Source organism: Plantibacter sp. (assembly GCF_059073635.1).
Genome location: NZ_JCACOF010000010.1, coordinates 57117 through 171524, shown reverse-complemented (window position 1 = coordinate 171524; position 114408 = coordinate 57117). Strand labels below are relative to the sequence as shown.

Below are 114408 nucleotides of genomic sequence, written 5' to 3'. Positions count from 1 at the left end.
TCGGGTCGGTCACCGCGACGATCTGGATGACGCCGGACTCCGTGAGCTTCTGCACCCGTTGCCGCACCGCGGCCTCGCTGAGTCCGACGGCCTTCCCGATCTCGGCGTAGGAGCGGCGTCCGTCGGTCTGGAGCTGCTCGATGATCGCCTTCGAGGTGTCGTCGGGCGGCGCCGCCTTCGCCGGTGCATCGGAGCTCGCTCGTGTCATGCGTCGATCATGACAGCGTGGACGGGTCGCGGCAAGCGGATCCGCAGGACCGACCGACCCCGGCGTCCGGATCCGTCGTCGCCGATCCCCGGACGGAATCCGCCGAGCCGGGTGGGGCGGTCCTGCGGTCGGCCGGTACCGTACTATCGTCGAGGGTGCATCAGCCACCGCCAGCCGTATTAGAGGAGCAGACGTGACCGAGCACGGGCAACGGATCGTCACGCTGCCCGGCGGGCGTCGAGTCTCACTCGCGTGGGCCGGCATGACCGATGTCGGCAAGCGACGCGAGTTGAACGAGGACGCCTTCGTGGCGCTCCCTCCCGTGTTCGCCGTGGCCGACGGCATGGGTGGGCACTCCGCCGGCGAGGTCGCGAGTGCCGCGGTCGCGCACCGCCTGACCAAGGCCACCGAGGGAGCCGAGATCCTCACCGTCGACGGCCTCGTCGACGCGCTGCGCATGGCCGTCGCGGACATGATCGACACCGCGGAGGAGGGCGAACTCGGCATGGGCACCACCGTCACCGGTGTCGTGCTGACGGCCGACGAGGGCGAGGGTCGCGTCGCGGTCTTCAACATCGGCGACTCCAGGGTGTACCGGCTGCAGGACGGCGAGCTGGTTCAGGTCACCGAAGACCACTCGATCGTCCAGGAGCTGATCCGCGCGGGAGCGATCAGCCCGGAGGAGGCGGAGTTCCACCCGAACAGCAACATGATCACCCGGGCCGTCGGACCGTCGGACGACCCCGTACCTGACGTCGAGCTCTTCCCGATCGAGACCGGTGCCCGATGGCTCGTCTGCTCGGACGGGCTCACGAAGGAACTCACCGACCACGGGATCTGGTACTTCCTGACGGAGGGGGCCACGCCGGTCGACGCGGCCGAACTCCTCCTGCGTGCCGCCCTCGACAACGGCGGACGCGACAACGTCTCGGTCATCGTGCTCGACATCGCGGCGGTCGACGAGAGCGTCGAGCAGCCCGCCTCCTGAGCCCGCTCCACAGCCGCTGCTCGCGCGGGCTTCGCGCCCGGTCGGATCGTCCCGTCAGCCGGTCAGGGCCGCAGGGTGCTCCACTGGAGCCATGAGCCCTTCGGACGTGACGCCCTCCGCGACCACCTCGCACCGGCCCGCGACGACGCCGGCCCGCCTCCGTGCCCCCAGCCCGCCGGCAGAGCCGCCCACCGGGTCGCTCCCGATCCTCGCAAGTCTCGCCCCGGTCGTCGGGTCGGTCGCCCTGTTCGCGATCACCGGCTCACCCGTGACCCTCGTCTTCGCCGCGCTCGGGCCCCTCATCGCCGTCGCCGGCTACATCGACGCACGCTGGACCAGACGTCGGCGCGGACGGCGGGCGCGCGCGGCGTATGACGCTGCGGCGCAGGAGCTGGAGCAGGACATCGCGCGAGCACACGTCGAGGAACGCGAGGAACTGCGAGCACTCCACCCTGCCGGTCGGCTCCTCGAGGTCATCGACGGACCCGATCGTGCCAGGTGGCGGGTACCGGAGGCCCGCCGCACGCTCGTCTGCGTCGGGCGAGGGGAGACGAGGAGTGCCGTCCGAGTGGACGCGGGGGCGGACGACGACCGATGGGAGTGGGCGGCACGGCTGTCCGAGGCGCCGGTCGTGGTCGACGCGGTCGAGGGGATCGGCATCGTCGGTGGGAAGGTGTTCGCGCGCGCGGTGGCCCGCAGCATCCTCCTGCAGCTCGCCCGACAGCTCCCGCCGCAGGCAGCGCAGTTCTCCGGTGAGCCCGCGGCTCCCGACGACCGCACCTGGGCGTTCCTCGAGGACCTCCCGCACCGTGCGGTCTCGGACCCCGCCGACCCGATGCCCGGTGGGCGAACGGCGGAGCCGACCCTCGTCTCGGTCGTCGAACGCTGGGAAGCGGTCGGGTCCGCCGCGGGGCGATCGGGAGGACGCCCGCCGACCGGCGGTGTACTCGTCGCCCTGTCCGACACCGTCGAGCTCATCCCCACCCGCTGCCGACACCTGCTCGTCCTCGATACCGACGGCCAGACCGTCCTCGCCGACGGTACCGGCGCCTCCTCGTCCGTGCCGGTGTCGCCAACCCTGCTCGCGGAGGCCGAGGCGGAACACGTCGTCGGGGCGCTCACCGCCGCCGCACTCACGACGGGGGAGTCCCCGACCCTCTCGAGTCTGCCGACCGACGTCGCCTTCGCGCAGGTGCATCCGGTGCGGGGCCGTCGCCCGTCGGCGGGATCCGACTGGCGGCCCGATGCGCTCCGGGTCGCCGTCGGCACCGGCGTCGAGGGCGTGCAGCTGCTGGACCTCGGAGCGGACGGACCCCATGCACTGGTCGGCGGCACGACCGGGAGCGGCAAGAGCGAGCTGCTCATCACCTGGATCACGGCTCTCGCCGCGCAGTGCTCGCCGCAGGAGCTCTCCCTGCTCCTCGTCGACTGCAAGGGCGGCGCCTCCTTCCAAGCGGTGGAGACCCTGCCGCACGTGGTCGGGATGGTGACCGACCTCGAACCGGGAGCGGCGGACCGCGTCGTGTCGAGTCTGCGTGCCGAGCTGCGCCACCGCGAGCGTGTGCTCGCCGGACACGGGGCGCGGCACCTGCTCGACCCCGTGCTCCTGCCGGAGCATCGCCCGGCACGGCTCGTCGTCGTCGTCGACGAGTTCCAGGCACTGCTCGACGCGAGCCCGCACCTCCATCAGGTGTTCGCCGACCTCGCGGCCCGCGGGCGATCACTCGGCCTGCATCTGATCCTCTGCAGTCAGCGTCCTGCGGCGGTCGCCGCCGACGCCATCCTCGCGAACTGCACGCTCCGCCTCTCGCTCCGGGTCACCTCGCGCCCCGACAGCGCCGCGATCCTCGGTGTGCCCGATGCGGCCGCGATCCCGGCCGGAACACCGGGCCGCTGCATCGTCTGGAACGGCGACCGACGACTCGTGTTCCAGTCCGCGGTCACCACGTCCGACGACATCCTCGCGGTCCGTGAGCGCTGGCGCGACGCGCCTGCACCTCGGCGACCATGGCTCGACCCCCTGCCGGCACGCCTGGCCTTGAGCGCTGTCTCGGCGATCGAGGCGGGACGTGCCGGAGGCTCGGAGAGCACCGGTGTCGACTGTCCTCCCGGGGAGGGCATCGTGTTCGGCCTCGCGGACCTCCCCGAGGAGCAGGCACAACGCCCCGCGGTGTGGTGTCCGGAGCACGACGGCTCGCTGCTGGTGCTCGGCACCGGACGTTCCGGTCGAACGACCCTGCTGGACACGCTCGAGGTCGGCGCGCGCGATCGCTTCCGCGTGGAGCGCGTCGGCCAGGATGCCGAGCAGGCCTGGGACACCGTCATGGCGCTGTCGGATCCGCTCCGCCCGACCGAGCGCACCCTCCTGCTGGTCGACGACGTGGAGTCGCTCCTCGCGACCGCCGGGGACGAGCACGGCGCCGCCCTCCGCGATGCACTGCTCGGCCTGCTTCGAGACGGGGGACGCCGCGGGATCAGCGTCGTCCTCGTCGCCTCCCGGCTCGGTGGTGTGGTCCACCGGTTCTCGGCTCAGCTGAGCAGCACGCTCGTCCTCCGCCTCGCCGATCGGCAGGATCATCTCGTCGCCGGCGCACCCGCCTCCTGCTTCGATCCACGCCGACCCGCCGGCCGCGCGCACTGGCAGGACTCGGAAGTGCAGATCGCGCTCGCTCCACCGTCGCCGGCGTCACCGTCCTCTGCGCCCGGGGTCCACCGCTGGCGGCCGAGCCCGGCAACGCGCGACCGTCATCGTCACGCGCGCGACCGGAGCGGTCCGGGCGATGCTGCAGCGCTCGACCGGGACGGAGCGACGCGTGCGGCTCATCGAACCGGCAGCGCACCTGTTCCCGTCCGCACCGCTCGCGGGCGTCGCGGGCATCGAGAGCGACGTCCTGGAGGACGACGCCGCGATCGTCGTCCTCGTCGACCCCGAGACGTGGCTGTCGGGCCGGTTGGTCGTCGGGCGAGACCTTCCGCCGAGCACCGCCGGTGCCGACCTGGTGGTCCACGGCTGCTCCGCCGCCGACTTCCGGCAGGTGACCAGGAGCCGTGAACTCCCGCCGCTCCTCGGCTATGCGAGCGGCCGTGCCTGGTGGTGGCGGGCCGGACAGGAGGCGATGCGTGTGGACCTGCTCGGCTCCTGACCCGAAGCGGCCGAGGCTGTCGGCCGGGCGGTCAGACCGCGGTGACGGCGATCCGGCCGACGACGGCGGCTCCGCCGTGGATGGCCAGGTCGAGTTCCGGTTCGAGGGCGTCGACGGCGGCCGCATCGAGCGCTCCGACCGAGACGAGCAGTCGGAGGGCGACGATCGTCGACGCCCGGAGCGAGCCGTCGAGGACCTTGAGCGCGACGGTCGCGCCGCCGGGTGCCGACATGACCATCACGCCTTCCGCACCGAGCTTCGCGAACAGGCCGAGGCGTTCGATGACGAGCGTGTTCGCCCGGCCGGGTCCGTCGAGTGCCCAGCCGTTGGCGAGCACCGCCGCCGTGAGCAGCCCGGCGTTCCGGTACAGGGCGAACGGCGAGGTGGGGGAGGAGTTGACGACGCGTCCGATGCCACGTGCGAGTCCGGTCAGGGAGATCGCGTACACCGGCGCCCCGCAGCCGTCGACCCCGCTCGCGGCGGGCTTCTCGCCGGTGAAGCGCTCGACGGTGTCGCGGACGGCGAGCTGCAACGGATGGTCGGGCTCGAGGTACGTCGCCTGGTCCCACCCGTTCTGCGCGCAGGCGAGCAGCATGGCCGCGTGCTTCCCGGAGCAGTTCATGTACAGGGGGCTCGTGCCGAGGCCGTCCCGGACCAGCTCGTCGCGGGACGCGCGATCACCGGGCCAATCGGCCGGGCACTGCAACGCCGAGTCTTCGATCCGAGCCCGGCCGAGCATACTGCGCACGACCTGGACGTGCTTCCGGGTGCCCGCATGGCTCGCGGTCGCGAGCACGGCCTGAGCGCCCTCGAGGGACACCCCGGCGTTCATGATCGTGATCGCCTGGAAGGGCTTGAGGCACGAGCGGGGGAAGACCGGTGCGTCCGGTGCTCCGAGGCTCGCGAGGACCTCGCCCTCGGGCCCGAGGACGATCGCCGATCCGGCGTGTCGTGACTCGATGAAGCCGCTGCGCTCGACGACGGCCAACTCCACCGCGTCCGCGACGCGGAAGGTCTGGGGGACCGTCGTGCTCACAGTGCTGCGAGCGCCTGATCGATGACCGTCATCGCGTCCGCGATGAGCTCGTCGGAGACGGCGAGGCTCGGGAGGAAGCGGAGGACGTTGCCGTAGGTGCCGGCGGTGAGGACGAGCACGCCCTGCTGCGCGGCGGCTGCGGCGATGGCGCTGACGGCGGCCGGGTTGGGCTCCTTCGTCGTCGAGGCGGTACCCGGCTGGACGAGTTCCATCGCGATCATCGCGCCGATGCCGCGGACGTCGCCGATGATGTCGTACTTGCCCTGGAGCTCGAGCAGCGCCGCCGTCAGGGTGGCACCGATGCGATCCGCTTCGGCCAGGAGTCCACGGGACTCGATCGACTCGAAGACCGCGACCGACGCGGCACACGCGACGGGGTTACCGCCGAAGGTGCCGCCGAGCCCGCCGGGCTGGCTGGCGTCCATGATCTCGGCGCGCCCCGTGACCGCCGCGAGCGGCAGACCGCCGGCGATGCCCTTCGCGCTCAGCACGAGGTCGGGGACGAGGCCGAAGTGCGAGCTCGCGAAGTACTCGCCGGTGCGCGCCATGCCGCTCTGGATCTCGTCGGCGATGAACACGACGCCGTTGGCCGTGCACCACTCCTGGAGCGCGGGGAGGTAGCCCTCCGCGGGGACGACGAAGCCGCCCTCGCCCTGGATCGGCTCGACGACGAGGCATGCGAGGTCGGTGGCACCGATGCGCTTCTCGAGGTAGGCGATGGTGCGGGCCGCAGCCGCAGCTCCGGACAGGCCGTCGTGGTAGGGGTAGGAGTTGGGGGCGTGGTAGACGTCGCCGGCGAACGGACCGTAGCCGGTCGCGTAGGGGGCGGCCTTGTAGTTCATCGCCATGGTCAGGTTGGTGCGACCGTGGTAGCCGTGGTCGAGCACCGCGACAGCCCGCCGACCGGTGTACTTGCGAGCGATCTTCACGCCGTTCTCGACCGCCTCGGCGCCCGAGTTCACGAGCACCGACTTCTTCGCGAAGTCGCCCGGGGTGTGCTCGGCGAGCAGCTCCGCGACGCGCACGTACTCCTCGTAGGGGGTGATCGTGAACAGGGTGTGCAGGACGTCGGCCGCCTGGTCCTGGACGGCGCCGACCACGGAGGACTCCGTGTGGCCGATGGTGGTGACGCCGATACCGGCACCGAGGTCGATGAACTGGTTGCCGTCGACGTCGACGACGATCGCGCCGTGCGCGCGCTCGATGTACACCGGGAGGACACTCGACACGCCATCGGACACGACCGCGGTCCGGCGGGCGTGCAGCGCCTGCGAGCGCGGGCCCGGGACGGCCGTCACGATGCGACGCTCCTGCGTCACGCTGGGGGCGGAGGCGGTCGTCTGGTCCGTGGTGTCGAGCGTGTCAGTCATAGTCCTCCAGCGTAGCGCGACCTCCCGACAGCGGGGCCGCGAACGCGGGCCGCGGTGGGGAGGCCAGTGGGATACTGGTGGCATGATCACGGGCCACCACGACTACACCATCGGCGTCCGCTGGGACGGAGACCTCGGGACGGGCACGAGCGGGTACCGGGACTACTCCCGGGAGCTCACGGTGACGGCCGCCGGGAAGCACGACCTCGAGGGCTCGGCCGACAAACCGTTCCGCGGCGACCCGGGTCGATGGAACCCCGAGGAGCTGCTCCTCGCGGCCCTCGCCCAGTGCCATCTCCTGTCCTACCTGCACGTCGCCGTGACCCTCGGTGTCGTGGTGACGGCCTACACGGACGACGCCGTCGGGACCATGGTCGAGGACGGCGCGGGCAGCGGTGCGTTCACGGAGGTGGTCCTGCGTCCGCAGGTCACGGTCGCCGATGCGTCGATGGTCGAGGCGGCGCGCGCAGGACACGCCCGCGCGAACGAGCTGTGCTTCATCGCCAACTCGGTGAACTTCCCGGTCCGTCATGAACCGACGATCGTCGTCGCGACGACCACCTGAGGAGTGGACCGACGCCGCGGCTCAGAGCCGTTCCGGGCGGAAGGCGCGCTTGATGCGCTCGACGGTGTCGGCGGGCGGCGACTCGTTGTAGGCGTTCGCGAGCTCCTGGCCAGTGAGGGCGTGGATCGCCGCCATGATCTCGTCCGTCGCCTTGCGTCTGGCGCGTCCTGAGGTCGCCGGGCCATGGTGGCTCACGTCGATGGGTTCACCGAAGATCACCGTGACCGGTTTGAACTTCGGGATCGTGGTGCCCACCGGCATGAGGTCGTCGGTGCCGATGAGGCCCACCGGGACGACCGTCGCGCCCGTGGTGAGTGCCAGCCAGGCGACACCGGTCCTGCCGCGGTACAACCGTCCGTCGAGCGACCGGGTGCCCTCGGGGTAGATGGCGAAGGCCTCGCCGCTCTCGAGGATCCGGCGTCCCTGGTCGAGCGCCTCCTGCGCCGCCTGCCCGACGCCACGTTCGACCCCGACCGCGCCGATCGAGGTGAAGAAGGTGCGCGAGACCCAGCCCTTCAGACCGCGTCCGGTGAAGTAATCGGACTTCGCCAGGAACTGCACCCGTCGTGGCGCGCTGATCGGGATCGCGATGCTGTCGATGAACGAGAGGTGGTTGCTCGCCAGGATGACCGGCCCACGCTTCGGGACGTTCTTCCGGCCGATGATCTTGGGGCGGTAGAGCAGCTTCGCCGTCGTGTTCAGGACGGCTCGTCCGAAGTAGTAGACGACACCGGGTTTCGAGGGCGTGGACACCGTGTCGTCCGTCGACGGTTCGACCGTGGTCTGGTCGGAGGGTTCCTGGGCGCGTCGCTGCGTCTGCTCCTCATCGGCCATGCGCACGACTGTACCCGGCGACGCATGCGCGACCCGGCATACTCACGTGTGACCACCCACCGCGGATGTTCGGCGCGCTGTCAGCCAGCATGGAGCCTGGTGGGTGAAACTGGACCGACCCCTCAGCAACGACCGAAAGTTCCCCTGTGCGCAAGAGCCTCTGCCTTCTGGCCGTCATCGCGTCCCTCGTGTCGCTGACCGCGTGCAGTTCGGCGACGTCGCAGTCGCAAGCGCTTCCCAGTCCGGGGGAGTGCGCCGACACGAGCGCAGGCAAGGCGTCCAAGGCGATCAGCGTCAGTGGCGACTTCGGCTCGATCCCCGAGGTCACCTTCGCGAAGGGCACCCTCGCCGCAGACACGACCGAACGCACGATCGTGGCCAAGGGCGACGGAGAGCGGGTCGATCCCGGCGACACGACGTTCGTCGAGATGTCGATCTACAACGCCGTGACCGGGTCGATCGTCGCGCAGACCGCCTACGGTGCGAGCCCGGCGACGGCGATCGTGGTCAACGACCAGAAGTACCTGAAGGGCCTCGTCCGCGCCGTCGAGTGCACGAACGTCGGATCCCGCGTCGCGGCGTTCGTCACGGCGGGCGACGGGTTCGGTTCCGCAGGGTCGAGCGACGGCACGGTCCAGGCCGACCAGCCGCTGGTCGTCGTGGCCGACGTCCTCAGCACGGTGCACAGCGACGCCAAGGCGGACGGCGTCCCGCAGGAGCCCGTCGCCGGGATGCCCGCGGTCGAGCTCGACACCGCCGGACGACCCACGGTCACCATCCCCGAGGAGCCCGCTCCGGCCGATCTCCAGGTCGCGGTCCTCAAGCAGGGCGACGGAGCGGTGGTGCAGCCCGACGCCGAGGTCATCATCAACTATCAGGGTGTGAACTGGCGGACCGGCGAGGTCTTCGACGAGAGCTGGGGCAACGGACCGACCAACTTCCAGCTGTCCGCCGTGGTGAAGGGCTTCTCGAGCGCCATCGCCGGCCAGCACATCGGATCGCAGGTCATCGCCGTCATCCCACCCGACCTCGGGTACGGACCGAGCGGCGGCAACAGCCAGGCGGGCATCGAGGCCGACGACACCATCGTGTTCGTCATCGACATCCTCGACGCGAGCAGCACCACGGCTCCCGCCGCGGGCTGAGCGGCCCGCACCGCCGCCGACGTAGACTGACCGCCGTGAGACGCGTCATCATCCTCGGATCAACCGGCTCGATCGGCACGCAGGCACTCGACGTCATCCGGGGTGACCGCGACCGCTTCGAGGTCGTCGGCCTGACGGCCGGCTCGAACGCCGAGCTCCTCGCCGAGCAGGCCGCCGCCTTCCACGTCGACGACACGGCCCTGGGCGCGGCCGACGCCGAGCGGCTCATCCGCAGCGTCGACGCCGACGTGGTGCTGAACGGCATCACGGGCTCCATCGGGCTCGGCCCGACCCTCGCGGCCCTCGAGACGGGCAGGACGCTCGCGCTCGCGAACAAGGAGTCGCTCATCGTCGGTGGCGACCTCGTGCGGCGGATCGCGACACCCGGCCAGATCGTGCCCGTGGACTCCGAGCATTCCGCGATCGCCCAGGCCCTCCGATCCGGCACCGCCACGGAGGTGCGACGGCTCGTCCTGACCGCCTCGGGAGGACCGTTCCGCGGACGGGACCGCGCGTCGCTCGCCGGCGTCACGCCGGCCGAGGCACTCGCCCACCCCACCTGGGACATGGGTCTCGTCGTCACGACGAACTCGGCGACCCTCGTCAACAAGGGTCTCGAGGTGATCGAGGCGCACCTGCTGTTCGACGTCCCGTACGACCGCATCGAGGTGACGGTCCACCCGCAGTCGATCGTCCACTCGATGGTCGAGTTCATCGACGGTTCCACCATCGCCCAGGCCTCCCCGCCCGACATGCGGCTCCCCATCTCCCTCGGGCTCGACTGGCCCAACCGGGTCCCAGGCGTCGGCGTCCCGCTCGATTGGACCTCGCCCCAGCAGTGGACGTTCGAGCCCCTCGACCACGAGGCCTTCCCGGCGGTGCGGCTGGCCAAGCTCGTGGGCGGGCAGGGTCGCACCTATCCGGCCGTGTTCAACGCGGCGAACGAGGAGGCCGTTGCGGCCTTCCACGCGGGTCGGCTGGGCTACCTCGGCATCCTCGACACCGTCCGCGCGGTCGTCGACGACCACGAGGCGCCCGAGGGCGAGCTCACCCGGGAGGCGCTCGCGGAGGCGGAGCGCTGGGCGAGGGCTCGCGCGCAGCAGCGCATCGGCTGACCTGCCCGTCCATCGTCGGAAGCTTCCGAGCGGCCGTACAGCCGGCGTGCAGCCGGTGACCCGACCGCGCGAGTAGGGTTACGCCGTGGAATCCGTCCTCCTCTACCTCCTCGGCATCGTGATCGTGCTCGTGGGCCTCATCGTGTCCATCGGGCTGCACGAGGTCGGTCACCTCGTGCCCGCGAAGCTGTTCGGCGTGCGGGTCACCCAGTACATGATCGGCTTCGGTCGCACCATCTGGTCGCGCCGCAAGGGCGAGACCGAGTACGGCGTCAAGATGATCCCGCTCGGCGGCTACATCTCGATGATCGGCATGTTCCCGCCCAAGCAGCCCGGCGGTGCCGCCCGGAACGCCAGCACCGGCTTCTTCGACACGCTGGTCCAGGACGCGCGGGAGGCGAGTGCCGACACGATCGGCGCCGGCGACGAGGAGCGCACCTTCTACCGGTTGCCCGTCTGGAAGCGGATCGTCGTCATGCTCGGCGGGCCGTTCATGAACCTCGTCCTCGCCGTCCTGTTCATCGGTATCGCCGTGTCGGGGTTCGGCGTCCCGCAGCAGAGCAGCACGCTGACCTCGGTGTACGAGTGCGTGTTGCCGTCCACCAGCGACCGCCAGAGCTGTGCAGCGGGGGATCCGCAGGGTCCGGCGGCCGCCGCGGGCTTGAAGCCGGGCGACACGATCCTCTCGATCGACGGCACCCCGATCTCCACCTTCGCCGAGATCTCCGCGGCCGTGCAGGATTCGCCGGGCAAGCCGTTGGCCCTCGAGGTCGCCCGCGGAGAGCAGCGACTCGACCTCACCCTGACGCCGCTGCTGCTCGAGCGGGACGTCGTCGACGCCGAGACCGGCAAGATCGTCACGAACGCCGACGGCTCGGCGAAGACCCATGAGGTCGGCTTCGTCGGCATCACCCCGCAGCAGCAGATGGTGGCGCAGCCCGTCACCACGATCCTGCCGACCGTCGGCGACACGATCGCCCGGACCGCCAACATCATCCTGAACCTGCCCCAGCGACTCATCGACGTCGGGCAGGCCGCGTTCGGATCCGGCGAGCGCGACCCCAACGGGCCGATGAGCGTCGTGGGCGTCGGACGGGTCGTGGGCGAGGTGGTCAGCCTCGACGAGATCCCCGTCGCGTCGAAGGCGGCGACCGTGTTCGGCATCCTCGGGTCGCTCAACGTCGCGCTCTTCGTCTTCAACCTCATCCCCTTGCTGCCCCTCGACGGCGGGCACGTCGCAGCAGCGCTCTGGGAGGCGATCCGTCGCCGCTTCGCGAAGGTCTTCCGACGTCGCGACCCGGGACCGGTGGACGCGGCGAAGCTCATCCCGCTCACCTTCGGCGTGGTGATCGTCCTCGGCGGCATGAGCGCGCTCCTCGTGTACGCCGACATCGTCAAGCCGGTCAACCTCTTCGGCTAGGCCGACGCGACCGGAGCCCGCGGGACCGTCCCATCCCGGTACGGCCGTACTCCCCGGGGAGTACGGTGCAGGCTCCGTGCGGGCGACGCGGCGGCTCCGACCCGCGAGTAGCATGCAGGGATGGCATCGGTCGAGACGGGTTCGGCACCCTGGACGACGCCGGGCGATCGCCGACCCGGACGCCCCGTCTGGCGCCTCTGGGCGCCGGTGGTGGTGTCCTTCCTCGTCCAGGTGCCCGCGACAGCGGTGCTCGCCCTCCACGGTTCCTTCGGCCCGGGTGCCGGTGCCTCGGGGTGGTCCCGTTCCTCGGCCGTCCTCCTGGCACTCGCCGGCGTGCTCTGCCTGCTCGCTGCCAGGCGGTCGCCCGGGCCGACGGTCGCGGCGGTCGCCGTGCTGTCGAGCGCCTCGATGCTGACGGGTCCCACCTGGGGTCCTCCCGCCGTGGCGCTGGCGTTCGCCGCGGGTTCCGGCATCGTCCGTGGAGCGCGCGGCTGGACCTATCCGTCGCTGGGACTCGGGTGGGCACTCGCCCTGACCGTCACGCTCGCCGTCGGTTGGAAGGTGTCGGGATTCCGCGTCGGGGCCACGACCGCCCTCGTCATCGTCGCCGTCCTCCTCGCCGAGGGACTCCGCACCCGGCGCGAACAGCTCGACGCGGATCGCCGGCGTCAGGGTGAACGTCGGGCTTCCGCCGCCCAGGAGGAGCGCGTGCGCATCGCCCGTGAGCTGCACGACGTGGTCGCCCACTCGCTCGCGCAGATCACCGTCCAGGCCGGCATGGGCCTGCACCTCATGGACACCCAGCCCGAACGTGCCAGGGAGGCGCTGACGAACATCAAGGGGTCGAGTAAGGCGTCGCTCGACGAGGTCCGTGGCCTCCTCGACGTCCTCCGTGGTGCCGATGCGGCCCAGGATCCCACGACCGGCGCGCCGAGGCGACCGGGGCCGGATCTCGAGGCACTACCAGTCCTCGTCCAGTCCCTCCGGGACCAGGGCGTCGACGCGGTACTCGAGCTGCGCCTCGTCTCCACGCCCGGCGCGGCCGTGCAGCAGGCGCTGTACCGGATCGCGCAGGAGAGCGTCACGAACGTCCTCCGGCATGCGCAGGCCGGACGGGTGTCCGTCGAGCTCGTCGAGGTCGACGGGTCCTACCGGTTGCTCGTGGAGGACGACGGGGTCGGTGCCCCACCCGGCCCCGCGGAGCACGGCAACGGCCTCCTCGGCATGACCGAGCGCGCCGAGCTCCTCGGCGGCACCCTCGAGACCGGGCGGAGTCCGCTCGGCGGCTTCCGTGTCACGGCCCGGGTGCCGGTCCGAGGCGTCGCATGATCCGCGTGGTCGTCGCCGACGACCAGGCCCTCATCCGCGGCGGGTTCCGCGCCCTCCTCGACGCGGAGCCCGACATCGCGGTCGTCGGTGAGGCGGCCGGTGGGGACGAGGCGCTCGTCGTCGTCCGTCGGGAACGACCGGACGTGGTGCTCATGGACATCAGGATGCCCGGAGGCGACGGCCTGGCCGCCACCGAGGCCATCGTCGCGGATCCGGCGCTCGAGGCCACCCGCATCATCGTCGTCACCACCTTCGAGCTCGACGAGTACGTCGCGCAGGCGATCCGGGCAGGCGCGAGCGGCTTCCTCGTGAAGGACACCGAGCCGGCCGAGCTCATCCGGGCCGTCCGCGTGGTCGCGTCGGGTGACGCCCTGCTGTCGCCCGGGGTCACGAGGCGGCTGCTCACCCAGGTCGCCGGAGCGATCGCCGCGCCGCTCGACGACGCCGTGATCGCCGGGCTCACGGAGCGCGAACGCGAGGTGCTGGGTCTCGTCGGACGCGGACTCACCAACGAGGAGATCGGAGGGGCGCTGTTCCTCAGCCCGCTCACGGCGAAGACCCACGTGTCGCGCATCATGTCGAAGCTCGCCGCGCGCGACCGGGTCCGGCTCGTCGTCATCGCCTACGAGACCGGGCTCGTCAGTCCCGGCGTCTGAGCGCCGGGTGGTCGTACTCCCGGGGGAGTGCGGTGATCCGTCCCGTCGTCGGATGCCCTCGGCCACCATCCGGAGGAGGCTCGGGGTCGTGATGCGGACGACGGTCGTCGTCCGCCCGACGAACGGAGTCCTCCATGTCCACCTCCCTGATCGTGCTCGCCGCGACCGCCATGCATCCCGGCGGTCCCGGGCCGGGCTTCCACCTCCTCTGGCTGCTGCTCATCCCCGCGTTCTGGATCGCCGTGATCGTCCTCATCGTCGCGCTGGTCGGTCGGCGGTGGCGTCGCCGAGCCTGGTCCGGGGCGTCCCCGGACGGCCACCAGGGCCCGCCGTGGGCCTGGCGCCAGGACGGGTCGCGGAGCGCCGAGCAGACGCTCGCCGAGCGTTTCGCCCAGGGCGACATCGACGAGGTCGAGTACCGGGAACGGCTCGGCGTCCTGCGAGCGAATCGCGAGGCACCGCCCGCCCGTTGACCGTGGATCGCGACGTCCCAGCAGGCATTCAGCTCACGGGGAGCCTGCGGGGCGTCGCGCGCGTAAGCTGAGGCTCGTGGTAGCTATCAATCTGGGTCTTCCGTCGGTTCCCGAGACGCTCAGCCCGCGGCGCAAGTCGCGACAGATCAAGGTCGGCAAGGTGCTCGTCGGCGGCGACGCCCCGGTGAGCGTCCAGTCGATGACGACGACCCAGACGACCAACATCAACGCGACCCTCCAGCAGATCGCCGAGCTCACGGCCTCGGGCTGCGACATCGTCCGCGTGGCCGTCCCGACCCGCGACGACGCCGAGGTGCTGCCGATCATCGCGAAGAAGAGTCAGATCCCGGTGATCGCCGACATCCACTTCCAGCCCGCCTACGTCTACGCCGCGATCGACGCAGGGTGCGCGGCCGTCCGGGTCAATCCCGGCAACATCCGGAAGTTCGACGACCAGGTCGGCGAGATCGCCCGGCGCGCGAAGGCCGCCGGCGTCTCCCTCCGCATCGGTGTCAACGCCGGTTCCCTCGACCCGCGGCTGCTGCAGAAGTACGGCAAGGCGACCCCAGAAGCGCTCGTCGAGAGCGCCGTCTGGGAGGCGAGCCTCTTCGAGGAGCACGACTTCCACGACTTCAAGATCTCCGTCAAGCACAACGACCCGGTCGTCATGGTGAAGGCCTACCGGCTGCTCGCCGAGCGCGGTGACTGGCCGCTGCACCTCGGCGTGACGGAGGCCGGTCCCTCCTTCCAGGGCACGATCAAGAGCGCGACCGCCTTCGGCATCCTGCTCTCCGAGGGCATCGGCGACACCATCCGTGTCTCGCTCTCCGCGCCGCCGGCGGAGGAGATCAAGGTCGGGCTGCAGATCCTGCAGTCGCTGAACCTCCGCGAGCGCAAGCTCGAGATCGTCTCCTGCCCGAGCTGCGGGCGCGCGCAGGTCGACGTCTACAAGCTCGCGAACGACGTGACCGACGGCCTCGAGGGGATGAGCGTCCCACTGCGCGTCGCCGTCATGGGCTGCGTCGTGAACGGCCCCGGAGAGGCACGCGAAGCCGACCTCGGCGTCGCGAGCGGCAACGGCAAGGGCCAGATCTTCGTCAAGGGCGAGGTCATCAAGACGGTGCCGGAATCGGAGATCGTCGCGACGCTCATCCAGGAGGCCAACCGCCTGGCCGCCGAGATGCCCGCCGACGACACCTCCACGGGCGCACCGGTGGTGACGGTCGGCTCCAACTGAGCCTGGAGCGTCGCCCGACCGGTCTCCGGTCGAGCGGCGCTCCCGTCAGCGGGCCGTGCGGTGACGAGCCCCGTGCGGAGCGCGCACCGGCGTCTCCGTCTCGATCGGCGCGAGCCGACGGGAGGGGATCGGTTGGCGCTCGGCCGGCTGGACGCCACGAGCGCGACGGACCAGACGGCGAGCGATCTGCAGTGGCCGCCCGATGACGAAGGCGACCGTGCCCAGCGCGCTCGTGTCGGCCCGCCCGAACGCCCGACGCCGCTCCCAACCGGTGCGGAGCATGCCGCCGCGACTCTGTCGTGCCCGAGGACGGATCGGCAGGGTCCCGAGGTCGCGCGCGGCGAACGCCTCCTCCGACCGCTGGATCCAGTCGTCCTCCAGGGCGGGGTGGAAGTAGTTCTGCTGCAGCCAGTCCGGGTTCGGGTGCCGGAACCGGGCGGCCATGAGGTCGTCCTTGGAAGCCAACAGCCCGCTGCCCTCGAAGACGGTGTTGATGAGTGCCGGGTCCACACCGAAGTCGTCGAGCAGGATGACCGGGACCCCGGCCGCGATGGCCTCGATCGCGGCGGTGGAACTCACGGTGACGAGCCCGGCCGCGTGGCCGAGGTGGACCGCCATCGACCCGGTGGCGACCCGCAGGTTGTCGGGTGTCGGACCGGTCAGGAGGGTGTCGAAGGGGTAGTGCTCGTGATGGGTCTGCGGGTCGCCGGCGAGGCCGCGCACCTTGATCACGACGTCGAGGTCGCGGTGCCGGTTCGCGAGGGTCCGCAGCCAGGACAGGATCCGGAGCCGGTCGCCGCGATCGGCCGGGACGGTGGCCTGGGCGGCGAAGACGACCCGGGTACGCGGGGCGGGCTCGGCCGGTGACTCGGTCGCCGTGTCCGTCAGGAACGGCAGGGTCGCGAGCGCGAACGCCGGTTCGACCCCGTGCGTCAGCGCGAGTTCACGGTAGGCGGCGACCTCGCGATGGCTGTGCAGGACGAAGACGTCCGCCTGCGCGCGGAGGAAGATCCCCTTCCACTTCGCCGGGATCGAGATGCCGGGGAGACCGGTGAGCAGCACCGGGCGGGTGGCGCGCCCGAGCGCGAGGAGTTCCGAGATGACGACCTCGGCGACCGGCCCACGCGTGGAGACGAACACGCCGTCCGGCTGCTCGGTCCGGATGAGGTCGACGAGTCGTCGGAGCGACAGGCGACGGACGGTCCGCCCCTCGAACGCCGTGTGGAGCAGGGCGATGTCCACCTGCCGGTCCGTGGCGGACACGTCGCTCTCGATGAGGACGAGGTCGACGTCCCAGCCGGTCGCGCGGGAGAGGGTGGCGGCGCCCCACTTCACGAAGGAGTCGGAGTCCACCACCCCGATCACCCGACGGCGGGGCCGATGATCAGGCATCGACCCTGCGCAGCTTCGCGAGCGGGGCGAGTTCGCCGGGGAAGATGCGCTTGACGCCGTCACCCATGGCGGTCTCGATGACCCGGATGTCGCGGACGAGGTTCGAGAAGCCGTGCGGTTCGAGCGACGCGGCGTGGTCCGAGCCCCACATGGCACGGTCGAGCGTGATGTGGCGTTCCACCATCGTGGCCCCGAGGGCGACCGCGGCGAGGGAGATCTGCAGACCGGTCTCGTGGCCGGAGTACCCGATCGGCACACCGGGGTACCGGGCGGCGAGGCTGTCGATCATCCGGAGGTTCGCCTCTTCGGCGGGCAAGGGGTACGTGGAGGTCGCGTGCAGGATGACCAGCGGCGAGCCCCGGAGGATCTCGACTGCGCGGTCGATCTGCTCGAGCGTCGACATGCCGGTCGAGAGGATGATCGGCTTCCCGGTCGCGGCGAGACGGGTCAGGAGGCCCGAGTCGGTCACGGAGGCGGACGCGACCTTGTGCGCGCTGACGCCCAGGTCCTCGAGGAAGTCGACCGACGGTTCGTCCCACGGGGAGGCGAACCAGCTGAGGCCTCGCAGGGTGGCGTGGTCGCCGATCTCGATGTACTGCTCACGGTCGAACTCGACCCGGTAGCGGTAGTCGAGGTAGCTCATCTCACCCCACGGCGTCTGCCGCGGGACGTCGCGCATGTGCGCCGGCGTCGAGATCTCCGGCGTGCGCTTCTGGAACTTGACGGCCTGTGCGCCGGCGTCGGCGGCCACGTCGATGAGTCGCTTCGCGAGCTCCACGTCGCCGTTGTGGTTGAGACCGATCTCCCCGATGACGTACGCGGGGGCGCCGCCGCCGACGGGGATGCCGTCGATGCGCACGGGAGACGGCTGCGTCCGGCCGTCGAGGTCGGTGGTGTCGTTCGCGTCCTGGTGGATGCTCATGGTCGTGCTCCGTTCGATTGCAGCGTGGACAGCTTCAGGGGGTCGAGGGTCGCGCGTGCGGCGAGGACGAGGTCGGCGAGTTCGCGGACGGCCCCGTCGCCGCCTCGGCGTTCCAGGACGAGCCGGGAGACGGCACGGGCCTCCGGGTGCGCATCGGCGACGACGACCGGCCAGCCGACGATCTCGAGGGCCGGGATGTCGTTGACGTCGTTGCCGAGGTACGCGATGCGGTCGAGTGGGACACCCTTCGCCGTGGCCCAGTCGCGGAGCGCGGTCGCCTTGTCGGCTGAGCCGTACACGACGTCGACGCCGAGTTTGGCCGCGCGTGCGGCGACGATCGGGACCCGCTCGGTCGACAGGATCAGGAACGGCAGCCCGGCCTCGCGCAGCTGACGGACGCCGAGGCCGTCACCGCGATGGACGCTCACCCGTTCGACTCCGTCGGCGTCGATGCTGGCGCGGTCGTCGGTGTGGACCCCGTCGAAGTCGGTGACGACGGCGTCGACGTCGAGGTGGTGCTCCGAGCGTTCTGAGCCCGACGGGATCCCCAGCTGGCGTTCGGCGAGTCCGGCGATCGCCTCCGCGACGAGCAGATCCTCCGGCTCGTCGATGTCGAGTGCGGCGAAGGACCTGGTGACGGCCGGCGCGATCCGGCCGAAGAAGCGGTGCCGGGCCTCGAGGAAGCCGTCCGTGTCGAAGACGTAGAACGAGCCGGTCTCGCGGTACTGCGGCGCGCGGTCCTGCCGTCGGGGACGCTCGCGGTGGTCGTGACCGATCCCTCGGGCACCCTTCGTCTTCTCCGTCCAGAGGAATCCGTGGTCGAGCACCGCGGCGAAGACGGAGTCCGCCCGCCCGGAGGAGACCAGGGCGACGGCGTCGTCGAGTGCTTCAACGTCGAGGAAGGGCGACGTCGCCTGCGCGAACACCGTCACGGGGGTCAGCTCGCCGCGCTCCGCGAGGACGCCGAGCGCGTGGAGGAGCGCGGCCTCGGAGGAGGTGCTGTCCTCGGCGAGTTCGGCCGGCCGGTCGATGACCTCGGCACCGGCGGCGACGGCGGCGGCGGCGAGGTCCGGGTGATCGGTCGTGACGACCACGCGCGAGACGCCACCCGACCGCAGCAGACCCTTCGACCGATCGCGCGATGAGGGTGCTCCCGCGGACCGTCCTGAGGTTCTTGCGGTGGATCCCCTTCGAACCGCCCCTGACCGGGACGATCGCCGTCGCGCCGTCGGTCTCCGGGTGCCTCCCGTGCGCTGCAGATGTCATCGATCCACGGTAGGAAGCGGCGGTGGACGCGAGGGGGACGGTGGGCGAACGGCGGCCGACGCCCTGGTGGCCATCCGGTGGCCGAGGCGTCCGAGCTCCGGATCTTCACACGTAGACTGTTCGGACCGCCGGGTTCCACCAGGCGGATCCGCGTTCGACGGTCATCCGTCCGGACCGCCAGCCTCGCCAGGGAGACCAGTGACCGTGACGCCGAGCACCCCCATCGCGCCAGCCGAGCTGCAGCGGGCCCGCAGCATCCTCTCCGAGATCGTCGGTGCCTACGATGCGAAGGTGGTCGGCCAGCAGGGCCTGCGCACCACCCTGCTCGCGGCGCTCGTCTCGGGCGGACACGTCCTGCTCGAGAGCGTCCCAGGACTCGCGAAGACGACCGCGGCGGAATCGATCGCCCAAGCGGTGAACGCCTCGTTCAAACGCATCCAGTGCACCCCCGACCTGTTGCCGAGCGACATCATCGGCACCCAGATCTACGACGCCCGCACGGGCGCGTTCCAGACCCAGCTCGGGCCCGTACACGCGAACTTCGTGCTCCTCGACGAGGTCAACCGGTCGAGCGCGAAGACCCAGAGCGCGATGCTCGAGGCGATGCAGGAACGCCAGACCTCCATCGGCGGCACGCACTATCCGCTGCCGAAGCCGTTCTTCGTCCTCGCCACGCAGAACCCCATCGAGCAGGAGGGCACGTACCACCTGCCCGAGGCGCAGCTCGACCGCTTCCTCCTCAAGGAGGTGCTCGACTACCCGACGATCGGCGAGGAGGCCGAGATCGTCCGTCGGGTGAACTCCGGGCTCTACGAGACCGACCAGGACCGCCCGGGGGTGAGCCTCGAGGACGTCCTGTTCCTGCAGTCCCTCGCCAAGCGGGTCTACCTCGACGCATCGATCCTCAACTACATCGTCCAGACGGTCTACGTGACCCGCCATGCGAGCGACTACCTGCCGCCGAAGCTCGCGAGCTACATCGAGTACGGGGCGAGCCCGCGTGCCAGCATCGCGTTCAGCACCGTCGCGCGGGCGCTCGCGATCCTCGCCGGGCGTGACCACGTCATCCCGGAGGACGTCAAGGGCTACCGCCACCAGGTGCTGCGGCACCGCATCATCCTGAACTTCGAAGCCGCGGCCGACGACGTCTCGCCCGAGACGATCATCGACGCCGTCTTCGGAGCGGTCCAGGCGCCGTAGGCCCGTGTCAGCCCCGCTGCTCCACCGGGTGAAGTCCAAACTCTTCATCCACGCCCACCGCCGCGTGCGGGGGATGCTCGACGGCGAGTACCGTTCGGTGTTCCAGGGCAGGAGCCTCGACTTCGACGACCTCCGCGAGTACACCCCGGGCGACGAGATCAAGGACATCGACTGGAAGGCGACGGCCAGACACGGCGCTCCACTCGTGAAGCGCTACATCGCCACGCGGAAACACCAGGTGCTGTTCGTCGTCGACACGGGTCGTGATCTCGCGGCGCTCGCCGAGGGTGGGAGCACCAAACGCGAGGTCGCCATCCTCGCGGTCGGCATCCTGGGATACCTCGCGATCCGGCACGGCGACCTCGTCGGTCTCGTCGCCGGCGACGCCGCCGCACCGGAACTCGTCCGACCCGCCGGCACCGAATCGGCACTCGAGCGCCTGCTGCAGCACATCGACCGGCGTGCGTCGCTCGCGGCACCCCAGAGCGATCTCGACGAGTTGCTCGGCTACGCGGCACGGTCGGTCAAGCAGCGCTGTCTGCTCGTGATCGTCTCGGATGACGAGGAGATCACGCCGAAGCGGTCGGAGATCCTCCGCCGCCTGCACGTCCAGCACGAGGTGCTCTGGATCTCGGTCGGCGACGCCGACCTCATGCGGGCGGAGTACACCGGTCGGGCGATGGTCGACGTCGCCGACGAGCGGTCCCTGCCGGCCTTCATCCGGTCGGACGACGCGCTCCGTCGTGAGTTCACCGAGGCCGTCACCAGCGCCACCGCCCGACACCTCGACCAGCTCGAGGAACTCGGCATCAGCGGTCAGCGCGTGACCGGAGCCGACGACGTCGTCCCCGTCCTCTTCCACCTCCTCGAGGCCCACCGACATGCCCGGCGATAACGGCTACTACGCACCGGTCCAGTACACGCTGCTCTGGCCGGTGCTCGGACTCGTGCTCATCGCGCTCGTGATCGGGTGGTACGTCTGGATGCTCGCCCACGTGCGCCGTCGCGCGCGCGGGAGCGCGCCGCGCCCGGCGCCGCAGCCGTCGCCGACCGTCCTGCGCGACCGCTACCTCGCACTCATCGGCGAGATCGAGCGCGAGCACGGGGACGGCGCCCTGAGTACGCGGCGCGCCCACCAACGGCTCGGCGCGATCCTCCGGATGTACGCGCACGAGTCCAGCGGCGTCCGCGCCCAGGTCATGACCCTCGCAGACCTCGATCGCGCCGGACTCGCGCCACTCAGTCGTGCCGTGTCGGCCTACTACCCGGTCGAGTTCCGCGAGGCCGAGACGGGCAGCGTCGCCGAGGCCGCCACGCTCGCCCGCCAGGTGGTGACGACGTGGAGCTGATCTACTGGTGGATGCCGCTCGTCTGGCTCCTCGCCGTGGCCGCGGTGGTCGCCGTCGTCGTCCTCGTGGCCCGCACCGGGCGGCGCCGGAAGGCGAACGCCGAGCCCCTGTGGGTCGCGCACTCCGAACGGCTCACCGCGCTCCCCGGTTACCGTCGCGCGCTGTCGCGGTACCGGCGCCTCATCATCGCGACGATCGCCGCGCTCGGGGTGCTGCTGCTCGCCGGCACGGCCCTCGGGTCACGCGTGGTGAGCACGACGGTGTTCCAGCCCGAACTGCGCAACCGCGACATCGTGCTCTGCCTCGACGTGTCCGGGTCGATGACGGAGTACGACGCCGCGCTGGTCGGGGTGTTCGAGAAGCTCGTGCAGCGGTTCGACGGTGAGCGGATCGCGCTCGTCCTGTTCAACGCGTCCGCGACCACGTACTTCCCGCTGACGAGCGACTACGACTACGTGGCAGCGCAGCTCGACCACCTCGTCGAGGACCTCACCTCGCCGGAGAGCGACTACGAGTACTGGAACGGCACCGATCTCGGGAACGGCTCGTCCCTCATCGGCGACGGTCTCGGGTCCTGCGTCATGCGGTTCGACCAGGTCGGCGAGGAACGGTCGCGCTCGATCGTGCTCGCGACCGACAACTACGTCGCGGGCGAGCCGATCCTCACGCTCAAGGAGGCCGGCGCCTACGCGAAGGCGCAGGACGTGACGGTGTACGGGATCAACCCCGGCGACGTCTCCAGCAAGGACTACCTCGACGACCTCGCCGCGGAGATGGACGAGGTCGTGACGTCCACCGGCGGGGACTACTACGCGCTCGCCGACCCCGGCGCGGTCGGCGGCATCGTCCAGCAGATCACGGCGGAGCAGACGAAGACGCTGAAGGGCGCCAAACAGCTCGTGCAGGTCGACGAGCCGTTCGTGTTCGTGCTGGCGGCGTTCGGCGGCCTCGCGGCGCTCATGCTGCTCGCCTGGAGGTTGCGCCGATGACCATCAACCCCGTTCTGCCGATCTGGGCCGTCGCCGTGCTCGGCACCGTCCTCGCGGCCTTCGCCGTCTGGCAGTTCCTCGCCGGGGTGCGGCGGCCAGGAGCCTGGCACTGGATCGCCCGACTGGCCATGGTCGTCGTGCTCGTGATCATCGCCCTCCGACCGACCATCCCCGGCAACCATCGCCCACCGTCCGCGATGGGCGACCTCGACGTCTACTTCGTCGTGGACACGACGAGCTCGATGGCTGCCGAGGACTGGCCGGACGAGACCGCGTCGGGGACGGACGAGAACGGCGCCCCGAAGCCGCCGACCCGACTCGACGGTGCGAAGGCCGACATCACCGGTATCGCCGACCGGCTGGCCGGTGCCCGATACGCCCTCGTGACGTTCGACGCCGTGGCCGTCCAGCGCATGCCCCTCACGACGGACGCGACGGCGCTCCGGTCGGCTGCGGAGGCGATGACGCAGGAGATCACCACCTACTCCCGCGGCAGCAGCATCGACGCACCGGTGGAGTTCATGACCACGCTGCTGACCCAGGCCGAGGAGCAGGAGCCGGGTCGGAACCGGATCATGTTCTACCTCGGTGACGGCGAGCAGACGAGTGGCGCGGCCCCCGGGTCGTTCGAGAGCATCGCACCGCTCATCGGCGGCGGTGGCGTGCTCGGCTATGGGACCGAGGCCGGTGGGACCATGCGCGAGTTCTCCGGGTACCAGGACGGCAGCGTCCGCTACATCCAGGACTACTCGACCGGTGAGCCCGCCGTGTCCCGGCTGGATCCGGGCGCACTCGAGACGATCGCGTCGCAGCTCGGCGTCGAGTCGGAGATCAGGACACCGGGTGCGTCGCTCGACGACGCACTCGACGGCCTCGCCGTCGGCGGCGTCACCGTCGAGGACGAGGTGGACATCCGGCGCACCGATGAGCTGTACTGGGTGTTCGCGCTCGGGTTCGGTGTGCTGCTCCTCACCGAGCTCCCCGGCCTGGTCGGCGCGCTGGGCGAGCTCCGACGGACGAAGGGTGGGCAGGCATGACCCTCTTCGACGATCGGACCCGCACCGACCGGCCCGACGATGCGCCGCGCAGCCCTGAGCCACGGCCACGACTCGAGGAACCGCGGCGTCCGCCGCTGGCCCCGGCCGAGGTCGCCCGGTTGCGCCGTCGGCTGTTCTGGTGGTCCCTTCCGCTGGTCCTCGTCGCCCTCGTCGTCGGGGTCAAGTTCGTGAGTCTGCCGGTCGTCGCGCAGTCGGCGATCGCCGAGTACCGCGCCGAGGACTACTCCGGGGCGCAGTTGAGCGCGGGCCACCTCTTCACGGCGAACGTCGTCGAGCCGTGGATCGCCTGGTTCGACCGGGGCACCGCGGCCGCGGCCGGACAGGACTGGGTGCAGGGGACCGACGACCTCGGCAAGGCGCTCGAGCTCGCGCCGACGGAGGAGACCGCCTGCATCGTCCGGGTCAACCTGGCGCGCGCGTACGAGACCCAGGCCGACGAGTACGTGAAGGGCCAGTTCTTCCAGGGCGCCATCAACCTCTACGACACCGCGAAGCGCATCGTCGACGAGGGCGAGGGCTGCTTCGAGGGGGAGTCCCAGGATCAGAACGAGGACCCGCAAGACTCTCAGGACCCGCAGGACCCGCAGGACCCCCAGGACCCGCAGGACCCCCAGGACCCGCAGGACCAGGGTGATCAAGGTGGTCAAGGAGGTCAGGACGACCAGGGCGGTCAAGGTGACCAGGGGGACCAGGGCGATCAGGGTGACCAGGGTGACCAGGGCGATCAGGGTGACCAGGGTGACCAGGGCGATCAGGGCGGAACCGGGCAGCAGCCCGACGTGATCGATCCGAAGGGCACGCCCGGTGAGAACCTGCAGGACACCGGCGATCGCATCGACCGCAAACGTCAGGATGCGACCGACCAGCGCGACCGGTCCGGCGGGCAGGGCCAGCAGGATCCTTCGAACGGGGGACAGGGCGACGGCGACTCGAGCGGCTCGAGCGGTACCGGTGACAGCGAGGTCGACGGGAAGGTCGACAAGTTGAAGGACGCCGGCCAGGACGCCCAGCAGGACAAGTCGACCGAGGACGCCAAGAACCGCGGTCGGAACAACGACAACGGGAACTTCGCCGATCGCCCCTGGTAGCGGTTCCGGGCGGCCTGCGTGTGACGGACTAGCATGGACAGGTGGTTACGCGCCTTTCGAATTACTTCCTCCGTACGCTCCGTGAAGACCCTTCCGACGCGGAGGTGACGAGTCACCGCCTGCTGGTGCGGGCGGGGTACATCCGACGCCAGGCGCCGGGTGTCTTCGCCTGGTTGCCGCTCGGGTTGCGGGTGAAGAACAAGATCGAGGCCATCGTCCGCGAGGAGATGGCGAACGCCGGCGCGTTCGAGGTGCACTTCCCCGCGCTCCTGCCGCGCGAGCCCTACGAGGTCACCGGCCGATGGGAGGAGTACGGCGACGCCCTCTTCCGCCTGCACGACCGCAAGGGTGCCGACTACCTGCTGGCGCCGACGCATGAGGAGGTCTTCACCCTGCTCGTGAAAGACCTGTACTCCTCCTACAAGGACCTGCCCCTGTCGATCTATCAGATCCAGGACAAGTACCGCGACGAGGCCCGTCCCCGGGCAGGCCTCCTGCGCGGTCGTGAGTTCACCATGAAGGACGCCTACTCGTTCGACGTGTCCGACGCCGGGCTCGACGCGAGCTACCAGGCGCAGCGCGACGCCTACGAGCGCATCTTCACGCGGCTCGGCCTGGAGTACGAGATCGTGCAGGCCGACGCCGGCGCGATGGGCGGTTCGCGGAGCGAGGAGTTCCTGCACCCCACCGCGGTCGGTGAGGACACCTTCGTGCGTTCGGCCGGCGGGTACGCCGCCAACGTCGAGGCTTACACCACCGAGGTCCCGGAGGCCCGCCCCATCGAGGGTCTGGCACCCGCGACGGTCTTCGATTCGCCGAACACCCCGACGATCTCGACGCTCGTCGACCTCGCCAACGAGCGACACCCGCGCGACGACGGACGGGCCTGGACGGCCGCCGACACGCTCAAGAACGTCGTGCTGGCACTGCGGCACCTCGACGGCACGCGCGAGCTGGTCGTCATCGGCCTGCCGGGCGACCGCGACGTCGACCTCAAGCGCGTCGAGGTGGCCTTCAGCCCCGCGGAGGTGGAGGCCGCGACCGAAGCGGACTTCGCCGCGAACGCCGGGCTCGTCAAGGGCTACATCGGACCGTGGTCCCCGCAGGGGCCCGTCCTCGGTGAGGAGTCGGCAACGGAGATCCGGTACTTCCTCGACCCCCGGGTCGTCGACGGCACCGAGTGGATCACCGGCGCGAACGTCGATCAGCAGCACGTCTTCGGCCTCGTCGCCGGGCGCGACTTCACCGCCGACGGCTTCGTCGAGGCGGCGGAGGTCCGCGCCGGCGACCCCGCGCCCGACGGCTCCGGACCGGTCGAGCTCGCTCGAGGCATGGAGATCGGACACGTCTTCCAGCTCGGGCGCAAGTACGCCGAGGCGCTCGGACTGAAGGTGCTCGACGAGAACGGCAAGCTCGTCACGGTGACCATGGGCTCCTACGGCATCGGGATCACGCGCATCCTCGCGATCATCGCCGAGGGCAACAACGACGAGCGCGGTCTCATCTGGCCGAAGGCCGTCGCCCCGTTCGACGTGCACGTCGTCGCAGCAGGACGCGACGCGGCGATCTTCGAGGTGGCCGAGGAACTCGTGGCCTCGCTCGAGGCGAGCGGGAAGGACGTCCTCTACGACGACCGCACCGGCAAGGTGTCCCCGGGTGTCAAGTTCGGCGACGCCGAGCTGATCGGCGTGCCCGTCGTGGTGGTCGTCGGTCGCGAGGCCACCGAGGGCTTCGTCGAGCTCTGGGACCGGGCCGCCGGCACGAAGGACCGGGTCGCGATCGCCGACCTCGCCCTCTGAGCCGCGAGAGCGCAGTAACGGTCGTCATCCCCGTCGGGATGACGAGCCGCTACTGCGCTCTCGTGCTGAGGCGGTAGCCGGCTCCGCGGACCGTCGCGATGGCGTCCTTGCCGATCTTGTTCCGGAGATACCGCACGTAGACGTCGACGACGTTCGAACCGGGATCGAAGTCGTAGCCCCAGACCCGGCTGAGGAGCTCCTCCCGGCTGAGGATCTGGTCCGGGTGGCGGAAGAACTCCTCGGCCAGGGCGAACTCGCGGGTGGACAGCTCGACCGGCACACCGTCGACGAGGACGCGCCGTTCGCGCAGCTCGAGCTCCAGATGACCGACCGACAGCCGTTCCTGGACGGCGGTGGTCGACGCCGGTGCCCGCTCCGCCAGGCGTCGGCGGATCCTGGCCAGGAGCTCCTCGAACCGGAAGGGCTTCGACATGTAGTCGTTCGCCCCGCCGTCGAGGCCCGCCACGAGGTCTCGCGCGGAATCGCGGGCGGTCAGGATGATGACGGGGAGTTCGCTGCCGTCGTCGCGCAGCCGCCTGAGCACCTCGAAGCCGTCGACGCCGGGGAGTCCGATGTCGAGGACGAGCAGGTCGAAGTCGCCGCTCTCCGCCAGCTCGACGACCTGTGATCCGTCGACCGTCACGTCCGCCGTGTGGCCGGCGGCACGCAGGCCCTTGCTCACGAACGCGGAGATCCGCGTCTCGTCCTCGGCGACCAGGATCCGGCTCATGCGTGGTCCTCCGGCGCACTCCGCCGAGCCGAGGTGTCGACGAGGTCCGGGAAGTCGTCCTCAGGGGACGGTGCTCGCGAGCGTGGTGGTGCGTCGTTCGCGGGGCGTGCATCGCCGGGTGTCGGCCCGGCCTGCATCGCCGCGGTCGTCTGAGCCTCAGCGGCGTCCTGAGCAGCTTGCGCCTCTCGCAGCGCGATCGCCTGGGCCATCGCGCTGCGGGGGATCGCCGCGGTCTCGTCCGGGTCGAGGTCGAGGTCCGCGTCGGACCCCTCGTCGTCGTCCGCCACCGCGAGCGGCAGTCGGATGCTGAAGAGGGAGCCGGCCTGCTGCGTGTCCTCGACCTCGGCCCACCCGCCGTGTGCCGCGGCGATCGCCTGCACGATCGACAGGCCGAGGCCGGAGCCTGCGACACCCCGTCCACCGCTCACCCGGGTGAACCGGTCGAAGATGCGTTCGCGGAGCGCCTCCGGCACCCCGGGCCCGTCGTCGGCGACGGAGAGCACGAGCGCCGGGTCGTCCGACTCGTCGAACCGGCTCGAGATCACGATCGTCGACCCGGCCGGGGAGTACTTCGCGGCGTTGTCCGCGAGCTGCAGCCAGGCCTGGGCCAAGCGCCCGGCGTCGACGTCCGCGGTGAGTGCGGCCTGCTCGCCCAGGGTCCACTCGTGTTCGGTCGAGATCGCCGTGGCCTTCTCGTGGACCGAGGCGGTGAACGCCTCGATGTCGACCGGTTCCCGGTCGAGGGTCGACGCGAGTCCGGCCGTCGAGAGTTCCGTGATGTCGGCGACGAGGGAGCTCATCCGGTCGAGTTCGTCGAGGGCGAGGTCGCGGGTGGCGGCCACCTCCGCGGGGTCGGACGGATCAAGGAGCTCGAGGTGTCCGCGCACGATGGTCAGCGGCGTCTTCAGCTCGTGGCCGACGTCGTCGAGCAGCTGGCGTTGACTGGTGAAGGCCTCGTCGAGCCGGTCCAGCATGCCGTTCACGGTCGTGGTGAGCTCCGAGACGTCGTCGCGACCGACGACCGGGATCCGCTCGTCGAGGTCCGACTCGGTGATGCGGGCGGCGGCGTCCCGCAGCAGTCGGATCGGGTGGAGCAGTCCACCCGCGAGCTGCCAGCCGACGAGGCCGAGCAGGAGCAGGCACACCACGGCGACGACGATCTCGACGGCGAGGATGCCTCGGGACTCCGCGAGTGCCGCGTGCACGTCGGTGGCGATGACGACGTGGGCGACGTTCGGGTCGCCGACGACCTGCACCGGGATGATCGCGTACCGCACGGTGCGGTCACCGGTGGCCTCGCCCGTGACGACGCCGCGGGACGACCGGGCCGTGATGGTGTCGAGCAGCTGCGGGTCGTCGTCCAGGCGGAACGCGGACGGGGCGCTGGGCGCGACCGTCGAGCCGTCGGCGCGCACACCGATGGCGGTCTCGTCCTCGGCGAAGATCCAGCGTCGCATCACCGCGTCGACGGCCGCGTCGCTCGTCGCCGGGGCGTCGGCGGAGTCGCCTGAACCGACCACCATGAAGGCGATGAGCTCGGCGCTGTGCGCCAGGCGGGCGTCGATGGTCGCAAGGGTCTGCTGCCGGCCGAGCGTGTAGGTGGAGACGCCCACGAGCGTCATCGCGAGCGTCGTCGCGAGCAGGATCGCGACGAGGATCCTCACCCTCGTGCTCCGCATGACGTTCCGCAGCTCGCCCAAGACCATTGGCCAATCATGTCACCCGCCCCGAGACGCGGTCGAGCCGGGGGCGGGACCCTCGAGGACGCGCGGGGGCTTCCCAGCTGGGTGGATGACGTACCCCTCGGCATCCGGTACCGTAGACAGACGGGTTCGGCAGCACGGCAGCAGCATGCCCGTCGTGCCGCTGCACGTCTTGCCGCGGCACCACCAGTTGAATAGAGGAGGCCATCGATGGACATCGATCTCGGTTTGTTGAAGTCGATCGAACGCGAGAAGGAGATCCCGTTCGAGGAGCTCGTCGTGATCATCGAGCAGGCCATCCTGAGTGCGTACCTGAAGAGCACCGAGGGTACCGACACCACGGCGCGCGGCGACGTCCCGGCGGCCCGGGTGCAGCTCGACCGCAAGACCGGCCACGTCGGGGTGTTCGTGCCCGAGTTCGACGACGAGGGTGTCCTGATCGGGGAGGCCGAGAGCACGCCGGACGACTTCGGTCGCATCGCCGCCTTCGCCGCGAAGCAGGTCATCTTCCAGCGGCTCCGCGACATCCAGGACGACGCCGTCCTCGGTGAGTTCAAGGGCCGCGAGGGCGACATCATCGCGGGCGTCATCCAGCAGGGCCCGAACCCGCGCATGATCCACGTCGACCTCGGCACCATCGAGGCGATCCTCCCGCCCGAGGAGCAGGTGGCCGGTGAGGAGTACCCGCACGGTGCACGCATCCGCGTGTACGTGACGAGCGTGACGAAGGGTCTCAAGGGTCCGCAGATCACCGTCTCGCGCACCCACCCCGGACTCGTACGGAAGCTGTTCGCCTTGGAGGTCCCGGAGATCGCCTCCGGCATCGTCGAGATCGTCTCGCTCGCTCGCGAGGCCGGACACCGGACCAAGATCGCGGTGAAGGCGAACGACCCGAGCATCAACGCCAAGGGCGCCTGCATCGGTGAGCTCGGGCGTCGTGTCCGCGCGGTCACCGACGAGCTGGGCGCCGAGAAGATCGACATCGTCGACTACTCGCCCGACCTGCCGACGTTCGTCGCGAACGCGCTCTCGCCGGCCAAGGTCACGAGCTCGTACGTCATCGACCAGTCGCTCAAGGCCGTCCGGGCGCTCGTGCCGGACTACCAGCTGTCGCTCGCGATCGGCAAGGAGGGGCAGAACGCCCGTCTCGCCGCCAAGCTCACCGGCGCCAAGATCGACATCCAGCCGGACTCGATCCTCGAATCGGACTGAGCCGGATGGAACCGGTGCGGACCTGCGTCGGCTGTCGCCGTCGCGAGCCGCGCTCGGCACTGCTGCGCGTCGTCGCGGTCGAGGGGGCGCTCGTCCCCGACGCCGCGGCGCGCCTGCCGGGCCGCGGATCCTGGGTGCACCCGACGTCGGCGTGCGTCGACCAGGCGGTGCAGCGTCGGGCGTTCACGAGGGCGCTCAGACTGACCGCGGGACCCGACGCGTCGGCGGTCCGGGCCTTCGTGTCGACGGAACCGGCCGCGCCGACGGCTGAATGACGTCGTCGGGCTCGAACGACCCGCTCACGATCCGGTGGTGAGCCCGCACCCAGGGTCGGGGTGTACGATGGTGAGTGCACGCGAGAGCGCTCCGGCGCACACCGTGCTTCCCACCGCAGGTATCAGGCCCGGATCCCGGGCCTCCATCCTGCTGCCGCCCCACCCGGGTGCGGCATTCCGAGAGAACAGGCTGAACGGCTAATGGACAACTCATGAGCGGCTCGAAATGAGCACCGTCCACCACTAACGCTTGCCCCTGCCTGGGTGCAAGCTCAGACAGGAGAATTGTGGCTGCAAAACCACGTGTACACGAGATCGCATCCGAACTCGGAGTAGACAGCAAGATCGCCATGGCGAAGCTCAAGGAATTGGGCGAGTTCGTCAAGGGACCGTCTTCCAGTATCGAACCACCGGTGGCCCGCAAGCTGCGCGCCGCCCTCGAGGCCGAGGGCGCGAAGGCGTCAGCCGCCCCCGCCGCCCCGGCGAAGCGTCCGGCCACGCCCGGCGCTCCGACCCCGGGTCCCGCCGCACCCAAGGCTCCGGCCCCCGCGGCACCCGCCCCCAAGGCCGAGGCGCCCGCTGCGCCTGCGCCGAAGCAGGCCGCCCCAGGCCCGAAGGCTCCGGCCGCCCCCGCCCCTGCGGCGGAGGCACCCGCAGCTGCTGCTCCGGCGGCACCGTCCGCACCCGCGGCTCCGGCCGCCGGCGACTCGCCCTCCGGCGACGCCGCGAAGCCGGGCGGCCCCCGTCCCGGTGCTCCGCGTCCGGGGAACAACCCGTTCGCGTCCTCGCAGGGCATGGGCCAGCGCCCGACCGGCACGCCGCGTCCGGGGAACAACCCGTTCGCAGCGGCTCAGGGCATGGGTCAGCGTCCGAACCCCAGCAACATCCCGCGTCCGCAGGCTCCGCGCCCCGGCTCGCCCCGTCCGGGCGTCGGCCAGGGTCAGCGTCCCGGTGGTCCCGGTCGTCCGGGTGGCGCAGGTCGTCCCGCCGGTGGCGGCGGCTTCCGTCCCGGTGGCGCCGGTGGCGGTTTCCGTCCCGGTGGTGCCCCCGGTGGTGCACCCGCCGGTGGATTCGCGGGTCGCCCTGGTGGCGGCGGCGGTCGTGGTCGCGGACCCGGCGGTGGTACCGCAGGTGCCTTCGGTCGCGGTGGCGGCAAGAGCAAGGCACGGAAGTCGAAGCGGACGAAGAGGGCCGAATTCGAGCTGCGGGAAGCCCCGTCGCTCGGCGGCGTGAGCGTCCCCCGCGGCGACGGCAACACCATCATCCGTCTGCGTCGTGGCGCGTCCATCTCGGACTTCGCCGACAAGATCGACGCCAGCCCCGGCAACCTCGTCACCGTGCTGTTCCACCTCGGTGAGATGGCGACGGCGACGGAGTCCCTCGACGAGGCGACCTTCGACGTGCTCGGTTCCGAGCTCGGCTACAAGATCCAGATGGTCTCGCCCGAGGACGAGGACCGGGAGCTCCTCGAGGGCTTCGACATCGACCTCGACCAGGAGCTGGAGGACGAGTCCGACGAGGACCTCGCCATCCGTCCTCCCGTGGTCACCGTCATGGGTCACGTCGACCACGGTAAGACGCGCCTCCTCGACGCCATCCGCAACGCGAACGTCGTCGCCGGCGAGGCCGGTGGCATCACGCAGCACATCGGTGCGTACCAGGTCGTCGCGGAGCACGAGGGCATCGAGCGTCCGATCACCTTCATCGACACCCCGGGTCACGAGGCGTTCACCGCCATGCGTGCTCGTGGTGCGCAGGTCACCGACATCGCGATCCTCGTGGTCGCGGCCGACGACGGCATCATGCCGCAGACGGTGGAGGCCTTGAACCACGCGCAGGCGGCCAACGTGCCGATCGTCGTCGCGGTCAACAAGGTGGACAAGCCCGACGCCAACCCGGCCAAGGTGCGCCAGCAGCTGACCGAATACGGCCTCGTCGCCGAGGAGTACGGCGGAGACGTCATGTTCGTCGACGTCTCGGCTCGTGCCGGCACCGGCATCAAGGACCTCCTCGACGCCGTGCTGCTCACCGCGGACGCCGGTCTCGACCTGCGCGCCAACCCGAACAAGGATGCACGCGGTGTGGCCATCGAGGCCAAGCTCGACAAGGGCCGCGGTTCCGTCGCGACCGTCCTCATCCAGTCGGGTACGCTCCGCGTCGGTGACGCGATCGTCGCCGGTACGGCCTACGGCCGCGTCCGTGCGATGGTCGACGAGAACGGCGACACCGTCGCCGAGGCGGGTCCCTCGCGTCCCGTCCAGGTGCAGGGCCTCTCGAGTGTTCCTCGGGCCGGCGACACCTTCCTCGTCACCGAGGAGGACCGCACCGCGCGTCAGATCGCCGAGAAGCGTGAAGCCGCGGAGCGCAACGCCGCTCTGGCCAAGGCTCGCAAGCGCATCTCGCTCGAGGACTTCACCCGTGCACTCGAAGAGGGCAAGGTCGAGTCGCTCAACCTCATCATCAAGGGTGACGTCTCCGGTGCCGTCGAGGCACTCGAGGAGTCGCTGCTCAAGATCGACGTCGACGACAGCGTGCAGCTGCGGATCATCCACCGCGGTGTCGGTGCGGTCACCGAGTCCGACGTCAACCTCGCCACGATCGACAACGCGATCATCATCGGGTTCAACGTGCGCCCCGACCCGAAGGCCCGCGAGCGTGCGGCCCGTGAGGGTGTGGACGTCCGGTTCTACTCGGTCATCTACAACGCACTCGAGGACGTCGAGCAGAGCCTCACCGGCATGCTCAAGCCCGAGTACGAAGAGGTCCAGTCCGGTGTCGCCGAGATCCGCGAGGTGTTCCGTTCCTCCAAGTTCGGCAACATCGCGGGTGTCATCGTCCGCTCGGGCACGATCACGAGGAACGCCAAGGCGCGGGTCATCCGCGACGGCGTCGTGGTCGGCGACAGCCTGGCGATCGAATCGCTGCGTCGGTTCAAGGACGACGTCACCGAGGTGCGTACGGACTTCGAGGCCGGTATCGGTCTCGGCAAGTTCAACGACATCCAGATCGGTGACGAGATCGAGACGATCGAAATGAAGGAGAAGCCGCGCGGCTAGTCCGCTCGGCCGGTCCCCGTCGTCCTCCTCCGGGAGGGCGGCGGGGATTCCTGCTTGTATTGTGTGTGCAGCATCCGTCGGGCGGCCCTCCGCCCGACGGTCATCAGAGGAGGACGAGATGGCAGAGAACCCCAGGGCCCGCAAGTTGGCGGACCGCATCAAGGAAGTCATCGCCAAACGGCTCGACAAGGGCATCCGCGACCCGCGGCTCGGCTTCGTGACGATCACCGACGTACAGGTGACCGGCGACCTCCAGCACGCGAACGTGTTCTACACGGTGTACGGCTCCGACGAGGAACGCGCCGACACCTCGGCCGCGCTCGAGTCCGCCAAGGGCCTGTTGCGTGCCGAGATCGGCCGCAACATCAACACCCGGCTGACCCCGAGCCTCGACTTCTTCCTGGACGCGATCCCGGAGAACGCGCAGCACATCGAAGACCTGCTGCGCGAGGCGAAGAACCGCGACACCGAGGTGGCCGGGCTTGCCGCCGGTGCCGCCTACGCCGGCGACGAGGACCCCTACGTCAAGCCGCGCGACGTGGACGCCGAGGACTAGCCACCTCGCACCAGCCCTTCGACAGGCTCAGGGACCGGGATTCCTTCATCCGGTCTCTGAGCCTGTCGACGTGCGCCCTTCGACAAGCTCAGGGACCGGGTGGGGCTCAGGGACCGGGTGGGGCTGAGGGACCGGGTGGGGCTGAGGGACCGGTCAGTCGTGGGGGAGGGCGTACCCGCCGTCGACGCGCACCGCGAGGCGGTCGGCGACCAGTCCGGCGAGTGCGCGGTCGAACTGCTCGCCGTCGGGCCAGAGCGCCCGGAGCTCCTCGTCCGTCAGCGAGCGGTGGGTCGAGCGGAGCTCGGCCATGATGATGCCCCGGACCTGTCGGTCGCTGCCCGCGAACTGCTTCTGCTTCGTCTTGACCGGTCCGTCGTAGGCCGGGTATCCCGCCGCGCGCCACGCGCACACCTCGCGGAGCGGACACTCCTCGCACCGTGGTGCTCGAGCCGTGCAGACCACCGCGCCGATCTCCATCAGCCCGGCGTTGAAGACGGCTGCCTCCGAGCGGGACTCCGGCAGGAGCGCCTCCATGGCGGGGAGGTCCGTCTTGGCGTTCGGTGGGCCGGGCTCGCCTTGGCCGCGGACGGCTCGGGCGATGACCCGTCGGGTGTTCGTGTCCACCACCGGGTGCCGGTCCCCGTAGGCGAAGACGGCGACGGCGCGGGCGGTGTAGTCGCCGATGCCGGTGAGCGCCAGGAGCTGGTCCACGTCCGACGGGACGATGCCGTCGTGCCGTTCGGCGATCTGGGTGGCCGCCGCATGGAGCCAGAGCGCTCGGCGCGGATAGCCGAGTCGGCCCCAGGCGCGGACGGCTTCGGCCGGTGGTTCGGCCGCCAGGTCGGCGGGCGTCGGCCAGCGCCCGAGCCACTCCTCGAGCCGCGGGATCACCCGGCTGACCTGCGTCTGCTGGAGCATGAACTCCGACACGAGCGTGCCCCAGGCGGGGAACCCCGGGCGTCGCCACGGGAGGTCGCGCGCGTTGGTGCGGAACCATCCCGTCACGAGCGGGGCGAGGTCGGAGGGTTCGGGCGGCACCGCACCAGCCTACGATCCGCGCGGGTAGGCTCGGCGCCATGAAGCTCGTCACGACACCACGGATCGAGTTGCTCCGGCAGCTGCGAGACCAGTTCCAGCGGGACTACCCACGAGGCCGCACCCTCATCGCGGTGGACGGCGTCAGCGGCTCCGGCACGGCGGCGTTCGCCGACGGACTGGCCGAGGTGTTCGACGAGGCCGGACGCGCGGTGTTCCGTGCCTCGATCGACGACTTCCACCGTCCTCGCGAGGAACGGTACGCGCGGGGGCGGGACTCGGCCGAGGGCTACTGGCTCGACTCGTTCGACTATTCGCTGTTCCGCCGGGTGCTCGTCGAACCCTTCCGCCTGGCGGGCAGCGCCGGCTTCCAACTCGTCGGGTTCGACGAGCAGCGCGACGTCGGCGCTCCCTTGCGTTGGACGACCGGCCCGCAGGACGCCGTCCTCATCGTCGACGGCGTCTTCCTGAACCGTCCCGAGCTCCGCGGCCTCTGGCATGCGTCGGTCTGGCTCGACGTCCCGATGGCGACGGCCTACGAGCGGCTGCACGAGCGCCTCGGCGTCGACGCCGACCCGACGGCGCCGTCCAACGCGCGCTACGTGGGCGGGCAGGCGCTCTACCGCAAGGACGACGACCCGACCGCGCGGGCGACCGCCCTCGTGGACAACACGGACGAGCGGCACCCACGGCGGATCTTCGCCGACTTCTGCTGAGCGCCGCCGCCCAGGGGTGCTCCGGCCGCCCGGCGGTGCCGACCGCCGCTGGTACCGTTGCAAGGTGGTCGAGAACAGCACAGCAGCACCCGGGTCGGCGTCCGCCCGTCCCGGTATCCTCCTCATCGACAAACCGCAGGGGCACACCTCCCACGACGCGGTCGCCCGGGTGCGACGGCTCGCCGGCACGCGCAAGGTGGGGCATGCGGGAACGCTCGATCCCATGGCCACCGGGCTGCTCGTGTTGGGCACGCGCTCGTCGACCCGACTGCTGACGTTCATCGTCGGTCTCGACAAGGAGTACACGGCGACCATCCGCCTCGGCGAGGCGACCTCCACCGACGACGCCGAAGGTGAGGTCACCGAGCGCGCCGACCAGGCCGCGGTGGCAGCGGTGGACGACGACGCGATCATCGCCGCGATCCGTCCGCTGACGGGCGACATCGAGCAGGTGCCGAGCACGGTGAGCGCCATCAAGGTGGGCGGGAAGCGCGCCTACGCCCTGGCCCGCGAGGGGATCGAGGTGGAGCTGAAGTCCCGTGCGGTCACCGTCAGTGCGTTCGACGTGCTGGCCATCCGTCGGGATGGTGCGGCCGTCGACGTCGACGTCCGGGTCGTCTGCTCCTCCGGCACCTACATCCGTGCCCTCGCCCGCGACCTGGGGGCTTCCCTCGGCGTCGGCGGCCATCTCACCGCGCTTCGCCGGACCCGGATCGGACCCTTCGACGTCACAGACGCGTCGACGATCGACGACCTCGACGTTGAGACGGCGCTGTTGCACCCGGCCGACGTCGCGAAGCGCCTGTTCGGTGCCCTCGAGCTCACGGAGCAGGAGGCGGTCGACCTCGGCCACGGGAAGCGGCTCGAACGCGAGCTGCCGGCCGGCCACACCGGTCCGATCGCCGCCGTCGCACCGGAGGGCCGACTGGTGGGGCTCGTCGAGCGCCGTGGCGGTTCGCTCAAGTCGGTCGTGAACTTCCCGGCGGAGGAATCGGCATGATCGAGTGGTTCACCCTCGCCCAGATCGCGGTCGCGGTCGTGGCCGGGCTCCTCTGCATCGTGCTCGGGTTCGCCGGGCGCGCGCCGAACGACCTGACGATGGGGGCGACGGCACTCGTCGAGGTCCTCCTCATCGCGCAACTGGTGGTGGCGATCGCCGCGCCCGCGTTCGGGAACACCGCCACGGGGAGTGTGCCCGAGTTCTACACCTACCTCGTCTCCGCGATGATCCTGCCGATCGCCGGCGGGTTCTGGGCGCTCGTCGAGCGCACCCGATGGTCGACGGTCGTCCTCGGCGTCGTTTGTCTCGCGATCGCGGTGATGCTCTACCGCATGGAGCAGATCTGGACCGTCCAGCTCGGCTGACCGTCGGCGCACCGACGGCGGTTGAGGACGACGGCACCGCAGCTCGCGTGACCGTCGCGAAGTGTCTGGGCGAGGGCCTGCGTCGCATAGAATCGTCGGGTCATGCCTCTCCCCACCACCGCTCCAGCCCGCCCACGCGTCCGTGGTGTCGGGGTCGTGCTCGTCGCCGTCTACGGCATCCTGGCGCTCGCCGCCACCGGCCGGTCCGTGGTGCAGATCACGACCAAGTTCGACGAGGCGCCACTGGCCTATCTGCTCTCGGCCGTCGCCGCGGTGGTGTACATCCTGGCGACCGTCTCGCTCGTCGCTCCAGGCGCCGTCTGGCGGCGGATCGCCTGGGCCACGATCTCCTTCGAGCTCGCCGGGGTCCTGATCGTCGGCTTGCTGAGCCTGCTCGATCCCGAGCTGTTCCCCCACGACACGGTCTGGTCCGGCTTCGGCCGCGGTTATGTCTACATCCCGCTCGTCCTCCCGGTCCTCGGACTGTGGTGGTTGGCCGGACATCGGCGTACCGGCAAATGATCACGTTCACCGAGCTCGACCAGGTCCCCGACGCGTTCGGACCGTCGGCCGTCACCATCGGCAAGTTCGACGGCGTCCACACGGGTCACCGCGCGGTCGTCGCCGCGCTCCTCGAGGAGGCCGCGGCAGCCGGTCTCAGCTCCGTCGCCGTCACCTTCGACCGCAACCCGCTGAGTCTCATCAACCCCGACCGCTGCCCGGCGTCGCTCGTGAGCAACGAGCAGAAGCTCGGTCTCCTGGCGGACGCCGGGGTCGACGCGGCCCTGCTGCTGCGCTTCGACCAGACACTGGCCCAGCTCACGCCGGAGGAGTTCGTCACCTCGATCCTCGTCGGAGCATTGCACGCCAGGACGGTGCTCGTCGGCGAGGACTTCCGTTTCGGCCATCGCGGCCTCGGAACGGTCGCCACGCTCGAGTCGTTCGGTGAGGTCTACGGCTTCTCCGTGCGCGTCGTCGACGACGTCCGTCCCGGCGGCGGGCGTCGGGTGTCGTCCACCTGGATCCGCGAACTCCTCGAGGAGGGTGACGTCCGCGAGGCGTCGCGACTCCTCGGTCGTCCGCCCGGCGTGCGGGGCGTCGTCGTCCACGGTGCCAAGCGTGGCCGGGAACTCGGCTTCCCGACCGCCAACCTGTCTCCCGATTCGCAGGGTCTCATCCCCGCGGACGGCGTGTACGCGGGTTGGCTGTTCTGGCGAGGACGTCGGTATCCGGCGGCGATCTCGGTCGGGAACAACCCGACCTTCGACGGCGTCCCGCAGAAGCAGGTCGAGGCCTACGTCCTCGACGAGACCGATCTCGACCTCTACGACGACGAGGTCGAGGTGCAGTTCGTCGAGCGCATCCGCGGCATGGTCGCGTTCACCGGGATCGAGCCGCTCATCGTGCAGATGACCGACGACGTCGAGCGCGCGCGCCGGATGCTGTCCTAGTGGGTCCGCGTCCCCTGTGGCGGGGGAGGGCCCTCGCGCTCGTCGGTATCGTGCTGGTCGCGGCGAACCTCCGCACGGCCGTCACCTCGCTGTCGCCGATCTTCGCCGAGATCGACGGCGACATCGGCGTGGGGTCGGTCGGGCTGGGGCTCCTCGGGATGCTGCCGCCACTGTGCTTCGCCCTCTTCGGCGTCTTCACCCCGCGACTCGTGCGTCGGCTGCACCTCGAGCCGGTGCTGCTCATCGCACTCGGGTCGATCGTGGCCGGACACCTCATGCGCTCGCTCGCCCCCGACTTCGCCGTCCTCGCGATCGGGAGTGCGCTCTGCTTCGCCGGGATCGGCATCGGCAACGTCGTGCTCCCGCCGCTGGTCAAGAAGTACTTCCCCGACCGCGTCGGCCTCGTCACCTCCCTCTACGCGACGGTCCTGTCGGTCAGCACGTTCATCCCGCCGCTGATCGCCGTACCGGTCGCCGATGCCGCGGGGTGGCAGGTGTCGCTCGGGGTGTGGTCCATCGTCGCCATGCTCGCCGTGCTGCCCTGGATCACGCTCATCGTCCGGGAGCGTCGGGATGCCCGGGCCGCCGCCGCGACGGACCCCGAGATCGAGGAGGTGCCCCGCGCCGGGCGCGTCCTCGTCCACCGCTCGCCGATCGCGTGGGCCATCGCGGCGGTGTTCGCCACCTCCTCGCTGAACGCCTACGCGATGTTCACCTGGCTCCCCACCATCGTCGGTGACGTCGCCGGCGTCACCCCGGCCCAGGGCGGCCTGCTGCTCTCGCTCTTCTCCGCGATGGGTGTCCCGGCGAGCCTGATCGTCCCGATGCTCGTCGCGAGGCTGCGGAACGTCGCCGTCCTCGTCTACGTCGCGAGCGCGTGCTTCGTGCTCGGCTATCTCGGGCTGCTCCTGTGGCCGGCGACGCTCACGTGGCTGTGGGTGCTGCTGGCCGGGCTCGGCCCGCTGCTGTTCCCGCTCGCCCTCGTGCTCATCAACCTGCGGACGGCGACCCACGAGGGCGCGGTCGCCCTGAGCGGCTTCGTGCAGAGCGTCGGCTACACCCTCGGCGCACTCGGCCCCCTGGTCGTGAGCCTGCTGCACGCCGTGACCGGATCGTGGACCGTCCCGCTGCTGCTCCTGCTGGCCACGGGCGCGCTGTGCGCCATCGCCGGCCGAATCACCGGCCGGCCGACGACGATCGAGGCGGACCTCGCAGCACGCGGTCGCTGACCGGTCTGGTCCAGACCTCCTGACGGATCCCCGGCGACGATGCGCATCCGCGCACCGGCCACTGCTCATCTGAGCATGGGTACCAACGGACGTTGTCCGGGTGGTGGTGGCGTCCTAGGCTGGAGACGATCCGGAGGAGGCCCGAGGTGATCGAAAGCGACGAGCTGCTCGCGGTGCGCGCCGCGGAGCTCTACTACGACGAGACGAAGACCCAGGACGAGATCGGCGCGCTGCTCGGCATCACGCGGTGGAAGGTCGGTCGGCTCCTCGCCCAGGCCCGCGAACTCGGCTACATCCGCATCGAGATCGTGCACCCGCGCGCACGCCGCCTCCCACTCGAACGGGCGCTCCGCGAGCGCTTCGGACTCGCGGACGCGGTCGTCGTGCCGAGCCCGAGCGACAGTGCCGACCTCCACGAACGCGTCGCTCGCGCGGCGGCCGACTACCTCGGTGCCATGCGACCGGTGCCGCGGACGCTCGGCGTGAGCTGGGGGAGGACGCTGCGCGACATCGCCGACCACCTGTCCGACGGCTGGGCGACGGGGCTCTCCGTCGTGCAGATCAACGGCGGCGTGAGCCTCAACCAGCGCGTCGGCACCGCGGCCGCCACGGCTGCACGGATCGCCGAGAAGGGCCGTGGCGACGTCACCCTGCTCCCGAGCCCGGCGATCTTCGAGCGCCTGGAGACGAAGCTGAGCATCGAGTCTGACCGCACCGTCGCGGAGGTGCTCCGCACGGCCGCAGCGGCCGACACCTACCTCTACGGTGCCGGCGTGGCCGGGCCCGACTCCGCCCTCGTCCACAGCGGGTACCTCACGGCCGCGGACGTCGACGTCCTGGTCGCACGCGGTGCCGTCGGGGACGTCGTCGGGCGCTACATCGACGCCGAGGGCATGATCGTCGACCCCACACTCGACGAGCGCACGGTCGGGCTCGGACTCGAAGCGCTCCGGCGCGCCGGTCGCAGCATCGCGGTCATCGCCGGAGCCGCAGAAGCACGCCGTCGCGAGAGCCGTCGTCAGCAGCGGCCTCTGCACCGTGCTCGTCACCGACGAGGCGACCGCGACGGCACTGCTCGCCGACCACGAACCATCATCCGCCAAGCAGCACACCCCGGAGCAGGATCTGCTCGGAAGGAACGCACCATGACCACTCCACCAGGCGACCTCGTGGCGAAGCCGACGGCGCTCGAACTCGTCGACGGCCCCGTCACCGACGCCAGCCTCAGACGCTACCTCGACGGCCTCGCGGGCGTCGACGCCGTCGGGCTCGAACAGCGCGCAGCGGACCTCGGCACTCGCTCGATCAAGACGACGTCGAAGGCCTGGGCCCTCGACCGCATCATCGAACTCATCGACCTCACCACCCTCGAGGGCGCCGACACCCCCGGGAAGGTGCGCTCCCTCGTGGCCAAGGCCATCACCCCGGACGCCGGCGATCCGTCCACACCGCGCGTCGCCGCGGTCTGCGTCTACGGCGACATGGTGCCGTACGCCGTCGAGGCGCTCGGCGCGGCGCACACGCAGCCTGGTGCGGCACACGACGCCGGCGGGATCAACGTCGCGGCGGTCGCGACGGCCTTCCCGAGCGGACGCGCCTCCCTCGCGGTCAAGCTGGCGGACACGGCCGACGCCGTCGACGCCGGAGCGGACGAGATCGACATGGTCATCGACCGGGGTGCGTTCCTCTCCGGCCGGTACGGCCAGGTCTTCGACGAGATCGTCGCGGTCAAGGAGGCCTGCCGTCGGAGCGACGGCACCTCGGCGCACCTCAAGGTCATCCTCGAGACCGGCGAGCTGAACACCTACGACAACGTGAAGCGCGCCTCCTGGCTCGCCATCCTCGCGGGCGGCGACTTCATCAAGACGTCCACCGGCAAGGTCGCGCCCGCCGCGACCCTCCCGGTGACCCTCCTCATGCTCGAGGTCGTCCGCGACTGGCACCGCCTCACCGGTGAGCAGATCGGTGTGAAGCCCGCCGGCGGCATCCGTTCCTCGAAGGACGCGATCAAGTACCTCGTGACCGTCGCCGAGACGGTCGGCGAGGAGTGGCTCCAGCCGCACCTGTTCCGCTTCGGTGCCTCGAGCCTCCTCAACGACGTGCTCCTGCAGCGTCAGAAACTCACCACCGGCCACTACTCCGGCCCCGACTACGTCACCATCGACTAGGACATCATGAGCTTCCTCGAATACGCACCAGCCCCGGAGTCCACCTCCGTCCTCCACCTCCGTTCCGAGTACGGCCTCTTCATCGACGGCGAGTTCACCGAGGGCACGGGTGGGACCTTCCAGACGATCTCACCGAGCACCGAGCAGTCGATCGCGACGATCTCCGCGGCGAGTGACGCCGACGTCGATCGCGCCGTCACCGCCGCGCGGCGTGCCTACGACCGCGTGTGGTCGAAGCTGTCGGGCGCCGACCGCGGCAAGTACCTCTTCCGGATCGCGCGCCTCGTCCAGGAGCGCGCCCGCGAGCTCGCCGTGGCGGAGAGCCTCGACAACGGCAAGCCGATCAAGGAGTCCCGCGACGTCGACGTCCCGCTCGTCGCCGCCTGGTTCTTCTACTACGCCGGTTGGGCCGACAAGCTCGACTACGCGGGCCTCGGCGCGAACCCCCGTGCCCTCGGCGTGGCCGGGCAGGTCATCCCGTGGAACTTCCCGCTCCTCATGCTCGCGTGGAAGGTCGCACCGGCGCTCGCCGCCGGCAACACGGTCGTCATCAAGCCGGCCGAGACCACGCCGCTCACGGCACTCATCTTCGCTGAGATCCTCCAGCAGGCCGAGCTGCCGGCCGGTGTCGTGAACATCGTCACGGGTGCCGGAGCGACCGGCGCGGCGATCGTGCGCCACCCCGACGTCAACAAGGTCGCCTTCACCGGGTCGACCGCCGTCGGGCGCGAGATCGCGAAGACCATCGCCGGCAGCGACAAGCGCCTGACGCTCGAGCTCGGTGGCAAGGCCGCGAACATCGTGTTCGACGACGCACCGATCGACCAGGCCATCGAAGGCATCGTCAACGGCATCTTCTTCAACCAGGGTCACGTCTGCTGCGCCGGATCCCGGCTCCTCGTCCAGGAGAGCATCCACGACGAGGTCGTCGACCGCTTGAAGAGCCGTCTGCAGACGCTGCGCGTCGGCGACCCGCTCGACAAGAACACGGATGTCGGCGCGATCAACTCGGCCGAGCAGTTGGCCCGCATCCGCGAGCTCTCGGACATCGGCGAGCTCGAAGGCGCCGAACGGTGGAGCCCGGACTGCGAGCTGCCCGAGAACGGGTTCTGGTTCGCGCCGACGATCTTCACGAACGTGTCCACCAGTCACCGGATCGCCCGCGAGGAGATCTTCGGGCCGGTCCTCTCGGTCATGTCCTTCCGGACGCCCGCGGAGGCCATCGCGAAGGCGAACAACACCCCGTACGGACTGTCGGCCGGGATCTGGAGCGACAAGGGCAGCCGGATCCTCGCGGTCGCGGACAAGCTCCGCGCCGGCGTCATCTGGGCGAACACCTTCAACCGGTTCGATCCAGCCAGCCCGTTCGGCGGGTACCAGGAGTCGGGGTACGGCCGCGAGGGTGGTCGCCACGGGCTCGGTGCCTACCTCGCGCCGGCCGGTTCCGCAGTGTCCGCCCCCACCGCAGCTCCCAAGGCTGCCAAGAAGGGAGCCCAGCGATGAGCCGGCTCACCATCCCGAAGACCTACAAGCTCGCCATCGGCGGCAAGTTCCCACGCAGCGAATCCGGAAGGACGTACGAGGTGACGAACGCCAAGGGGGAGTTCCTCGCGAACGCATCGCTCGCCTCGCGGAAGGACGCCCGCGACGCGGTGGTCGCCGCACGATCGGCGCTGGCCGGCTGGTCGGGTGCCACCGCCTACAACCGCGGGCAGGTGCTGTACCGCATCGCCGAGCTGCTCGAGGGTCGGCGGGCGCAGTTCATCGAGGAGATCGTCCAGGCCGAAGGCGTCTCGCAGGCGAAGGCCGCAGCACAGGTCGACGAGGCCATCGACCTCTGGGTCTGGTACGCGGGCTGGGCGGACAAGTACGTCCAGGTGGTCGGGGGAGCGAACCCCGTCTCGGGTCCGTACTTCAACCTCTCGGTTCCGGAGCCGACGGGCGTCGTCGCGCTCATCGCGCCGCAGGACTCGTCGCTCCTCGGATTCGTGAGCGTCGTCGCTCCAGCGCTGGTCGCGGGGAACACGATCGTCGTGATCGCGAGCGAGCGCCTGCCGCTCTCGTCGATCAGCCTCGCCGAGGTGCTCGCCACGAGTGACGTCCCCGGCGGTGTCGTGAACGTGCTGACCGGATCGCCGGCTGAGATGGCTCCGTGGCTCGCATCGCACGCCGACGTCAACGCGATCGACCTCGCCGGCGCCGGCGAGCTCGACTGGATCGAGCTCGAGGTCCTCGCGGCCGAGACGCTCAAGCGGGTGGTCCGCCCGAACGGTTCCCGGGGCTCGGTCCCCGCGAGTCTCGACCGGATCACCGCGTTCACCGAGGTGAAGACCGTCTGGCACACGAAGGCGCTCCTGTAGCGACTCGTGGCACCCGCGTGGTGCTTGCACAGCGGCGCCCGGCTGTACAGCCGGGCGCCGCTGTCGTCGACGGGTCGTAACGTTGCACCCATGACCGAATCATCGACTCCGAAGCGCGTGCTCGTCACGGGTGCCACCGGCTACATCGGCGGGCGGCTCGTGCCGCGGCTGCTGGAGGCCGGATACACGGTCCGGGTGCTCGTGCGCTCGCCGCAGAAGCTCACCGACGTGCCCTGGCGCGATCAGGTGGAGGTCGTCGAGGGTGATCTCGGTGACGCGGCTCAGGTCGCATCGGCCTGCGTGGACGTCGACGTCGTCTACTACCTCGTGCACTCCATGGGTGGCAAGGGCGACTTCGAGCAGACGGAGCTCGACGCCGCGGAGCACGTGGCCGCCGGCGCTGCCGCGGCAGGGGTGTCGCGCATCGTCTACCTCGGTGGCCTGCACCCCGAGGGCGTCGAGCTGTCGAAGCACCTGCGGTCCCGCACCGAGGTCGGGCGGATCCTGCTCGCCTCGGGCGTTCCGACGATCGTCCTGCAGGCCGGCGTGGTCATCGGTTCGGGATCGACCTCCTTCGAGATGATCCGCCATCTGACGGACATCCTGCCGTACATGCCGGCGCCGCGCTGGGTCCGGAACTTCATCCAGCCGATCGCGGTCCGTGACGTCCTGCACTACCTGCTGGCGAGCGCCGAGGTCGACCGCGACGTGAACCGGGCCTTCGACATCGGCGGCCCCGACGTCCTCCGGTACGGACAGATGATGAACGGCTATGCGGTCGAGGCCGGCCTCCCGCAGCGCCCGATCGCGCCGCTCCCGGTCCTCACCCCGTGGTTGGCCTCGCAGTGGGTGAACCTCGTGACCCCGATCCCGCGCCGGCTCGCGTCGCCGATCATCGAGTCGCTGCTCGTCGACTGCGTCATGGGCGACCACGACATCGACGCGGTCATCCCGCCGCCGGAGGGCGGTCTGACGGGGTACCGACGCGCGGTGCGCCTCGCGCTGCAGCGCATGCGCGACGGTGAGGTCGAGACCTCCTGGCGGAACGCGACCGTGGACGGCGCGCCGAGCGACCCGCTGCCGAGCGACCCCGACTGGGCCGGACACACCGTCTACATCGATCTCAAGGAACGGAAGACCTCCGCGGGCGCCGACCGGCTCTTCTCGGTGATCGAGTCCATCGGCGGCGAGAACGGGTGGTACTCCTTCCCGTTGGCGTGGGCGATCCGTGGCTGGATGGACAAGCTCGTCGGTGGTGTCGGGTTGCGACGTGGTCGCGACGATCCGCAGCACCTGAGCGTCGGGGACGCCCTCGACTTCTGGCGCGTGGAGTACCTCGAACGTGGTCGGATGCTTCGCCTGCGCGCCGAGATGCGCGTGCCCGGTCTCGCGTGGCTGGAGATGAGCGCGACCCCGGTCGGCGACGGCTCGGTCTACCGGCAGCGCGCCGTCTTCTTCCCGAAGGGGCTCGGCGGACGCCTCTACTGGTTCGCGATCCTGCCGTTCCACGGGATCATCTTCAACGGGATGGCGAACCGCATCACGGAGGCGGCCGTCGCGCTGCCGTCCGAGTCCTCGGCCCAACGGAAGAGCCGGGTGGGGCCGGTGTCCCCGGAGGAGCACGAGGCGGTCGACTCCGCCGAGGCGGACCTGCAGGCCTCACGACCCACCCCGGAGGCCGCGGAGTAGCGTGGGCGTATGAGCGAACCCACCGTCGTCACCGTCACCGGAGCCGGAGGCCAGATCGGCTACTCCCTGCTCTTCCGCATCGCGTCAGGTCAGCTGCTGGGGCCGGACCGGCCCGTCGTCCTGCGCCTGCTCGAGATCCCGCAGGGTCTCGGAGCGGCCGAGGGGACGGCATTGGAACTGCAGGACTGCGCGTTCCCGCTCCTGGCCGGGGTGGAGGCGACGACCGAGATGTCGCGCGCCTTCGACGGGGTGGACGTCGCCCTGCTCGTCGGTGCCCGTCCACGTGGTCCGGGCATGGAACGAGCCGACCTCCTCGCGGCCAACGGCGGGATCTTCGCACCGCAGGGCGCGGCGATCGGAGCCGGTGCGGCCGACGACGTGCGCGTCCTGGTGGTCGGCAACCCGGCCAACACGAACGCACTCATCGCGCAGTCGGCCGCCGCCGGGGTGCCGGCCGAACGGTTCACCGCCCTGACCCGACTCGACCACAACCGCGCCGTCGCGCAGTTGGCCGCCAAGACCGGCGCAGCCGTGTCCGAGATCGACGGCGTCGTGATCTGGGGCAATCACTCGGCGACCCAGGTGCCGGACCTCTCCCACGCGACGGTCGGTGGTCGTCCGGCCCTCGAACTCGTCGACGAGGAGTGGATCGCCGACGAGTTCATCCCACGGGTGGCGAAGCGCGGTGCGGAGATCATCGCGGTCCGGGGCTCGTCGTCCGCCGCCTCGGCCGCTGCCGCCGCCATCGATCACGTGCATGACTGGGTGAACGGCACGGCGACCCCGGGCCGGCCGGAGCGCTGGACGTCCGTGGCGCTCCCCTCGGAGGGCTGGTACGGCGTGCCGGAGGGGCTCGTGAGTTCGTTCCCGGCCCGCTCGGTCGACGGACGCTGGGAGGTCGTCGAGGGGCTCGACATCGCGCCCGTCTGGCAGCGGCGTATCGACGCCTCCGTGGCGGAACTCGAGGAGGAGCGTGCTGCGGTGGGCGAGCTCGGTCTCCTCGGCTGAACGCCGCGGAGGGTCTCCGGACGTCGACAGGGGACGTCGCTCCCTGGCGTCGGACTCGCCCGGTCGCTAGCGTGAGCGCATGCGCCGATCCCTCCTCACCATCACACCGCTCGCCGTCGTCCTGCTCCTGGCAGGTTGCGCGGGGTCTCCCGCTCCGTCCCCCTCGGCGATCGCGACGTCGGCGGCTCCATCACCGACGAGCAGCCCGACGTCAACGGCTGCGGTCGGATCCGAACGCGCCGGCGGGCCAGTGCGCGGACAGCGTCCTCCAGGTCACCGTCTCGGGGGCCGATGCAGGTGCGGGCAGCATCTCCTCCAGCGTCGTGTTCACGAACACCGGTCGGGAATCGTGTGTCCTCCGCGGGGCTCCGGGGGTCTCGGTCGTCGGAGACGGCGACGGCACCCAGTTGGGCGCCGCAGCGGTCCAGCAGGAGGACGCGGCGCCGGCCGATGTGACGCTTCCAGCCGGAGGTTCGGCGTCGGCGACCCTCACCTCGGTCAACATCGGATCCGACGGCGGGCCGCTCGACGACTGCGAGGCGGTGACCGGCGACGGCTATCGGGTCTACCCGCCGCACTCGTTCACGGCGGTCTTCGTGGCCTCGGCAGCCGTCCCGGCCTGCTCGAACACGGCGGTCGCCTGGATGACGATCGGCCCGGTGCGGGCCGACTGAGCTCGTCCGCGCTCGGCGCCGGGATGCGCGCGGTCGAGCGACGGCCGTCCCGGTGTCGATGCCTCATCAGTGCGCCGTCATGTCGCGCCGGATCGGTTGCAACAGGTACCCCCGGGGGGTATAGTGAAGGCTCCGATCCACTGAGGAGGACGCATGTCCGAAACCACCGCAACCATCACCTACCGGGTCGACGGCATGACCTGCGCGCACTGCGTGTCCGCCGTCACGACCGAGCTCTCCGCGCTCTCCGGCGTCGACGGGGTCGCCGTGGATCTCGACGCGGGGACGGTCACGGTCTCGGGCGCCTCGTCGACCGACGAGGCGGCCATCGCGTGCCGGCGTCCAGGAAGCCGGCTACACCCTCGTGGGTCGTCGCTGATGAGCGCGCCACTCATCCAGCTCGACCTCGACATCGAGGGCATGACCTGCGCGAGTTGCGTGGCACGCGTCGAGAAGCGGCTGACCGCGCTCGACGGTGTCGAGGCGCAGGTCAACCTCGCGACCGAACGGGCGACGGTGACCGCGCCCTCCACCGTCACCGCGGACGAGCTGGTCGCAGCCGTCGCGAAGGCCGGCTACACGGCGACGGTGCGTCCGCCCGCTGACGAACGCGCCGCGGCGAACCGGGAGCAGACTCCGACGTCGGGAACGACGTCCGACCCCTCGGCGACCGTGACGACGCTCCGCACCCGCCTCGTCGTCAGTGCGGTGCTGGCGTTGCCCGTCGTGCTGCTCGCGATGATCCCCGCCTGGCAGTTCGACCACTGGCAGTGGCTCTCGCTGACCCTCGCGACGCCGGTCGTCTTCTGGGGTGGGTACCCGTTCCACCGGGCGACGTTCGCGACGCTGCGGCACGGCTCGGTGACGATGGACACCCTCATCACGCTCGGGACGGGGGCTGCCTACCTGTGGTCCGTCTGGGCGCTCTTCTTCGGCATGGCCGGGATGACGGGCATGCGGCACGAGTTCACCTTCTTCGCACCCGACGCCGACCCGTCGAGCGCGCTGTACCTCGAGGTGGCCGCCGGCGTGACCGTCTTCCTGCTCGCCGGCCGTCTCATCGAGCAGCGCTCGAAGCGTGCGGCAGGCGAGGCACTCCGCGACCTCATGACGCTGGGTGCCTCCGAGGTCTCCGTGCTCCGGCACCGTGCGCCGGACCCCACCGACCTCATGGCGCCCACCCGCACCGAGGAACGGATCCCGATCGAGCAGCTGCTCGTCGGAGACCACTTCCTCGTGCGTCCCGGCGAGTCCGTCGCCACCGACGGAATCGTCGTCGAGGGGGCGGCGAGTGTCGACGAGAGTCTCGTGACGGGGGAGTCCGTCCCGGTCGAGCTCACGGCAGGCTCGCGGGTCATCGGTGGCACGATCGCGCGCGGCGGCAGTCTCGTCGTGCGGGCGACGGCCGTCGGCGCCGAGACGCAGCTGGCGCGCATGGCGCAGGCGGTCGAGGCGGCGCAGCTCGGGAAGAGCCGGGTCCAACGGCTCGCCGACCGCGTCTCGAGCGTGTTCGTCCCGGTCGTCCTGGTGATCGCCCTCGGCACCGCCATCGTGTGGGCGCTCACCGGCTCGACCATGGAGGCGGCGTTCACCGCCGCGGTCGCCGTCCTCATCATCGCCTGCCCGTGTGCGCTGGGGCTCGCGACCCCGGTGGCCCTCCTCGTCGGGACGGGGCGTGGCGCGCAGCTCGGCATCCTCATCGCCGGTCCGGAGGCGCTCGAGCGGGCGAGCGGCATCGACCGCATCGTGCTCGACAAGACGGGGACCGTCACGTCCGGGCGGATGAGTGTCACGGAGGTCTGGGCGGCCGGTGCGACGGACGAGGTGCTCGCCCTCGGCGCGGCGCTCGAAGCGGCCTCCGAGCACCCCATCGCCGAGGCGATCGTCGCGGAAGCGACCCGCCGCGATGCAGCTCGTCCGGTGGTCTCGGACTTCGCGAGCCTCGAGGGTCTCGGCGTCACCGGCACGATCAACGGAGGAACCGTGCTGGCCGGACGTCCCGCCTTCGCGGAGGACCAGGGCTTCCGCATCGGGCCGGACGCGGCGAGCGCCCTGGCTGCAGCCGCGGAGCGTGCGAGCACCGTGGTGGTCGTCGCCTGGGACGGCGAGGTCCGCGGCGTCGTCGAGGTCGCCGACACCGTGAAGCCGGAGGCCCGCGCCGCCATCGGACGCGCCGTGTCCCTGGGGATGACACCGGTGCTCCTCACCGGCGACAACGCGGCCGTCGCAGCGCGGGTCGCGGGCGAGGTCGGGATCACCGAGGTGATCGCCGACGCGAGCCCCTCCGACAAGGTCGCCGCCGTCGAACGGCTCCAGGCGGCCGGTCACCGCGTCGCCATGATCGGCGACGGGGTGAACGACGCAGCGGCGATCGCCACGGCCGATCTCGGGATCGCCATGGGGACGGGTACGGATGCGGCCAAGGGCGCAGCCGACCTCAGCATCGTCTCCGGTTCCCTCGCCACGGCGATCGACGCCGTCCGGCTCTCCCGGCGGACGCTCGGGATCATCCGCGGCAACCTGTTCTGGGCGTTCGCCTACAACGTGGCGGCGATCCCGCTCGCCGCGCTCGGCCTCCTCAACCCGATGATCGCGGGTGCGGCGATGGCGTTCTCCAGCGTGTTCGTCGTGCTCAACAGCCTGCGCCTCCGCCGGTTCCGTCCGGCCGCCTGAGGTTACCCGTCGACCGGTGGGCTGCGGCGGATACACTGTCCGCAGAACCGGTCGACGTGGATGGGTGGTGGTGAGGTGTCCAGTCCGTGGCTGGCGGCCCCGGCGCGTGCCGAAGCGCAGCGCGGACTCGTCCGACGGCTCGTCCGCGAGTCGTGGGAACGGTCGATGGGCCGTCACCTCGACCCGGACAACCTCATGCCGGAGCTCGCCTTCGACGAGGACGAGTTGCGCGACCACCGGCTCGGGCACCCGCTCGCCGGCGTCCTCCCGGTGATCACCAAGCTGCTGGTCAACGACGCGGACGACGACTCCGGCATGCTCGTCGCGGTGGGCGACGCCATGGGCAGACTGCTCTGGGTGGACGGCGACCGTCATCTGCGGCGACGGGCGGAGGGCATGCTCTTCGTCGAGGGTGCCGGGTGGTCGGAGCGGGAGGTGGGGACGAGCGCCCCGGGCACCGCGCTCGAACTCGACCACGGCATCCAGATCCACGCGGCCGAGCACTTCAACCGCCTCGTGCACCCGTGGAGCTGCACGGCGGTCCCGGTGCACGATCCCGAGACCCGGCAGATCATCGGCGTGATCGACATCACCGGTGGCCCGCAGGCGGTCGCCTCGCATGCGCTGCCGCTCATGGAGGCGACCGCCGCCGCCGTCGAGTCCGAGATCATGGTGCAGCGGCTGCGCGCGGTCGCCGACCGCCGGTTCGCCGGTCGCCCACGCACGGACACAGCCCGCCGGACGACCACGGTGCGGCCCGGCCTGCAGGTGCTCGGCCGTGACACCGGCCTGCTGGTCGGACACGGGGCGAGCCGCCCGACCGAGCTCAGCCGACGGCACGCCGAGATCCTGACCCTGCTGGCCTGGCACCACCAGGGCCTCAGCGCCGACGCGCTCGCCGGGCTGCTCTACGACGCGGACGAGGCGTCGGTCACCCTCCGGGCGGAGCTCGTCCGGCTGCGGAAGGTGCTCGGCGGGACCGCGCCGACACTCGTGCCGGCCTCGCGGCCGTACCGGCTCACCACCCCGCTCCAGCTCGACGCCCACCAGGTGCTGTCCCTCCTCGACCGCGGCGCCCACCGCGCCGCGCTCGCCGCGTACCCGGGCCCGCTCCTGCCGGACTCCACCGCCCCCGGTGTCGTCGACCTCCGCGACCGGGTCGCGACGCGCCTCCGCGAGGCGATGCTGACCGACGCCTCGGCGGACCTGCTGCACGACTACATCCGGACCGCGGCCGCGCCCGACGACGTCGAGGTCCTGCACGCCTGCCTCCGACTGCTGCCGCCGCGGTCACCGAAGCGCGCCGGCCTCGTCGCCCGCATCGAGGCGATCGACGCCGAGCTCTCGGCGTCCTGACGGCCGATCCGGTCCGCGGTCCTCGGCGCAACCTCCTGCAACCTCGGGCCGACTAGCGTCGACGGCACGCACCTGAGCGGTGCGACACCGACAACGTCGTCGACAAGGAGTGACATGACCGTCTACGCCAACCCGGGTACCGAAGGTGCCGTGTTCAGCTACGCCCCCCGCTACGACCACTTCATCGGGGGCGAGTACGTCCCGCCCGCGAACGGGCAGTACTTCGAGAACCAGACCCCGGTCACCGGAGCCGTGTTCACCGAGATCGCCCGAGGCACCGCGGCCGACGTGGACCGAGCGGTCGAGGCGGGATGGAAGGCGTTCCCCGCCTGGTCGAAGACGAGCGTCGCCGAGCGCGCGGTGATCCTCAACCGCATCGCCGACCGCATGGAGGAGCACCTCGAGGAGATCGCCGTCGCCGAGAGCTGGGAGAACGGCAAGCCGGTCCGCGAGACCCTGGCCGCCGACATCCCCTTGGCGATCGACCACTTCCGCTATTTCGCGGGGGCGATCCGCGCTCAGGAGGGCGGCATCTCGGAACTCGACCACGACACGGTCGCCTACCACTTCCACGAACCGCTCGGCGTCGTCGGGCAGATCATCCCCTGGAACTTCCCGATCCTCATGGCCGTGTGGAAGCTCGCACCGGCGCTCGCCGCAGGCAACTGCGTCGTGCTGAAGCCGGCCGAGCAGACCCCGGCGTCGATCCACCTCATCGTCGACCTCGTGAAGGACCTGCTGCCGGCCGGCGTGCTCAACGTCGTCAACGGTTTCGGCATCGAGGCCGGCGCCCCGCTGGCGTCCCACCCGCGGATCCGGAAGATCGCGTTCACCGGTGAGACCACGACCGGTCGCCTGATCATGCAGTACGCGAGCGAGAACCTCATCCCGGTGACGCTGGAGCTCGGCGGCAAGAGCCCGAACGTGTTCTTCGAGGACGTGGCGCGCGAGCACGACCAGTACTACGAGAAGGCGCAGGAGGGCTTCAGCATGTTCGCCCTGAACCAGGGCGAGGTCTGCACCTGCCCGAGTCGGGCGCTCGTCCAGCGTTCCATCTACGACGGCTTCGTGGGCGACGCGCTGACCCGCATCGGCAAGATCAAGCAGGGCAACCCGCTCGACACGGACACGATGATCGGTGCCCAGGCGTCGAACGACCAGCTCGAGAAGATCCTCTCCTACATGGACATCGGCAAGCAGGGCGGCGCGAAGCTGCTCATCGGCGGCGAGCGAGCCGACCTCGGCGGTGAGTTGAGCGGCGGGTTCTACGTCCAGCCGACCGTCTTCGAGGGGACGAACGACATGCGGATCTTCCAGGAGGAGATCTTCGGGCCCGTGCTCGCACTCACGAGCTTCGCTGACTACGACGAGGCGATCTCCATCGCGAACGACACCCTCTACGGCCTCGGCGCCGGTGTGTGGAGCCGTGAGGCGACGACGCTGTACCGGGCCGGGCGGGCGATCGAGGCGGGACGCGTCTGGTCGAACACCTACCACCAGTACCCGGCGCACGCGGCGTTCGGCGGGTACAAGCAGTCGGGGATCGGCCGGGAGAACCACAAGATGATGCTCGACCACTACCAGCAGACGAAGAACCTGCTCGTGAGCTACGCGGAGGGGCCGATGGGCTTCTTCTGATCCACATCCCGGTCCCTGAGCCCCCACCCGGTCCCTGAGCTTGTCGAAGGGCGCCCTTCGACAGGCTCAGGGACCGGCGGAGGGGCAGGGCCGGATACACGACACGACGAAGGAGGACACCATGACCGGACGGGTCGACGTCACCGACGCTGCGGCCGCACTGGTGCGGGAGATGACCGCGCTGCACGGACCGCTCATGTTCCATCAGTCCGGCGGATGCTGCGACGGGAGTTCGCCCATGTGCTACCCCGTCGGGATGTTCCGCACGGGCGCGGTCGACGTCCTGCTCGACACGCTCGACGTGCCCGGGCTCGACGCGCCCGTCGAGGTCTACATGTCGCGTTCCCAGTTCGAGTACTGGAAGTACACGCACCTGACGATCGACGTGGTGCAGGGGCGCGGCAGCGGGTTCAGCGTCGAGGCCCCGACGGGGCAGCGGTTCCTCATCCGTTCCCGCATGCTCGACGACGCCGAACTGGAGCGGTTCGGACTCGTCGACAGCGCGCCGGACTGAGCGCTCGCGACCGATGCGGCCGATGGCGTAGACTGGGCACACGCCCGTCGGGCGCCCGTGTCGGTCTCGTGCAACGCTCTGTTGCTCCACGACGACCAGTCGGGCCCGACGCCCGTCTCTTCCGGCCCCTCGGCCGATGAGGCTCTTCGACTGCTCAGGAGGAGCATGCCGCACACCGGCCAGCAACGCCGTTCCCAGGGGCGTTCCAGCACCCGTTCATCTGGCCGCTCGAACCCCAGAGGGTCCTCGTCGCGTCACGACGACGACGCGCCGATCATCCCCATCCTCGCCCGCAAGGTGCGCGAGGTCGAGGCGAAGGCGCAGAAGGGCAAGGTCGGGCCAACCAACCGGACCAAGTACCAGGTCATCGCCTTCCTCGTCCGCGAGGAACGCGCCAGGGTCAAGGCCGACACGAGCTACAGCGACGCCACGCGGGCCGAGCTCCTGAAGCGCCTCGACGGTGTGGCGACCATCCTCGCCAAGACGGCGGCGCGCGACACCTCGCTCATCCAGCTCCTCGAGGCCGACGCCGCGACGAGCCCCGTCGCGCAGCGGCTCCGGCGCGACTGGCTCCTCGAGTCGGGCGCCGAACTCAGCGCCGACGAACTCATCATCACCGTCGAGAAGCCCGTCGTGGAATCCGTCGTCCCGGCCGAGCTCGCCGAGAAGCAGGTCATCCCGCAGTCGGTCAAGGCACGTCAGTTGGCCAATCCGTTCCTCGCCCCGGACTTCAGCCAGGCGGCACCGCAGCCGACCGTGCGTCGACGACTCGACAGCTGGGAGCTCATGGGCCCCCTGTACAAGGCGTTCGAGCTCGGTTCCGGCGGGGGAGCGGCCTCGATGGACCTGCCCGAGGCCCCGAAGCTCGACCGGCTCTCGCCGCGCGGCCTCGAGGTCATGAAGCACCAGGCGCGCTTCGTCGAGAGCGTCCGTGAAGGACACCGTTCCTTCCTGCTCGCCGACGAGCCGGGCCTCGGCAAGACCGCGCAGTCGGTCCTCGCCGCCTCGGTCGCCGAGGCGTACCCGCTCCTCGTCATCGTCCCGAACGTCGTCAAGATGAACTGGGCGCGCGAGGTCGAGCGCTGGACGCCGCACCGACGCGCCACGGTCATCCACGGCGACGGCCAGGCGCTCGACGCCTTCGCCGACGTCATCATCGTGAACTACGAGGTCCTCGACCGCCACCTCGCCTGGCTCGGGACGCTCGGCTTCCGCGGCATGGTGGTCGACGAGGCGCACTTCATCAAGAACCTCCACTCCCAGCGCTCGCAGCACGTGCTGTCACTCGCGAACCGGATCCGGAAGGCGACGCCCGGCCAGGACCCGCTGCTGCTCGCGCTGACGGGTACGCCGCTGATCAACGACGTCGAGGACTTCAACGCCATCTGGCAGTTCCTCGGCTGGATCAAGGACGGCAAGCCGACCGCCGAACTCATGGAGCGGCTCGAGGACACCGGCCTGACCCCGGCCGAGCACGCCTTCTACGCCGCCGCGCGGTCCGCCGTCATCGACATGGGCATCGTGCGCCGCAAGAAGCTCGACGTCGCCAAGGACCTGCCCGCCAAGCGCGTCGCCGACCTCCCGGTCGAGCTCGACGACGAGGCGATCCGGTCCATCCGCGACGCGGAGGCCGAGCTCGGGCAACGGCTCAAGTCCCGCTACGTGCGGGTCCTGGAGTCGCGTGGTGAGCGCGTCGACGCGCTGCACGAGCCGAACACCGACCTCATGCGCATGGTCGCCCAGGCCGAGCTCGACGAGTCCAAGGCCGCCGGTGGCACGGAGAACGTGTTCACCATGATCCGCAAGATCGGTCAGGCCAAGGCCGTCCTCGCCGCCGACTACACGGCGCAGCTCGCGAGGTCCGTGGGCAAGGTCGTGTTCTTCGCGAAGCACATCGACGTCATGAACGCGGCCGAGCAGTTGTTCGCGGGTCGCGGCTTGAAGACGGTGTCGCTCCGCGGCGACCAGACCGCGCAGGCGCGTCAGGCCGCGATCGACGCGTTCAACACCGATCCGGAGGTCGCGGTCGCGGTCTGTTCGCTCACCGCCGCCGGCGTCGGCGTCAACCTGCAGGCCGCGTCCAACGTCGTGCTCGCCGAGTTGTCCTGGACGGCCGCCGAGCAGACCCAGGCGATCGACCGCGTGCACCGCATCGGTCAGGAGGAGCCGGTCACCGCCTGGCGCATCATCGCCGCGCACACGATCGACGCGAAGGTCGCGGAACTCATCGACAGCAAGCAGGGCCTGGCCGCTCGCGCGCTCGACGGCAGCGACCAGGACGTCGCGTCGGTCGACTCGGTGCAGCTGAACGCCCTCGTCCACCTGCTCCGCGAGGCACTGGGCGCCTGACGTCCGGTTCGTCCGACCGGGTGACCACGGGTCGCCCGGCCGGACGTCGTCGGCTGGTCAGACGCCGAGTGCCGCCTTCACCTGAGCGAGCGACGGGTTCGTCGCGGTCGAGCGGTCGGGGAAGATCACCGTCGGGACCGTCTGGTTGCCGCCGTTCAGCGAGGCGACGAGGTCGGCGGTCCCCGGGACCTGCTCGATGTCGACCTCGGTGAACGGGATGCCGGCTGCGGACAGCTGATGCTTCAGTCGGGCGCAGTACCCGCACCAGGTCGTGGAGAACATCGTGATGCCGCCATCGGCGGGCAGGTAGTCGTCGGCACTCATCCCAGCAGCCTAACCCCGGTGGACGAGGCACCGACCCTCTGGGCCGGAGGACCGTCCGCGCCGGATGAAGCACCGTCGGCGAGACGGTATTGTCGGGGATGACTCCCGGCACCTGAGGTGCCCCGATCCCCATGAGGACTGTTGATATGAGAATTGGTGTGCTCACGAGCGGCGGCGACTGCCCCGGCCTGAACGCGGTCATCCGAGGAGCGGTCCTCAAGGGGACGAAGATCCACAACCAGGAGTTCATCGGCATCCGCGACGGCTGGCGAGGAGTCGTCGAGGGCCTGACGATGCCGCTCGACCGCCACAGCGTGCGTGGTCTCGCCAAGCAGGGTGGCACCATCCTCGGCACGAGCCGCACCAACCCGTTCGAAGGACCGCACGGCGGCCCGGAGAACGTCCAGCACACCATGGACCGGCTCGGCATCGACGCGCTCATCGCCATCGGCGGAGAGGGCACGCTCGCCGCGGCGAAGCGGCTGACCGACGCCGGCCTCAAGATCGTCGGCGTCCCGAAGACGATCGACAACGATCTCGACGCCACCGACTACTCCTTCGGCTTCGACACCGCCGTCGAGATCGCGACCGAGGCCATCGACCGTCTCCGGACGACGGGCGAGTCCCACAAGCGGTGCATGGTCATCGAGGTCATGGGCCGGCACGTCGGCTGGATCGCCCTGCACGCCGGTATGGCGGCGGGTGCCCACGCCATCCTCATCCCGGAACAGCCGCAGTCGATCGAGCAGATCTGCGAGTGGGCGGACAGCGTCTACCAGCGCGGTCGCGCCCCGATCATCGTCGTGTCCGAGGGCTTCACGCTCGACACCATGGAGACCGCGCACTCCGAGAAGGGACTCGACGCGTTCAACCGTCCCCGTCTCGGCGGCATCGCCGACGTGCTCGCACCCGAGATCGAGCGCCGCACGGGCATCGAGTCCCGCGCGACCGTGCTCGGCCACCTGCAGCGCGGTGGCGTCCCGAGCGCCTACGACCGCGTGCTCGCCACCCGCCTCGGTATGGCCGCCATCGACTCCGTCATGGCCGGCGACTGGGGCACGATGATCGCACTCCGCGGCACCGAACTCGTCAACTGCCGCTTCGAAGAGGCGCTCGGCAAGCTGAAGACCGTGCCGCAGGAGCGCTACGACGAAGCGGCGATCCTCTTCGGCTAGACACCCGCCGCACCGACGACGCCCCTGCTCCGGACGGAGCAGGGGCGTCGTCGCTTCGGATCAGGCCGGATCGGTGTCCGTGAGTTCGAGCACATCGAGCAGCCAGGCGAGTTCCTCGGCGCGCTCACGCCACGCGTTGTAGCGGCCGCTCACCCCGCCGTGCCCGGCGCTCATCTCGATCTTCATCAGCGCCGGTGCACCGGCGTCCCGCAGGCGGGCCACCCACTTCGCGGGTTCCACGTACAGCACGCGGGTGTCGTTGAGGCTCGTCGTCGCGAGGATGCGAGGGTAGCGCTTCGCCGGGTCGACGTTCTCGTAGGGGCTGTACGCCTTCATGTACGCGTAGACCTCGGGGTCGTGGAGCGGATCGCCCCATTCGTCCCATTCGATGACCGTCAGGGGGAGCGACGGGTCGAGGATGCTCGTCAGCGCGTCGACGAACGGGACGCCGGCGAGGATGCCGGCGAAGCGGTCGGGAGCACGGTTCGCCACGGCGCCCATGAGGAGGCCGCCGGCGCTGCCGCCCTCGGCGACGAGCCGGGCAGGCGTCGTCCAGCCCTCGCGGATGAGGTGGTCGGCCACGTCGACGAAGTCGCTGAAGCTGTTCTGCTTGTGGAGCTTCTTGCCGTCCTCGTACCAGTGACGCCCGAGTTCGCCGCCGCCGCGCACATGGGCGATCGCGAAGGTCACGCCGCGGTCGAGCATCGACAGCCTCGCGATCGAGAAGGACGGGTCCATGCTGGCCTCGTACGAGCCGTACCCGTAGAGGTGGAGCGGCCCGGGCCCCTGGACACCGACCCGGCGCACGATGGAGATCGGCACGCGGGTCCCGTCCACGGCCGTCGCCCACTCCCGGAACTGCTCGTAGTTTGCCGGGTCGTAGTCGCCGAGGACCGGCTGCTGCTTGCGCACGAAGCGTTCGCCGGACCGGACGTCGAGTTCGAGCACCGTTGACGGCGTCACGAGGGACCCGTATCCGAACCGGAGCATCGGTTGAGCCCACTCGTTGTTGCCGTGCCAGCCCACGGTGGACAGCGGTTCGTCGAAGGCGATCTCGTCGATGTCGCCACTCGTCGGGTCGAGCAGGCCGATACGCGTGAGGCCGTCGCGCCGATAGGAGACGGTGGTCACGGCCTCGAACGCCTCGACGTCCTCGAGCCGGCGCTCGCTGCTGTGCGCGACGACGACCCGCGCCGTGCCGAGCGGATCCGAGAGTGGCACCTCGACGAGCTCGAAGTCCGGCGCGTCCCGGTTGTGCAGGATGAGCAACCGGTCTGCGCCGTCGGCCACCCGGTGTTCGACGCTGTACTCGACGCCGTCGGTCCGCGGCCAGACGATCCGCGCCTCCTCGGACAGCGCGTCGGCGGGGACGAGCCGGGTCTCGCTCGTGACCGAGGAGCCGGCCTCGATCAGGAGCAGCGCGCGGCTGCGGGTGAATCCGGCGCCGACCCAGAACCGCTCGTCGGGCTCGTGGAAGAGGACCGTGTCGTCGTCCTGGGACGTCCCCACCCGGTGCAGGTGCACGGTGTCGGGGCGCCAGCTCTCGTCGACCGTCGTGTAGACGATGGCGGTGCCGTCGGGGGAGAACTCCGCCCCGCCCGCGGTCCCGAGGAGCTCGTCGTCGAGGTCGACGCCACTCGCGAGGTCCCGGACACGGACGGTGTACCGCTCGTCGCCTTCGACGTCGACGCCGTAGAGCAGTCGCGTGCCGTCGTCCGACACGTCGAAGCTGCCGAGGGAGAAGAACTCGTGGCCCTCCGCCTCGACGTTGGCGTCGAGGATGATCTGCTCGCCGGGGGCCGCGCCGCCCTCGGGCAGGGTCGGCGGCGTCCAGTCCTCCGGGTCGGCGACCGGGATGCGGCACTGGATGCCGTACTGGCGGCCTTCGACACTGCGGCCGTAGTACCACCACGCACCGGAACGGGTCGGGACCGAGAGGTCGGTCTCGAGCGTGCGACTCTTGATCTCCTGGAAGATGCGCTCGCGCAGTCCGGCCAGATGGGCCGTCTCCTGCTCGGTGTAGGCGTTCTCCGCCTCCAGGTGCGCGATCACCTCCGGTGACTCCTTCTCACGGAGCCACTCGTACGGGTCCACCACGGTGTCGCCGTGGTGGGTGCGTTCGGTCGGTCGGGTCTGGGCACGGGGGGCAGAGAGCTTCGCCATGGTCCAACGCTAGTCGAGGCGCCGCCCTCCCAGCCCGCTCGGAGCCATCCGAGGGCCGCCGGGTCTAGCGTGGGGTGATGACGACCATCCCAACATTCGCGCTCAACGACGGTTCGAGCGTCCCCGCGATCGGTTTCGGCACCTACCCCCTGCGAGGCCGCGAGGGCACCGACGCCACGCTGTCCGCCATCGACGCAGGCTACCGACTGATCGACACCGCCGTGAACTACCGCAACGAGGACGCCGTCGGCGCCGCGGTCCGCGAGACCGACGTCCCCCGTGACGAACTCGTCGTCGCGACGAAGCTGCCCGGCCGCGACCACGGCTTCGAGGAGACCATCACCTCGTGCCGCGGATCCCTGGCCTCGCTCGGCCTCGACCACATCGACCTGTACCTCATCCACTGGCCGAACCCCTCCGTCGGCCGCTTCGTCGAGTCGTGGAAGGCCATGATCCAGCTGCAGCGCGAGGGCCTCGTCCGCAGCATCGGCGTCTCGAACTTCACCGAGGAGTTCCTGACCCGCCTCGCCGACGAGACGGGTGTGCTGCCGGCCGTCAACCAGGTCGAGCTGCACCCGTACTTCCCGCAGGAGGAGCTCCTCGCCTTCCACCGCGAGCACGGCATCGTCACCGAGGCGTGGAGCCCGCTCGGCAAGGCACAGGCGCCGTTCGCCGAGGAACCCGTCGCAGCGGCCGCCGCGGCGCACGACGTCTCACCGGCGCAGGTCGTCCTCCGCTGGCACCACCAGCGCGGCGTGCTCCCGATCCCGAAGTCCGCGTCCCCGGAACGCCAGCGCACGAACATCGACGTCTTCGGCTTCGAGCTCAGCGACACCGAGGTGCAGGCGATCACCGCACTCGGGCGGACGGACGGCAGGCTCTTCGACGGCGACCCCAACACCCACGAGGAGATGTGAGTCCCGGCGGGCGCGTCCGCGCGCCCGCCGGCACCCCTCCTAGACTTGGCCGGGTGAAGCCCAGACGTCGTCGCCTGTCCCCGGTCCGTGCCCGCTCGTCGCGGGTGCTCCTCGTCGCCCTGGCCCTGGCGGTGGGTGCACCACTCGTCGCGACCCTGGCGAGCACGCCGCCCGCCGCGGCCGACGCTCGGACCGACGTGTCCGACTTCACCTTCGCGTCCTTCGACGGCGACTACACCCTGAGCCGTGGCGGCGACGGTCAAGCCGAGCTGCGCGCGGTCGAGACCTTCGTCGCGGAGTTCCCCGACTCCGACCAGAACAAGGGCATCATCCGAGCGATCCCCGACGAGTTCGACCGGGCACCACTGCACACGGAGATCGTCTCGGTGACCGACGCCGACGGTGCGCCCGTGGAGTGGGAGACCGACCGCGACGGTGACTTCCTCGAGTTGTCGCTCGGGACGGACGACTACGTGCGCGGCACGCAGAGCTACGTCATCACCTACACGCAGCGCGGCGTCGTCGGCGCCTATCGCGACACACGCTCCGACGAGTTCTACTGGGACGCGCCCGGGACCGGCTGGGACCAGCCGTTCGCCGACGCCAGTATGACGGTGCGGGTCGCGCCCGACATCGCCGACGCGCTCACCGGTGACGGCGCCTGCTACCGCGGGGATCCCGACGACAGCTCGCCGTGCGACCTCTCCCAGGCGGAGGACGCCGACGGAGACGTCTTCACGACCTCCTCCGTCCCGCTGCAGGCCCGGCAGACGCTGACGGTCGCGATCGGGTTCGAACCGGGCACGTTCGTCCAACCGGCCCGCCCCGGCGAGGCACCGGTCTTCTCCATCGTCCCGATCGTCCTCGGCGCGCTGTCGGCCGCGGGGCTCGGAGCGCTCTTGTGGATCCGACTGCGCTTCTGGCGGGACCACCCCGGTCGTGGCGTCATCGTGCCGCAGTACTCCGCCCCGAAGCAGATGAACCTCCTGCTGGCGGGCGACCTCGCCGGTCGCGCCGCCTCGTCGATGGCCGCCGAGATCGTCAGCCTCGCCGTCCGCGGCAAGCTCCGGATCGTGGACGGACCGGGCAAGAAGGACTACTCCCTGCAGTACCTCGACGACAGCGCGACGGATGAGCAGGAACGGCGCGTGCTCGCCGCGCTCTTCCCCGACCGGAACCGACCGCGGGAGATGAAGGAGGTCGACCCGGCGCTCGGCAAGGCGGTCACCGCGGAACTCGCGGCCGCCAAGCGGAACGCCCTCGACCTCGGCCTCCGACGCTCGGTCTCCTCCGGGCGGGCGTGGATCATCGTGGGGGCGCTCGCCGTCCTGGGCGTCGCCGGGATCGTCTTCTTCGGGGTCGCCTACTCCCAGCGAGCGGACAACGGCTGGTCGGTCGCCGCGCTCTTCGTGACCGGGATCGCGCTGCTCGCCGGGATCGTGTTGGCCATCGCACCGAAACCGCTCACCGCCACCGGTGCCGATGCGCGGGACGAGTTGCTCGGCCTCCGCGACTACCTGGCGCTGGCGGAGCAGGACCGCTTCCGCATGTTGCAGAGCCCCGACGGTGCCGAACGGGTGGACCTCGGCGACCCCGGCCAGCTCGTCCGGGTCACCGAACGGCTCCTGCCCTTCGCCGTGCTCTGGGGCGTGGAGCGCGAGTGGGCCAAGGAACTCGGTATCCGCTACGAGCAGGCCGGGAGTGCGCCGTCGTGGTACGCCTCGAACACCCCGTTCCAGGCGGCGATGTTCGCGAACGCGTTCTCCGGCTTCTCCGGATCGGCGTCGAGTACGTCGGCGTCCTGGTCGACCAGTGGGGGAGCGAGCTCGTCCGGCGGCTCGACGGGCGGCGGCTTCGCGGGCGGCGGCGGAGGCGGCGGAGGCGGCGGCGGGCGCTGATCGGCGTCGAGTTGACCTCGACCGGGCAGGGTGTAAGGATCGTGTACGGCGGGTGAACCGCCCGTATCCAGCACGTGAATTCCCCCCAAACATCTCGTCGGGGAGCACTGTGTCCGTATTCGCTCCGCCTCGAGAAAGACACCAGTGGAACTCGTTACCCTGACTGTCGTGCTGGTCATCGCACTGGCACTGTTCTTCGACTTCACGAACGGGTTCCACGACACGGCGAACGCCATGGCGACCCCGATCGCCACGGGCGCCCTCAAACCGAAGACCGCCGTGCTGCTCGCCGCGATCCTCAACCTCGTCGGTGCGTTCCTGTCCACGGAGGTCGCGAAGACCATCTCGGGCGGGCTCATCCGGGAGGGCGAGGGCGGCATCCGGATCGGACCGGAGCTGATCTTCGCCGGACTCATCGGCGCGATCGTCTGGAACATGCTGACCTGGCTCCTCGGCCTGCCGTCGTCCTCCAGCCACGCGTTGTTCGGCGGGCTCATCGGCGCGGCGATCGTCGGCGCCGGCTTCGGCTCGATCGACTTCGGTGTCGTCCTCTCCAAGGTCATCCTCCCGGCGTTGATCGCCCCCGTCACGGCGGGTCTGGTCGCCTACTCGGCGACGAAGCTCGCCTATCGGATCACGCGCCGCTACGACGGCAAGCCCGACGGCCGCGACGGGTTCCGGTACGCGCAGATCTTCTCCTCGTCCCTCGTCGCCCTCGCGCACGGTACGAACGACGCACAGAAGACCATGGGTGTCATCACGCTCACCTTCATCGCGGTCGGGGTGCAGGCGGTCGGCACCGGCCCCGAGCTCTGGGTCATCGTCGTCTGCGCCCTCGCCATCGCGCTCGGCACCTACATGGGCGGCTGGCGGATCATCAAGACCATCGGCACAGGGCTCACCGACGTCAAGCCGGCGCAGGGCTTCGCGGCCGAGACGAGCACCGCCGCCACGATCCTCGCGTCGAGCCACCTCGGCTTCGCCCTCTCCACCACGCAGGTCGCCTCCGGCTCCGTCATCGGCTCCGGCCTCGGGCGACGCGGATCGAAGGTGCGCTGGGGGACCGCCGGGCGCATCGCCCTCGGCTGGTTGATGACCCTGCCCGCGGCCGGCATCGTCGGGGCACTCGCCGCCGCCGTCGCCCACCTCGGCCTCGTCGGCATCATCATCGACGCCGTGGTGGGGGTCGGTGTCATCCTCACCATCTTCCTCATCTCGCGCCGGAACCAGGTCGACCACAGCAACGTCGTCAGTGAGGTCGCCGACTCCGGTCGTGCGGTCAAGATCAAGCGCAACCCCAAGCCCAAGAAGGTGAAGAAGTGATCGACTGGGCAGCATTCCTGATCGTCTTCGCGACGTCGCTCATCGGTGCGACCGCGATCGTCAGTCTGTACTCCCTCGGGCTCCGGCTCCTGACCACCGCCGGGCGCGTGCCCGTGGTGGCGCCGGCCGAGTTCACCGACGCGATCACGGTCATCACGCCGGAGGAGGCCGCGAAGGCGGCGAAGCGGGCCGCGAAGGCCGCTCGGAAGAACCCGTTGACCCCGGCGCAGCAGAACCTGGCCCGCGCCGGTGCCTACGCCTGCTTCGCCCTGTGTGCGGCGGCGGTCCTCTTCGGCATCTACCTGATCGTGCCGTTCTTCCACCAGGGCTGATCCCTCGGATGCGCCAGCGCACCGCGCTGACGCGAGCGCGGGCCTCCCGGTTCGGGGCCGATCCGCGTTGGTGCGCCAGCGCGGGGCGCTGACGCGAACCGCACCTCCCCGGCATGGCCGCGGGTCACACACGTGAGCGCGGGGCTCCAGAGACCCGCGCTCGCGCGTACGACCCGCGCTGACGCCAGCGCACCGCGCTGACGCACCCGCACCGGACGGGTCAGGCGGTCTTCCGCCAGCGACCGATGGTCGTCATCACGTGGTAGATGACGATCGCGGCGATCGTGCCGAGCGCGATCCCGTTGAAGCTGACGTCGCCACCCGCCACCCAGGTGAAGTCCGCGATGCCGATGATGAGCGCCGTCGCCGCGGTGAACTGGTTGACGGGCTTCGAGAAGTCGACCTTGTTGTCGAGCCAGATCTTCACGCCGATGATCCCGATGAGTCCGTACAGGGCCGTCGTGACGCCGCCGAGGACGCCCGCCGGGATGGTGTTGATGACCGCACCGACCTTGGGGGAGAGGCCGAGGAGGACCGCGAACAGACCGGCGACCCAGTAGGCCGCCGTGGAGTAGACCCGAGTCGCCGCCATGACGCCGATGTTCTCGCCGTAGGTCGTCGTGCCCGAACCGCCGCCGAAGCCGGCCAGCATCGTCGCCAGACCGTCGGACAGGAGCGCGCGACCGGTCTGCTTGTTCACCGAGGCGTCGGTCATCTGCGCGACGCCCCGGATGTGCCCGACGTTCTCGGCGATGAGGACGAGCACGACGGGGAGGAACGCCGGGAGGACCGCCCAGACCGCCGGGTTCGAGATCGGGTTGTCCGCGAGGTGGAACTCGGGGAGGCCGACCCACGCGGCGTCCGCGATCTTCGAGAAGTCGATCTCCTGACGGATCGCCGCGACGATGTACCCGACCACGACACCGATGACGATCGACAGTCGGCCGAGGATCCCGCGGAAGACGACGGTCGACAGGATGACGGCCGCGAGCGTCACGAGGGCGGTGATCGGAGCCGCCACGAAGTTGTTCTTCGCGGCGGGGGCGAGGTTGAACCCGATGAGCGCGACGATGGCACCGGCGACGACCGGCGGCATGAGCGCATCGATCCACCCGGTGCCCGTGACCTGCACGATGACGCCGACGAGCGCCAGGAGGAGCCCCACCGCGAGGATGCCGAAGAGGGCGCTGCCCATGCCCTGGCTCGCGACCGCGGCGGAGATGGGGGCGATGAAGGCGAATGACGAGCCGAGGTAGCTCGGCACGCGGTTCTTGGTGATGACGAGGAACAGGATGGTGCCCACACCCGAGAAGAACAGCGTCGTGGTGGGCGGGAACCCGGTCAGCACGGGGACGAGGAACGTGGCGCCGAACATCGCGACGACGTGCTGCATGCCGAGGCCGATGGTCCGCGGCCAGGTGAGCCGTTCTCCGGGGCCGACGATCGCGTGGGTCGGGACGTGCTTGCCGTCGCCGTGCAGAGTCCAGGGCAGCGCCATGTGAGCTCGATTCCGTGAGGAGGGTGCTGGGTAAGGGGTCCAGCCGATCGTAGCGGCACCCTCGCATCCCGGTCGTCGCGGGGCGGTCCGCCGTGCCGGTACGCTGGTTGCTTCGATGCAGACCCAGGAGGTCCAGTGACCACGACGCCCACCGCTCCGCGCTCGTTCCGAGAGCGTCTCGACGGTTTCTTCGAGATCAGCAAGCGCGGTTCGACCGTCGGAGGCGAGGTGCGCGGCGGCCTCGTGACCTTCGTCGCGATGGCCTACATCGTCATCCTCAACCCGATCATCCTGAGCGGCTCGGCCGACGTCACCGGTGGCGAGCTCGGCTTCGCCCAGGTCGCCGCCGTGACCGCCCTGACCGCCGGCGTCATGACGATCCTCTTCGGTCTCGTGGCGCGGCTGCCGTTCGCCTTCGCGGCCGGCCTCGGCATCAACTCGTTCCTCGCGGTCAGCGTCGTCGGTCAGGTCACCTGGGCCGAGGCGATGGGCCTCGTCGTCATCAACGGGCTGATCATCGTCCTGCTCGCGGCGACCGGACTCCGCGCCATGATCTTCAACGCGGTGCCCATCCAGTTGAAGATCGCGATCACGGTCGGCATCGGCCTCTTCATCGCCTTCATCGGCTTCGTCGACGCCGGCTTCGTCCGCTCGACGGGCGCCGGTTCGCCGCCCGTCGGCCTCGGGATCGAGGGCTCGGTCGCCACCGTGCCGACCGCCGTGTTCGTCATCTCCCTGCTGCTCACGGGCGTGCTCGTCGCGCGCAAGATCAAGGGTGCCCTGCTCATCGGCATCGTCGCCTCCACGATCATCGCCATCATCGCCGAGGCCGTCTTCAAGGTCGGCGCCTCCAACGGCGGCGAGAACCCCGGTGGCTGGAACCTCAGCGTCCCGACCCTGCCCACCCAGGTCGTCGGGATCCCCGACCTCAGCCTGCTCGGCCAGGTGAGCTTCGGCGGCTTCGAGCGCATCGGCGTCCTCGCCGCGCTCATGCTCGTCTTCACCCTCGTGTTCACGAACTTCTTCGACGCCATGGGCACGATGACCGGGCTCTCGAAGGAGGCCGGTGTGGCGGACGCCAAGGGCGACTTCCCGCGACTCCGCTCGGCGCTCATCGTCGAGGGTGTCGGTGCGGTCGCCGGTGGCGCGACCTCGTCCTCCTCCTCGACCGTCTTCATCGAATCCGGTGCGGGCATCGGCGAAGGGGCACGGACCGGCCTCGCGAACCTCGTGACCGGCGCGCTGTTCCTGCTCGCCATGTTCTTCACGCCGCTCACGCAGATCGTGCCCTCCGAGGTCGCCGCCGCCGCGCTCGTCATCGTCGGGACGCTCATGATGTCGCAGATCAAGGACATCGTCTGGACCGAGTTCTCGGTCGCGCTCCCGGTGTTCCTGACGGTCGTCGTCATGCCGCTGACGTACTCGATCGCCAACGGCATCGGCGCCGGCTTCATCGCCTGGGTCGTGCTCCGCTCCCTGTCCGGGAAGGCGCGCGAGATCAGCCCGCTGCTGTGGGTCGTCGCAGCCGGGTTCCTCGTCTTCTTCGCCCGCGGACCCATCGAGCAGCTCCTCGGCGTCGCGTCCTGACCGTCCGCGGTCGGCCGCCCTCGGGTGGTCGACCGCGGCGGAGCACGTCGGCGGTGGCTCCTAGACTCGGACCATGACTTCCGACGTCCGTTTCGGTCAGTACCCGGCTCCCGCCAGGGTCATCGTCCATCTGAGCGACCCGCACCTCCTGGCCGACGGCCGACGCCTCTACGACGCGGTCGACGTGCAGGCCAACCTGGAACAGGCCCTCCGTCAGATCGAGCGGATGCAGCTCCGGCCCGACGCGATGGTGTTCACGGGTGACCTCGCGGATCTCGGAGAGGCCGACGCCTACCGTCGACTCCGGGAGCGGGTCGAGCCCGTCGCCGAGCGACTCGGCACCACCATCGTCTGGCTCATGGGCAACCACGACGAACGGTCGGTCATGCGGACGGAGCTCCTCGACCTCCCGGCGGGGGAGCAGCCGCTCGACGCCGTCTGGGACTTCGGCGGCTTGCGCGTCATCGGCCTCGACTCGACCGTCCCGGGGTGGCACCACGGTGAGCTCGAGGACAGCCAGCTGGAGTGGCTGGAGTCGGTGCTGGCCACGCCGGCGCCGCTCGGCAGCATCCTCGCCATGCACCACCCGCCGGTGCCGTCGAGCATCCCGTTCTTCGACATCCTCGAGCTCCGCGACCAGCACCGGCTCGAGGCCGTGCTGCGCGGGAGCGACGTCCGGGCCATCCTGGGCGGCCATCTGCACTACTCCACCTCGAGCACCTTCGCCGGCATCCCCGTCCAGGTCGCCAGCGCGAGCTGTTACTCGATGAACCTCTCGCTCCCGTCCGTGGAGGTGAACGGGATGTTCGGCGGTCAGTCCTTCAACCTCGTGCACGTCTACGACGACCGCATCACCCACTCCACGGTCCCGCTCGGTGACTACACCACCGCCGACACCTTCAGTGCGGCGTTCATCGACCGCATGGCCGCCCTGAGCCCTGCCGAGCGGCTGGAGGCGTTCTCGCGCAAGCGGTGACCCACGGGCGCTGAACCGCAGGCACGGAACCGCAGGCACGGAACCGTCTCGGGTCCAAGACACCGCAGAGGCATCGCGGATCGCACCCGGCTACGCTGGAAGGGACATCCACCCACCAGGCAACGGAGCCACGAGTGACGATCAGCACCACCAGCAGCAGCATCCCCACCACCCTTGGAGCAGACGACGACATGGCGGACAGGACGAACAGCGACGAGACTCGGACGGAGTCGGATTCACTCGGTTCGATGGAGATCCCGGCCGACGCGTACTGGGGCATCCACACGGCACGCGCGCTCGAGAACTTCCCCATCACGAAGCGTCCGATCTCCGTCTACCCCGACCTCGTCGTCGCCATCGCGAGCGTCAAGCAGGCCGCCGCCCGCGCGAACGCCGAGATCGGGGTCCTCGACCCGGCGAAGGCGAACCTCATCGACCGCGCGTGCCAGATCATCATCGACGGTGACTTCCACGAGGAGTTCATCGTGGGCGTGATCCAGGGCGGTGCGGGTACGTCGACGAACATGAACGCGAACGAGGTGATCACGAACATCGCGCTCGAGCTCGCCGGTCATGCCAAGGGCGAGTACCAGTTCCTGCACCCGCTCGACGACACCAACCGGTCGCAGTCCACCAACGACGTCTACCCGACCTCGATCAAGATCGCGCTCGCGTTCTCGCTGCAGTTCCTCCTGACGGAGCTCGGCCTGCTGCGCGACTCGTGCAGCGCGAAGTCCGTCGAGTTCTCCCACGTCCTCAAGGTCGGGCGCACGCAGCTCCAGGACGCCGTCCCGATGACCCTCGGGCAGGAGTTCCACGGCTTCGCCACGACGCTGAACGAGGACTACGACCGCCTCCACGAGACCCTCTGGCTGCTCGCCGAGGTCAACCTCGGCGCCACCGCGATCGGGACGGGGATCACCGCCGACCCGCGCTACGCGGAGGCCGTCGTCCGTCACCTCAACCAGATCACGGGCCTCGCGCTCACCACGGCACCCGACCTCATCGAGTCGACGAGCGACGCCGGCGGGTTCATGTCGTTCAGCGGCACCCTGAAGCGGAGTGCCATCAAGCTCTCCAAGATCTGCAACGACCTGCGTCTGCTGTCGAGCGGTCCGCAGGCCGGCCTCGGCGAGATCAACCTGCCGCCCCGACAGGCCGGATCGAGCATCATGCCGGGCAAGGTCAACCCGGTCATCCCGGAGGTCGTGAACCAGGTGGCGTTCAGCGTCGTCGGCGCCGACATGACGGTCACGATGGCGGCCGAGGCCGGGCAGTTGCAGCTCAACGCCTTCGAACCGGTCATCGCCCACTCGCTGCTGCAGAGCATCGTCTGGATGGCACAGGCGTGCAAGACGCTGCGGGTGAACTGCATCGACGGCATCACGGCGAACGAGGAACGGCTCGAGGTGATGGTCGGCGCGTCCGTCGGCGTCATCACCGCCCTGACCCCGTTCATCGGGTACCAGTCGGCTGCGGCGCTCGCGAAGACCGCGCTGCTCACGGGCCGCAACGTCGCGGACCTCGTGGTCGAGGCCAACCTCATGACGCGCGACGAGGTGACGAAGCAGCTCTCGCCCGCGCGGCTCTCGGGGATCGAGGCCATCACCTCGGCCATCCCGATCATCGACCTGCCGATCCCGGGAGCGGACTCCGACCCGAGCCGCTGACCGACGCGGCTGTACACGACGAAGCCGTCCGGACCAGGGTCCGGACGGCTTCGTCGTGTGCTGTGGGGGAGTCGCTACCCGGCGGTGACCGTGCAGTGCGTCGTGAGCGATCCGACGCCTTCGACGGACACGGTGACGGTCGCGCCGTCGGTCAGGAAGACCTGCGGATCGCGCGAGTATCCCGCGCCGCCCGGGCTGCCCGTCGAGATGAGCGTTCCGGGCAGGAGGGTCGCGGAGCCCGACAAGTGTTCGATGAGCGTCGCGACGCTGCGGACCATGTGACTGGTCGAGGAGTCCTGGAGCGTCACGCCGTCGAGGACGGTCGAGATGTGGAGGTCCTGCGGGTCGGGGATCTCGTCCGCGGTCACGACGACCGGGCCGGTCGGGGTGAACCCGTCGAACGACTTGCAGCGCGACCACTGTGCCTCGGAGTACTGGATGTTGCGGGCGGTGATGTCGTTGACGACGGTGTACCCGAACACGTACCCGAGCGCATCGGCCGCATCGACGTCGCGAGCGGCCCGGCCGATGACGACACCGAGCTCCGCCTCGTAGTCCACCTGCTCGCTGATCGCCGCGGGCCAGCTCGTGGTGCCTTCGTGACCGGTGAGCGAGTTCGCCCACAGGCCGAAGATGGTGGGGGCGTTGTCGGTCTTGAGATTGAGCTCCTGCGAGTGCGCCGAGTAGTTGAGCCCGACCGCGAGGATCGTCGGCGGACGGAGGACCGCGGACGCGTGGACGAGCCCGTCGAGGGGTTCTCCGCTGACACCGTGGGCGAGCGACGTCTCGACGAAGCTCCGCACGCGGTCCAGCTCGGCCGGGCCGCGCTCGATGAGCTCCTGGAGGTCGCGCGGGGCGTCCTCGAGGATCTCGTCGAGGAACACCGCCCCGGTGTCGCTGATGACGGCGAGTCGGACCCGCGGCTCTGCGGGGGTACTCGGCTGGTGGTCTGTGGCGACGAAATGGGCGAACTTCACCCGTCTACGGTATCGCAGGCGCGTCGGGCGCGGGCGTTGTGGACATACCGGTCCGAGCTGCGGATGCCCGGACACGACGGAACGGGATGCGAGGCGGATCCCCGGGCGACGGCCCCGGACAGACTCATCGCCCGGTGCTGCGGCAATGCCTGCGAGTCGCCCGGGCGATGAGTTGGTCTGTGCCTCCAGCATGCACCCGGGTGCCACGGCCCGCAACCCCCAAGTACCGGGCGCAGCGCCACGACCACCCCACCCGGCGTCGGCCCGGGGCGTCACGCGCTCAGCGAAATCCGCGTGAACCGATCAGGCGGAACTGCTTGGATGGAGTCATGACCGATTCAGCACGCACCAAGCCCGAGGTCGACGCCCCCACGGGCCCGGCCCCCACCGAACTCGTCATCGAGGACATCTTCCTCGGCGAGGGCGACGAGGCCCAGGCCTCCTCGACCGTCGACGTCCACTACCTCGGCGTCGGCTACGACTCCGGCGAGGAGTTCGACTCCTCCTGGAGCCGCGGGCAGTCCATCAACTTCCCGCTGCGCAACCTCATCCAGGGCTGGCAGCACGGCATCCCCGGCATGAAGGTCGGCGGCCGTCGCAAGCTCACGGTCCCGCCGGAGCTCGCCTACGGCCCGGCCGGCAGCGGCCACCAGCTCTCCGGCCAGACGCTCGTCTTCGTGATCGACCTCCTGGGCGTCAAGTAACCATCCGCAGGTCACCCCTCGTCTCTCTCGACCGACGCGTCGCTGAGGCGAGGGGTGTCGCATGTCTCCCAGACCGAACGAGGACCACATGACCACCGCAACCCAGTACGTCGACCGCCTGACGGCGACCATTCCGGACTTCCCGACGCCCGGCATCCTGTTCCGCGACCTGACCCCGGTCTTCGCCGACGCCGACGCCTTCCGCGCGATCATCGACGAGCTGGCGGCGCGCTTCGAGGGTCGCTTCGACGCGGTCGCCGGTGTCGAGGCCCGCGGGTTCCTGCTCGCCGCGGCGGTCGCGTACGCGACGCACACGCGGCTGGTCCCCATCCGCAAGGCGGGCAAGCTGCCGGGTGAGGTGCTCCGCGAGGACTACGGCCTCGAGTACGGTGCCGCCGCCCTGGAGCTGCGCACCGAGCAGCTGCCGGCCGGGACGCGCGTGCTCATCCTCGACGACGTGCTCGCGACGGGCGGCAGCTGCGGTGCGGCGGTCAACCTCATCGAGCGCGCCGGATACGAGGTGGCAGGGCTCGGGCTGGTGCTCGAGCTCGAGGGACTGCCCGGCCGGGCCTCGCTCAGCGGTCGCGACGTCTTCTCGATCGCCACGGCCCCCGCCTAGGCGCTACGGGGTCGGCGTCCTGGCGTCGTAGCGTCGGAAGGCCCCCTGGACGCGGACGAGCGTCCAGACGAGCACGACGACCAGGAGTCCGCCGGCGAGCGCCGGTACCCAGAGCGCGAAGGCCGACGCCGCGAGGCCGATGTAGAGGTCGCCGACGCGGGGTCCGCCGGTCACGACGACGGTGAAGACGCCCTGCAGCCGGCCTCGGACGGCATCGGGCACGGCCGCCTGGAGGATCGTCATCCGGAAGATCGAACTGATGTTGTCGGCCGCTCCGGCGACGGCGAGTGCGATCGCCGCGATCACGATGGCGGGCAGGTTCGCGTCGGCCGCATCGTGCGTCGCCGTTCCGGAGAACGTGACCCACGCGAGGACCGCGCCGAAGCAGGCGATGGCGAGCCCGTAGACGATGATGGCCCGCTCGATGGCGCGGCCCTGGCGGTCGATCCGGCCGAGTCGTCCGGAGACGAGGCTCGACAGCAGGGTGCCGACCGCGCCGGCCGCGGTCAGGACCCCGACGGTGATCGCGCCGCCGCCGAGCAACAGGGTGCCGACGGCGGGGTAGAGCACCCGTGGGTTGCCGAACGTCATCGCGACGATGTCGACGATGAACGTCATCCGGACGTTGGGGGCCGTCCGGAGGAAGGTCCAGCCGTCGACCAGGCTCGCGAGGCCCGGAAGTCGACTGACGCCGCCTTCGGGCAGGATCTTCGGCAGCGACGCGATCCCGAGGAAGGCGGCGACGAACAGCACGACGTCGATCGTGTAGGTCCAGCGGAATCCGACACTGGCCACGAGGACGCCGGCGAGTGCGGGACCGACCGTCACCATGACCCCCGCGGCGATGCCGGACAACGCCGCGGCGGACGGCAGCAGGCGGGCCGGCAGCAGCCGGGGGAGGATCGCCTGCCGCGTCGTCCCGACGATGGTCGTCGACACGGCGTTGATCGTCGTGAGGAGGTACAGCGGCCAGACCACCTCCGAACCGCTCCAGGCGAGCACCGCGATGATCGCCGTGGACACCCACGTGACCACGGCGGCCGTCAGGGCGACCGTGCGTCGGTCGAACGCGTCCGCGAGCATGCCGCCGTAGAGCCCGAAGCAGATCATCGGGATGAGGGCGATGACGCCCACGAGCGAGACGGCGAACGTCGACGCGGTGAGGTCGTAGACCTGGAGGCCGACGGCGACGATGGTCATCTGGCCGCCGATCCCGGTGATCGCCCCGCCGATCCACAGCCGGGCGAAGGCCGGACTCTCCCGGAGCGGACTCAGATCGACGAGGAGCCCGCGCCGCCCGGATCCGGGTGCAGCGCTCACCGGGGCATCGGGTGACGGGATGGGGCGCGCTCAGACATGCACCTCAGCCTACGCGCGTCGCGGCGGGGCTCCGCGGCGAGGGCAGGGGCTGCCCGGAGTCGGTTGTCAGCGCCCTCGGGCAGGATGGAGACATGCGTCTCTGGTCGATCCATCCCCGGTACTTCGACGCCCAGGCGCTGACATCGTCCTGGCGTGAAGGGCTGATCGCCCAGCGGGTCCTGCAGGAGCCCGGATCGAGCCTCCGTGCACACCCGCAGCTCCAGCGCTTCCTCGAGGCCGACGAACCGTTGGAGGCGATCGCGGCCTACCTCAACGGTGTCGCCGACGAGGCGCAGGAGCGCGACATCGTCTTCGACCGTGCGCGTGTCGTCGCCTCCGGCGTCCTCCCGGAACCCCTCGTCGTGACCGACGGCCAGCTCGACTACGAATGGGGCAACCTGCGGCGACATCTGCTCGGACGCAGCCCGGACGTCGCGTCCCGATGGGCGAAGGTCTGGCGACCGCAGCCGCACCCGGTGTTCGTCGTCGTCGGTGGTGGCGTCGCCTCATGGGAACTCGCCTGAGGTCCTGACGGCCCGAGGACCCTGCCGAGGTCGGTCAGGACCGAGCTGCTCGACGGCTGCCGCCCGACCCACTACCGTTGCCGCATGGGCAGACACGCTGATGTGGGAGCCGCGCCGCTCTCGGCGACCGGCACGGTGGTGCGGCTGCGGCCGGACCTCGAGGAGGCGATCGACGACGCCGGTCGATTGTCGTTCTTCCGCGGCCTGCCGAACAGTGCACAGCGGGAACTCGCGATGTGGGTGGAGCGGTCCGACGACGCGCACCGGGATGCACGGATCGAAGCGGTCATCGAGTTGCTCGCCCAGCGGGCCGTGGAACTCCGGACGGCCGCTCCTGCGCGTACCGCGGGTGGTCAGCGGCGCTGACGGACACGCGTCGGCGCTCCAAGGGTGCCGGTAGGGCTCAGAACCCGAAGTCGCCGCCGCCACCGAAGTCGCCGCCGCCACCGAAGTCGCCGAATCCACCGTCACCCCAGCCACCGCCGTCGGCGGAGCTGTCGGCTGCGGAGGCGTCTGTCGCCGCGCCGTCTCCCGCCCCGGCCTCGGCACCGCTCTGATCGGTGCCACCGCGCATCGGTCCCGACGGTGTCCGGGATGAACGCCTGCGCGATGGCCGAACCGACCACGACACCGGCGATGGTGCCGAGCATGGAGCTGGCCAGCATGCCACCGAAGCCCATCCCGCCGCCCTGCGGACCGAGGTTGCGCTCGAGGGTCCCGGGCTGCCGCACCTCGGCCCGGGTGGCCGAACGCGCGAGGGCCTTGGGGGAGTCGTCGGCCGGTGCCTCACCGGTCGGGGCGTCCTCCGACAACTGTCGGTACAGGATGCCCCGCTGCTCGGGGGTGAGCTTCGTGAAGGCCTCTTCGTGGACCTGTTCGATGGTCTCCGGCGGCGCGGTCCGCAGGAGGTAGCGGTAGCGTTCCACGGCGATCTCGTCCTCCGTCCGCGCGCGGGCCGGAGCCGGGCTCCCGCCGGCCGTCGCCTGGACAGGTCCATCGGACTCGGGGCGTCCGAGCAGTCGATCGAGGAATCCCATGCTGTGCTCCTTCACGGTCGCGGGCGTCCAGCGTACGCGTCAGGTGTGGCATCCGGCTTGGATCGCCCTGGGAATCCACTGCGGTCGCCGAGGCGGAATATGTCAGGCCGTCCGAGCGCTGCACCCTGATGCGTCTGTCGCCGTTCGGCAGCGCGACGAAAGGTGACCATGCGACTCTCGATACTGGATCTCATCCCCGTCCGCACCGACCAGGACACCGCGGCTGCCCTCGCAGCGACGATCGCCCTGGCGAAGCGCGCCGACGAGCTGGGGTACCACCGGTATTGGGTGGCCGAGCACCACAACATGCCGTCCGTCGCATCGACGAACCCCGCGGTCGTCATCGGCATCCTGGCCGCCGCCACGCAGCGGATCCGCGTCGGCTCCGGCGGCGTGATGCTCCCGAACCACGCACCGCTCGTCGTCGCCGAGCAGTTCGCGCTCCTCGAGGCCTCCGCGCCCGGCCGCATCGACCTCGGCCTCGGCCGGGCGCCTGGCAGCGACCCCGTCATCTCCGCCGTGCTCCGCCAGTCCGGCAACACGAGCGACGTCGACCGGTTCCCGAACAACGTGCAGGACATCGTCGCCCTCCTCGGCGTCGACGGTGCGAGCGTGCGGATGACCTCCGGCGAGGAGTACGCCCTGCGGGGAACGCCGAAGGCCGGCAGTGTGCCGGACGTGTGGTTGCTCGGTTCGAGCGACTACTCGGCGGCGCTCGCCGCAGCACTCGGACTGCCCTACGTCTTCGCGCACCACTTCTCCGGCCAGGGGACGGCTCGGGCCCTCGAGCTCTACCGGTCGAGTTTCCAGCCGTCCGCACACCTCGACGCGCCTCGCACCTTCCTGACCGCGAACGCCGTGGTCGCCGACACGGCCGCCGAGGCGGAGGCGTTGGCGCTCCCCAACCTGCAGCAGATGGCGAGACTGCGTTCCGGCAAGCCGCTCGGACCCATCGCGACCGTCGAAGAGGCCGCCGCGACCGAGCAGAGCGATCTCGAGCTCGGTTTCGTCGAGCAGATGCGCGCTGCCTGGATCATCGGCGACGCCGACCAGGCTGCGGCGGAGCTGCAGGGTCTCGCCGACCGCTTCGGTGTCGACGAGGTCATGGTGTCGCCCGTCGGGTCGGCACGGGAGGGCACGCCGTCGAACTCGGCGCCCGCACGTGAGCGGACGATCGAACTGCTGGCGGAGCGCTTCCCGCAGCACTGACGCCGTCGGCGTCACGCGACTGGCGAGGAATCGTCAGTCGCGTGGCGGCTGGACGGCGCGCACCCGCTCGACGAGTTCCTGCCAGGGACCGGTGAGCTGCTGCTCGCCGAGGGTGGCCTCCTTGGGCGCGCATCTGATGCGGTAGACGTACCGATCCGGGACCGGTGGTCCTTGTGGGGTGTCGTCCCACGGGAGGCGGTCGAGCAGGACGATCCACCGGTCGACGTCGGGCTGCTCGTCGACGACGACCTCCCAGCGTCGGGTGAGACCGGCCACACCGCCGCTCCTCGTCACCGTGACCTTCATGCCGCGATGCTACTCCGCGAGCCCGGGCGCTGCCACGACGCTCAGGCGGACGGCTCGATACCGACGAGCGCCCACGCCTGCCCGACCGCGGTGTGCTCCTCCGAGTCCACACCGAACCTGGCGGCGGCCGCAGCGATCGTCGCCGCGGCGAAGGTCGCGAAGTCGGCGCGCTCCGACAGGCCGCCGACGAGGGTGTCGTACCAGATGAGCCCCGCACGCTCCCAGGCGTTGCCGCCGAGGGCGACGGCGAGCGTCGCGAACGCCCGGTTGGGGATGCCGGAGTTGAGGTGGACGCCTCCGTTGTCGTCGGTCGTCTCGATGTAGTCGTCGAAGTGCGCCGGCTGCGGGTCCTTGCCGAGGACGTCGTCGTCGTAGGCCGTGCCCGGGGCGAGCATGGAACGCAGTGCGTTGCCCTCGACCTCGTCCGTGAAGAGCCCTTCGCCGATGAGCCAGGACGCCGATGCCGCGTCCTCGCCGCGCGCGTGCTGTTCGACGAGGGCGCCGAAGACGTCGGACACGTGTTCGTTGAGCGCTCCGGGCTGCCCCTCGTAGACGAGGTTCGCCGTGTACTGCGTCACGCCGTGGGCCAGCTCGTGGCCGATGACGCTCAGGGAGCTCGTGAAGCTGCGGAAGACCTCGCCGTCGCCGTCGCCGAAGACCATCTGCTCGCCGTTCCAGAACGCGTTGTCGTAGTCGTCGCCGTAGTGGACGGTGGCGAGCAACGGCAGCCCGCGGCCGTCGATGGAGTCGCGTGCGAACGCCTCGGCGAAGAGGGCGTGGGTGTCGCCGAGGCCGTCGTAGGCGGCGGAGACCGCGGCGTCGGTGGTGGCGGGCTCACCCTCCGAGCGGACGAGCGTGCCCGGGAGGGTCTCGGTCCGCCGGGCGTCGTGGATGCTGCGCTGCGGGGCGCTGACCGGACGCTTGCCAGCCGTCGCGCTGCGCACGGGGCCGGTGGCCCGCTCCGAGCCGGGCTCGGGGAAGCGGTATGGTCGCGTGGCGAGCAGCGAGTACCGCGCGGCACTGGCGGCACGCGCCAGCTGCGGAGCGTCGAGTTCGGCGATGCGCTCGAGCAACCAGGGCGGGACGATGCCGCACACGTGCCGCGGGGCCGGTGTCGGCATGCTGGACGAAGGGTTCGGTGAGCCGTTCATGCGGTGATCCTGCCATAGCCCGCCGACACGGCGTACGGCTCGTGCGGCGCGCTGTGGACAGGATGCCGAACGGGCCGGGAATAGCGCGGGTGTGAACGCCGTTGTCCTGGATATCCATGCAAACGCATGAAAGAACGAGTGGGAGCGCATGATGCAATTCGGAATCTTCACGGTGGGGGATGTCACCACCGACCCGACCACCGGGATCACGCCCACCGAGCACGAGCGCATCGAGGCGATGGTCGCGATCGCCGTGAAGGCGGAGGAGGTCGGTCTCGACGTCTTCGCGACCGGCGAGCACCACAACCCGCCCTTCGTCCCGTCGAGTCCCACGACCATGCTCGGCTACATCGCGGCGAAGACCACGGACCTCATCCTCTCGACGAGCACGACGCTCATCACCACGAACGACCCGGTGAAGATCGCCGAGGACTACGCCATGCTGCAGCACCTGGCCGGCGGCCGGGTCGACCTCATCATGGGCCGCGGCAACACGGGGCCTGTCTACCCCTGGTTCGGCAAGGACATCCGTGAGGGCATCAACCTCGCGATCGAGAACTACGCGTTGCTCCACCGCCTCTGGCGAGAGGACTACGTCGACTGGCAGGGCCAGTTCCGCACTCCGCTGCAGGGCTTCCAGTCCACGCCGCGACCGCTCGACGGTGTGCCGCCCTTCGTGTGGCACGGCTCCATCCGGAGCCCCGAGATCGCCGAGCAGGCGGCCTACTACGGCGACGGCTTCTTCGCGAACAACATCTTCTGGCCGAAGGAGCACTACATGCGCCTCATCCAGCTGTACCGTCAGCGGTTCGAGCACTACGGACACGGCACGGCCGCGCAGGCGATCGTCGGACTCGGCGGTCAGGCGTTCATGGCGAAGAACTCGCAGGACGCCGTCGCCCAGTTCCGGCCGTACTTCGACAACGCCCCGGTGTACGGTCACGGGCCGACGCTCGAGGACTTCACCGAGCAGACGCCGCTCACCGTCGGCAGCCCGCAGCAGGTCATCGACCGGTACGCCGGGATGCGCGAGACCTTCGGCGACTACCAGCGTCAGCTGTTCCTCATGGATCACGCCGGGCTCCCGCTCGCGACGGTGCTCGACCAGCTCGAGATCCTCGGCGGCGAGGTCGTGCCGGTGCTCCGCAAGGAGTTCGCGAAGGACCGTCCGGCCGACGTGCCGGAGGCGCCGACGCACGCGTCGATGGTCGCGGCCGCTGAGGCGGAACTCGCTTCGCGCTCCGGTGCGGTCGAGACGAGCCGGGTCGCATCCGGTTCGGCGTTCGGCGCGGCGGCGGTCGGGGCGACCCGATGACCGCGAAGCGCACGCTCGCCGTCGTGTCGGCCGGCCTCAGCCAACCATCGTCCACACGCCTCCTCGCCGACCGCCTCCGCGACGCCACCGTGGCGCGCCTCGAGCAGGACGGGTACGAGGTCGAGACGACGTCGATCGAGCTGCGCGACCTCGCGCAGGACATCACGAACAACCTGCTGACCGGGTTCCCCAGTCCACGGTTGTCCGAGGCGATCGAAGCCATGACCGCCGCCGACGGCGTGATCGCGGTGACGCCGATCTTCTCCTCCAGCTACTCCGGTTTGTTCAAGTCGTTCTTCGACGTGGTGGAGCCGACCGCCTTGACCGGGGTGCCCGTCGTCCTCGGTGCGACGGGTGGGTCGGCCAGGCATTCGCTCGCCCTCGAATACGCCGTGCGTCCCTTGTTCGCCTACCTGCGGGCGGTGACCGTGCCGACCGCCGTGTTCGCGGCCTCCGAGGACTGGGGGTCGGGCGACGCGCAGGTCAGTGCCCTGCCGGCGCGGATCGACCGCGCGGCCGGCGAGTTGAGCGCACTCGTGGCGGCCTCGGACCGTTCCGGGCGCCTGGACGACCCGTTCGCGCTCGATCGCCCGTTCTCCGAGCTGCTCGGCGGTCTCGGGGCCTGATCGGACGACTCCGTCCGATCGCCCCGATGCGGGCGGGGATCGGCGGGTGCGGCCCCCGCCTCCGTCGTTCCCAGGCTCGGCGCCCCGGTCTTTGGGATACTGGTGGCGTGCGTCGCCGTCCGGCGTCGCCGGAGGGAGTGGTGGCCAGGTGATCCCCGGAGCGCGTCGACTCGGTTCGCTGCTGCAGCATGCCGCTCGTGCCGCGGCGCTCGCCGTGGTGGCGGTGTCGCTCGGCGCCGGATCCGTCGTCCTGCCGCTCGCCGCGTCAGCTCCGGTTTCAGCCGCCGGCACCGGCACGATCGAGAGCCCGACCGACGGCGACACCGTCTACCGCGTCGACTACACCCTGGACGGCGAGCAGGTGAGCGGATTCGACGTCACCGGCACCGCCGACCCGGGTGCCGACGTCGTGCTGTCCTACTGGCGCTCGATCGACCTCTACGACTCGGCGAAGGCCTGCTTCAGCAGCTCCACGGCCGATGATGCGTCGTGCGACCTGCAGTCCACCGGCGGGACGGGGGCGACCGAGTTCCGCTTCGACGGGCAGCCGATCGAGATCGGGAGCGACGGCGGATGGTCCACCAGGATCAACATGACCCAGTGGCTTCGCGGAGCGGACGCGGGGGAGTACGACATCACCCTCGCCCTCGTGTCGACGAACGCCGACGGCGGGGCCACGCTCGGCGACCCGGTCCGGCTCGTCTACGACTCCACGACGACCGCCGAGGCGGCGGAGGCAGCCGCTGAACCCGCGCCGAACGCCGGTGCCGGACCGCCGCTCTGGGTCTGGCTGCTCCTCGCCTTCCTGATCCTGGACCTCATCGCGCTCGCCCTCATCCTCGTGCTGCGTCGCCGACGCCGGGTCGCAGCCAGCGAAGCGGAGGAACGGGCGAACGCGAAGCGGCGCTCGACGCACCGCGAACCTCCCACGCTCTGAACCTGCTAGAATCACAAGGTTGCCGTCGAACGGCCGCGGATCAAGAGAGCCCACGCATCAGGCGACGGGCACCGCGCAACGAACAGAGAGGGGATCACCACTATGGCGCTTGAAGGAGACCGTAAGAAGGCGATCATCGAAGAGTACGCAACCCACCCAGGTGACACCGGATCCCCCGAGGTCCAGGTGGCGGTCATGACCCGCCGCATCAAGGACCTCACCGAGCACCTCAAGGAGCACAAGCACGACCACCACTCGCGTCGTGGCCTGCTGCTCCTGGTCGGACAGCGTCGCCGCCTCCTCGGCTACCTCCAGGCCGTCGACATCGAGCGCTACCGCTCGCTGATCGAGCGCCTCGGACTCCGCCGCTAGGCAGCACTCTGAACCCTCCGCCAGCTCACGAGACCCACGGTCCCTGAGCCTGTCGAAGGGCGCTGACACCGCGAGCTTCTTCGTGACGGGCCGTCATCCTCCGGGATGGCGGCCCGTTCGTGTTCGTATCAGGAACGCTGCAGCTGGAGAACATCCCGTCTGCGACTCGACCTCGGCCTGCTCATCTGGCAAGGTCGAGAGTCGGCTTCGAGCGAGGCCACGAGGTACCGCACCACGGCAAGGAGCACCATGAGCATCTGGCGGACGAAGAGCATCGAGGACTCCCTCGCGGATTCCAGCGTCGAAGGGCGCAGTCTGAAGCGCACCCTCGGCACCTGGGACCTCATGATCATGGGTGTCGCGGTCGCGGTCGGCGCCGGCATCTTCTCCGTCGGAGCCAAGGCCGCGGGCAACTACGCGGGCCCGTCCGTGTCGCTCGCGTTCATCCTCGCGGCCGTCACCTGTGCCCTCGCCATCATGTGCTACGCGGAGTTCGCCTCCACGGTGCCCGTCGCCGGCTCCGCCTACACCTTCACCTACGCCACCCTCGGTGAGCTCCTCGCGTGGATCATCGGATGGGACCTCATCCTGGAGATGCTCACGGCGGCCGCCGTCATCGCCAAGTACTGGGGCATCTACCTCAGCAACGTCTTCCTGCTCTGGGGCTGGGACGTGCCGAGCGAGCTCGACGTCTTCGGGCTCAAGGTCAGCTGGGGCGCGTTCGTCATCGTCGCGATCTTCACCACCCTGCTCGTCCTCGGGACGAAGCTGTCCTCGCGTGTCGCGAGCGTCTTCACGATCATCAAGGTCGCGATCGTCATCTTCGTCATCGTCGTCGGCGCCTTCTTCGTCAAGGCCGCGAACTACACGCCGTTCATCCCCGACGAGGTCCCGACGAAGGGCGGGGCGTCCGACGCCTGGTCGCAGTCGCTGTTCTCCTTCATGACGGGGGCAGCGCCCGCGCAGTACGGCGTCTTCGGTCTGCTCGCCGGTGCCTCACTCGTCTTCTTCGCCTTCATCGGGTTCGACGTCGTCGCCACGAGCGCGGAAGAGGTCAAGAACCCGCAGCGCAACCTGCCGCGCGGCATCTTCGGTGGCCTCGCCATCGTGACCGTCCTCTACGTCGGCGTGAGCCTCGTCCTCACCGGCATGGTGCCGTACACGACGCTCGCCGAGGCTGAGGACCCCTCACTCGCGACGGCGTTCATCGCGGTGGGCGCGGACTGGGCGGCGCAGGTGATCTCGATCGGCATCCTCGCCGGCCTGACGACCGTCATCATGGTGCTCCTGCTCGGCCTCGCCCGCGTGGTCTTCGCCATGAGCCGCGACGGCCTGCTCCCGCGCTCGCTCAGCGTCACCTCCGAGAAGCGCAAGACACCCGTGCGGGTGCAGCTCATCGTCGGCGCGCTCGTCGCGCTGATCGCCGGCCTGACCGACGTGGGCATCCTCGAGGAGATGATCAACATCGGGACGCTCTCCGCGTTCGTGCTCGTCAGCATCGCGGTGATCGTGCTGCGGAAGAAGTACCCGAAGCTGCCGCGCGCGTTCCGCGTCCCGTGGTCGCCGTTCCTCCCGATCCTCTCAGCGGTGCTCTGCGTCTGGCTCATGCTCAACCTGACGACGCTCACCTGGGTGCGGTTCCTCGTCTGGCTGGCGCTCGGCTTCATCATCTACTTCGCCTACAGCCGCCGGCACTCCATCGTCGGCAAGAAGGCGCGGGGCGAGCTCGTCGAGTGACGCCCGTGTCCGTCGCCGTCGTGCGGCCAAGGCTGCGCTGATGCGGTCGACGGTCACGCCCAGGCCGACGGCGACGACGATCGAGACGGCGGTCGCGAGTACCGGCTGATCCGGGAGGAACCGGCCGACGACGGCTCCGACGCCCACGTTCCACAGTGCCCAGGCGAGCCCTGCGAGGACGGTGATCGGAAGATACCGACGGGGGCGGAGCCCACTCGCCCCGGCGACGAGGTTGACCGCGATGCGCGCGAACGGGATGTAGCGCGCGGTGAGGATGGCTGCAGCGGCGCGGCGCTCGAGCGCGACGCCCGCACGTCCGATCGCGCCCGCGACCCGCGGGCGCCGCATCCAGGCGAACCGTGTGGTCCCGATCCGTCGTCCGAGGAGGTAGCAGGACACGTCGCCGGTCACGGCGCCCGCCCAGGCCACGCCGATGAGGAGGGCGAGGTCCGGCGAGCCGCTCGACGCCGAGATCGCTCCGAGCGCCGTCACCGCGGTCTCGCTCGGCAGGACGACCAGGAAGGCGTCGGCGACCGTCAGCAGGTACAGCGCCGGGAACACCCAGCCCGACGCGGCGATCTCGAGCAACCACGCCGTGATCGCCGTCTGCAGCTCATCGACCCATGCCATGCCCGTGATTCTCGCTCGGCCGGGTGAACGGCGCGTGACGTCCCCTGCGGCCAGGGTGGTCCTCGCCCGGGAAGCGTGTGAGCATGGAGGTCGGCGGAAGCCGGCGGAGGAGGCATCATGGCGAGGTTCGTGCGGTTCGACCGGTTCGGTGGTCCCGAGGTGTTCCACCTCGTCGAGGGCGACATCCCGGTGCCCGGCCACGACGAGGTCCGCGTCCGTGTCCTCGTCGCAGGGCTCAACCCCGTCGACCACAAGCTCGCGTCATCACCCGAAGCGCTCGCCTCCTTCGGACGGGACGTCCCGAGCGGGAACGGCAACGACTTCGCCGGGGTGGTGGACGGCGTGGGGAGCGGCGTCCAGGGATTCGCGACGGGCGACCACGTGTACGGCGGACACCGGTTCCACGCGCAGGCGGACTTCCTCATCGCTCCGGCCGGCATCCTCCATCATGTGCCGGACGGGCTCACCATCGAGCAGGCCGGCGCCCTCGACATCGCGGGACGCGCGGCGATCGCGTCGGTCGCCGCCGTCGGCGTCCAGCAGCCGGACACGGTGCTCGTGAGTGCTGCGGCCGGCGGGGTCGGCGTGCTCGCGGCGCAGCTCGCCAGGCGGACGGGCGCGGTCGTGCTCGGCACCGCCGGCGCGGCCAATCAGGAGTTCCTCCGCGGTCTCGGCATCATCCCCGTCCAGTACGGCGACGGGCTGCGCGAGCGTGTCCTCGAGGCGGCCCCTGGCGGGATCACCGCCGTCATCGACACCCACGGCCGGCCGACCCTCGAGCTGGCGCGCGACCTCGGCGTCGCGCCGGAGCGGGTCAACACGATCGCGGACCGACCCTTCGCCGCCGAGCACGGGTTCCGCGGCGTCGGCGGACAGGACGCGACGCTCGACGAGCTGGCCGCGCTCGGCGAGTCGATCGCGCGTGGTGAGATCGTCCTCCCCATCGACAGCGTGTGGCCCATCGAGCGGGTCGTCGACGCCTACCGCCACCTCATCGACGGTCACGTCCGCGGGAAGGTCGTCCTCGTCACCTCGTGACGTCGCGGCGGGACCCGGTCGGGTCGCTCCGAGGGGGCTCCGGGTCGAAGGCCCGCTTGCGACTGAAGATGAACGCCGCGCGGGGTTCGATGAGCGGTCTCGTGATGCGGCGCACGGGTCCGCTGGAGAGCACGATGACGATCAGGACCGACAGCACCAGCAGGCCGACGAGCACGAGCTCCGGGTTGCCCGTGTCGGTGAGGACGCCCGACTCACGCAGGGGGTAGAGCACGAAGGAGTGCAGCAGGTAGACGTACATCGTCGACTGTCCGTACCGGGTGATCCACGACTGGCCGCGGGGGACGAGCACGAAGAACGCCGCGGTGAGGACGACGGCCAGCAGGATCGCCGCGAGTCGCACCAGGCCGCCCGTCCCGTCCTCGTTGCCGAGCGCGGTGTACCCCCGGTCGTAGAAGAACCAGTAGCGCAGGTCGATGCGCCGCCACAGGTCGATCCCGACGACGAGGACGACCGCCCACACGATGAGGACGGCGGCGGCGGCGATCCGGATCCACCAGGCCCTCGTGCGGACGAGACGCCAGCGGTCCACGAGCCGCCACCGGTTGATCTGCCACCCGAGCACGAAGAACGGGAGGATCCCGAGTGCGCGCGAGAGCGAGAACGTGCTGTCGACGTTGTCGAGGTAGCCGACGCCGATCGAGATCACCACGCTCCAGAGCAGTGGCCAGCGCAGGAGCGCGAGATAGGGCAGGACGAGGCGGAAGATGCCGAGCGCGAGGAGGAACCAGAGGGTCCACGACGGTTGGGTCGGGTTGAACGCGCGTTTGCCCTCGACGAGGAACTGCACGAGGGACCAGATCCCCTCCATGATCAGGTAGGGCAGGAGGATGTCCGTGATCACCCGACGCATCTGTCGTCGTCCGGGAGGGGCCGACTTCGAGAAGTACCCGCTGATGATCGCGAACGCCGGCATGTGGAAGGCGTAGAGGAACAGGTACACGACGAGCGCGGGGTCGGACTCGGAGGTCAGGCGTTGGATCGCGTGGCCCATGACCACGAGCGTGATGCACGCGAAACGGGCGTTGTCCCAGAACGGGACGCGCTGCTTCGGGCGAGCGGCTGCCGGCGCGGGATGCGTCAACGTCACCTCCTGGGGTCCGCACCAGCGTAGCCCGGGGCGGCCCGCGCGACGACGGGGCCCGGGCGCCGGGCTCAGGATGGCGTAGCGTTGGATGGTTGCACGAGAGCGGAGGACCGGATGGCTGAACGCGGTCTGAAGACCTCGCTGATCAGCTTCGCGCCGTCGCCCAAGCGCTGGCCGGCCGCCCTCACGGCCGCGATAGCGATGGCCGTGCCGGTCGCGGTCGCGACGTTCTTCGGACTCACGCCGCTCGGCCTGCTCACCGGCCTCGGGGCGTTCACCGCGCTCTACTGCGCGCCGCTCAGCCGCCGGGACCGTCTGCGGGTGCTGCCGCTCATCGGAGCAGGACTCGTCACGGCCGCGGCGCTGGGTGTCGCGATGTCGGGTTCTCGGCCGCTGACCGCGATCGGCCTCATCGTCGTCGGGTCGGTGGTGATCTGGCTGGTGCAGGGCATCGTCCTCGGCCCTCCGGGCGCGCTGTTCTTCATCCTCGTGTTCGGCATCGCCGGCCACCTGACCGCGCCCGTCCCGATCGGCGGCGCCGGGCTCGACGGCGGACTGGTCATCCTGCTCGTGGCGGCCGGTTCCGCCTTCGCCTCGCTGGTGGTCGTCGCGCCGTTGCTCGTGCCGGCCGTCCGCCGCGGCGCGGGGAAGCCGACGCCGATGCGCGTGCTGTTCCCCGAGTACCGGCTGAGCGCGACCGACCGCCGGATCGCGACACGCCTCACGGTCGCGCTCGCGATCAGTGCGGTCCTCGGAGCGGTCCTCGGCCTCGGTCACGGGTACTGGATCGCCGGGTCCGCCGTCGCGATCCTCAGCGTCGGGCACTCGCGCACCCTGAGCGCGACACGCGGCGTGCACCGCGTGCTCGGGACGGTCGTCGGCGCCGGGATCTTCCTCGCCGTGGCCTCGCTCCAGCCGCACGGCTACGTCCTCGCGCTCGTGCTGGCCGCCCTGCAGTTCACGATCGAGCTCGTCGTCATCCGGCACTACGCGTTGGCGCTCGTCTTCATCACGCCGCTCGTGCTCATCATCAGCACGTCCTCGTCGACGCAACCGGTGCTCGCGATCGTGGGGGAGCGCGTGCTCGACACCCTCCTCGGAGCGGCCGTCGCGATGGTCCTCCTGCTCGTGTCGTGGGGACGCGACCGCCGGCGCGCGGCGTCTCCCGACGCTCCTGGCACCCCGCCCATCACCTGAGGATCCGTGTCGTTCCGGGGATCGCCGAACCCCCCTCTGCTAGGCTGACCGACGGCGGACCGTGATGGTCCGCTCCGCGCACAGCCAGCCGACAGGAAGCTGGTCCTCGGTGGTGTATCCCTCGCGATCCGCGGGTGGTGTTCTACTGGTGGCCAGCCAAGTCCCGGAAGACCGGGCGGCTTGAGCAAGTACTGCGGCTGTGTTGCGCGCTGCATCATGCACGACCGCGCTCGACGGCGCGTCCATTCGGGACGCGCGGCCCGTCACTCGACGGGAGCGCACACGTACGAAGGAGAGACCTGTGGAAGGTCCAGAAATCAAGTTCGCCGAGGCCGTTCTCGACAACGGCAAGTTCGGCAAGCGCACGGTCCGGTTCGAAGCCGGCCGCCTCGCGCAGCAGGCACAGGGCGCGATCGCCGCGTACCTCGACGAGGAGACCATGCTCCTCTCGGCCACCTCGGCCGGAAAGCACCCCAAGGACAACTTCGACTTCTTCCCCCTCACGGTGGACGTCGAGGAGCGCTCCTACGCCGCCGGCAAGATCCCCGGTTCGTTCTTCCGTCGTGAGGGCCGCCCCTCGACCGAGGCGATCCTCGTCTGCCGCCTCATCGACCGGCCGCTGCGCCCGTCGTTCGTCACCGGCCTCCGCAACGAGGTCCAGATCGTCATCACCGTCCTCTCGATCGCTCCGGGTGAGTTCTACGACGCCCTCGCGATCAACGCGGCGTCGATGTCCACCCAGATCTCGGGTCTGCCGTTCTCCGGTCCGATCGGCGCCGTCCGTCTCGCGCTGATCCCCGGCCAGGCCGGCGAGGCCGACCAGTGGGTCGCCTTCCCGAAGGTCGACCAGCTCGAGGAGGCCGTCTTCGACATCATCGTCGCCGGTCGCATCGTGACCGACGCCAACGGCAACGAAGACGTCGCGATCATGATGGTCGAGGCGGAAGCCACCGAGAACAGCTGGAACCTCATCAAGGGCGGCGCCACGAAGCCCGACGAGGCGGTCGTGGCTGCCGGTCTCGAGGCCTCCAAGCCGTTCCTCAAGCAGCTCGTCAAGGCACAGAGCGAACTCGCCGCTCAGGCGGCCAAGGAGATCGCGGCCTACCCCGTGTTCCTCCCGTACACGCAGGAGAGCTACGACGCCGTCGCCGGTCTCGCACACGACGAACTGGTGAACGTCTACCAGATCGCCGACAAGATCGAGCGCCAGAACGCCGACGACGCCCTCAAGGACCGCGTCAAGGCGGAGATCACCGAGCGCGTCGAGGCCGGTTCGCTCGACGCCGAGGTACTCACCCAGTTCTCGGCGGCCTACAAGTCCGTCTCGAAGGTCGTCATGCGCGGCCGTGTCCTCCGCGAGGGCATCCGCATCGACGGCCGCGGCCTGACCGACATCCGTCCGCTCGACGCCGAGGTGCAGGTCATCCCGCGCGTCCACGGTTCCGCGATCTTCCAGCGCGGCGAGACCCAGATCCTGGGTGTCACCACGCTGAACATGCTCAAGATGGAGCAGCAGATCGACTCGCTGTCGCCCGTCACGAAGAAGCGCTACCTGCACCACTACAACTTCCCGCCCTACTCGACCGGTGAGACCGGCCGGGTCGGTTCGCCGAAGCGTCGCGAGATCGGGCACGGCTTCCTCGCCGAGCGTGCACTCGTGCCGGTGCTGCCGAGCCGCGAGGAGTTCCCCTACGCGATCCGTCAGGTCTCCGAGGCCCTCGGGTCCAACGGTTCGACCTCGATGGGTTCCGTCTGCGCCTCGACCCTGTCGCTGCTGAACGCCGGTGTGCCGCTCCGCGCACCCGTCGCCGGTATCGCCATGGGCCTCATCTCCGACGTCGTCGACGGTGAGACCCGCTACGCGGCGCTCACCGACATCCTCGGCGCCGAAGACGCCCTGGGCGACATGGACTTCAAGGTCGCCGGTACCTCCGAGTTCGTCACGGCCATCCAGCTCGACACGAAGCTCGACGGCATCCCGACCTCGGTCCTGACCGGTGCGCTCCAGCAGGCCAAGGACGCCCGCACGACGATCCTCTCCGTGCTGAACGCGGCGATCGACGCTCCCGACGAGATGGCGCCGACCGCGCCTCGCGTCATCAGCGTCCAGATCCCCGTCGACAAGATCGGCGAGCTGATCGGCCCGAAGGGCAAGACGATCAACTCGATCCAGGACGAGACCGGCGCCGACATCTCCATCGAGGAGGACGGCACCGTCTACATCGGCGCCGTCGACGGTCCGTCGGCCGAGGCCGCTCGTGCCCAGGTCAACGCGATCGCGAACCCCACCAACCCGGAGGTCGGCGAGCAGTTCCTCGGAACCGTCGTCAAGATCGCCGCGTTCGGCGCGTTCGTCTCGCTGCTCCCGGGCAAGGACGGCCTGCTGCACATCTCCGAGGTCCGCAAGCTCGCCGGTGGCAAGCGTGTGGAGAACGTCGAAGACGTGCTCGGCGTCGGCCAGAAGATCCTCGTCGAGATCACGAAGATCGACGACCGCGGCAAGCTCTCGCTCGCTCCGGTCGTCGCCGATGAGGCCGACACGCACGGCAGCGACGCTGCCAGCGAGGGCCCTGAGGCCCCGGCCGAAGGCTAGGTCTCACCAGCTGCATCCGAACGCCCGTCCCGCTTCCGCGGGGCGGGCGTTCGCCGTTGCGCGGAGTGTCGACGGTTGAGCGCCAGGGTGATCCGGCGTAGCCTCGGACCACCTCGCGATGACGCGAGGGCACGGCATCGCTCACGAGGCACCGCCGTGAGGTCACCGAACTCAAGGCGGCGTGCATCGTGTCGATGGAGACTCACACCCAATTCCCGCAGGATTCCGACGAGCGGGGCGGTGATGCACGCGAACCGGTCCCGGTCGACCACGGGTGCGTCCAGCTCCTCGATCCGGACGGCGTCCGTCAGGAGGACGCCCTCTACGACCTCTTCGTCGCCGACCTCGGTCACGCGGAGCTGCTCGCGCTCTACGAGGACATGGTCGTCACGCGCCGCATCGACACGGAGGCGACCGCTCTGCAACGGCAGGGCGAGATCGGTCTGTGGCCACCGTCGCTCGGGCAGGAGGCCGCCCAGGTGGGGTCGGCGCGGGTCCTGCGGCGCGGGGACTTCGTCTTCACGAGCTACCGCGAACAGGCCGTCGCCTACTGCCGGGGCGTCGAACTCGACCAACTGATGGCGATGTGGCGGGGGACCGCGCTGTCGGGCTGGGACCCGTTCGCGGTCGGCATGGCGACGCCGGCGGTCATCATCGGGGCCCAGACGCTCCATGCGACGGGCTACGCGATGGGCTGTCAGCGCGACGGGTCCGACGCGGTGGCCGTGGCCTACTTCGGCGACGGGGCGACGAGTCAGGGCGACGTGAACGAGGCGCTGGTGCTGGCCGCGAGCTTCCAGGCACCCGTGGTCTTCTTCTGCCAGAACAACCAGTACGCGATCTCCGAGCCCGTCGGGCTGCAGGCCCAGCGCCCCATCGCGGACCGGGCACCGGGCTTCGGGGTGCCGAGCATGCGGGTCGACGGCAACGACGTGCTCGCCGTGACGGCGGCGATGCGGATCGCCGTCGACCGCGCACGTTCCGGTGGTGGGCCGACCTTCATCGAGGCCGTCACCTACCGCATGGGGCCGCACACCACCTCGGACGATCCGACGCGGTACCGGGACGAGAGCGAGGTCGCGTCGTGGCGTGCGAAGGATCCGATCGCCCGTCTCGAGCGTCTGCTGGAGTCCGAGGGGGTCCTCGACGAGACGGCCCGAGCCCACGTCGCGTCCGTCGCCGACGCCGCGGCCGCCCGGGTCCGTGCGGGGTGCCTCGCCTTGCCTGCCCCTGACCCGCTCTCGCTCTTCGACGAGGTCTACGCCACCGCCCACCCCGGGCTCGAACGGCAACGCGAGGAGTACCGCTCGTACCTCGCGATGTTCGACGGTGGTGCCCGATGACCGCGCTCACCCTCAGCAAGGCGATCAACACCGGACTGCACCACGCCCTCGCCGATGACGACCGGGTCCTGTTGCTCGGCGAGGACATCGGCCGACTCGGTGGGGTGTTCCGGGTGACCGACGGCCTCCAGGCGGAGTTCGGTGCCGATCGCGTCGTCGACATGCCGCTGGCGGAGTCCGCGATCATCGGAGCGGCGATCGGTCTGGCGTTCCGAGGCTTCCGCCCGGTGTGCGAGATCCAGTTCGACGGGTTCATCTATCCGGGCTTCGACCAGATCGTCGCGCAGTTGGCGAAGCTGCACTACCGGACGAAGGGGGCCGTGCGGATGCCGGTCACCATCCGGGTGCCGTACGGCGGAGGCATCGGCGCCGTCGAGCACCATTCCGAGTCCCCGGAGGCGTACTTCGCGCACACGGCGGGACTGCGCGTGGTGACGTGCTCGGACCCCCAGGACGCGCACACCATGATCCGTCAGGCGATCGCGTGCGACGACCCGGTGCTGTTCTTCGAACCGAAGCGGCGGTACTGGACGAAGGGTGAGGTCCTCGACGACCTCCCCGCCGATCCGCTCGCGTTCACCCGTGCGCGGACCGTTCGCGCCGGCACGGACGCGACGCTGGTCGCCTACGGTCCGCTCGTCCAGACGGCGCTCGAGGCTGCGGAGGCCGCGGCCGACGAGGGTGTCGACCTGGAGGTGATCGACCTCCGATCCCTCGCGCCCCTGGACGTCGACGCGGTCGCCGCCTCGGTCGAGAAGACCGGGCGACTCGTCATCACGCACGAGGCGCAACGCTCCGGAGGGGTCGGAGCCGAGCTGGCGGCCTCGATCACCGAACGCTGCTTCGACCTCCTCGAAGAGGCCCCGGTGCGGGTGACGGGGTTCGACACGCCCTATCCCGCGTCGGCGCTCGAGGACCACTTCCTCCCGGACCTCGACCGGATCCTGGACGGGGTGGATCGCGCACTGGGGCGTCGGTCCTCCGCCTCGGCCGTCGGCAGGGCCGATGCCCGGTTCGACGACCGGTGGGGAGGGACGGCGATGAAGCGGTTCTCCCTACCCGATCTCGGTGAAGGTCTGACCGAGAGCGAACTCGTGTCCTGGCGCGTCGCCGTCGGCGACCACGTCGAGCTCAACCAGGTGATCGCCGAGGTCGAGACCGCGAAGGCGCTCGTCGAACTGCCCGCGCCGACCGCCGGCGTGGTCACGAGGCTCCACGTCGAACCGGGGACGACGGTCCTCGTCGGCGAGGCGCTCGTCGACTTCGCGCCCGATGGTGAGACCGCTCCGCCCCCGTCGGTCCCCGAGGCCGACCGAGCGGAGGTCGACCGTCCGAGTGGGGCGGCGGACCGCGAGCCGGTCCTCGTCGGCTACGGCCCTCGCACGGCGAGCGGTGAACGGCCACGGCGCCGTGCCCGGTCCGCCGGCGATGACACACCTGCCCCGGCGCACACCGCCCCGGTGCCGGAGCGTTCTCGGCCCCGCGCGACACCGCCGGTCCGGCGACTCGCCCGCGATCTGGGCGTCGACCTCGGAACGCTCGTCGGCACCGGCGTCGGTGGTCGGATCGCGCGTGAGGAGGTCGAGCGCGCTGCGACCGGCCTGAGTGGGCAGCTGCCGGAGCGTGCTCGCGGAGCGGGAGCGGCACCGGCCGGGACCCGAGAGGCGCCGGCCACGGCGGCCGACGGGTCGGTGCGTCGGCCGATCACGGGGGTCAGGCGCCGGACCGCCGAGGCGATGGTGAGCAGCGCGTTCACGGCTCCCCACGTCACGGAGTTCCTGACGGTCGACGTGACGCCGACGATGTCGCTGCTGGACGCGCTCGCCCGCTCGCCTCGGACCGGGGACCACCGGGTCAACATCCTGACCGTCCTCGCCAAAGCGGTGTGCATCGCCGTGAGACGCACCCCCGCGGTCAACGCGAGTTGGGACGAGGCTGCCGGGGAGATCGTCGAGTACGGACACGTCGGACTCGGGATCGCCGCAGCGACGCCGCGGGGACTCCTCGTCCCGAACATCGCACGGGCCGAGGAGCTCAGCCTGTTCGAACTCGCGGACGCCGTGGCGGACCTCGTCCGCACGGCCCGCGAGGGACGCACCGCTCCGGCGGAACTGCGAGGGGGGACGATCACGATCTCCAACGTCGGCGTCTTCGGCGTCGATGCGGGGACGCCCATCCTCAACCCCGGTGAGGCGGCGATCATCGCGCTCGGTGCCGTCCGTCGCCAGCCGTGGGAGTTCGAGGGGCAGGTCGCGCTGCGACACGTCGTGACGCTGTCGCTGTCGTTCGACCATCGGCTCATCGACGGAGCGCAGGGGTCCCGTTTCCTCGTCGACCTCGGGACGATGCTCTCCGATCCGGCGATGGTCCTGACGATGGTGTGATCGTCGAGTCCAGGCCCTCGCGCTCGCCGGCCCCGGCGGCCGTTCGGGCCTGGACGCGACGGCCGCGACGTGGCATCGTGCATCGTGTACGCATCGGGAATCAGCGAAGGAGCGGCTCATGGTCACCTACACGGATGTCTTCAGCGGGTTCTCGGTCGACGACATCGACGCGGCGAGGGCGTTCTACCGGGACGTCCTCGGTCTCACGGTCACCGACAACGCCATGGGATTCCTGGACGTGGCGCTGCCCGCCGGCGGGTCGGTGCTCGTCTACGGGAAGCCTGACCACACACCAGCCTCGTTCACCGTGCTGAACCTCGTGGTCGACGACATCGACACGGCGGTCGACGAGCTGCAGGCCCGCGGTGTGGTGACGAAGCTCTACCCCGACGACGTCCTGCCGACGGATGCGAAGGGGATCATGCGCGGGAACGGCCCGGACATCGCCTGGTTCACCGATCCAGCGGGGAACGTCCTGTCCGTGCTCGTCGACTGACCCTGTCCCGCGTCCTCACGCGGCGAGCAGGGCGGCCAGTGCCATCCGCTCGAGCGTCGAGCGCACCGCCTCGCGGTCGGGTGTCCCGGCCTCGTTCCTGCCGAGGGAGGTGCTGTGGGACGTGGAGTTGATCAGTCCGAAGCCCGCGAGCGCGCGGACCCGCAGTTCCGCCGCGGGGATCGTGGGATGCAGCGTCGTGAGGACGTCCACCCACCGCTCGACGTACCGCCGCTGGAGGGTGCGGACCGCGCGGCGGTCGTCCGGTGCCAGGCTGTCGAGGTCGTGGTCCTGGATGCGGATCACGTCGGGGTCGTCGAGGGCGAAGGCCACGTGGAAGGTGACCAGCGAACGCAGTGCCCGATCGCTGTCCGGAGCCTGCTCGACCTCGCGGGTCCCGCCGTCCAGCAGATCCTGACTGACGCCGACGAGGAGTGCTGCGAGGACGGCCTGCTTGCTCGGGAAGTGGCGGTAGACGGCGGGTCCGCTCATGCCGACGGCCGTTCCGAGGTCCTCCATCGACACCCCGGCGAAGCCGCGCTCGGCGAACAGTCCGGCCGCTGACCGCAGGAGAGCCGAGCGACGTGCCGCTTTCGCCTCCGAGCGCCCGAGGTGCGGCGGGTTCGGGGACGGTGTGTCACGACCGGTCATCGGATCTCCTCGGGGTGGACTTTTTCAGTTAATGAACTGTAACCTCTCTTTCAGTGAGTGGTGAGTAACTGAATGCACTCACGGTCGACGACGACAGGAGCCCGAGTGCCCACCCTCACGAGCGGTGCCGATCCCACCTCAGCCCGATTCCGCGAGCAGGAGGCGGCGCAGCGGGACGCTCGTGACGGTGCTCGAGCAGACGATGGCGACCGCGGCCCTGGGCGGACCGGAGGCGTCGCGGGCGCGGCATGTCGCCCGGGGGAAGCTGCTGCCGCGCGATCGGGTCGACCGTCTGCTCGACGAGGGGAGCCCCTTCCTCGAGATCGCGCCCTTGGCCGCGCACGGCATGTACGACGACGCGACTCCCGGCGCCGGGGTCATCGCCGGGATCGGCCTCGTCCACGGACGACATGTGCTCGTCGTGTCGAACGACGCGACCGCGAAGGGCGGCTCGTACTTCCCGATGACGGTGAAGAAGCACCTCCGGGCCCAGGAGATCGCGGCCGCGAACCGACTGCCGTGCCTGTACCTCGTCGACTCCGGGGGAGCGAACCTCCCGACGCAGGATGAGGTCTTCCCCGATCGGGACCACTTCGGCCGGATCTTCTTCAACCAGGCCAGGATGTCGGCGGCCGGCATCCCGCAACTCGCCGCCGTACTCGGGTCCTGCACCGCCGGAGGTGCGTACGTCCCCGCCATGAGCGACGAGAACGTGATCGTGCGTGGCCAGGGCACGATCTTCCTGGGTGGTCCACCCCTCGTGAAGGCCGCGATCGGCGAGGTCGTGACGCCGGAGCAACTCGGCGGCGGCGACCTCCACGCCCGGGTGTCGGGGGTCACGGACCACCTCGCCGATGACGACGCGCACGCGCTCGACATCCTCCGGGATGCGGTCGCGACGCTGCCGGCGCCCCACCCGCGCGCGTGGGAGGTGCGTCCCAGCGTGCCGCCGGTCGTCCCGGAGGCAGAGCTGTACGGCGTCGTGCCGGCGGAGCTGCAGACGGCCTACGACGTCCGTGAGGTGATCGCGCGGCTCGTCGACGGCAGTGACTTCTCGGAGTTCAAACGCGAGTACGGCGACACCCTCGTGACCGGGTTCGCGAGGGTGCACGGGCACCCCGTCGGCATCATCGCGAACAACGGCGTCCTCTTCAGCGAGTCGGCCCTGAAGGGCGCCCATTTCATCGAGCTCGCCGACCAGCGCGGCATCCCGTTGCTGTTCCTCCAGAACATCTCGGGCTTCATGGTCGGCAGTGACGCCGAGGCCGGAGGCATCGCCAAGCACGGCGCGAAGATGGTCACCGCGGTCGCGACCACCCGGGTGCCGAAGCTGACGGTCGTGATCGGCGGTTCGTTCGGCGCCGGCAACTACTCCATGTGCGGCCGGGCCTACGACCCCCGGTTCCTCTGGATGTGGCCGGGCGCGCGCATCTCCGTCATGGGGGGACAGCAGGCGGCGAGCGTGCTCGCGACCGTCAAGCGCGACCAGCTCGAGGCTCGCGGTGAGGTGTGGACCGCCCAGGCGGAGGATGACTTCCGGGCGCCGATCCTCGCCGACTTCGAGGAGCAGGGCAACCCGTACTACTCGACCGCGCGGCTCTGGGACGACGGCATCATCGATCCCGCCCAGACCCGCACGGTCCTCGGACTCGCGCTCGAGGTGTGCTCCCGCGCGCCCCTGCCAGAACCCGGCTTCGGCCTCTTCAGGATGTGACGGCATGACGATCCAGACACCGAACCGGCCGGGCCACGCATCCGCGCGTCCCTTCCGCTCCGTCCTCGTCGCGAACCGCGGCGAGATCGCCTGTCGCGTGATCCGCACGCTCACAGCGATGGACATCGAGAGCATCGCGGTCTTCAGCGACGCTGACCGCGACGCCCCGCATGTCCGGCTCGCGGACCGCGCCGTCCGTCTGGGACCCGCGCCGGCCTCGGACAGCTATCTCGACGTCGACGCCGTCGTCCGAGCCGCCGTCGCGACCGGGGCCGAGGCGGTGCACCCGGGCTACGGCTTCCTGTCCGAACAACCCGCGCTCGCGAGGGCGCTCGCCGCTGCCGGGATCGTCTTCATCGGACCGGACGAGCGCGCCCTGGTCCTCATGGGCGACAAGATCCGGGCGAAGGAGCACGTCGCGGCTCGAGGCGTCCCGATCATCGAGGGCGTCGCCGACGCCTCGCTCGACGACGACGCACTCGTCCGTGCCGGCGTCGCCATCGGCTTCCCGCTCATCGTCAAGCCGGCGGGTGGTGGCGGCGGCAAGGGGATGCAGGTGGTGGAGTGCGCCGAGGAGCTCCCATCGGCCATCGCCTCCGCGCACCGGGTGGCCGAGGCGGCCTTCGGCGACGCCACGCTCCTCCTCGAGCGGTTCGTCACGAGACCCCGGCACATCGAGGTGCAGGTGCTCGCGGACGCCCACGGTGCGGTCGTGCACCTCGGGGAGCGCGAGTGCTCGCTCCAGCGTCGGCACCAGAAGGTGGTGGAGGAGTCCCCGTCGCCGCTCATCGACGACCGGCAGCGGGCGCGACTCGGCGAGGCGGCCTGCACGGTCGCCCGGAGCGTCGGCTACCGAGGGGTGGGGACCGTCGAGTTCCTCGTCGCCGACGACCGACCCGACGAGTTCGCCTTCCTCGAGATGAACACGCGGTTGCAGGTGGAGCATCCGGTCACCGAGCTCGTCACGGGGCTCGACCTCGTGGAGTGGCAGGTGCGCGTCGCCGCCGGTGAACCGCTGACGATGACGCAGGACGACGTCGTCCTGCGTGGTCACGCGGTGGAAGCACGGCTGTACGCGGAGGACCCGTCGAGCGGCTTCCTGCCCCAGACCGGGGTGCTCGAGCGGGTGCGTCTGCCGCAGGGGCCGGGCGTCCGCGTCGACGGCGGCATCGTCGCCGGGCAGTTCGTCGGCCCCTGGTACGACCCCATGCTCGCGAAGATCGTGTGCTGGGCCGAGGATCGCGAGACCGCGCTCCGGCGACTCGACGCAGCGCTCGCGGCGACGGTGGTCTTCGGTGTCCGCACGAACCTCGGCTTCCTCCGGCGGCTCCTCGCCGACGAGGACGTCGTCGCGGGACGACTGCACACCGGTCTCATCGCCGACCTGCTCGACGACAGCCCGTCCGCCGCGACATCCGAGCGGGTCCTGACCGCAGTGGCGCTCGCCGAAACGGACGACCGACGATTCGAGGCCGCAGCGCGGACCGCCGGACTCGGGACGCCGTGGTCGGATCCGGGTGGGTGGCGCCTCGGCGCGGCAGCACCGACGCGACAGCACCTGCGTCGTGAGGACGGACGCATCGTCCGCATCGAGGTGCGTGGGTCGAGCGACGACGCGAGCGTCTCCGTCGATGACGCGGCACCGACCCGGGCCGCGGTCCTCAGCCGGTCGGACGGCACCCTGCGGTTCGAGCACGACGGTGTCAGCACCCCGTTGGAGACCGTCCGCGTGGGGGACGAACGATGGATCGCGCTCGACGGTGCCATCAGTGTGGTCGAGGTGGTCCCGCGTGAGGCGCTCCCAGCCGGCGGGGATCCGACTGCGGCCGGTGCGGTCGATCCGGAGGTGCGGACGCCGATGCCCGGCACCGTCACGGCCGTGCACGTCACGAGCGGCGACGCCGTCACCGCCGGTCAGCCGCTGGTCACCGTCGAAGCGATGAAGATGGAGCACCTCCTCACCGCCACGACCGACGGCACGGTCACCCTCCACGTCGCCACGGGTGGCACGGTCGCCACCCGTCAGTCGGTCGCGACGATCGCCGCAGACCCCGTCGCAGCACACCTGAACGCAGCCCCAACCGATGCAGCACCCACGAACGGAGCATCAGCATGAACACCGAGCTCAGCCCCGAGCACCAGCGGATCGTCGACACGGTCAAGGCGTTCGCCGACGAGGTCGTCGCGCCCGCCGCCTATCAGTACGACACGGAACGGCGTCTGCCGTACGACATCATCGCGCAGATGGGGGAGCTGGGACTCTTCGGGCTGCCGTTCCCGAAGGAACTCGGCGGCGGGGGGATGGACTACTTCGCGCTCTGCCTCGCCGTCGAGCAGCTCGGACGCGTCGACCAGAGCATCGGCGTCACCCTCGAGGCCGGCGTCGGCCTCGGAGCCATGCCGATCTACCTGTACGGCACCGACGCCCAGCGCGAGGAATGGATCCCGCAGCTCGCGAGCGGGCAGGCGCTCGCCGCGTTCGGCCTCACCGAGGCGCGTGCCGGCAGTGATGCAGGCGCGACGGAGACCACCGCCGAGCTCGTCGACGGTGAGTGGGTGATCAACGGCACGAAGCAGTTCATCACCAACTCCGGGAGCGAGATCACCAGTCTCGTGACGGTCACGGCCGTCACGGGGGAGCGGGTCCGATCCGACGGCCGGGTGACGAAGGAGTTGTCGTCGATCCTCGTGCCGGTCCCGACGCCGGGCTTCACCGCGCTACCGCCCTACGACAAGGTCGGGTGGCACACCTCCGACACCCACCCGCTGCGGTTCGAGGACGTCCGCGTGCCGGAGGGCAACCTGCTCGGCGAACGCGGGCGCGGGTACGCCAACTTCCTCACGGCGCTCGACGGTGGACGGATCGCCGTGGCCGCGCTCGCCGTCGGAGCTGCCCAGGGCTGCCTCGAGGAGGCGATCCGCTACGCCAAGGAGCGGGTCGTGTTCGGTCGGGCGATCGGTGACAACCAGTGGATCGCCTTCCGGATCGCGAAGATGCAGGCGCGGGTCCACACCGCCAGGCAGGCCTACTACGACGCCGCGTCGCGCATGCTCCGGGGAGCGCCCTACAAGATGGAGGCCTCCATCGCGAAGATGGTCGCCGGGGAGGCCGCGATGGACAACGCCCGCGACGCGACCCAGATCTTCGGCGGCTACGGGTTCCTCAACGAGAACCCGGTGGCGCGGCACTACCGGGACTCGAAGATCCTCGAGATCGGTGAGGGCACCACCGAGGTGCAGCTCATGATCATCGCCCGCGAACTCGGCTTCGCGTCGTGAGGTCATGATGACCGATTCGTCCGAGACGTCGTCCGGCCCCGTGATCGAGCAGCGAGGTCTGTACTTCGAGGAGTTCGTGGTGGGTGCGACCTACCGCCATCGCCCCGGGCGCACCCTCACGGAAGCCGACAACGTCCTGTTCTCGACCCTCACGATGAACGGGCAATCACTGCACGTGGATGCCGCGTGGTCTGCGACCGGGCCCTTCGGGGAACGGCTCGTGAACTCGATGCTGACCCTCTCGACGCTCGTGGGGCTGTCGGTCGCGCAGCTCACCGAGCAGACGATCGTCGCGAACCTGGGCTTCACCGACATCGCCTTCCCGAACCCGATGCACCACGGCGACACGCTGTACGCCGAGACGCTCGTGACGGCCAAACGGTTGTCGTCGTCAAGGCCGGGCGAGGGTGTCGTCACCCTGCTCCACACGGGTCGGAACCAGGACGGCGTCGTCGTCGCGACCGCGACCAGGAGCACGCTCGTCCAGTGCTCGGGTGCATCGTGACCGGCGCCGCGGCGTTCGACCTGGGGCCGGCGATCCTCTTCGTCCCAGCGGACCGTCCGGACCGCTTCGCGAAAGCGGCCGAGCGCGCGGATGCCGTCATCCTCGATCTCGAGGACGCCGTCGATGCGGCGCGCAAGGCGATCGGTCGCGGAGCGATGGTGGAGCATCCGTTGGACCCGCTCCTGACGATCGTGCGGGTGAATCCAGCGGATGGCCCGGACTTCGCGGCCGACGTCGCCGCCGTGGCGACAACGGCTTATCGAACGGTGATGCTCGCGAAGACCGAGAGCGTCGCGCAGCTCGACGACCTGGCCCGCGCCCTGCCGGGGGTTGCGATCGTCGCGCTATGCGAGACGGCCGCCGGAGTCGTGCGCGCCGAATCGATCGTCGCGCATCGACTCGGTCGTCGCCGTGATGTGGGGCGCTGAGGACCTGGTGGCGTCACTCGGCGGCACGAGCAGCAGGCGCGCTGACGGACGCTACCGCGACGTCGTGGGCGCCGCTCGATCGCACGTCCTGCTCGCAGCGGGGGCCGCCGGTGTCGCCGCGATCGATGCCGTCCATCTCGACCTCAATGACCAAGCGTCGCTTGCGGTAGAGGCGGAGGATGCGAGTGCGGTCGGCTTCGTCGCGACGGCGTGCATCCATCCCGCGCAGGTCCCGATCATCCAGGCCGCTTACCGTCCGGACCCCGAGGCAGTGCGCGCGGCGAGGGAGCTACTGGCGGCTGCCGCCGACCGCATCGGCGCCTTCCGGCATGCCGGGCGCATGGTCGACGAGCCGCTCCTCAGGCACGCACGCGCACTTCTCGCGCGTGCCGGGGAGGTTTCTGGGAGCTGAGCCTTGCCCCGTCCCCCACAAATGCCGACTGCTCATATCTTATATTTTGGATATGTTGGACCTGGCTCGAAATCGGGCCGACGGCGGCCTATCTCAATAGGCTGCCGTTTCAGGAACAACGGGGGTTGAGATGAAAAAGAAGCTGTTCGGTCTTGTCGCGATGGCGGCTCTGGTCACGGGCGTATCGCTGACTGCTGCGGCTCCAGCGCAGGCTGCCTGCAGGGTCGACAATCTGAGCATGTGGCAGGGGAAGAACGCCACGTGCCTGAATATCGTGCACGTTTCGTTCGGGTCGAGTACACATCTCGGGAATCCCGCTCGCGCCGGGCAGTGGTCCAAACAGCAGCTGTGTTGGGATGGTGCGACGGGTTACTCCTACCGCAATGCGTAGGCTCTGGACCGTCCCCGTATTCGCAGCGCTCATGTTGTTTGCGTCGAACGGGTGCGCCGCAGACTTCGGACCGTCAGACATCGTTGCCGGGAGTGCCGGAGACGTGCCGGAGTTCACGGGACCGTGGGCGTCGGAGTTCGCGGACACATATCGAGCTGGCAGTGACGTTGTCCGAGCGATCCTCGAGGATGGTGCGATCTCCGACGCCGAATGGGCGGAGACCAGCGACGCGTTTATCGGCTGCATGCAGGACAGGGGAGTGAGGGTGACGCTCGACGATGCGTACGGCGCGATCGCGCTCCCAGACATGCCGAAGCCGGACGCCGCTTCGGACGCAGCGCTGGACGCGTGCACGCCGGACTTCTACGCGGTCAGCAGTCTGCGCCGCGATCTTGCCCGCAATCCGGATGCGCGCGATGAAGACGCCATTATCGCGGCATGTCTGGTCGATGCGGGGCTCGTCGAACCCGGGTACTCCGGCGAGGACCTCGCCTCAGATGCGAAGCAGGAATCACTCCCATTCGACAACGATGACCCAGTGTTCGGGTCCTGCATCCGCGACCCATTGGGTCTCCTTGAATGACGACCGCGCTCGTCGTCGGCTTCCGCCGTCCGTGTGGCTCATGATCCCCTCGCTGCTCGTGCTGGGAGCTCTCCTCGGGGTGACGGTCGTCGGGGTCGCTCGTCCCGAGGCTGCGCCGCCGGCGATCGGCGGGGCGGTCCCGGTAGGCGAGGTACCCGTGACCAGTACGAAGTACCTCGACGTACGCAGCGTCACGCTCGCTTTTGAGACCCAGTCGCAGGGTGAGATCGTCACGCCGGTAGGCGGATTCATCACGCGGACGAGCTGCGCAGTCGGCGGCGAGGCGCAGTCCGGTGAATCGGGCATAGCGATCAACGGGCGGTCCCTGGTCTACCTCGCGTCGGGCGCGCCGCTGTGGCGGGACCTCGGACCGGACTCCGTCGGAAGCGATGTCAGAGGCCTCCAAACCGAGCTGAATCGACTGGGCTACTCGCTGGATGCCGACGGCGAGTTCGGCCCTCTGACCCTGCGCGCGGCTCGCGACCTCGCGGAGCGCAACGGCGTGGACAGCAGCGACTGGAGCGTCATACCTCGGGAGGCGTTCGTCTGGATCCCCGCACCTGCGACGGCGATCACGAGCTGTCCGACAGTTCTCGGTGCATCCGTCGCGCCGGATGACGCGCTGTTCGTTGCGCCGCCGGTCATCGCCAATGCACGTGTCGCCGCGCTACCTGACACGCTCGCTCCTGGCCCACGGGTCATCGTCGCCGGCGAAGTCCGGGTTGCGGTGGACGATCAGGGGGCCATCGCGGATCCTGCAGCACTTCACGAGCTCGGCCGGTCGTCTGAATTCGCAGCCTGGGTTGCAGCGGACGATGGCACGGACTTCATCGTCGACCTTGAGCTCGCATCGCCGGTGACGGTGACCACCGTGCCACCCGCTGCGGTCTTCGGACTAGACGGTTCGACGGGGTGTATCTCCAGTGCCGGTCACACCGTCGTCGTCGAGGTCGTCGGATCAGGTCTCGGTCAGAGCTACGTCGTTGTGCCAGCAGACGCCGAGGTCGTGGTAGTCGATGTTCGGCTCCCTCCCGGTCGACCATGCGGTTGACGGCCGAGGGCCTGTCCCTGCGCTTCCCACAGGGCGACTGGCTGTTTGAAGACCTCTCGTTCCGCTTGGTACCGGGGTGCGTGTACGCGGTGACCGGGCCATCCGGTTCGGGCAAGAGCACGTTGCTCAGTCTGCTCGCCGGCTGGCTGCGCCCGACGAAGGGTGTGATCGTGCGCGAGGACGTCGCGGTGACCAGTTGGGTGTTCCAGAATCCGCACGGAGTTGCGAGACGGACTGCTCTCGACCACGTCGCGCTCCCTTACCTCGCGCGCGGCGCGGATCACGACCATGCTTGGCAGAGCGCGTTCGCCGACCTGGAGACGGTGGGTCTCGCCGCAGTCAGCCTGCGTCAGTTTCGACACCTCTCGGGCGGGGAAGCGCAGCGCCTGATGCTCGCCCGCGCACTTGCGACGCATCCCCACCTGTTGCTAGTGGACGAGCCGACCGCTCAGCTGGACCAGCGCACGGCCGTCTCAGTGAACGAGGCGATCGGGTCGATCGCATCCGACGGGACCATCGTCGTCATCGCGACGCACGATGAGCGCACGCGCGATGCATGCACTGACGAGATCGCACTCGGTGCAGCGCGATGAGGTGGGCATCGACCCTCCGAGAAGCAGCGCTCGACGTGCAGTCCGGCACGACGAAGGCGACGATGCTCGGTTGTGTGTTGTTCGCCGTCGTCCTTGTGCTGGGCTTGGCTGAGATCGGCACGATGTCCCAACTCCTGACTGCTGCCGACGTCTACCGACGTGCGGGTGGGGCGACCCTGGTCTACATCGCCCCCCAACAGATCGACGGGCCAGCCTGCGACCGGCTCACGACGATCCCAGGCATCGACGCTGCGGGAGCCATGAGGCCGTCGACTGAGAACGAACGCCTGCTGGCGCTTCCGAGTTCGTCCGTACCGACGTTCGAGGCCAGTCCGGGTTTCTCCGGTTTCGTTGCGCTCGATACGCCGCGCCCCCACCGTGGCGTGCTCGTCTCGGCCGCGCTCGCAGATGCCCTCGAACTCGATGCCAGTGACAAGCTCCCGTTGATGAGCGGCACGGTCGAGGTCGGAGCCGTTTTTACCTCCGCGGAGGACGGCCGCCGGCCTGGCCTCGGATACGCGCTCATTGCTCCGACAGCGGCGATCGGACCGTTCGACGAATGTTGGATCGACACCTGGCCGCAGTCGCAATCGTCGACCGATGCGCTGCGCACCGTCCTCCTCCCAGGGGCTGGGGCAACGGATGCATCGCCGCCCCGGCTCGCGCAGCTCAACAGCACGCTCGGCGCTCACTTCGACGGCGCCGCGCGGTACGCCGAGCGTCTCTCTCGATTCGCGCCGCTCGTCGGAATCGTCATCGCCGCCGCAATCGGGTTCGTCGCGACCCGAACCCGCCGCATCGAATTGGCATCCGCGCGTCATGCAGGGGTGCCGGTCGGGTCGCAGGTGCTGCAACTCGTCTGCGAAACACTCTGCTGGGCCGTCGGCGCTGCAGTGATGGCGGTGTCCGCCATCCTGCTGCTCCTGGAGATCGCGCCCCAGGAAGGCCTTGGAGTGGTCGCTGGGATCGCGATCCGACCAGCCGTGGTCGCCGTGCCCGCCGTCCTTTGTGGAGTGATCGGCGGGGTAGCGCTCACGAAGGAGGAGCAGCTCTTCCGGTACTTCAAGGAACGGTGATGTCGCCCCGTCGAAAGGCCGCCCCGGGTGGAACGCGGAATCGTTACGAATCAGTTGCCACCCGGTCGTGATGTCGTCCAGCCGAAGTCGCCGGTCTCCTCTAGCCTGGTGAGCAAGCACCGGCCCGTCGCTCCACGCACGGATCCCGACGGTGCAGCGCGTCACCGGTCGGCGGACCGAGAGAGGGGCAGGGGATGCCACACCTCTGGCGCTCGTCGAGCACCCGTGGCAGTTCTCTCGTCGGCGGAGCAGCGGACGGCGTCGACGACGACGCGAGTCGGCGTCCCGAGCAGCTCGTCCCGCACCCGTCCTTCCCGACGCCCGTCCAGGACCCCGAGCCCTCTGAGGCACCGAGGCGCACGATCGGCGACTCCGAGTTGTCGGTCTTCCCGGTCGTGCTCGGCGGCAGCGTGTTCGGGTGGACCGTCGACCCCGACACGACATCGGACATCCTCGACCGGTTCCACGACTCCGGCGGCAACATGGTGGACACCGCCGACAGCTACGCGGGCGGACGCAGCGAGATCCTCATCGGCAACTGGATGCGGAAGCGCCGCAACCGGGACGACATGGTCGTCGCGACGAAGATCGGCCGGCACCCCGACTACCCGGGTCTCGGCTCGGTGAGCATCATCCGCGCGGTCGAGGCGGCGCTCGAACGGTTGCAGACCGACCACATCGACCTGCTGTCCTTCCACGACGACGACCCGAGCATCCCGTTGGCCGACAGCCTCGGGACGGTCGACTGGTTGATCGAGACCGGCAAGGTCCGCTACCTCGGCACCTCGAACACGACCCCTGAACGGCTGATGGAGGCGCGGATCCTCTCGGCGAGCGGCTTCACCCAGTTCGTCGCGCTCGAGACGCACTACAGCCTCATGCACCGGGAGCCGTACGAGAGCACCCTCGCGCTCGTCGCGACGGCCCAGCACCTCGGTGTCCTGCCCTACTTCGCCCTCGCGAACGGCTTCCTGACGGGCCGCTACCGCACTCGCTCCGACCTCGACCCGAGCACCCGCGGCAGTCGCGCCGCGACCCATCTCCACCGCCGTGGACTGCGGGTCCTGCACGTCCTCGACGAGATCGCGGAGGAGAACCGCTGCACGGTCGCCTCGGCGGCGCTCGCCTGGGCCATGTCACGTCCCGGCGTCGTCGCGCCCATCGCGAGCGCGTCCCAGCCGGCTCACGTCGACTCGCTCATCGCGGCGGCCGACGTGCGGCTGAGCCGCGGGCAGATCCTCGAGCTCGACCGCGTCTCCGGTCGCTTGCGCTGAGTCGACCGGCGGTCGCCTGCGCACGGTCGCTCGCGCGCGACGCCCGGGAACCTGACGTATGGTTGGGGTGATGAACGCCGCCGTCGACTTTCCGCTCACTCGTCCCGAGCTCGCGTTCACCGCATCCGGGGACGCGCTCGTCCGCCGGACGGTCCTGCCCAACGGGCTGCGCATCCTGAGCGAACACATGCCGGGCAGCCGCAGCGCGACGATCGGCTACTGGGTGGCCGTCGGCTCCCGCGACGAACAACCGGCGACCGCCGATCGACCGGCGACCTTCGGCTCGACGCACTTCCTGGAGCACCTCCTGTTCAAGGGCACGCCGTCGCGTTCCGCCCTCGACATCGCGGTCGCCTTCGACGCCGTCGGCGGCGAGCACAACGCGCTCACGGCCAAGGAGCACACCTGCTACTACGCCAAGGTGCGCGATCGCGACCTGCCGATGGCGGTGGACGTCATCACCGACATGCTCACCTCCTCGCTGCTCGACCCGGAGGAGTTCGAGAACGAACGCGGCGTCATCCTCGAAGAGCTCGCGATGATGGACGACGATCCAGGGGACGTCGCCAACGAACGGTTCTTCGAGCGCGTGCTCGGCGAGCACCCGCTCGGGCGTCCCATCGGCGGTCACCCGCAGTCGATCATCGAGGTCGGCCGGGACGCCGTCGTGGCGCACTACCGAGCCAACTACCGCGCGAACGACGTCATCGTGACGGCGGCCGGCGCCGTCGACCACGACGCGCTCGTCGCCCAGGTGTCGGGGGCGCTCGTGCAAGCGGGCTGGCCGGCGGACGCGGTGGCCGCACCGGTCGCGCGTCGGACCCTCGCTCCTGCTGCCGTCGTCGGCGGATCGCCGCTCTCGGTCGTGCACCGACCCACCGAGCAGGTCCACCTGCAGATCGGCGGAGCGGGCCTCATCGCGGGCGACGAGCGACGATTCGCCATGAGCATGCTCAACTCCATCCTCGGCGGCGGCATGTCCAGCCGCCTGTTCCAGGAGATCCGAGAACGGCGCGGGCTCGCCTACTCCGTGTACTCGTTCGCCGGCAGCTACTCGGACGCCGGCGTCTTCGGCCTCGCTGCCGCCTGCTCCACGGCGAAGGCGGCGACCGTGGCCGAGCTCATGCTCGCCGAGCTCCACCGGCTCGCCGAGCACGGCGTGACGGACGAGGAGTTGTCGCGCGCGCTCGGCCAGCTGAGCGGCGCCTCGGCGCTGGCGCTGGAGGATTCGGACTCGCGTATGAGCCGCCTCGGTCGAGCGGAGCTGACCCTCGGCGAGTTCATCGACCTCGACGAGAGCATCCGTCGCCTGCAGTCCGTCGGTCAGGACGACGTCCAGCAGCTCGCGCAGCACCTCGCCGCGCAGCCCATCACGGTGTCGGCGGTCGGAGCCGTCGACGAGGACACCTTCGCTCCGATCATCGCGGGGGTGCGTTGAATGTCCCATTACCTGTATCTCGTCAGACACGGCGAGCAGCAACACGCTGAGCACGGCTTGCCCGACGGACCACTGTCGGCACGCGGTCGGCGTCAGGCACAGCTGCTCGCGGAGCGCCTCGGTGGTGTCCCGATGACCGCGGCGTGGCACTCGCCGTTGCAGCGTGCCGCGGAGACCGCCCAGATCATCGCCGAGCGGATGCCGGCCGTCACACCGGAGCCGTCGTCACTGCTCTTCGACTGCGTCCCGAGCGGTCGCACACCGGAGACGCCGTCGGCGTTCGACCCCTTCTTCGGCTCGATCACCGAAGCGGAGATCGAGGCGGGCGAGGCGCAGATGGCCGACGCCGCCGCCGAGTTCCTCTCGCCGAAGCGCGGTGACCATCACGAGCTGCTCATCACGCACAACTTCGTCATCGGGTGGCTCGTCCGCGAGGCGCTCCAGGCGCCCGCATGGCGCTGGGTGAGCATCAACCAGGCCAACGGCGGACTGACGGTGCTGCACCAGCGCGCCGGGCGTCCGTGGAGCCTCATCACCCACAACGACCTCGCGCACCTCCCCATGGAGCTCCGCACGGGTCTTCCCGAGCCGCACATCGTCTAGTCGGCGGCGGGGGAGCAGATCGGCAGGCCTCCGCCCGAGGACGGCGCGCGCGGGCAACACGTAAGCTGAGGGCATGACGACACGAGTGGCGCTGGCCGGCGCGAGCGGCAAGATGGGCCGACTGTTCACCAGCATCATCGGTTCACTCGACGACTTCGAGCTGGTCGCGTCGCTCGGTTCGTCGAGCGAGCTGAGCGAGATGGACGGGGCGGACCTCGTCGTCGACGTCACGGTCCCGGGTGTCAGCCAGCGGATCGTCGACCACGCCGTCGCTCAGGGCATCAACGTGCTCGTCGGGACGAGCGGTTGGTCGGCCGAGCGTATCCAGCGACTCGACCGCCGGCTCGCCGAGCTGCCCGAGCAGGGCGTCGTCATCATCCCCAACTTCTCGCTGGGGTCCGTCCTGTCGACGAGTCTGGCGACCGTCGCGGCCCGCTTCTTCGACTCGATCGAGATCATCGAGTCCCACCGCGACACGAAGGTGGACTCGCCCTCCGGGACCGCCGTGCGCACCGCCGAGCTGATGATGGCCGCTCGTGGCGACCGTGGGCCCGTCGCCGCTCCGCACACCGACCAGCGGGCGAGGGGACAGCAGGTCTCGAGCATCCCGATCCACAGCCTGCGGCTCCAGGGTGTCGTCGCCCGCCAGGAGGTCGTGTTCGGTGGCGTCGACGAACTCGTCACGATCACGCACGACACGATCTCGCCCGCGTCCTACGAGCGGGGCATCCGGCTCGCCCTCGTGGCCGCCCGCGACGCCCAGGGGGTCACCGTCGGTCTCGACAGTCTGCTCGACCTCGGACTCGATCGCCCAGGGCCGGCGGGTCGGCGGCCCGCCCAGGGGGCGCCCGAGCACGTCTCCGGCCAAGCCGCGGCGGCCAGCGCCCTGTGAAGACCCGCGTCATGGTCGCGATCATCGCGGCCCTGCTCGTCCTCTACATCGTCCTCGTCGGGTACCGTGCCGTCGTCCTCCTCGGCACGGGCGAACCTGTCGGCATCGCCATGGGTGCGGCGCTCGTCGTCCTGCCGATCCTCGGCGTCTGGGCGCTCTGGCGCGAGATCGCCTTCGGGTTGGGCGCCGAGCGCCTCGGCGTCCGCCTCGAGGCCGAGGGCGGCCTTCCGCCCGAGCAGGTCGAGACCCGCGAGAGCGGCCGGCCGATGCGTGATGCCGCAGACGAGCTGTTCCCGAAGTACCGTGACGCGGCCGAGGCCGCTCCCGACGACTGGCGATCCTGGTACCGCCTCGGACTCGTCTACGACGGTGCCGGAGACCGCCGCCGAGCACGGCAGGCCATCCGGCAGGCGATCCGGCTCTCGCGGAGCTGACCGGAGCGGCGGCGTCCCGTCGTTCAGTCCCGGGCGAGTGCTTCGGCCAACGCCTGCTCGACGGTCGGCGTGCTGAACGTGAAGCCGTCGTCCAGGAGCCGACGAGGTTCGACGCGCTGATCGCTCAGCAGCAGTCCGTCGGCGGCGTCGCCGAGGAGCGCCTTGAGGGCGAACTTCGGGACGCGGAGCAGATAGGGCCGGTTCATCCGTCTGGCGAGCTCGAACATGAGGTCGTCGGCACGGGCGGCCTGCGGACCGCACAGGTTCACCGGTCCGGAGAGCGTCGAGGTCAGGAGGTGGGTGATCGCCCGGACCTCGTCCTGCAGCCCGATCCACGGCCAGAACTGGCGGCCCGAACCGAGCGGACCGGCGACCCCGAACCGGGTGAGCGGTGCCAGCGGCTTGAGCACGCCTGCCAGGTCGACGACGATACCGTTGCGGAGCAGCACGGTGCGGACGGCGTCGGGCGCCGCGAGCGCCGAGTCCTCCCAGGCGACGACGACGTCGGCGAGGTATCCGGCCCCTCTGGAGGAGTCCTCCGTGAGGGTCTCTCCGGGACGGTCGCCGTAGTACCCGACCGCCGAACCACTGAGGAAGGCGGCCGGTGGCTGCTCCGCCCGGTTCATGGCGTCGACGAGTGTCCGGGTGGCGCTGAGTCGTGACCAGAGGATCGTGGACCGGTAGGCCGCCGTCCACGGCAGCTTGCCGAGGGAGGCACCGGAGAGGTTGACGACCGCGTCGGCGCCGCTCAGGACCGCTGGATCCAGCACGCCTGCCAGCGGATCCCACTCCGCTTCTCCGGCACCACGCGCCGGACGTCGTACGAGCCGGACGACGTCATGGCCGTCGGTCTCGAGGGAGCGCCCGAGCGCCGTTCCGATGAGCCCGGAGGCTCCGCCGATCACGATGCGCATGCGCGTCGCCTTCCTGCTCGTGCTGCTGGACGGTGGTGGTTACGCGAGGCTGGCTTCGAGGGTGATCGGGATGCCGGCGAGCGCCTGCGAGACCGGGCAACCCTCCTTCGCCGCCGTGGCGATGCGCTCGAAGTCGGCCTCGGAGATGCCGGGTACGACCGCGCTGACGAGCAGGTGGCTGCCGGTGATGCCGGTGCCGGGGGTGAAGGAGACCGCCGCGGTCGCCTGGATGCGCTCCGGCGGGAATCCGGCGCTCGTGAGTTCGTTGGCGAACGCCATCGAGTAGCAGGAGGCGTGAGCAGCCCCGAGCAGTTCCTCGGGGGTCGTCGTCGTGTTGGATCCCTCCGAGCGTGCCTTCCAGTCGACGGCGAACTCGGCCGCCTCGGAGGTGTCGAGGCTCGTGTGCCCGGATCCCTCGAAGAGCGTGCCGTTCCAGACCGTCGTGGCTTCGCTTGTTACCGCCATGGTGCAACCTCCATCGTCGGGCCGTGCAGGAGCGCATCGGCGCTGGTGTTCGTGGGGTCAGCCTAACCGGATCGACCTGGGTGGTCACCCCGTCGACAAACGGTGTCGTCAGGTGCTGCAGGCCACCGTCACGCCTGTCGTCCGACGACGCGGGCGCGGAGGAGGAGCACATACAGGCGGCAGCCGAGGCAGAACCCGAACGCCGCGTTGAGGAAGGCGGCGACGAACGCTGCACCGGCGGAGACGACGAGGGATCCCGGCAACCCGATGAGGTGCAGCACGAGTCCGATCGCGACCACCACCAGCCCGACGCCTTGCGCGAAGGTCGGTGGTTCGGGTGCCTCGAGTTCGACGGGCGGGCCGAGCCTCGGACGGATGAGGCGCCGGAAGACGACACCGTACGGGTGACGTCGGATCCCGGCGAACGCGCCCCACGCGAACAGCGCCGCGATGACGATGAGGAGGACGAAGGCCGGTTGGCCTGCCCGCGCGGCCAGCGTGTCGGCGAACGGCGCCGTCAGCGCGAGGAAGACGGCGACGAGGAGGAGCACGGCGGTGACGGTCGCACCGAACCGCGGGCTGCGCGGGTCGATGCCGGTCGGCTGTGCTGCTGGCGGGTTCGAGGTCATGCTGGTCTCCCGAGGACGGATCGGAGCTCGCCGGCGAGCACCGCACGGCGTGCGGCCCCGGAGAACCGACCGCGCACGATCCCGGCGCGGTCGAGGAGGAGGACGGTGGGCGTCTGCAGGACGGAGAAGCGGTCCGCGAGGTCGGGACGGTGGGTCAGATCGACGTCGAGGACGCCCACGCCCGCCTCCCCGTCGGCCAGCTCGTGCAGCAGTCGTCTGGTCCCGGGGCACTGGGCACAGAACTCGGTGCTGAACTGCACCAGGGTGGCCGATCGGCCGAGCGGAGTGGTCGTCCCGAGTGCCGCCGACGAGAGTCGGTCCCCGTCGGTGCGGTGCGACGCACGCCCGCTCCGTGCACGCACGACCAGACCCACCGCCGTCGCGGACAGAACGAGGACGAGGATCAGCGAGAGGGCGGGCAGCGGGGACATGGTGTCCGTCAGCATAGGTTCCGGGTGCCGGTCCCTGAGCCCGTGTGACGCGAGGTGACGGCCGTGCGGGTGGTGACCCGCAAGAGGGAAACCCGATAGCCTGAGAGGGTGTCGCGTGCAGAGAACCCCTTCGGTCAAGTCCTCGTCGCCCTGGTGACGCCGTTCACCGCCGACGGCGAGGTCGACTGGAAGGCCGTCGAGCGACACATCGACGACGTCGTGACCGCGGGGGCCGACGGCATCGTCGTCACCGGCACCACGGGTGAGACGTCCACGCTGACGGACCCGGAGAAGGTCAAGCTCGTCGAGGTCGGCAAAGCCGTCGCGGGCGGGCGCGCGAAGATCATCACCGGTGGTGGATCCAACGAGACGGCCCACGCGATCGAGCTCGCGAAGAAGAGCGAGCAGGCGGGTGCCGACGGCAACATGATCGTCACCCCGTACTACAACAAGCCCACCCAGGCCGGCGTGCTCACCCACTTCCGCATGATCGCCGACTCCACGGATCTGCCGGTCATCCTCTACGACATCCCGGGGCGAACCGGCATCCCCATCACCTACGAGACGATCCTGCGTGCGGCCAAGCACCCGAACATCCTCGCGGTGAAGGACGCCAAGGGCGACCTCAGCGAGGTGAGCCGGGTCATGAACCAGACGGACCTCATGTACTTCGCGGGCGACGACGCCAACGCACTGCCGACGCTCGCCATCGGTGGCACCGGCCTCATCGGCGTCACGGCCAACATCGCGCCGACGCCCTACCGACACATGGTCGACGCGGTGAACTCCGGCGACCTCGCCGCGGCCACCGCGGCGCACCGGCAGCTCGAGCCCCTCGTGCGCGCGGTCATGACCCACGTCCCCGGCACCGTCGCCGCCAAATACATCTTGCACGGCCTCGGCCGGATCCAGAGCCCGCGGGTACGTCTTCCGCTGGTCGGTCCGGAGGAGTGGGAGGCCGCGCAGATCGAGGATGAGATCGACCTGGTGAAGGACATCCCAGGCGTCGACTTCCGCAACTTCCGGCCAGACCGCAACGCCGCCGCCGGTGGCGCGCTGCCCAAGGTCGCCGGTACGACTCGCTAGACAAACCAGAGGGGGGCTACATGCCCAATACCATCATCGATCCGCCAGTCCTCGAGCCGGGGACGCTCCGCGTCATCCCCATCGGAGGACTCGGCGAGATCGGCAGGAACATGACCTGCTTCGAGATCGACGGCAAGATCCTGATCGTCGACTGCGGCGTGCTCTTCCCCGAAGAGCACCAGCCGGGCGTCGACCTGATCCTGCCCGACTTCACCTCCATCAAGGACCGGCTCGACGACATCGTCGGCGTCGTGCTCACGCACGGTCACGAGGACCACATCGGCGCCGTGCCGTACCTCCTGAAGCTCCGCAAGGACATCCCGCTGATCGGTTCCGGCCTGACGCTCGCGCTCATCGAGGCGAAGCTCAAGGAGCACCGCATCGTCCCCTACACCCTGCCGGTGAAGGAGGGCCAGATCGAGGCGCTGGGGCCGTTCGACCTCGAGTTCGTCGCGGTCAACCACTCGATCCCGGACGCGCTCGCGGTGTTCATCGACACCGACGCCGGCACCGTCCTCGTGACCGGTGACTTCAAGATGGACCAGCTGCCGCTCGACGGCCGCCTGACGGACCTCCGCGCCTTCGCCCGCCTCGGTGAAGAAGGCGTCGACCTCTTCCTCGTCGACTCGACGAACGCCGACGTGCCGGGCTTCACACCGCTCGAGCGGTCCATCGGGCCGGTCCTCGACCAGGTCATCGCGAAGTCCGAGCGCCGTGTCATCGTCGCGAGCTTCTCGAGTCACGTGCACCGCGTCCAGCAGGTCCTCGACGCGGCTCACGCCCACGGCCGCCGGGTCGCGTTCCTCGGTCGTTCCATGGTGCGCAACATGGGGATCGCAGCCGACCTCGGGTACCTGAACGTCCCCGAGGGCCTGCTCATCGACTACAAGAAGGCGAAGGACCTCCCCGAGGACAAGATCGTCTACATGTCGACCGGGTCACAGGGCGAGCCGATGGCCGTCCTCAGTCGGATGGCGAACCTCGACCACGCGATCGAGCCGGGCCCGGGCGACACCGTCATCCTCGCCTCGAGCCTCATCCCGGGCAACGAGAACGCGGTCTACCGGGTCATCGACGGCTTGACGAAGCTCGGCGCCACCGTCGTCCACAAGGGCAACGCGAAGGTCCACGTCTCCGGTCACGCAGCCGCCGGTGAGCTGCTCTACTGCTACAACATCCTCCAGCCGAAGAACGTGCTCCCGGTCCACGGCGAGTACCGTCACCTCGTCGCGAACCAGAAGCTCGCGATCGACAGCGGTGTCCCGGCGCAGAACACCTTCATCGGCGAGGACGGCATCGTCATCGACCTGAAGGACGGCGTCGCGAAGGTCGTCGGCCAGCTCGACGTCGGGCTCGTCTACGTCGACGGCTCGACCGTCGGCGAGATCACCGACGCCGACCTCAAGGACCGTCGCATCCTGGCGGAGGAGGGCTTCATCTCGGTCATCGTCGTCGTCGACTCGAAGACCGGGCACATCATCTCCGGCCCCGAGGTGCACGCGAAGGGCTTCGCCGAGGATGACAAGGTCTTCGCCGACATCAAGCCGAAGGTCGCCAAGGCACTCGCCGAGGCGGCGGAGAACGGCGTCCGCGACACGCACGCGCTGTCGCAGGTGATCCGTCGGACCGTCGGCCGCTGGGTCAACACGTCCTTCCGTCGCCGCCCGATGATCGTCCCGCTCGTCATCGAGGCCTGATCAC

General features: G+C 70.1%; 101 protein-coding genes and 4 pseudogenes (1 of these 105 cut by a window edge). 80 read left to right on the top strand and 25 right to left on the bottom strand.

The window, feature by feature from the left end:
- Positions 1 to 208, bottom strand: partial view of an Lrp/AsnC family transcriptional regulator gene (locus AC5JOC_RS13030; RefSeq protein ID WP_064295326.1) — the beginning only. It extends 275 nt beyond the left edge of the window; 208 of the gene's 483 nt are visible here — the first part of the coding sequence; its start codon is at positions 206 to 208; its stop codon lies off the left edge, out of view.
- Between the two features lie 193 nt (positions 209 to 401).
- Here AC5JOC_RS13030 and AC5JOC_RS13025 point away from each other — a divergent pair, with 193 nt between their 5' ends.
- Positions 402 to 1196, top strand: a complete 795-nt coding sequence (locus tag AC5JOC_RS13025) for a PP2C family protein-serine/threonine phosphatase (protein ID WP_229939081.1) — start codon at positions 402 to 404, stop codon at positions 1194 to 1196.
- Positions 1197 to 1287: 91 nt separating this feature from the next.
- The gene (locus AC5JOC_RS13020; RefSeq protein ID WP_494246536.1) at positions 1288 to 4248 is read left to right on the top strand and encodes an FtsK/SpoIIIE domain-containing protein; all 2961 of its coding nucleotides are present in this window, start codon (positions 1288 to 1290) and stop codon (positions 4246 to 4248) included.
- 122 nt (positions 4249 to 4370) lie between these two features.
- On the opposite strand, the gene AC5JOC_RS13015 is transcribed toward AC5JOC_RS13020, so the two are convergent.
- Both AC5JOC_RS13015 and gabT read right to left on the bottom strand, forming a co-directional pair.
- Positions 4371 to 5375: an asparaginase gene (locus AC5JOC_RS13015; RefSeq protein ID WP_192006646.1), complete on the bottom strand. Its 1005-nt coding sequence runs from the start codon at positions 5373 to 5375 to the stop codon at positions 4371 to 4373.
- Positions 5372 to 6745: a 4-aminobutyrate--2-oxoglutarate transaminase gene (gabT, locus tag AC5JOC_RS13010; protein ID WP_121291798.1), complete on the bottom strand. Its 1374-nt coding sequence runs from the start codon at positions 6743 to 6745 to the stop codon at positions 5372 to 5374. Before gabT ends, AC5JOC_RS13015 begins: the two co-directional genes overlap by 4 nt.
- An 82-nt stretch (positions 6746 to 6827) precedes the next feature.
- Here gabT and AC5JOC_RS13005 point away from each other — a divergent pair, with 82 nt between their 5' ends.
- On the top strand, positions 6828 to 7310 hold the full coding sequence (locus AC5JOC_RS13005; protein WP_086473942.1) for an OsmC family protein: 483 nt from the start codon (positions 6828 to 6830) through the stop codon (positions 7308 to 7310).
- Positions 7311 to 7331: 21 nt separating this feature from the next.
- On the opposite strand, the gene AC5JOC_RS13000 is transcribed toward AC5JOC_RS13005, so the two are convergent.
- Positions 7332 to 8144: a lysophospholipid acyltransferase family protein gene (locus tag AC5JOC_RS13000; protein WP_159879177.1), complete on the bottom strand. Its 813-nt coding sequence runs from the start codon at positions 8142 to 8144 to the stop codon at positions 7332 to 7334.
- Between the two features lie 146 nt (positions 8145 to 8290).
- On the opposite strand from AC5JOC_RS13000, the gene AC5JOC_RS12995 reads away from it, so the two are divergent.
- The 7 genes from AC5JOC_RS12995 (at position 8291) to ispG (ending at position 15519) form a co-directional block, all read left to right on the top strand.
- A complete protein-coding gene (locus AC5JOC_RS12995; RefSeq protein ID WP_079707174.1) occupies positions 8291 to 9289 on the top strand; it encodes an FKBP-type peptidyl-prolyl cis-trans isomerase in 999 nt (332 codons plus the stop codon).
- A 35-nt stretch (positions 9290 to 9324) separates the two neighbouring features.
- Positions 9325 to 10404 (top strand): 1-deoxy-D-xylulose-5-phosphate reductoisomerase, encoded by a 1080-nt coding sequence (locus tag AC5JOC_RS12990; protein ID WP_411558545.1) that lies wholly within the window; start codon positions 9325 to 9327, stop codon positions 10402 to 10404.
- 85 nt (positions 10405 to 10489) lie between these two features.
- Positions 10490 to 11824: a M50 family metallopeptidase gene (locus AC5JOC_RS12985; protein ID WP_079707172.1), complete on the top strand. Its 1335-nt coding sequence runs from the start codon at positions 10490 to 10492 to the stop codon at positions 11822 to 11824.
- A 120-nt stretch (positions 11825 to 11944) separates the two neighbouring features.
- Complete coding sequence (locus AC5JOC_RS12980; protein WP_494246535.1) at positions 11945 to 13153, top strand: sensor histidine kinase; 1209 nt, start codon at positions 11945 to 11947, stop codon at positions 13151 to 13153.
- A complete protein-coding gene (locus AC5JOC_RS12975; RefSeq protein WP_085513188.1) occupies positions 13150 to 13809 on the top strand; it encodes a response regulator in 660 nt (219 codons plus the stop codon). The genes AC5JOC_RS12980 and AC5JOC_RS12975 overlap by 4 nt, the downstream gene beginning before the upstream one ends.
- A gap of 134 nt (positions 13810 to 13943) precedes the next feature.
- On the top strand, positions 13944 to 14282 hold the full coding sequence (locus AC5JOC_RS12970) for an SHOCT domain-containing protein (RefSeq protein WP_138944658.1): 339 nt from the start codon (positions 13944 to 13946) through the stop codon (positions 14280 to 14282).
- Between the two features lie 76 nt (positions 14283 to 14358).
- A complete protein-coding gene (ispG, locus tag AC5JOC_RS12965) occupies positions 14359 to 15519 on the top strand; it encodes a flavodoxin-dependent (E)-4-hydroxy-3-methylbut-2-enyl-diphosphate synthase (RefSeq protein ID WP_064295337.1) in 1161 nt (386 codons plus the stop codon).
- Positions 15520 to 15564: 45 nt separating this feature from the next.
- On the opposite strand, the gene AC5JOC_RS12960 is transcribed toward ispG, so the two are convergent.
- From AC5JOC_RS12960 to AC5JOC_RS12950, 3 genes are read right to left on the bottom strand one after another with little or no spacing between them, the layout of a single operon-like run.
- Positions 15565 to 16875: a DUF6716 putative glycosyltransferase gene (locus AC5JOC_RS12960; protein WP_411558541.1), complete on the bottom strand. Its 1311-nt coding sequence runs from the start codon at positions 16873 to 16875 to the stop codon at positions 15565 to 15567.
- A gap of 28 nt (positions 16876 to 16903) precedes the next feature.
- On the bottom strand, positions 16904 to 17833 hold the full coding sequence (locus AC5JOC_RS12955) for an N-acetylneuraminate synthase family protein (RefSeq protein WP_124769572.1): 930 nt from the start codon (positions 17831 to 17833) through the stop codon (positions 16904 to 16906).
- On the bottom strand, positions 17830 to 18927 hold the full coding sequence (locus AC5JOC_RS12950) for an HAD hydrolase family protein (protein ID WP_494246534.1): 1098 nt from the start codon (positions 18925 to 18927) through the stop codon (positions 17830 to 17832). The genes AC5JOC_RS12955 and AC5JOC_RS12950 overlap by 4 nt, the downstream gene beginning before the upstream one ends.
- A gap of 370 nt (positions 18928 to 19297) precedes the next feature.
- Here AC5JOC_RS12950 and AC5JOC_RS12945 point away from each other — a divergent pair, with 370 nt between their 5' ends.
- From AC5JOC_RS12945 to AC5JOC_RS12915, 7 genes are read left to right on the top strand one after another with little or no spacing between them, the layout of a single operon-like run.
- Complete coding sequence (locus AC5JOC_RS12945) at positions 19298 to 20299, top strand: AAA family ATPase (protein WP_064295340.1); 1002 nt, start codon at positions 19298 to 19300, stop codon at positions 20297 to 20299.
- Between the two features lie 4 nt (positions 20300 to 20303).
- Positions 20304 to 21194 (top strand): DUF58 domain-containing protein, encoded by an 891-nt coding sequence (locus AC5JOC_RS12940; protein ID WP_236555491.1) that lies wholly within the window; start codon positions 20304 to 20306, stop codon positions 21192 to 21194.
- Positions 21181 to 21648: a hypothetical protein gene (locus tag AC5JOC_RS12935; protein WP_079002737.1), complete on the top strand. Its 468-nt coding sequence runs from the start codon at positions 21181 to 21183 to the stop codon at positions 21646 to 21648. The genes AC5JOC_RS12940 and AC5JOC_RS12935 overlap by 14 nt, the downstream gene beginning before the upstream one ends.
- On the top strand, positions 21639 to 22637 hold the full coding sequence (locus AC5JOC_RS12930) for a vWA domain-containing protein (protein ID WP_137243278.1): 999 nt from the start codon (positions 21639 to 21641) through the stop codon (positions 22635 to 22637). Before AC5JOC_RS12935 ends, AC5JOC_RS12930 begins: the two co-directional genes overlap by 10 nt.
- Entirely contained in the window at positions 22634 to 23674 is a 1041-nt protein-coding gene (locus AC5JOC_RS12925) for a VWA domain-containing protein (RefSeq protein ID WP_159879161.1), read from the top strand. Before AC5JOC_RS12930 ends, AC5JOC_RS12925 begins: the two co-directional genes overlap by 4 nt.
- A complete protein-coding gene (locus AC5JOC_RS12920; protein ID WP_494246533.1) occupies positions 23671 to 24783 on the top strand; it encodes a hypothetical protein in 1113 nt (370 codons plus the stop codon). The genes AC5JOC_RS12925 and AC5JOC_RS12920 overlap by 4 nt, the downstream gene beginning before the upstream one ends.
- Before the next feature lie 41 nt (positions 24784 to 24824).
- A complete protein-coding gene (locus AC5JOC_RS12915) occupies positions 24825 to 26582 on the top strand; it encodes a proline--tRNA ligase (protein WP_079707162.1) in 1758 nt (585 codons plus the stop codon).
- 49 nt (positions 26583 to 26631) lie between these two features.
- Here AC5JOC_RS12915 and AC5JOC_RS12910 read toward each other — a convergent pair whose 3' ends face one another.
- Both AC5JOC_RS12910 and AC5JOC_RS12905 read right to left on the bottom strand, forming a co-directional pair.
- Entirely contained in the window at positions 26632 to 27312 is a 681-nt protein-coding gene (locus tag AC5JOC_RS12910) for a response regulator transcription factor (RefSeq protein ID WP_064295346.1), read from the bottom strand.
- Positions 27309 to 28976, bottom strand: coding sequence for a sensor histidine kinase (locus AC5JOC_RS12905; RefSeq protein WP_494246532.1), 1668 nt, complete (start codon positions 28974 to 28976; stop codon positions 27309 to 27311). The genes AC5JOC_RS12910 and AC5JOC_RS12905 overlap by 4 nt, the downstream gene beginning before the upstream one ends.
- Before the next feature lie 249 nt (positions 28977 to 29225).
- Between AC5JOC_RS12905 and nusA the strand changes: the two genes are divergently transcribed.
- From nusA to rbfA, 4 genes are all read left to right on the top strand, one after another.
- Positions 29226 to 30227: a transcription termination factor NusA gene (gene nusA, locus AC5JOC_RS12900; protein WP_079707160.1), complete on the top strand. Its 1002-nt coding sequence runs from the start codon at positions 29226 to 29228 to the stop codon at positions 30225 to 30227.
- 5 nt (positions 30228 to 30232) lie between these two features.
- Positions 30233 to 30502, top strand: a complete 270-nt coding sequence (locus tag AC5JOC_RS12895; RefSeq protein ID WP_494246530.1) for a YlxR family protein — start codon at positions 30233 to 30235, stop codon at positions 30500 to 30502.
- Between the two features lie 287 nt (positions 30503 to 30789).
- Positions 30790 to 33558 (top strand): translation initiation factor IF-2, encoded by a 2769-nt coding sequence (infB, locus tag AC5JOC_RS12890; RefSeq protein ID WP_138944642.1) that lies wholly within the window; start codon positions 30790 to 30792, stop codon positions 33556 to 33558.
- Between the two features lie 118 nt (positions 33559 to 33676).
- Entirely contained in the window at positions 33677 to 34114 is a 438-nt protein-coding gene (rbfA, locus tag AC5JOC_RS12885; RefSeq protein ID WP_079707157.1) for a 30S ribosome-binding factor RbfA, read from the top strand.
- A 153-nt stretch (positions 34115 to 34267) separates the two neighbouring features.
- Here the strand turns inward: rbfA and AC5JOC_RS12880 are convergent, their stop codons facing one another.
- Entirely contained in the window at positions 34268 to 35152 is an 885-nt protein-coding gene (locus tag AC5JOC_RS12880; protein WP_494246529.1) for an HhH-GPD family protein, read from the bottom strand.
- Positions 35153 to 35190: 38 nt separating this feature from the next.
- Here AC5JOC_RS12880 and AC5JOC_RS12875 point away from each other — a divergent pair, with 38 nt between their 5' ends.
- From AC5JOC_RS12875 to AC5JOC_RS12790, 18 genes and pseudogenes are all read left to right on the top strand, one after another.
- Positions 35191 to 35865: a nucleoside/nucleotide kinase family protein gene (locus AC5JOC_RS12875; protein ID WP_071262341.1), complete on the top strand. Its 675-nt coding sequence runs from the start codon at positions 35191 to 35193 to the stop codon at positions 35863 to 35865.
- Between the two features lie 64 nt (positions 35866 to 35929).
- Positions 35930 to 36865, top strand: a complete 936-nt coding sequence (gene truB, locus AC5JOC_RS12870) for a tRNA pseudouridine(55) synthase TruB (RefSeq protein ID WP_494246528.1) — start codon at positions 35930 to 35932, stop codon at positions 36863 to 36865.
- Positions 36862 to 37230 carry a hypothetical protein gene (locus AC5JOC_RS12865; protein WP_064294504.1) on the top strand — a complete coding sequence of 123 codons (369 nt, stop codon included), beginning with the start codon at positions 36862 to 36864 and terminating at the stop codon, positions 37228 to 37230. Before truB ends, AC5JOC_RS12865 begins: the two co-directional genes overlap by 4 nt.
- A 102-nt stretch (positions 37231 to 37332) precedes the next feature.
- Complete coding sequence (locus AC5JOC_RS12860; RefSeq protein ID WP_064294503.1) at positions 37333 to 37752, top strand: hypothetical protein; 420 nt, start codon at positions 37333 to 37335, stop codon at positions 37750 to 37752.
- Entirely contained in the window at positions 37749 to 38681 is a 933-nt protein-coding gene (locus tag AC5JOC_RS12855) for a bifunctional riboflavin kinase/FAD synthetase (RefSeq protein WP_079707151.1), read from the top strand. The genes AC5JOC_RS12860 and AC5JOC_RS12855 overlap by 4 nt, the downstream gene beginning before the upstream one ends.
- Positions 38681 to 39910 (top strand): MFS transporter, encoded by a 1230-nt coding sequence (locus AC5JOC_RS12850; protein ID WP_494246527.1) that lies wholly within the window; start codon positions 38681 to 38683, stop codon positions 39908 to 39910. The genes AC5JOC_RS12855 and AC5JOC_RS12850 overlap by 1 nt, the downstream gene beginning before the upstream one ends.
- A gap of 146 nt (positions 39911 to 40056) precedes the next feature.
- Positions 40057 to 40839: pseudogene (locus AC5JOC_RS12845) on the top strand (sugar-binding transcriptional regulator); the annotation flags it as partial.
- Between the two features lie 216 nt (positions 40840 to 41055).
- Positions 41056 to 42078 (top strand): deoxyribose-phosphate aldolase, encoded by a 1023-nt coding sequence (deoC, locus tag AC5JOC_RS12840; RefSeq protein WP_071262338.1) that lies wholly within the window; start codon positions 41056 to 41058, stop codon positions 42076 to 42078.
- Positions 42079 to 42084: 6 nt separating this feature from the next.
- Positions 42085 to 43581 carry an aldehyde dehydrogenase family protein gene (locus tag AC5JOC_RS12835; protein ID WP_124769557.1) on the top strand — a complete coding sequence of 499 codons (1497 nt, stop codon included), beginning with the start codon at positions 42085 to 42087 and terminating at the stop codon, positions 43579 to 43581.
- Positions 43578 to 44438, top strand: a complete 861-nt coding sequence (locus AC5JOC_RS12830; RefSeq protein WP_411558531.1) for an aldehyde dehydrogenase family protein — start codon at positions 43578 to 43580, stop codon at positions 44436 to 44438. The genes AC5JOC_RS12835 and AC5JOC_RS12830 overlap by 4 nt, the downstream gene beginning before the upstream one ends.
- 90 nt (positions 44439 to 44528) lie before the next feature.
- The gene (locus AC5JOC_RS12825) at positions 44529 to 46127 is read left to right on the top strand and encodes an SDR family oxidoreductase (RefSeq protein ID WP_124769555.1); all 1599 of its coding nucleotides are present in this window, start codon (positions 44529 to 44531) and stop codon (positions 46125 to 46127) included.
- A 9-nt stretch (positions 46128 to 46136) separates the two neighbouring features.
- Positions 46137 to 47135, top strand: coding sequence for a malate dehydrogenase (locus tag AC5JOC_RS12820; RefSeq protein ID WP_430893146.1), 999 nt, complete (start codon positions 46137 to 46139; stop codon positions 47133 to 47135).
- A gap of 71 nt (positions 47136 to 47206) precedes the next feature.
- Positions 47207 to 47809 carry a DUF4232 domain-containing protein gene (locus tag AC5JOC_RS12815; protein WP_494246526.1) on the top strand — a complete coding sequence of 201 codons (603 nt, stop codon included), beginning with the start codon at positions 47207 to 47209 and terminating at the stop codon, positions 47807 to 47809.
- 153 nt (positions 47810 to 47962) lie between these two features.
- On the top strand, positions 47963 to 50482 hold the full coding sequence (locus tag AC5JOC_RS12810; protein WP_494246525.1) for a heavy metal translocating P-type ATPase: 2520 nt from the start codon (positions 47963 to 47965) through the stop codon (positions 50480 to 50482).
- Between the two features lie 75 nt (positions 50483 to 50557).
- Entirely contained in the window at positions 50558 to 51838 is a 1281-nt protein-coding gene (locus AC5JOC_RS12805; RefSeq protein ID WP_411558526.1) for a GAF domain-containing protein, read from the top strand.
- A gap of 114 nt (positions 51839 to 51952) precedes the next feature.
- Complete coding sequence (exaC, locus tag AC5JOC_RS12800) at positions 51953 to 53476, top strand: acetaldehyde dehydrogenase ExaC (protein ID WP_085513099.1); 1524 nt, start codon at positions 51953 to 51955, stop codon at positions 53474 to 53476.
- 121 nt (positions 53477 to 53597) lie between these two features.
- Positions 53598 to 53990, top strand: a complete 393-nt coding sequence (locus tag AC5JOC_RS12795; RefSeq protein WP_079707135.1) for a DUF779 domain-containing protein — start codon at positions 53598 to 53600, stop codon at positions 53988 to 53990.
- A 165-nt stretch (positions 53991 to 54155) separates the two neighbouring features.
- A complete protein-coding gene (locus tag AC5JOC_RS12790; protein WP_159879123.1) occupies positions 54156 to 56339 on the top strand; it encodes a DEAD/DEAH box helicase in 2184 nt (727 codons plus the stop codon).
- Between the two features lie 57 nt (positions 56340 to 56396).
- Here the strand turns inward: AC5JOC_RS12790 and AC5JOC_RS12785 are convergent, their stop codons facing one another.
- The gene (locus AC5JOC_RS12785) at positions 56397 to 56663 is read right to left on the bottom strand and encodes a mycoredoxin (RefSeq protein WP_064294490.1); all 267 of its coding nucleotides are present in this window, start codon (positions 56661 to 56663) and stop codon (positions 56397 to 56399) included.
- 146 nt (positions 56664 to 56809) lie between these two features.
- Between AC5JOC_RS12785 and AC5JOC_RS12780 the strand changes: the two genes are divergently transcribed.
- Positions 56810 to 57838 carry a 6-phosphofructokinase gene (locus AC5JOC_RS12780; RefSeq protein WP_064294489.1) on the top strand — a complete coding sequence of 343 codons (1029 nt, stop codon included), beginning with the start codon at positions 56810 to 56812 and terminating at the stop codon, positions 57836 to 57838.
- Between the two features lie 60 nt (positions 57839 to 57898).
- On the opposite strand, the gene AC5JOC_RS12775 is transcribed toward AC5JOC_RS12780, so the two are convergent.
- Entirely contained in the window at positions 57899 to 60001 is a 2103-nt protein-coding gene (locus tag AC5JOC_RS12775; RefSeq protein ID WP_494246524.1) for a S9 family peptidase, read from the bottom strand.
- A 77-nt stretch (positions 60002 to 60078) separates the two neighbouring features.
- Here AC5JOC_RS12775 and AC5JOC_RS12770 point away from each other — a divergent pair, with 77 nt between their 5' ends.
- The 4 genes from AC5JOC_RS12770 to AC5JOC_RS12755 all read left to right on the top strand — a co-directional run bounded on the left by AC5JOC_RS12770 (position 60079) and on the right by AC5JOC_RS12755 (position 64471).
- Positions 60079 to 60918: an aldo/keto reductase gene (locus AC5JOC_RS12770; RefSeq protein WP_079707132.1), complete on the top strand. Its 840-nt coding sequence runs from the start codon at positions 60079 to 60081 to the stop codon at positions 60916 to 60918.
- A gap of 53 nt (positions 60919 to 60971) precedes the next feature.
- Complete coding sequence (locus tag AC5JOC_RS12765; protein ID WP_494246523.1) at positions 60972 to 62816, top strand: DUF2207 domain-containing protein; 1845 nt, start codon at positions 60972 to 60974, stop codon at positions 62814 to 62816.
- A 144-nt stretch (positions 62817 to 62960) separates the two neighbouring features.
- Positions 62961 to 64139, top strand: coding sequence for an inorganic phosphate transporter (locus tag AC5JOC_RS12760; protein WP_079707130.1), 1179 nt, complete (start codon positions 62961 to 62963; stop codon positions 64137 to 64139).
- The gene (locus tag AC5JOC_RS12755) at positions 64136 to 64471 is read left to right on the top strand and encodes a peptidase (RefSeq protein WP_079707129.1); all 336 of its coding nucleotides are present in this window, start codon (positions 64136 to 64138) and stop codon (positions 64469 to 64471) included. The genes AC5JOC_RS12760 and AC5JOC_RS12755 overlap by 4 nt, the downstream gene beginning before the upstream one ends.
- 220 nt (positions 64472 to 64691) lie before the next feature.
- Here AC5JOC_RS12755 and AC5JOC_RS12750 read toward each other — a convergent pair whose 3' ends face one another.
- Positions 64692 to 65969, bottom strand: a complete 1278-nt coding sequence (locus AC5JOC_RS12750) for a uracil-xanthine permease family protein (RefSeq protein ID WP_079707128.1) — start codon at positions 65967 to 65969, stop codon at positions 64692 to 64694.
- A 135-nt stretch (positions 65970 to 66104) separates the two neighbouring features.
- Here AC5JOC_RS12750 and AC5JOC_RS12745 point away from each other — a divergent pair, with 135 nt between their 5' ends.
- The 3 genes from AC5JOC_RS12745 (at position 66105) to AC5JOC_RS12735 (ending at position 70202) form a co-directional block, all read left to right on the top strand.
- On the top strand, positions 66105 to 67556 hold the full coding sequence (locus AC5JOC_RS12745; RefSeq protein WP_124769545.1) for an NCS2 family permease: 1452 nt from the start codon (positions 66105 to 66107) through the stop codon (positions 67554 to 67556).
- 73 nt (positions 67557 to 67629) lie between these two features.
- A complete protein-coding gene (locus AC5JOC_RS12740) occupies positions 67630 to 68532 on the top strand; it encodes a phosphodiesterase (protein ID WP_159879113.1) in 903 nt (300 codons plus the stop codon).
- A 191-nt stretch (positions 68533 to 68723) separates the two neighbouring features.
- Positions 68724 to 70202, top strand: a complete 1479-nt coding sequence (locus AC5JOC_RS12735; protein ID WP_086474295.1) for an aspartate ammonia-lyase — start codon at positions 68724 to 68726, stop codon at positions 70200 to 70202.
- Between the two features lie 74 nt (positions 70203 to 70276).
- Here the strand turns inward: AC5JOC_RS12735 and AC5JOC_RS12730 are convergent, their stop codons facing one another.
- Positions 70277 to 71179: a fumarylacetoacetate hydrolase family protein gene (locus AC5JOC_RS12730; RefSeq protein WP_370281973.1), complete on the bottom strand. Its 903-nt coding sequence runs from the start codon at positions 71177 to 71179 to the stop codon at positions 70277 to 70279.
- Between the two features lie 329 nt (positions 71180 to 71508).
- Between AC5JOC_RS12730 and AC5JOC_RS12725 the strand changes: the two genes are divergently transcribed.
- Both AC5JOC_RS12725 and AC5JOC_RS12720 read left to right on the top strand, forming a co-directional pair.
- A complete protein-coding gene (locus tag AC5JOC_RS12725; RefSeq protein WP_064294480.1) occupies positions 71509 to 71883 on the top strand; it encodes an FKBP-type peptidyl-prolyl cis-trans isomerase in 375 nt (124 codons plus the stop codon).
- 88 nt (positions 71884 to 71971) lie between these two features.
- Positions 71972 to 72502: an adenine phosphoribosyltransferase gene (locus AC5JOC_RS12720; RefSeq protein WP_124769542.1), complete on the top strand. Its 531-nt coding sequence runs from the start codon at positions 71972 to 71974 to the stop codon at positions 72500 to 72502.
- 3 nt (positions 72503 to 72505) lie between these two features.
- Here AC5JOC_RS12720 and AC5JOC_RS12715 read toward each other — a convergent pair whose 3' ends face one another.
- Positions 72506 to 73822 carry an MFS transporter gene (locus AC5JOC_RS12715; RefSeq protein WP_494246522.1) on the bottom strand — a complete coding sequence of 439 codons (1317 nt, stop codon included), beginning with the start codon at positions 73820 to 73822 and terminating at the stop codon, positions 72506 to 72508.
- A gap of 131 nt (positions 73823 to 73953) precedes the next feature.
- Between AC5JOC_RS12715 and AC5JOC_RS12710 the strand changes: the two genes are divergently transcribed.
- A complete protein-coding gene (locus tag AC5JOC_RS12710; protein WP_079707123.1) occupies positions 73954 to 74385 on the top strand; it encodes a pyrimidine dimer DNA glycosylase/endonuclease V in 432 nt (143 codons plus the stop codon).
- An 84-nt stretch (positions 74386 to 74469) separates the two neighbouring features.
- Entirely contained in the window at positions 74470 to 74751 is a 282-nt protein-coding gene (locus tag AC5JOC_RS12705; RefSeq protein ID WP_079707121.1) for a YdeI/OmpD-associated family protein, read from the top strand.
- 101 nt (positions 74752 to 74852) lie between these two features.
- Here the strand turns inward: AC5JOC_RS12705 and AC5JOC_RS12700 are convergent, their stop codons facing one another.
- Positions 74853 to 75422 (bottom strand): hypothetical protein, encoded by a 570-nt coding sequence (locus AC5JOC_RS12700; RefSeq protein WP_494246521.1) that lies wholly within the window; start codon positions 75420 to 75422, stop codon positions 74853 to 74855.
- A 168-nt stretch (positions 75423 to 75590) separates the two neighbouring features.
- Here AC5JOC_RS12700 and AC5JOC_RS12695 point away from each other — a divergent pair, with 168 nt between their 5' ends.
- On the top strand, positions 75591 to 76631 hold the full coding sequence (locus AC5JOC_RS12695) for an LLM class flavin-dependent oxidoreductase (protein WP_064294475.1): 1041 nt from the start codon (positions 75591 to 75593) through the stop codon (positions 76629 to 76631).
- Between the two features lie 33 nt (positions 76632 to 76664).
- On the opposite strand, the gene AC5JOC_RS12690 is transcribed toward AC5JOC_RS12695, so the two are convergent.
- Positions 76665 to 76937, bottom strand: a complete 273-nt coding sequence (locus tag AC5JOC_RS12690; protein WP_064294474.1) for a protealysin inhibitor emfourin — start codon at positions 76935 to 76937, stop codon at positions 76665 to 76667.
- Between the two features lie 41 nt (positions 76938 to 76978).
- The gene (locus tag AC5JOC_RS12685; protein WP_236555486.1) at positions 76979 to 78088 is read right to left on the bottom strand and encodes a M4 family metallopeptidase; all 1110 of its coding nucleotides are present in this window, start codon (positions 78086 to 78088) and stop codon (positions 76979 to 76981) included.
- A gap of 151 nt (positions 78089 to 78239) precedes the next feature.
- Here AC5JOC_RS12685 and AC5JOC_RS12680 point away from each other — a divergent pair, with 151 nt between their 5' ends.
- The 5 genes from AC5JOC_RS12680 (at position 78240) to AC5JOC_RS12660 (ending at position 83075) form a co-directional block, all read left to right on the top strand.
- Positions 78240 to 79403, top strand: a complete 1164-nt coding sequence (locus AC5JOC_RS12680) for an LLM class flavin-dependent oxidoreductase (protein ID WP_079707385.1) — start codon at positions 78240 to 78242, stop codon at positions 79401 to 79403.
- Positions 79400 to 80029, top strand: a complete 630-nt coding sequence (locus tag AC5JOC_RS12675) for an FMN reductase (RefSeq protein ID WP_494246520.1) — start codon at positions 79400 to 79402, stop codon at positions 80027 to 80029. Before AC5JOC_RS12680 ends, AC5JOC_RS12675 begins: the two co-directional genes overlap by 4 nt.
- A 148-nt stretch (positions 80030 to 80177) precedes the next feature.
- Complete coding sequence (locus AC5JOC_RS12670) at positions 80178 to 80966, top strand: hypothetical protein (RefSeq protein WP_494246519.1); 789 nt, start codon at positions 80178 to 80180, stop codon at positions 80964 to 80966.
- Positions 80967 to 81068: 102 nt separating this feature from the next.
- Positions 81069 to 81338: a 30S ribosomal protein S15 gene (gene rpsO / locus AC5JOC_RS12665; protein ID WP_056012204.1), complete on the top strand. Its 270-nt coding sequence runs from the start codon at positions 81069 to 81071 to the stop codon at positions 81336 to 81338.
- A 249-nt stretch (positions 81339 to 81587) separates the two neighbouring features.
- On the top strand, positions 81588 to 83075 hold the full coding sequence (locus AC5JOC_RS12660) for an amino acid permease (RefSeq protein WP_071262327.1): 1488 nt from the start codon (positions 81588 to 81590) through the stop codon (positions 83073 to 83075).
- A gap of 144 nt (positions 83076 to 83219) precedes the next feature.
- Here AC5JOC_RS12660 and AC5JOC_RS12655 read toward each other — a convergent pair.
- Positions 83220 to 83705 (bottom strand): annotated as a pseudogene (locus tag AC5JOC_RS12655) (DedA family protein); the annotation flags it as partial.
- Between the two features lie 117 nt (positions 83706 to 83822).
- On the opposite strand from AC5JOC_RS12655, the gene AC5JOC_RS12650 reads away from it, so the two are divergent.
- Positions 83823 to 84743, top strand: coding sequence for an NADP-dependent oxidoreductase (locus AC5JOC_RS12650; protein WP_079707116.1), 921 nt, complete (start codon positions 83823 to 83825; stop codon positions 84741 to 84743).
- On the opposite strand, the gene AC5JOC_RS12645 is transcribed toward AC5JOC_RS12650, so the two are convergent.
- Complete coding sequence (locus tag AC5JOC_RS12645; protein ID WP_494246518.1) at positions 84733 to 85845, bottom strand: acyltransferase family protein; 1113 nt, start codon at positions 85843 to 85845, stop codon at positions 84733 to 84735. The two genes, AC5JOC_RS12650 and AC5JOC_RS12645, sit on opposite strands and share 11 nt — an antisense overlap.
- A 117-nt stretch (positions 85846 to 85962) precedes the next feature.
- On the opposite strand from AC5JOC_RS12645, the gene AC5JOC_RS12640 reads away from it, so the two are divergent.
- The 6 genes and pseudogenes from AC5JOC_RS12640 to AC5JOC_RS12615 all read left to right on the top strand — a co-directional run bounded on the left by AC5JOC_RS12640 (position 85963) and on the right by AC5JOC_RS12615 (position 93861).
- Positions 85963 to 87045, top strand: coding sequence for an FUSC family protein (locus AC5JOC_RS12640; RefSeq protein ID WP_494246517.1), 1083 nt, complete (start codon positions 85963 to 85965; stop codon positions 87043 to 87045).
- A gap of 301 nt (positions 87046 to 87346) precedes the next feature.
- Positions 87347 to 89638, top strand: a complete 2292-nt coding sequence (locus AC5JOC_RS12635) for a polyribonucleotide nucleotidyltransferase (RefSeq protein ID WP_079707114.1) — start codon at positions 87347 to 87349, stop codon at positions 89636 to 89638.
- 194 nt (positions 89639 to 89832) lie between these two features.
- Positions 89833 to 90981 carry a pyruvate dehydrogenase (acetyl-transferring) E1 component subunit alpha gene (pdhA, locus tag AC5JOC_RS12630; protein ID WP_494246516.1) on the top strand — a complete coding sequence of 383 codons (1149 nt, stop codon included), beginning with the start codon at positions 89833 to 89835 and terminating at the stop codon, positions 90979 to 90981.
- Positions 90978 to 91976 (top strand): annotated as a pseudogene (locus tag AC5JOC_RS12625) (alpha-ketoacid dehydrogenase subunit beta); the annotation flags it as partial. The gene pdhA and the pseudogene AC5JOC_RS12625, both read left to right, overlap by 4 nt.
- 45 nt (positions 91977 to 92021) lie before the next feature.
- Complete coding sequence (locus tag AC5JOC_RS12620; RefSeq protein ID WP_494246884.1) at positions 92022 to 93365, top strand: dihydrolipoamide acetyltransferase family protein; 1344 nt, start codon at positions 92022 to 92024, stop codon at positions 93363 to 93365.
- A 118-nt stretch (positions 93366 to 93483) separates the two neighbouring features.
- On the top strand, positions 93484 to 93861 hold the full coding sequence (locus AC5JOC_RS12615; protein ID WP_086473891.1) for a VOC family protein: 378 nt from the start codon (positions 93484 to 93486) through the stop codon (positions 93859 to 93861).
- Between the two features lie 15 nt (positions 93862 to 93876).
- Here the strand turns inward: AC5JOC_RS12615 and AC5JOC_RS12610 are convergent, their stop codons facing one another.
- Positions 93877 to 94509 (bottom strand): TetR/AcrR family transcriptional regulator, encoded by a 633-nt coding sequence (locus tag AC5JOC_RS12610; RefSeq protein WP_124769531.1) that lies wholly within the window; start codon positions 94507 to 94509, stop codon positions 93877 to 93879.
- A 202-nt stretch (positions 94510 to 94711) separates the two neighbouring features.
- Between AC5JOC_RS12610 and AC5JOC_RS12605 the strand changes: the two genes are divergently transcribed.
- The 14 genes and pseudogenes from AC5JOC_RS12605 (at position 94712) to AC5JOC_RS12540 (ending at position 109182) form a co-directional block, all read left to right on the top strand.
- Complete coding sequence (locus tag AC5JOC_RS12605) at positions 94712 to 96223, top strand: carboxyl transferase domain-containing protein (protein WP_494246883.1); 1512 nt, start codon at positions 94712 to 94714, stop codon at positions 96221 to 96223.
- A gap of 4 nt (positions 96224 to 96227) precedes the next feature.
- Positions 96228 to 98339: an acetyl/propionyl/methylcrotonyl-CoA carboxylase subunit alpha gene (locus AC5JOC_RS12600; RefSeq protein ID WP_494246515.1), complete on the top strand. Its 2112-nt coding sequence runs from the start codon at positions 96228 to 96230 to the stop codon at positions 98337 to 98339.
- Positions 98336 to 99502 carry an acyl-CoA dehydrogenase family protein gene (locus tag AC5JOC_RS12595; RefSeq protein ID WP_159879087.1) on the top strand — a complete coding sequence of 389 codons (1167 nt, stop codon included), beginning with the start codon at positions 98336 to 98338 and terminating at the stop codon, positions 99500 to 99502. Before AC5JOC_RS12600 ends, AC5JOC_RS12595 begins: the two co-directional genes overlap by 4 nt.
- 7 nt (positions 99503 to 99509) lie before the next feature.
- Positions 99510 to 100007 carry a MaoC family dehydratase gene (locus AC5JOC_RS12590; RefSeq protein ID WP_079707383.1) on the top strand — a complete coding sequence of 166 codons (498 nt, stop codon included), beginning with the start codon at positions 99510 to 99512 and terminating at the stop codon, positions 100005 to 100007.
- A pseudogene (locus AC5JOC_RS12585) lies at positions 100004 to 100847 on the top strand (HpcH/HpaI aldolase/citrate lyase family protein). Before AC5JOC_RS12590 ends, AC5JOC_RS12585 begins: the two are co-directional and overlap by 4 nt.
- Before the next feature lie 383 nt (positions 100848 to 101230).
- Positions 101231 to 101821: a hypothetical protein gene (locus tag AC5JOC_RS12580; RefSeq protein ID WP_192006565.1), complete on the top strand. Its 591-nt coding sequence runs from the start codon at positions 101231 to 101233 to the stop codon at positions 101819 to 101821.
- Between the two features lie 40 nt (positions 101822 to 101861).
- Complete coding sequence (locus AC5JOC_RS12575) at positions 101862 to 102872, top strand: peptidoglycan-binding domain-containing protein (protein ID WP_494246514.1); 1011 nt, start codon at positions 101862 to 101864, stop codon at positions 102870 to 102872.
- Entirely contained in the window at positions 102863 to 103465 is a 603-nt protein-coding gene (locus tag AC5JOC_RS12570) for an ATP-binding cassette domain-containing protein (protein ID WP_159879079.1), read from the top strand. The genes AC5JOC_RS12575 and AC5JOC_RS12570 overlap by 10 nt, the downstream gene beginning before the upstream one ends.
- Before the next feature lie 35 nt (positions 103466 to 103500).
- Positions 103501 to 104541, top strand: coding sequence for a hypothetical protein (locus tag AC5JOC_RS12565; RefSeq protein WP_494246513.1), 1041 nt, complete (start codon positions 103501 to 103503; stop codon positions 104539 to 104541).
- A 194-nt stretch (positions 104542 to 104735) separates the two neighbouring features.
- Positions 104736 to 105815: an aldo/keto reductase gene (locus tag AC5JOC_RS12560; RefSeq protein ID WP_079002693.1), complete on the top strand. Its 1080-nt coding sequence runs from the start codon at positions 104736 to 104738 to the stop codon at positions 105813 to 105815.
- 70 nt (positions 105816 to 105885) lie between these two features.
- Entirely contained in the window at positions 105886 to 107253 is a 1368-nt protein-coding gene (locus AC5JOC_RS12555; protein WP_124769523.1) for a M16 family metallopeptidase, read from the top strand.
- A complete protein-coding gene (locus AC5JOC_RS12550; RefSeq protein ID WP_071262315.1) occupies positions 107254 to 107856 on the top strand; it encodes a histidine phosphatase family protein in 603 nt (200 codons plus the stop codon).
- Positions 107857 to 107929: 73 nt separating this feature from the next.
- On the top strand, positions 107930 to 108748 hold the full coding sequence (dapB, locus tag AC5JOC_RS12545) for a 4-hydroxy-tetrahydrodipicolinate reductase (RefSeq protein WP_159879073.1): 819 nt from the start codon (positions 107930 to 107932) through the stop codon (positions 108746 to 108748).
- An 11-nt stretch (positions 108749 to 108759) separates the two neighbouring features.
- Positions 108760 to 109182, top strand: a complete 423-nt coding sequence (locus tag AC5JOC_RS12540) for a hypothetical protein (RefSeq protein ID WP_197977658.1) — start codon at positions 108760 to 108762, stop codon at positions 109180 to 109182.
- Between the two features lie 23 nt (positions 109183 to 109205).
- Here AC5JOC_RS12540 and AC5JOC_RS12535 read toward each other — a convergent pair whose 3' ends face one another.
- From AC5JOC_RS12535 to AC5JOC_RS12520, 4 genes are all read right to left on the bottom strand, one after another.
- Entirely contained in the window at positions 109206 to 110096 is an 891-nt protein-coding gene (locus AC5JOC_RS12535) for a TIGR01777 family oxidoreductase (protein ID WP_124769520.1), read from the bottom strand.
- A gap of 39 nt (positions 110097 to 110135) precedes the next feature.
- Positions 110136 to 110561, bottom strand: coding sequence for an OsmC family peroxiredoxin (locus AC5JOC_RS12530; RefSeq protein WP_079707096.1), 426 nt, complete (start codon positions 110559 to 110561; stop codon positions 110136 to 110138).
- Between the two features lie 128 nt (positions 110562 to 110689).
- A complete protein-coding gene (locus AC5JOC_RS12525; RefSeq protein ID WP_494246512.1) occupies positions 110690 to 111190 on the bottom strand; it encodes a DUF4395 domain-containing protein in 501 nt (166 codons plus the stop codon).
- Positions 111187 to 111621, bottom strand: a complete 435-nt coding sequence (locus AC5JOC_RS12520; RefSeq protein ID WP_411558500.1) for a thioredoxin family protein — start codon at positions 111619 to 111621, stop codon at positions 111187 to 111189. The genes AC5JOC_RS12525 and AC5JOC_RS12520 overlap by 4 nt, the downstream gene beginning before the upstream one ends.
- Before the next feature lie 108 nt (positions 111622 to 111729).
- On the opposite strand from AC5JOC_RS12520, the gene dapA reads away from it, so the two are divergent.
- Both dapA and AC5JOC_RS12510 read left to right on the top strand, forming a co-directional pair.
- Positions 111730 to 112707 carry a 4-hydroxy-tetrahydrodipicolinate synthase gene (gene dapA / locus AC5JOC_RS12515; protein ID WP_124769516.1) on the top strand — a complete coding sequence of 326 codons (978 nt, stop codon included), beginning with the start codon at positions 111730 to 111732 and terminating at the stop codon, positions 112705 to 112707.
- A gap of 20 nt (positions 112708 to 112727) precedes the next feature.
- Complete coding sequence (locus tag AC5JOC_RS12510; RefSeq protein WP_064294449.1) at positions 112728 to 114404, top strand: ribonuclease J; 1677 nt, start codon at positions 112728 to 112730, stop codon at positions 114402 to 114404.
- Positions 114405 to 114408 lie beyond the last annotated feature (4 nt).

What these genes read in the sequence shown, in the direction of transcription:
- AC5JOC_RS13020 (WP_494246536.1), top strand. Translation starts at nt 1,288, where the DNA reads ATGAGCCCTTCGGACGTGACGCCCTCCGCGACCACCTCGCACCGGCCC.
- gabT (WP_121291798.1), bottom strand. Translation starts at nt 6,745, where the DNA reads ATGACTGACACGCTCGACACCACGGACCAGACGACCGCCTCCGCCCCC.
- AC5JOC_RS13005 (WP_086473942.1), top strand. Translation starts at nt 6,828, where the DNA reads ATGATCACGGGCCACCACGACTACACCATCGGCGTCCGCTGGGACGGA.
- AC5JOC_RS13000 (WP_159879177.1), bottom strand. Translation starts at nt 8,144, where the DNA reads ATGGCCGATGAGGAGCAGACGCAGCGACGCGCCCAGGAACCCTCCGAC.
- AC5JOC_RS12980 (WP_494246535.1), top strand. Translation starts at nt 11,945, where the DNA reads ATGGCATCGGTCGAGACGGGTTCGGCACCCTGGACGACGCCGGGCGAT.
- AC5JOC_RS12975 (WP_085513188.1), top strand. Translation starts at nt 13,150, where the DNA reads ATGATCCGCGTGGTCGTCGCCGACGACCAGGCCCTCATCCGCGGCGGG.
- AC5JOC_RS12970 (WP_138944658.1), top strand. Translation starts at nt 13,944, where the DNA reads ATGTCCACCTCCCTGATCGTGCTCGCCGCGACCGCCATGCATCCCGGC.
- AC5JOC_RS12955 (WP_124769572.1), bottom strand. Translation starts at nt 17,833, where the DNA reads ATGAGCATCCACCAGGACGCGAACGACACCACCGACCTCGACGGCCGG.
- AC5JOC_RS12935 (WP_079002737.1), top strand. Translation starts at nt 21,181, where the DNA reads ATGCCCGGCGATAACGGCTACTACGCACCGGTCCAGTACACGCTGCTC.
- AC5JOC_RS12925 (WP_159879161.1), top strand. Translation starts at nt 22,634, where the DNA reads ATGACCATCAACCCCGTTCTGCCGATCTGGGCCGTCGCCGTGCTCGGC.
- AC5JOC_RS12920 (WP_494246533.1), top strand. Translation starts at nt 23,671, where the DNA reads ATGACCCTCTTCGACGATCGGACCCGCACCGACCGGCCCGACGATGCG.
- AC5JOC_RS12910 (WP_064295346.1), bottom strand. Translation starts at nt 27,312, where the DNA reads ATGAGCCGGATCCTGGTCGCCGAGGACGAGACGCGGATCTCCGCGTTC.
- nusA (WP_079707160.1), top strand. Translation starts at nt 29,226, where the DNA reads ATGGACATCGATCTCGGTTTGTTGAAGTCGATCGAACGCGAGAAGGAG.
- AC5JOC_RS12895 (WP_494246530.1), top strand. Translation starts at nt 30,233, where the DNA reads ATGGAACCGGTGCGGACCTGCGTCGGCTGTCGCCGTCGCGAGCCGCGC.
- rbfA (WP_079707157.1), top strand. Translation starts at nt 33,677, where the DNA reads ATGGCAGAGAACCCCAGGGCCCGCAAGTTGGCGGACCGCATCAAGGAA.
- AC5JOC_RS12875 (WP_071262341.1), top strand. Translation starts at nt 35,191, where the DNA reads ATGAAGCTCGTCACGACACCACGGATCGAGTTGCTCCGGCAGCTGCGA.
- AC5JOC_RS12865 (WP_064294504.1), top strand. Translation starts at nt 36,862, where the DNA reads ATGATCGAGTGGTTCACCCTCGCCCAGATCGCGGTCGCGGTCGTGGCC.
- AC5JOC_RS12860 (WP_064294503.1), top strand. Translation starts at nt 37,333, where the DNA reads ATGCCTCTCCCCACCACCGCTCCAGCCCGCCCACGCGTCCGTGGTGTC.
- AC5JOC_RS12855 (WP_079707151.1), top strand. Translation starts at nt 37,749, where the DNA reads ATGATCACGTTCACCGAGCTCGACCAGGTCCCCGACGCGTTCGGACCG.
- deoC (WP_071262338.1), top strand. Translation starts at nt 41,056, where the DNA reads ATGACCACTCCACCAGGCGACCTCGTGGCGAAGCCGACGGCGCTCGAA.
- AC5JOC_RS12835 (WP_124769557.1), top strand. Translation starts at nt 42,085, where the DNA reads ATGAGCTTCCTCGAATACGCACCAGCCCCGGAGTCCACCTCCGTCCTC.
- AC5JOC_RS12830 (WP_411558531.1), top strand. Translation starts at nt 43,578, where the DNA reads ATGAGCCGGCTCACCATCCCGAAGACCTACAAGCTCGCCATCGGCGGC.
- AC5JOC_RS12825 (WP_124769555.1), top strand. Translation starts at nt 44,529, where the DNA reads ATGACCGAATCATCGACTCCGAAGCGCGTGCTCGTCACGGGTGCCACC.
- AC5JOC_RS12820 (WP_430893146.1), top strand. Translation starts at nt 46,137, where the DNA reads ATGAGCGAACCCACCGTCGTCACCGTCACCGGAGCCGGAGGCCAGATC.
- AC5JOC_RS12810 (WP_494246525.1), top strand. Translation starts at nt 47,963, where the DNA reads ATGTCCGAAACCACCGCAACCATCACCTACCGGGTCGACGGCATGACC.
- exaC (WP_085513099.1), top strand. Translation starts at nt 51,953, where the DNA reads ATGACCGTCTACGCCAACCCGGGTACCGAAGGTGCCGTGTTCAGCTAC.
- AC5JOC_RS12795 (WP_079707135.1), top strand. Translation starts at nt 53,598, where the DNA reads ATGACCGGACGGGTCGACGTCACCGACGCTGCGGCCGCACTGGTGCGG.
- AC5JOC_RS12790 (WP_159879123.1), top strand. Translation starts at nt 54,156, where the DNA reads ATGCCGCACACCGGCCAGCAACGCCGTTCCCAGGGGCGTTCCAGCACC.
- AC5JOC_RS12785 (WP_064294490.1), bottom strand. Translation starts at nt 56,663, where the DNA reads ATGAGTGCCGACGACTACCTGCCCGCCGATGGCGGCATCACGATGTTC.
- AC5JOC_RS12780 (WP_064294489.1), top strand. Translation starts at nt 56,810, where the DNA reads ATGAGAATTGGTGTGCTCACGAGCGGCGGCGACTGCCCCGGCCTGAAC.
- AC5JOC_RS12775 (WP_494246524.1), bottom strand. Translation starts at nt 60,001, where the DNA reads ATGGCGAAGCTCTCTGCCCCCCGTGCCCAGACCCGACCGACCGAACGC.
- AC5JOC_RS12770 (WP_079707132.1), top strand. Translation starts at nt 60,079, where the DNA reads ATGACGACCATCCCAACATTCGCGCTCAACGACGGTTCGAGCGTCCCC.
- AC5JOC_RS12750 (WP_079707128.1), bottom strand. Translation starts at nt 65,969, where the DNA reads ATGGCGCTGCCCTGGACTCTGCACGGCGACGGCAAGCACGTCCCGACC.
- AC5JOC_RS12740 (WP_159879113.1), top strand. Translation starts at nt 67,630, where the DNA reads ATGACTTCCGACGTCCGTTTCGGTCAGTACCCGGCTCCCGCCAGGGTC.
- AC5JOC_RS12735 (WP_086474295.1), top strand. Translation starts at nt 68,724, where the DNA reads ATGGCGGACAGGACGAACAGCGACGAGACTCGGACGGAGTCGGATTCA.
- AC5JOC_RS12725 (WP_064294480.1), top strand. Translation starts at nt 71,509, where the DNA reads ATGACCGATTCAGCACGCACCAAGCCCGAGGTCGACGCCCCCACGGGC.
- AC5JOC_RS12720 (WP_124769542.1), top strand. Translation starts at nt 71,972, where the DNA reads ATGACCACCGCAACCCAGTACGTCGACCGCCTGACGGCGACCATTCCG.
- AC5JOC_RS12710 (WP_079707123.1), top strand. Translation starts at nt 73,954, where the DNA reads ATGCGTCTCTGGTCGATCCATCCCCGGTACTTCGACGCCCAGGCGCTG.
- AC5JOC_RS12705 (WP_079707121.1), top strand. Translation starts at nt 74,470, where the DNA reads ATGGGCAGACACGCTGATGTGGGAGCCGCGCCGCTCTCGGCGACCGGC.
- AC5JOC_RS12700 (WP_494246521.1), bottom strand. Translation starts at nt 75,422, where the DNA reads ATGGGATTCCTCGATCGACTGCTCGGACGCCCCGAGTCCGATGGACCT.
- AC5JOC_RS12695 (WP_064294475.1), top strand. Translation starts at nt 75,591, where the DNA reads ATGCGACTCTCGATACTGGATCTCATCCCCGTCCGCACCGACCAGGAC.
- AC5JOC_RS12690 (WP_064294474.1), bottom strand. Translation starts at nt 76,937, where the DNA reads ATGAAGGTCACGGTGACGAGGAGCGGCGGTGTGGCCGGTCTCACCCGA.
- AC5JOC_RS12685 (WP_236555486.1), bottom strand. Translation starts at nt 78,088, where the DNA reads ATGAACGGCTCACCGAACCCTTCGTCCAGCATGCCGACACCGGCCCCG.
- AC5JOC_RS12680 (WP_079707385.1), top strand. Translation starts at nt 78,240, where the DNA reads ATGCAATTCGGAATCTTCACGGTGGGGGATGTCACCACCGACCCGACC.
- AC5JOC_RS12675 (WP_494246520.1), top strand. Translation starts at nt 79,400, where the DNA reads ATGACCGCGAAGCGCACGCTCGCCGTCGTGTCGGCCGGCCTCAGCCAA.
- rpsO (WP_056012204.1), top strand. Translation starts at nt 81,069, where the DNA reads ATGGCGCTTGAAGGAGACCGTAAGAAGGCGATCATCGAAGAGTACGCA.
- AC5JOC_RS12660 (WP_071262327.1), top strand. Translation starts at nt 81,588, where the DNA reads ATGAGCATCTGGCGGACGAAGAGCATCGAGGACTCCCTCGCGGATTCC.
- AC5JOC_RS12650 (WP_079707116.1), top strand. Translation starts at nt 83,823, where the DNA reads ATGGCGAGGTTCGTGCGGTTCGACCGGTTCGGTGGTCCCGAGGTGTTC.
- AC5JOC_RS12640 (WP_494246517.1), top strand. Translation starts at nt 85,963, where the DNA reads ATGGCTGAACGCGGTCTGAAGACCTCGCTGATCAGCTTCGCGCCGTCG.
- pdhA (WP_494246516.1), top strand. Translation starts at nt 89,833, where the DNA reads ATGGAGACTCACACCCAATTCCCGCAGGATTCCGACGAGCGGGGCGGT.
- AC5JOC_RS12620 (WP_494246884.1), top strand. Translation starts at nt 92,022, where the DNA reads ATGAAGCGGTTCTCCCTACCCGATCTCGGTGAAGGTCTGACCGAGAGC.
- AC5JOC_RS12615 (WP_086473891.1), top strand. Translation starts at nt 93,484, where the DNA reads ATGGTCACCTACACGGATGTCTTCAGCGGGTTCTCGGTCGACGACATC.
- AC5JOC_RS12610 (WP_124769531.1), bottom strand. Translation starts at nt 94,509, where the DNA reads ATGACCGGTCGTGACACACCGTCCCCGAACCCGCCGCACCTCGGGCGC.
- AC5JOC_RS12605 (WP_494246883.1), top strand. Translation starts at nt 94,712, where the DNA reads ATGGCGACCGCGGCCCTGGGCGGACCGGAGGCGTCGCGGGCGCGGCAT.
- AC5JOC_RS12600 (WP_494246515.1), top strand. Translation starts at nt 96,228, where the DNA reads ATGACGATCCAGACACCGAACCGGCCGGGCCACGCATCCGCGCGTCCC.
- AC5JOC_RS12595 (WP_159879087.1), top strand. Translation starts at nt 98,336, where the DNA reads ATGAACACCGAGCTCAGCCCCGAGCACCAGCGGATCGTCGACACGGTC.
- AC5JOC_RS12590 (WP_079707383.1), top strand. Translation starts at nt 99,510, where the DNA reads ATGACCGATTCGTCCGAGACGTCGTCCGGCCCCGTGATCGAGCAGCGA.
- AC5JOC_RS12580 (WP_192006565.1), top strand. Translation starts at nt 101,231, where the DNA reads ATGCGTAGGCTCTGGACCGTCCCCGTATTCGCAGCGCTCATGTTGTTT.
- AC5JOC_RS12575 (WP_494246514.1), top strand. Translation starts at nt 101,862, where the DNA reads ATGATCCCCTCGCTGCTCGTGCTGGGAGCTCTCCTCGGGGTGACGGTC.
- AC5JOC_RS12570 (WP_159879079.1), top strand. Translation starts at nt 102,863, where the DNA reads ATGCGGTTGACGGCCGAGGGCCTGTCCCTGCGCTTCCCACAGGGCGAC.
- AC5JOC_RS12560 (WP_079002693.1), top strand. Translation starts at nt 104,736, where the DNA reads ATGCCACACCTCTGGCGCTCGTCGAGCACCCGTGGCAGTTCTCTCGTC.
- AC5JOC_RS12555 (WP_124769523.1), top strand. Translation starts at nt 105,886, where the DNA reads ATGAACGCCGCCGTCGACTTTCCGCTCACTCGTCCCGAGCTCGCGTTC.
- AC5JOC_RS12550 (WP_071262315.1), top strand. Translation starts at nt 107,254, where the DNA reads ATGTCCCATTACCTGTATCTCGTCAGACACGGCGAGCAGCAACACGCT.
- dapB (WP_159879073.1), top strand. Translation starts at nt 107,930, where the DNA reads ATGACGACACGAGTGGCGCTGGCCGGCGCGAGCGGCAAGATGGGCCGA.
- AC5JOC_RS12540 (WP_197977658.1), top strand. Translation starts at nt 108,760, where the DNA reads ATGGTCGCGATCATCGCGGCCCTGCTCGTCCTCTACATCGTCCTCGTC.
- AC5JOC_RS12535 (WP_124769520.1), bottom strand. Translation starts at nt 110,096, where the DNA reads ATGCGCATCGTGATCGGCGGAGCCTCCGGGCTCATCGGAACGGCGCTC.
- AC5JOC_RS12530 (WP_079707096.1), bottom strand. Translation starts at nt 110,561, where the DNA reads ATGGCGGTAACAAGCGAAGCCACGACGGTCTGGAACGGCACGCTCTTC.
- AC5JOC_RS12525 (WP_494246512.1), bottom strand. Translation starts at nt 111,190, where the DNA reads ATGACCTCGAACCCGCCAGCAGCACAGCCGACCGGCATCGACCCGCGC.
- AC5JOC_RS12520 (WP_411558500.1), bottom strand. Translation starts at nt 111,621, where the DNA reads ATGTCCCCGCTGCCCGCCCTCTCGCTGATCCTCGTCCTCGTTCTGTCC.
- AC5JOC_RS12510 (WP_064294449.1), top strand. Translation starts at nt 112,728, where the DNA reads ATGCCCAATACCATCATCGATCCGCCAGTCCTCGAGCCGGGGACGCTC.